Origin of the sequence: Rhizobium subbaraonis, from assembly GCF_900220975.1 — a bacterium.
Taxonomy (GTDB): domain Bacteria; phylum Pseudomonadota; class Alphaproteobacteria; order Rhizobiales; family Rhizobiaceae; genus Mycoplana; species Mycoplana subbaraonis.
Map to the genome: position 1 here is coordinate 113,519 of NZ_OBQD01000007.1, position 115,343 is coordinate 228,861.

Genomic DNA, 115,343 nt, shown 5'->3' on the forward strand with positions numbered 1-115,343 from the left:
CACCCCGCTCCGGCAGGGCCGAAGCGGGGTGTCGCACTCCTTCGCAGATGCAGGCTGCCCCGAACCTGTTTCGAGGCAGCTCCGGGGCCGGCTGGTACTCAATCGTCCTCGCCGACCGCCTTCCATGCAAGCGCGCCCAGCGCCCCGCCGACGATCGGCGCGAGCCAGAACAGCCAGAGCTGCGCGATCGCCCAGTCGCCCACGATCAGCGCCACGCCGGTGGAGCGCGCCGGATTGACGGAGGTGTTGGTCACCGGAATGGAGACCAGATGGATGAGCGTCAGCGCCAGTCCGATGGCGATCGGCGCGAAACCGACCGGGACACGGCCATGCGTCGCGCCGAGGATGATGAAGATGAACATGAACGTCATCACCACCTCGATCAGGAAAGCCGAAGTGACGGAATAGCCGCCCGGCGAATGCGCGCCATAGCCGTTGGATGCAAAGCCGCCGAGTTCGAAGCCGGGCTTGCCGGTGGCGATGAAGTAGAGCACCAGCGCGGCCACGATCGCGCCCGCCACCTGTGCGATGATGTATTGCACCAGACTGGAGGCTGGAAACTTGCCGGCAACCGCCAGGCCGACCGAAACGGCAGGATTGAAATGGCCGCCCGATATGCCGCCGACGGCATAGGCCATCGTTAGCACCGTCAGACCGAAAGCGAGAGACACGCCCAGCAGGCCTATCCCGACATCAGGGAACGCAGCGGCAAGGACGGCGCTGCCGCAACCACCAAAAACAAGCCAGAAAGTACCAAGAAATTCAGCCGAAAGCCTCTTGAGCATATAGATTCCCCCGCTGCGGCAGCCCCGCACGTCGAAGGGGCGGACCGCTGTTGAAGCTATGCAAACGCCCTTCCTGAAATGTACCCCGGTCCGGCCTCTGCATTTCGCGAAAACCGCACGTTAGCAATCACGCGGAAATCGATTCCGGTCAAGGTTGCCAGCAAGAGAGTTCAGGTCGCGGATCGCGGCGATCGGACGCTTTAGCCGTGGATGCCCATCGCATTGCGGATCGTTTCCGCAATCGGATCGGTGTTGAAGCGGATCACCCGGCCCACATTCGCGATTTCGCGCTCATGGACGATGCGGTCGCGACCTGCGACCTTGGCGAGATAAAGTGCCCGATCGGCATGGGAAAAGACCTCATCGAAGCTTCGTCCGGGCAGCCAGTCGGCAATGCCGGCGGATATCGTCACGGAAACGGAGCCTTCCCCCACGGCAATCGGCCTGTCGCGGACCGCCTGACGCAGCGCCTCGACGAAACGCATCGTTTCCTCGGACGACAGCCCGCAGACGAGCACCGCGAACTCCTCGCCGCCAATGCGCGAAACGATATGCCCGCCACCGGACCGACCTTCGAGCTGGGCGGCAATCGCAACGATGACATCGTCGCCGGCGGCATGCCCCAGGCTGTCGTTGATCGACTTGAAGCGATCGACGTCGAGAATGACAAGGGCGACGGGAGAAACAGCGGTCTCGCATGCCTTGAGAAACGCGCGGCGGTTGAGGAGGCCCGACAGCGAGTCCGTCTTGCTCAGCCGCTCGAACTCGGCATGCGAAACCGACAGCTCGTAGACTGCAAGCCCGACGACATAGTAGGCGATGAAGGCCACCGTCAGCGCAACGAACGGCGTCAGCACCGTCGCGATGACGAGAGCGTCGAAAAGATCGTAGGGCAGAAGTCCGGCCGCATAGAGAAACAGATGCGCCGACACGTTCAAGCCGTAGGCCAGAACGGTGATGCGCAACGCCATCGCGGCAGAACGGCGCACGACCTGCGCGCGCGAGGAAAACTCCCCGAGCGACAGCTGCCGGTTCACCCACGATTTCACCCGTTCGCTCATCTCAGCCTCCAGAGGGCGGGCGCATGCTAGTTGCCTGTCGTTAACAATTCGGACGGTTTAGCGTGTGGATTCTCGCACGCATAGATCGAATCCCATGCCGGATTCGGCTGAAAATGTCGCGATCGATTGCCGAAAGTCGTAAAAATTATCTTAGCGTTCGCGCTTGCGCACTTTTGTTGTTTCGCAATTCGGCCACATGCCTTAAAGCACGCCGGAACGCCCGTCCCAAGAGGGCGTCGCAACATTCAAGATAAGGCAAAGTACAATGAGTGACACTTCATCGACGGTGTCACCGGCCGCTACGCATACGACTACCTCCGCCATCAATTCCCCGGCGCGTGTCCTTTTTGCAAGCTTGGTCGGTACGACCATCGAATTCTTCGATTTCTACGTATACGCCACCGCCGCCGTGCTGGTCTTCCCGACGCTGTTCTTCCCGAACAGCGACCCGACCACGGCGCTGCTCGCCTCCTTCGCGACCTTCTCGATTGCCTTCTTCGCCCGTCCGCTCGGTGCAATCGTGTTCGGCCACTATGGCGACCGCATCGGCCGAAAGACGACGCTCGTGGCAGCGCTTTTGACCATGGGCATTTCCACCGTCGTCATCGGCCTGCTGCCGTCCTATGAAACCATCGGCGTGCTCGCACCGCTGCTTCTGGCGCTGTGCCGGTTCGGCCAGGGCTTCGGCCTGGGCGGCGAATGGGGCGGCGCGGTACTTCTTGCCACCGAAAACGCCCCTCCGGGCAAGCGTAGCTGGTATGGCATGTTCCCGCAGCTCGGCGCCCCCGTCGGCCTGTTCCTGTCTTCCGGCGTCTTCTGGGTCCTGCTTCATTTCATGTCGCAGGAATCGCTGCTTGCCTGGGGATGGCGCGTGCCGTTCATCGCCTCGATAGCACTCATCGCCGTCGGCCTCTGGGTTCGCCTGTCGATCACGGAGACCCCGGCGTTCCAGAAGGCCATAGAGAAGAAGGAACGCGTGGAAGTTCCCGTCGTGGAACTCTTCCGCAACCACAAGCGCAGCCTGGTTCTCGGCACCTTCGTGGCGCTCGCGACCTTCGTGCTGTTCTACATCGGCTCGGCCTATCTGCTGTCCTACAACGTCAAGGTGCTGCAGATCCCGTTCGTCGAGGCGCTGGAAATTCAGCTTCTCGGTTCTGTGCTTTTCGGCATCTTCATCCCGATCGCCGGCAAGCTCGCCGAGAAGTTCGGCCGCCGCGAGATCCTGATCGCGACCACCGTCCTGATCGGCATCTTCTCGTTCTTCCTGCCGGGCCTGATGACGAGCGGCGAAAGCGGCATCTTCGTCTTCGTGATCCTGGCGATGGCGCTGATGGGCATGACCTATGGCCTCATCGGCACGGCACTGGCGGCCCCCTTCCCCACGAAGGTGCGCTACACGGGATCGTCGATCACGTTCAACTTCGCCGGCATTTTCGGCGCATCGCTTGCGCCCTACATCGCGACCTATCTGCAGGCCAACTACGGCATGACCTATGTCGGCTACTACCTCGGCATCGCCGCGGTGGTCACGCTCATCTGCATCCTGCTGTCGGGTAAGGAAGAGGTCTGATCCTCTCCGCCATTTGAAACGAGAAACGCCGCGGCACCACCGCGGCGTTTTCTTTTGCGATTGCGTCAGAGAGAACTCAGGCCGTGGCGCGGCCGAGGAATTCCTTGATCTCGTAGCCGGGCATGAAATTGCCGACGCGCTTGATTTCCCATTGCAGCATGACACCGGAGTGCTCGAGCACGCGGCTGCGAACCGTCTCGCCGAGATATTCCAGCTCGTAGCCCGTCGCCTGCCCTGTGTTGATCATGAAGTTGCAGTGCATGGGCGACATCTGCGCCCCGCCGATCATCAGCCCGCGGCAGCCGGCCTCGTCGATCAGCTTCCAGGCCGAATGCTCTTCCGGGTTCTTGAACGTGGAGCCGCCGGTCTTCTCGCGGATCGGCTGCACCGTTTCGCGGTGCTGGCGCACGGCGTCCATCTTTTCGCGAATCTCGCCCCTGTCGCCGGCATGCCCCTGGAAAACGGCGTGCGTGAAGATCAGCCCGTCCGGCGCCTTCGAGTGGCGGTAGCTATAGCCCATGTCGGCATTCGAAAGCACATAGGTATTGCCCTTGCGATCGACCGCATGCACCTCGGCGACAAGGTCCTTCGTCTCGCCGCCGTTCGCGCCCGCATTCATGCGCAGCGCGCCGCCGATCGAGCCGGGGATGCCGTAATAGAACTCGAAGCCGGCGATGCTGTTGTCGAGCGCCATCGCGGCGATGTTCTTGTCCGGGCAGATCGCGCCGGCCTTGATCCTGTTGTCGCCCACCAGTTCGAGATCGCCGAACCCCTTGGCCGACAGGCGCACGACCACGCCGCGGATCCCCCCGTCACGCACGAGCAGGTTCGAGCCGACGCCGACGACCATGACCGGAACCTCATCCGGCACGAGCTTCAGGAAGGTCACGAGGTCATCCGTGTCGTGCGGCTGGAACATCAGTTCAGCCAGCCCGCCGGCACGGAACCAGGTGACGCGGTCCATCGGCGCGTCCGGCGTCAGTCTGCCGCGCACTTCCTTGATGCCGTCGCCCAGAGACGCCAGCAATTTCCCGCCATCCACCTGCTTCATGCCGTCTTTCCTGAAATGCCGTCCAATTCCTGCGGCAGCGCCGCCGCCCAATAGGTGATGCTGCCCGCCCCCAAGAGAACCACAAAGTCGCCCGGATTAGCAATGGCGCCAATGGTGGAGGCGAGCTTCTCCGGCCCTTCCAGGAAGCGCGCATCGCGATGACCGCCCGACTTGATCCGCGAAACCAGCGTTTCGGCGGTGATCCCCTCGATCGGTTCCTCTCCCGCGGCGTAGATCGGTGCGATCAAAATCGTGTCAGCGTCGTTGAAGCAGCCGGCGAATTCCTCGAACAGGCTGTGTACGCGCGTGTAGCGATGCGGCTGATGCACGGCGATGATTCGCCCCTGGCATGCCTCGCGTGCGGCACGAAGCACCGCCTTGATCTCGACGGGATGGTGGCCGTAGTCGTCGTAGACGCTTACCCCATTCCAGGTGCCTGTCAGCGTGAAGCGTCGCTTCACCCCGCCGAAGGAGGCGAGCCCGCGGGCAATGTCCTCGGGCGACATGCCGAGCCGCTGCGCCACGGCGATCGCAGCCGTCGCGTTCGACACGTTGTGGCGGCCGGGCATCGGCAGGCGCAGCCCCTTCAGCTCGATCACCTGGCCGGTGCGGCGCCTGCGGATCTCCACGTCGAAGACGGAGGTCGCGCCATCCATGCGGACATTGCCGAAGCGGACGTCGGCCTGCGGGTTCTCACCGTAGGTGATGACTTTCCGGTCCTCGATACGGCTGACCATGGTCTGGACTTCCGGATGGTCGAGGCACATCACCCCGAAACCATAGAAGGGAACGTTCTCGACGAACTGGCGGAAGGCGGCGCGAACCGCGTCGAAATTGCCGTAGTGGTCCAGGTGCTCGGGATCGATGTTCGTCACGACTGCGACGTCGGCGGGAAGCTTGAGGAAGGTTCCGTCGGACTCGTCCGCCTCCACCACCATCCATTCACCCTCGCCCATGCGGGCGTTGGTGCCGTAGGCGTTGATGATGCCGCCGTTGATTACGGTCGGGTCCAGGCCGCCGGCCTCGAGCAGGGCTGCGACCATGGATGTGGTCGTCGTCTTGCCGTGGGTGCCGCCGATGGCGATCGCGTTCCGGAATCGCATCAGTTCCGCCAGCATCTCCGCGCGGCGCACGACCGGCAGAAGCTTCTCGCGGGCAGCGATCAGTTCGGGATTGTTCTTCTTGATCGCAGTCGAGACGACGACGACCTCGGCATCGCCGACGTTCTCCGCCTTGTGGCCGACGAAGACCTCGATGCCCTTGTCGCGCAGCCGCTGCACGTTCGCGCTGTCGGACTGGTCGGAGCCCTGGACGCGGTGGCCGAGATTGTGCAGCACCTCGGCGATGCCGCTCATGCCGATTCCGCCGATTCCGATGAAATGAACGAGCCCTATGCTCTTCGGCATCTTCATGGCCGTTCTCCCTTGAATTCTTCGATCGTCTTGCCGCTCGCAATAGCCTCTACCATCCCCGCGAGCAAGCGCGCGGCATCCGGCTTTCCTGCCTTTCGGGCGCTGGACGCCATCTCCGCCAGCCGCTCCGGGTTCTTCATCGCCTCTGCGATGATGGTCGACAGTTTCTCCGGGGAAAGCTCGGATTGCGCAATCACCTTTGCGCCGCCGGTGGCGGCAAGGGCTGCAGCATTCGCTGCCTGATCGTGATCCAGCGCATAGGGGTAGGGCACGAGAATGGCAGGCCGGCCGATCACGGAGATTTCCGAGACCGTCGAGGCTCCCGAGCGGCAGATCACGAGATGCGCCCTGGCAAGACGGTCGGCCATGTCGGTGAAGAACGGCGAAACGTCGGCGGCGATCCCGAGCTTGCCGTAGATCGCTTCCACCCCTTCCCTGTCTTCCGGACGCGCCTGCTGGGTCAGGCGCAGGCGGGCGCGTTTGCCTTCGTGCAGGCGGCAGATCGCCTGTGGAACGGCATTGGAGAAGAATTGCGCCCCCTGGCTGCCGCCGAAAACGACGAGCCGGAACTCGCCGCCTGCCTCGGGGGCCGCATAAGGCACCGTTGCGGCGGCGATCACGGCAGGCCGCACCGGATTTCCGGTCACCACCGTCTTTGCTGCATAGGGACCCTGGCCGTCCGCCAGGAAGCCGCCGGCGATCGCCCGCACGCGCGGGGCAAGCGCCTTGTTGGCCCGGCCCATCACCGCGTTCTGCTCGTGGATCATCGAAGGGATCCCCATGCCGGTGGCGGCAAGGAGCGGCGGCAGCGTCGGATAGCCGCCGAAGCCGACGACCGCACTCGGGCGAAGCCGCGACATCAGGCGCCTGGCGGCGCGCAGCCCCTTCCACAGCGTCCACAGCGACGAGGCCAGCTTGACCGGATTCTTCGAACCGATCGTTGCCGATGGCACGACATGGATCTCGTCGGCCGGGAATTTTCCGGCGAAGCGCTCCGCGCGGCTGTCGGTCACGAGATGCACCGACCAGCCGCTCGCCTTGAGCTCGTGCGCAAGGGCTTCGGCCGGAAACAGATGGCCGCCGGTACCCCCGGCGGCGAGAAGGATGATGCCTTTTGCCATTCCGTTACTCCGCAGGCGCGACCATGCCCGAACGGAACAGGCTGCGCTCGGTGGCGCGCTTTTCCGGCCGGTGTCGGGTCAGTGCCAGGATAAAGCCGGCCGTGACGCAGATCGCCGTCATCGACGAACCGCCGTAGGAAATCAGCGGCAGCGTCATGCCCTTCGCCGGCAGCAGTTCGAGGTTCACGCCGACATTGATCATCGACTGGGTACCGATCAGGAGTACCAGCCCGGCGACGGCGAAACGGGTGAAGTCGTTGCGCTCCTTGAAGGCGTGGTTCAACCCGCGCAGGACGACGAATGCGAACACCGCCACGATGATCATGCAGAAGATGATGCCGAACTCCTCGGCGGCAACCGAGAAGATGAAGTCGGTGTGGCTGTCCGGGATGATGCGCTTTACCACGCCCTCGCCCGGCCCCTTGCCGAACCAGTCACCGCGAATGATCGCCTCGCGCGCGGTATCGACCTGAAACGTATCGCCCTCGCCGGTGAGGAAGCGGTCCACACGGCCGGCCACGTGGTCGAACATGTAGTAGGCGACGGCAAAACCGCCGAGCGCCACGCTGCCGAGCAGGATGATCCAGATCCAGGGCATGCCGGCCATGAAGAACATGCCGCCCCAGACGGCGGTGACGAGGATCGTCTGGCCGAGGTCGGGCTGAGCGACCAGAAGTGCCGCCACGATGCCGTAGAGCATGATGGCGAAAAGGTTGCCGGGGATTTCCGGCTGCCTAGCATGTTCGGAGAAGAGCCAGGCGCAGATGACGACGAAGGCGGGCTTCATGAACTCGGAAGGCTGGATCGACAGGCTGCCGATCGAGAGCCAGCGCCGCGCGCCCTTGACCTCGACGCCGAAGAAAAGCGCCAGCACCATGGCGGCCAGCGAAACGATCAGCAGGATTGCCGCCGTCCGCCTCACCTGGCGCGGGGAAAGGAACGAGATCGCCACCATCGTCGCGATCGCCGGAACCAGAAACAAGGCATGTCGCTTGACGAAGTGGAAGCTGTCGAGGTTCAGGCGCTCGGCCACCGCGGGGCTTGCCGCAAACGACAGCATGAAGCCGATCCCCATCAGGAGGATGAAGGCGGCGAGAAAGAACCTGTCTATTGTCCAGAACCAGTCGGCTACCGGACCACGCTCGGCACGACTAACCATGGCACATCCCCCTAACCGTTGGTCTCTATCAGCATGGTCACGCCCGGAAGCGCTGCTACATGGCCGACGAAGTCATCACCTCTGACTTCGAAATTCTTGTACTGATCGAAGCTTGCGCAAGCCGGGGAGAGCAGAACGGCGAGCGGACCGGCCCCGTCCTTCTCCGCATCCGCTGCGGCATGCGCCACGGCCCGCTCCAGCGTGCCAGAAATTTCGTAAGGTACGCTCTCGCCGAGGGTGGCGGCGAACGCCGCGGCGGCCTCGCCGATCAGATAGGCCTTGGCGATCTTCGGGAAGAAGCCGGTCAGGCTGGCGATCCCGCCCTCCTTCGGCAGTCCGCCCGCGATCCAGTAGATCCGATCATAGCTCGAAAGCGCAGGCGCGGCCGCCTCCGCATTGGTCGCCTTGCTGTCGTTGACGAAGACGACATGATCCTTGCGGCCGACCGGCTGCATGCGATGCTTGAGGCCGGGAAAGGACGACAGGCCCGCGCGGATATGCTCTTCGCTGACGCCGACCGCCAGGCACGCCGCAATCGCGGCTGCCGCGTTCTGTGCGTTGTGCCCACCACGCAAGGTCTGGATCGGCGACAGATCGATCAGTTCGCGCGTGCCGCCGCCGTGCGCAAGGCGAATATGCGTTCCCTCGGCATAAAGCCCGTCCGCGACGGGCTGGCGGCGCGAAATGCGCACGACCTTCGTGCCGGCCCGTTCGACCCGATCGGCGATCAAGGTCGTGAAGCTGTCGTCGACGGCAACGATCGCGGTGTCGCTGCCGGCGACCAGCCGTTCCTTGACGTCCGCATAGTGCTGCATCGTCCCGTGCCGGTCGAGGTGGTCAGGCGTCAGGTTCAGCAGGATGCCCGCCGTCGGATCGATCGTCGGGGCGAGATCGATCTGGTAGGAGGAGCACTCGACCACGTAGAAACGGCCTGCCTTCGGCGGATCGAGCGTCAGAACGGCGGTACCGATGTTGCCGCCGAGCTGCGTATCCCGGCCGCTCGCCTTGAGGATATGCGCGATCAGCGCCGTCGTGGTCGACTTGCCGTTGGTGCCGGTAATCGCGATGAAGGGGCAATCGGGCGCATGCGCACGCCGCTCGCGCACGAACAGCTCGACGTCACCAATGATCTCGACGCCGGCCGCTCGCGCCAGATCGACGCTCCAGTGCGGCTTGGGATGGGTCAGCGGCACGCCCGGCGACAGAACGAAGGCCGCAACGCCGCTCCAGTCGAGCTTGCGAAGATCGCCCGTGGCGATGCCCGCCGACGCAGCCTTGGCAACGCTGTCGGGATTGTCGTCCCAGGCGAAGACCTTCGCACCGCCCGCCACGAGCGCCTGCGCCGTCGCAAGGCCCGAACCTCCGAGGCCGAAGAGCGCGACGTTTCTGTCCTTGAGCGTCGTGACCGGGATCATCGGATCACCGCAGTTTCAGGGTCGAGAGACCGACGAGCGCCAGGATGACCGCGATGATCCAGAAGCGGATCACCACCTGGCTCTCCGTCCAGCCCTTCTTCTCGAAGTGATGGTGGATCGGCGCCATCAGGAAGACGCGCTTGCCGGTGAGCTTGAACGAACCGACCTGGATGATCACCGACAGCGTTTCCATCACGAACAGGCCGCCGATGATGGCCATGACGATCTCGTGCTTGGTGGCGACGGCAACGGTGCCGATCAGGCCGCCGAGCGCCAGCGAACCGGTATCGCCCATGAAGATTGCGGCCGGCGGCGCATTGAACCAGAGGAAGCCGAGGCCGGCACCGATCACCGCGCCGAGGATGACGGCCAGCTCGCCGGTGCCGGGGATGAAATGGATCTGCAGGTAGTTTGCAAAGACGGCATTGCCGGCGAGATAGGCGATCACCCCGAAGGATGCGGCCGAAATCATGACCGGCACCGTCGCCAGCCCGTCGAGGCCATCCGTCAGGTTCACGGCATTACCGGCCGCCACGATGACGAAACCGCCGAAGAAGACGAAGAACAGCCCGAGATTGAGCAGAAGGTCCTTGGCGAACGGAAATGCCACGGACGAGCCGAGCGTCGAACCGTCAGGGCCGGCGGCGATGGCCGCCCGCATCATGAAGTAGGTCGCAATGCCGGCGATGATGAACTCCAGCCCGAGCCGCGCCTTGCCGGAAAAGCCCTTGTCGGTTTGCTTCGTCACTTTCAGGTAGTCGTCGTAGAAGCCGATGGCGCCGAAGCCGAGGGTCACCAGCAGCGTCGCCACGACGTAGATGTTCGAAAGATCCGCCCACAGAAGCGAGCTGCCGACGATACCGGCGAGAATCATGATCCCGCCCATGGTGGGCGTGCCGGCCTTCTTGAAATGCGTCTGCGGCCCGTCCGCCCGGATCGGCTGGCCCTTGCCCTGGCGCACGCGCAGGGATGCGATGATGGCCGGCCCGAACAGGAAGACGATGGCCGCGGAAGTAAACAGCGCTGCGCCCGTGCGGAACGTGATGTAGCGAAAGAGGTTGAAGATCTGGATTTCTTTCGCCAGTTCGACAAGCCAAAGCAGCATTCTGGAATTATCCCCAAAGGTTCTACAGGGGCGCAGCCGGACGAATACCGCCCATCGCAACGTCCCCGCACAAGTGTCGAAATTGGAAGCGCAGGAGCGACGTGCCCTGCCTATCCCCTCGCGCAGGCAACGGGGTCGTAAGCCGTCCGCCGCCATGCGCCAATACTATTCGTCAGAACGCCGCGCACCCGGAGGTCACGCGGCGCATCATTCTGTGCGCTCCGTGTCGGAGAATGCCTCGTACTTGTCAAGCAACGCCGAGACGATCCGGCTGAAACCGGTCGATTTCGACGATTTGACCACAAGGACGTCACCGGGACGCACTGCTCCAAGAACAAATTCGATCATCGCATCCGCGTTTCCGCGGTATTCCACCCGTGCGCTGTCGCCGATTGCCGCATTGAGTGCTGCCATTTCCGGCCCGCCGATCCAGATGTCCTCGATACCGGCTTCGGCCAGAGGCTCCGCCAGCTGCGCATGCACGTCGGACGAGAACTCGCCCATCTCCAGCATGTCGCCGAGGACGGCGATGCGCCGCCCGTCTTGCCCGGGGACCGCGTCGCGCAGAAGCGAGATCGCTGCCCGCATGGAGGCCGGATTGGCGTTGTAGCTGTCGTCGATGAGCGTGAAGTAGCTGTTGCCGATCGACAGCCGGTAGCGTCGTCCCCGACCCTTCTCCGGCTGCATCGTCGCAAGCGCATGCATAACCTTTTCGATGTCGGCGCCGACGAGATGGGCCGCGCCCAGGACAGACACGGCATTCTCGGCGATGTGACGGCCGGGAGCGCCCATGGGGATCTCCAGCGTCTGTCCGCCGATGGACGCCCAAAGCACGTTGTGCTGCGCGCCGGCCACGAACTCGATCAGGCGGAATTCCGCCTGCGGGTCCGCGCCGAACGTGTGGACATGGTCGACACCGGCTGCCTTCGCCGCTTTCTCCAGAATGGGGAACTGGGGATTGTCGAGGTTGAGCAACGCATGCCCACCCGGCGCAAGCCCTTCGAAAATCTCCGCTTTCGCCAGCGCGATCTCGTCTATGCCGGCAAAATTGCCGAGATGGGCGGCGGCAATCGTCGTGATGATGGCCACGTGCGGCCGCACCATCTTCACCAGGGGCCGGATCTCGTCGGCGTGGTTCATGCCGATTTCGAAGACGCCATAGGCCGTGTTTTCCGGCATGCGCGCCAGCGTCAGCGGCACGCCCCAGTGGTTATTGAACGAGGCGACGGAAGCATGCACGCTGCCGCACGCCGAAAGCGCGTGCCGCAGCATTTCCTTCGTCGTCGTCTTGCCGACCGAACCGGTAACGGCGATCACCTTGGCGCCGCTACGGTCGCGCGCGGCACAGCCGAGGTCAATCAGCGCCTGCAGCACGTCGTTCACCACGAGCATCGGCGCCGTCAGCCGGCCGAGCGCGGGCAGCTTGCCCTCGCTCACGACGAGCAGAGCAGCCCCGTTGGCGTGGGCAAGGCTTGCGAAATCATGCCCGTCCACCCGGTCGCCCCTGATGGCGAAGAAGGCCTCGCCCGGGCTGATCGAGCGGCTATCGATGGAAATGCCGGTGATGCCGGCCGGAAGGTTGCCGATCGGGCGGCCATGGGTTGCCGCCACGAGATCCGGAAGTGTCCACAAAAGGGTCAACGGTCGAGTTCCTCCAGGGCTTTGCGGAGTTCCGCGTGATCGGAGAACGGCAGCGTCACGCCGCCGATCGTTTGCCCCTCTTCATGCCCCTTGCCGGCGACGATCAGCGTATCGCCCGCCGACAGAATCGAAACCGCGGACCGGATCGCGGTCGCACGGTCGCCGATTTCCGTTGCGCCCTTGGCCGCCGCCATGATCTCCGAGCGGATCACTTCCGGCACTTCGGAGCGTGGATTGTCGTCTGTTACGAAAACCACGTCGGCAAGCCGGGTGGCGATCTCGCCCATGATCGGCCGCTTGCCCTTGTCGCGGTCGCCGCCGCATCCGAACACGACGATGACCCGGCCGGACGTGAACGGACGCACAGAAGACAGGACGTTCTCCAGCGCATCCGGCTTGTGGGCATAGTCGACGTAGGCGAGCGCGCCGTTCTTGGCATGCCCGACCAGTTCCAGCCTGCCGGAGGCGCCGACCAGTTGGCCGAGTGCTGCCATCGCCGCTTTTGCCGAAACGCCGGTCGACATCGCAAGGCCGGCCGCGACGAGCGCGTTGGCGATCTGGAAATCGCCGGCAAGCGGAATATGGATCTCGAAGATCTCGTCGCCGAAATGGACTTCCGCCATCTGCTTGTGGCGGAAGTGCTCGACCCGCTTGAGCGTGAGGTAGCTGCCCTTGCGGCCGACGGTGCGAACGTCGAGCCCGGCTTTGGTGGCGGCCTCGATTGCGGCCTTCGACCACTCGTCGTCGGCGAAAATGACGGCGGGCGCACCCTTCGGCAGGAGCGTGTCGAACAGCCGCATCTTGGCGGCCATGTAGTGCTCGACCGTCGGATGATAGTCCATGTGGTCGCGGCCGAGATTTGTGAAGGCCGCGGCCGTCAGGCGAACGCCGTCGAGGCGCGACTGGTCCAGCCCGTGGCTGGAAGCCTCCATCGCCGCGTGCGTGACGCCGGCGTCGGCGAGTTCGGCGAGAAGCTTGTGCAGGGAAACGGGATCGGGCGTCGTCAGCGAGCCGTAGTCTTCGCGGCCTGGCGCCGTCACGCCGGTCGTGCCGATCATCGCCGCGGGGTGCCCGGCGTGAGCCCAGATCTGTCGCGTGAAGGAGGCGACGGAGGTCTTGCCGGCAGTGCCGGTGACGGCCACCATGGTTTCGGGCTGGCGTGCGAAGAAGCGGGCCGCGGCAAGCGCGAGGAACCGCCGGGGATTATCTACCGTCAGAACAGGAACCGGCGCCTGGGCCGCACTTGCCTGCCCGGTCACGACAGCGGCTGCGCCGCGCGCCACGGCGTCCGCCACATAGGCCGTGCCGTCCGCCTTCGTCCCGGGCAGAGCCACGAAAAGGTCGCCCGGGGAAACCTTGCGGCTGTCCGCCGAAATGCCGCTGATCTCTATAGCCGCCACGCCGGCGTCCAGCTCAGGTATTTCGGTTCCGGCAAGGTCTGAAATCTTCATGTCCAGCTCTGTTTTTCTTTGGGCGCCCCGCCGTTCTTCGCGAATCGGCTCAAGCACCGTTCATTCTGCGCTCAATAAGACACGAGCAAGGCAGACCCGTCCTCCCCGAATTTCGGCTTTACACCGAGAAGTGGGGCGCTGCGGCGGATGATTTCGCCGACCATGGGGGCCGCGTTGAGGCCTGCAGTCCGTCCGCCGCCCTCGCCGGTCTTTGGTGCGTCGATGAAAGTCAGCACCACATATCGCGGATCGTCGATCGGGAACGCCGAAAGGAAGGCGTTGAAATTGAGACCGTTCTTGGCATAGCGGCCGTTGACCACCTTGTCGGCCGTGCCGGTCTTGCCGCCGACGTTGAAGCCGGGGACGAGCGCGCGCTTGCCCGAGCCGTTCATGGCGTTCCAGCGCAGCAGGAACTTCATGTCCTCGCCGGTCGACGGCTTGATAACGGCCTGCGCCATGGCGTCGGCCTCGTCGCGGCTGCGCGGCAGGAAGGTCGGCGGGACGTATTTGCCGCCGTTGACGAGTGCGGCACCGGCCACCGCCGTCTGCAGCGGGGTCGTTGATACGCCGTGACCGAAGGAGATCGTGATCGAATTGATCTTCTTCCATTCGCGCGGCTGCGAAGGCGACTTCACCTCCGGCAACTCCGTCTGCATCTTGCTGAGCAGGCCAAGCCGCGTAAGGAACTCCTTGTGACCGGGAATGCCGACAATGTCGGCCATCTTCGCGGTACCGATGTTGGACGAGTACTGGAATATCTCCGGCACCGTCAGGACGCGGTGCTTGCCGTGGAAATCCTTGATCGTGAAACCGCCGATGCGGATCGGGTACCGCGCATCGAAGCTGTCGGTCAGCTTCACCTTGCCCGAATCGAGCGCCATCGCCGTGGTGAAGGTCTTGAAGGTCGAGCCCATTTCGAAGGTGCCGTCGGACATGCGGTTCAGCCAGCCGTCCTTGGCGCTCTCGGCCGGATTGTTCGGGTCGTAGTCCGGCACCGATGCCATGGCGAGCACCTCGCCCGTATGGACGTCGAGGACAACCGCGCCAGCCGCCTCGGCCTGGTACTTCGCAACGGATTGCGTCAGCACGTCGTGCAGCATCGACTGGACGCGAATGTCGATCGAAAGACGCACCGGCTCCATCTTCGCGTCGCTCGTCATGCCGAGCGCGGCAAGGTCGGCCAGACCCTGGTTGTCGATGTAGCGTTCCATGCCCGCGATGCCGCGGTTGTCGATGTTGACGTAGCCGACGATGTGGGCCGAGGCCGATCCGCTCGGATAGAAGCGGCGTTTTTCCGGACGGAAGCCGACGCCGGGGATGCCGAGCGCCAGGATCCGGCTCTGCTGCTTCGGGGTGAGCTGCCGCTGCAGCCACTGGAAGCGCGATTTCGAGGTGAGCTTCTTGTAGGTCGCCTTGGGGTCAAGCTCCGGCAGAACGGTATGCAGTTGTTCCAGCGCCTCGTCGACATCGACGATCTTGTGCGGCTCGGCATAGAGCGAAACCGTACGGATGTCGGTCGCAAGTATTTCGCCGTTGCGGTCGACGATGTCGGGACGGGAGGCGAGCAGATGGTCCGCGGGGCCGATGCTCGACACCGATTCCGGAGCCGTGATCCCGTACTGGACCAGCCGCCCGCCGACCACGCAATAGGCGATCCCGAAGACGGCCATGACGACGGCGACGCGGCTGCGCGCCTGGGAAGCGCTGCGCTTGCGGTGCCCCTGGAAGGCCGTCGACGCCGTGGCGCCCGCCGGACGGCCGTTGCCGCCATGTGAGAAATGGGCCTTGCTCTTGACGTCCATGATACGGGAGAGAAACGACATCAGCGTGCCACCGAACCTGTCTTGATCTTATCCGTGTTCGTCGGGGCGCCCTTGGCCTTCGCCACCTTGTCGGCGCCCTTGGCGTCCTCCTCGACCGCCGGCAATTCGGCGGTCGGCATCGGCAATTCGTTCGGCTGGGCGAGTTGTGTGGATTCCGTCGGCACGAGCTTCAGGTCGCTTTCGAAGGCGGTGACCAGCCTGTTGAGGCGGGCAGGCTGCGTCAGCAGCGCCCAGTCCGCCCGCAACAGGTCGATCGTGTGCTCTTCCAGCTGGATTTCGGCATCGAGCTTGCGGACTTCGTCGAGCTTGTTCTCGGCCTTGTGCTTGATCGTGTATGTCACGGTAGCGGCCGCGGTCATCACGACGACCAGGATCGCGTCAAAGGTGCGGAACATCCATCAGCCTCCAATCTTTTCAAGGCTTGCAAGTTCTGGCAGTTCGAAAATCGACAGGTCATCCGTGCCGGGAGGCGCCGATGTCCGCTCGCCGGCCCGCAGCTTGGCCGAACGCGCGCGGGGGTTGACGGCGCATTCCTCCTCGCTGGCGGCAATCATGGACTTTCCAACTGGTGCGAAGATGACGTCGCGCTTTATTAGCTCGGGCAGATGGCGCGAGCCGGAGGATTTGCCGGAACGATCGAGAAAGAACTTCTTGACGATGCGGTCCTCCAACGAATGGAAGCTGACGACGACGAGCCGCCCGCCGGGCTTGAGTGCCCGCTCGGCAGCAAACAGCGCGCGCGCGAGCTCGCCCAGCTCGTCATTGACGAAGATGCGCAGCGCCTGGAAGACACGGGTTGCCGGATGGATCTTGTCCTTGGCCTTGCGCGGCGTGACGATCTCGATCAGCCCGGCAAGGTCGCGGGTGGTCTCGAACGGTGTATCAGCGCGGCGCTTCTCTATGGCGCGCGCGATGCGCCCGGCCTGCTTCTCCTCGCCGAGAAAGCCGAAGATGCGGATCAGATCGGAGACCTTGGCGCGATTGACGACATCGGCGGCGGAAACGCCGGCACTCGACATGCGCATATCGAGCGGGCCGGTCTTCTGGAAGGAGAATCCGCGCTCGGCCTCGTCGAGCTGCATCGAGGAGACGCCGATATCGAGCACGACGCCGTCGAGCCCGCCTTCGGGCACATGGCGGGCAAGCTCGGAAAACTGCGAATGGATGAGCGTGAGGCGTCCGCCGGACGCAGCGACCATCGCCTGTCCGGCTGCGATCGCGTTCGGATCACGGTCCAGCGCGATCACCGAGGCACCCCTGTCGAGGATCGCGGACGTGTAGCCGCCCGCCCCGAATGTACCGTCGAGAATGACTTCACCGGGCGCCGGTCTCAGCGCCTGAAGCACCTCGGCAAGAAGAACCGGGATGTGGCGGACCGATCCGCCATCGGCTTCAGAATTTCCTCCGCCTGCATCCGCCGCCATCCCGTCTCTCCACTCTATCCTGAGCCCAGACCTCGCGCTCTGCGCTCCGTCCTGGCCGCCGCCTGCACTGCCTCGAACGTTTGCGGCGCCCAAAGCTGAAAATGATCCGCCCGACCGACGAAGGTCACATCCGTCGTAATTCCGGTGAAGTCGCGGATGAAATCCGTGACCATCAACCGCCCTTCGGAATCGAGCTTCATGAAGACGCCGCCCCCGTGAATCAGGAGCGACATCTGGTTCGCCTCCGGCGAGAAAGGGTCCTCGCCGGCGATCTGCCGCTCGAACCGGTCGAGCAGATCGAGACCGCCGATACTGATCGCCGGAAACACGAAATCCTGGAAGCAATAGAGCTCCCGGATGTCGCGCTGCGCAAGAACAGCCCGAAACATCGAAGGAACGGAGACCCGCCCCTTCGCATCGATCCTGTTTGTCGCATTCGACAGGAACCGGTTCATGACGCCTTACAGCCGCTTCCTTGACCGGCGAAAACCCACTGAATGCCGGAAAAACCCCACAGAACACACACGCACAAATCGACCCGGGCGCAGCGCGGATACGCCACACCATCCCCACTCGGGACGCTTCTGGACTTTGCGATGAATGGGCGATCATTCGCCCTCGTGCGGTATGACTATGGGATACCATGGGACCATATGGGCGTCAATGGGAATTGGCCGGATTCCCGGAGTGAGACCATCAATTGTTTATAAGCCGTTAAGTTTAACGAAAGGTTACTCGCCCTGCCCCAAGCCACTGGATTCAATTGCAAATTCTGCCGGATTTCCGGCGCCTGCAGCGGCCGTCGACAACACAGGCGGTGACTGGAAAAAGGCGACGTCACGGTCAAAACGGCACAGCGGCGCATGCTTCGGCCGAGCACGGCAGATGCGCGTCGCGCACGGCGAATCGCCCGTCGAAACAAGGAAGAAGGAAAACGCCAGTTGGCCTGTAAGCCGGGTTCTGTATGGCTCCGGCCGAAACCGGAACGTGGCAGCCATTCATCTGGGACCGGACTTGCGCCCGGCCTCGTGCAACCCACCCGGATGACCGGCCCGGAAACGGGCTGAGCGGCTTGCGCCGCTCGCGTCATCCCTATTCGGTCTTGCTCCCGGTGGGGTTTGCCGTGCCGTCCATGTCGCCATGTCCGCGGTGGGCTCTTACCCCACCCTTTCACCCTTACCCTCGCATGCGAAGGCGGTCTGCTCTCTGTGGCACTTTCCCTGGGGTCGCCCCCGCCGGACGTTATCCGGCACCGTGTTTCCGTGGAGCCCGGACTTTCCTCCCCCCGCGGCCTTTCGGCGCTTGCGGAAGGCGGCTGCCCGGCCAACTGGCCCGCGTTCCTTAGACAAACCCATTCGCCATGACCAGAGCAAATATGCCGAACCGGCCGCCGTCACCAAATTCGATAGCGGCGCGCTCGCTTTGCTATGCGCGAAACCGGACGGCGAAATCGGTCCGGTAGTCCGGCTCGTCGAGATGCCCGCGCATCAAAAGCCCGGCCCCGATCCGGCCGATTTCGTCGCAGCTCTTGGCCGCGGCACCGCAGCCGCCGGTCAGCACGGCAATGCGCTCTCCCGCGACGAACCCGGCATAGGGATAGCCGTGCGCCGTGAAGGTGGTCACGCAGGGGGCTGAGGAAAGGGAGACCGGCGAAAAGCCGCGAATGGCGCGCGCAAGCACCCGGTGCAGATGCGCCGCAGCCGCGCTCCCCCCATCCGTCCGGAACCAGTCCCGGAGCGCACGCTCCGTGTCGAGCACCACATCGCTCGGGTCTCCGCCGATCTTGATGTAAAATTTGCCGTCCGGGTAGCGGATGGGCGGCAGCAGATAGAAGTGTTCCTCCGGCAGCCAGCTCTCGTCGATCCAGCTCGGCATGTCGGCGAACCGCTCCAGATCGTGCTCCGCCACTTCCGCGAAGAGCACGGTCCGCGCCTTGACGGTCAGGTCCAGGACACGGGGGAGCAGGCCCGGTGCAATCGTAAAGCCGCCGGCGGCCACGAGCACGCGCTTCGCATTGACCACCCCGCCATGGCGAAGGGTGATCTCCACGCCTTCCCCGGTCTCACTTATAGCAGCGACCTCGGAACGACGAAGCGAGGCGCCGCGCCTTTCGGCGCACGAGGTCTCGGCTGCCACCAGCGCCCGCGGATTGATGTAGCCGGCACCAAAGCGTTCGAACACGCCCGCCGACGTCTCGGGAACGGCACACCAGGAAAATCGCTCTGCCACCGCCGCACGGTCCAGCACCGGCGCATCGGCGCCAAGCCGTTCGCGCGCAGCCACCACGGCGTCGAGGTAGCCTCCTCCGCCCCGCGGATGCGGTCCGGTGATCAGGCACCCCGCCTCCGTGAAGAAGGAGATGCCGCTCTCCGCCTCGATCTCGCGGTATCGGGCGATCGATCTGTTGGCGAGCAGCGCCCAGTCCGCATCCGGATCGATCGTGCGCGTGATGCGGCCTTCGTCGTAGTGGCTGGCAAACACCCCGTCATGGCGCGTTCGGTCATGCGGTTCGTCCGGGCCGATCAGCGCGACGCGCGCACCGGCTGCAGCCAGGTGCCTCGTCGCCGCCGCTCCCATCATCCCCTTGCCAACAACGGCGAATTCGAACTGGCCGACCATGCATCTCCACCCTTCGATTGCCGTCCTGACTTAAAACAATGCCGCTGGAAAGGGAACCTATCCGGCTCGCCGACCTTTCCTCCCTTGAGGTCATGCGTGCGCAGCGCGGCAAAGCCGTTGCCCGCAGACAAGCAAGAACCCCGGACCTTGCAGGGTTCCGGGGTTCGGTTTCGCAAGCGTGGCAGCAGCCGACGCGCAGATCAGAGTTCGAGCAGGCTCTGCACCTTGCCGCAGTAGCGCTTGGAGACGGGGTTCATTCTCTTCGCGGCATGGCCGGCATTGTATTTCAGGATCGTGCCGCAGGTCGTGCCGCCGCCCAGTTCGTGCGCCATGGACAGGTACTTCATCCCCCACTTGATGTTGGTCTCCGGGTCGTAGAGACCCTTGGCACCGCCGCGGTAGCCGAGCATCCGCGCCGTCGCCGGCTTAATCTGCATCAGGCCGATTTCACCGGCGCTACCGCGCGCCCGGGGGTTGAAATTGCTTTCCACGCGGACGATGGCGTGGGCGAGGTCGACGGGCACACCGTACTGGCGGGCATAGGTCTTGATCAGGGTCGAGTAGCCGGTCGGCGCACCCATCATCGGGTAGCCGGACGTGCGCGTTGCGGTCTTCAGGGGGCGACTTTCGGTGGTTTCCTTCAAGGGTCCGGCATTGGCCGATACGGTCTGTGCGAGAAGTGCAAGGATGCAGGCCGCCCCTGCGGCCACGATCGAATTCCTCATGTGTATCAAAGTCTCCAGTCATATAGGCGCACGGCTTGGCCTTGAGGAGCCGGCCCATCGACCGGCGCCCCGCGCAGGGATAAATCGTCATGGAATGGCCCGTGCCATCGGCCACGGACCCAGACAGTCGCGGAGGAGGCCCTACCTGCCGCCGCCGAATGCCCGGCGCCTCGATCCGTCTTCGCTGCGAGGTTCTTGGGAGCAACCTGCGCCGGCGGGACCGGAGGCAGGGCGGAAAAGACATCCCCAATCCGGTCAGGATGTGGCGAGCGACTAAACTTGTGTTAACGAGTGAAATATATCGTGATCAAACCTGAACGGATCCGCCGCGATCCGGGAGGCTTTTCAACAGCCGATGCAACGTGTCGATCGTCGAGAAATCGGCGATGCCGTCGACCCGCACGGGACGGAAATGACGCTGGAATGCAGCGACGTCCCCTTCGGTCCGTTCGTCGAAATGGCCGGTAATTTCAGTTGCATAGCCATAGAGCGACAGCATCGCCTGCAGGGCTTCGACGGGTGCGCCCGCATCTCCTCGCTGGAAGAACCGCCCACCGGCGATGGCGGCAGGCTCAACCCAGTGCCCGACACCATTTGCAAAAAGCCGGTCCCAGGGGAACTTTTCTCCGGGATCGACCTTGCGGATCGGGGCAACATCGCTGTGTCCGAGGACTCTTTCGGGCACGATCCCCCACCTTTCGCCGCAATTGCGACACAGTTCGACGACCGCTGCGATCTGCGCTTCGGGAAAATCCGGCAGTCCTCCGGGATGGCCGGCATTGACGATCTCGATGCCGATCGAGCGCGAATTGATGTCGGTGTCGCCCTTCCAGTGGCTCTTGCCAGCGTGCCAGGCGCGCCGGGACTCCGGCACGAGTTGCAGGATGCGGCCGTCCTCATGAACGAAGTAGTGGCTGGAAACCTCGCTCTGCTCTGCGCAAAGCCAGGCCAGCGCGCCCTCCGCGGTCGGCATGCCCGTATAGTGCAGGACGATCATGTCGGGCCGGCGCCCGTCCGCGCGCGCACCATGGTTCGGCGACGGCGTGACCGTCGCACCAGGATAGTCAGCTGTGAAGGCGGTCATGCCGCGAGGCGCTCTTTCTCGATTTCCGCATAGGCCGCATTGAGCACAGCCATGCGGTCATTGGCAATCCTCTGGAACTCGGCCGGCACGCCCCGCGCCATCAGCCTGTCGGGATGATGTTCGGAAGCGAGAACGCGGTAGCGCTTCCGGATCGTCGGGAAATCGTCCTCGGGGGAAACGCCGAGCACCTTGTAGGGATCGCGCCCGTCCACGTGCGTGTGACGCGCGGTGATCTGCTCGAACCGCTCATCCGCCATGCCGAAGATTTCCGCGACCCGCAACAGGAAGGCCATTTCCTTCTCGTGGATCAGGCCGTCGGCCTTGGCGATGTGGAACAGGCCGTCGATGATGTCTTCGAGGATCGGGCAATTGTTCTCGCAGGACACGCACAGGGCCGCCATTTTCTCCGCATAGGCCTCGTAGCCGGCGACGTCCTGACGCGCGAGGTTGTAGAGGCGCGCGACATTGGCCGCCTGGTCCGCCGGGAACTTGAAGACGTCGCGGAACGCATCCACTTCGGCGACGGTGACGACGCCGTCCGCCTTGGCCATCTTCGCCGACAGCGCGATCATGGCGACCGAGAACGCCACCTGCCGCCGCGTTTCCGGGTCGCCTTCCAGAAGCGTGCGTACGGCCTCTACCACGCTCGAAAGCGCGTTGCTGGCAGCCGCAGCGACCATGCTGACAAGTCGGTCCCAGATGGAAGGCATCATGATCGGCCCATGGGTGAGAACATAAGGTGATCTTGATCAGACATCTGCGGCGAAAGCAAGTCGAGCCACCCCGCAAAATGCTGCATGACGAAATTTTGATGGCCCTCAACAAGTGGACGCATTCGAATAATTGATGAGAGGGCCAGCCCATTGAATTTGACGCCCGCCGCCGCGAATGCGAGCAAAAGGCGACCGCTGCAAGCATTTGGAGGAGAACAAACGGTGCGTGTTCTGTCGAATCAGGCCGCCGGCATGCTGCTTGGCCTTCTGGGCGTGACGATCTTCGGCGCCACCCTGCCGATGACCCGCCTTGCCCTCGAGGGCTTTGGACCGCTCTTCATCACCCTTGCCCGCGCGGTCATCGCGGCTGCGGCCGCAGGCACCGCCCTTTTGCTTCTTCGCCGTCCCTTCCCGCGTGCCCACCTGCCGACGCTGGCAGGCGTCGGCATTTGCGCCGTCTTCGGCTTCCCCATCTTCTCCTCGATCGCGCTGCAAACGATACCGGCAAGCCACGGTGGCATCGTACTCGGCATCCTGCCGCTTCTGACCTCCGTCTGCGCCGCAATCGTCGATGGCGAACGTCCCGGCCCCCTGTTCTGGCTGTGTGGCGTGGCCGGTGCGGCACTCGTCATCGCCTTTTCCTTGCGCGAAAGCGGCTTCCATCTGGGCGCCGGCGACTTCTGGCTGCTTCTGGCGGCGATGTCGGCCTCCCTCTCCTACGTCTTCTCCGCCAAGCTCGCGCGCGTGATGCCGGGCTGGGAAGTGATCGGCTGGGCGGTCGTCATCTGCCTGCCGGCAACGCTGGTCGGCACCATTCTTGCCGCCGGCTCGGGCATACATACCCCGGGCCCGGTGCAGTACGGCGCCCTGCTCTATCTCGGGCTGATGTCGATGTTTGGCGGCTTTATCTTCTGGAACGCCGGGCTGGCGCTCGGCGGCATCGCGCGCGTGGCACAGGTGCAGCTCTTCCAGACATTCGTCACCCTCGCAATTTCGGCGCTTGTGCTTGGTGAGGCGATCGGGCCGGAGACGCTCGGCTTTGCACTCGCCGTCGCCTTCGTCGTCTGGCTCGGGCGCAAGGCGAAGATCGGACGCGCGGCCCCGGCGGCCGGACGCGCCTGAACCTTCCGCATCAATTCGTCATCGATAGCGGATAATTGTTGAACCGTGATTCCCCTGTCGGGGAATCTGGGTTAGACATCCGCCGACCGACCGGAAGGGCCGGCGAGGAGGTAATATGACGAAACAAAAAGTCGCTATGCTCACCGCAGGAGGCCTTGCACCCTGCCTTTCGTCCGCAGTTGGCGGCCTGATCGAACGCTATTCAGACATCGCCCCGGAAATCGAACTCGTCGCCTACCGCTCCGGCTACCAGGGGCTGCTTCTGGCCGACCGGATCGAGATCTCGAAGGACATGCGCGAGAAGGCGCACCTGCTGCACCGCTACGGCGGCTCGCCGATCGGCAACAGCCGCGTCAAGCTGACGAACGCTGCGGACTGCGTGAAGCGCGGTCTCGTCAAGGAAGGCGAAAACCCCTTGCGTGTTGCAGCCGAGCGCCTCGCCGCTGACGGCATCACCGTCCTTCACACGATCGGCGGCGACGACACCAATACGACCGCGGCCGATCTCGCCGCCTATCTCGGCGCCAACGGCTACAATCTCACCGTCGTCGGCCTACCGAAGACGGTCGACAACGACGTCGTGCCGATCCGCCAGTCGCTCGGCGCCTGGACGGCGGCCGAAGTCGGCGCCGGCTTCTTCGACAACGTTTCCAACGAGCAGAGCGCCGCTCCGAAGACGCTCGTCGTTCACGAGGTGATGGGGCGTCACTGCGGCTGGCTGACGGCTGCGACCGCTCGCGCCTACATCCAGAAGACCGCCGGCCAGGAGTATGTCGACGGCCTGATGATGGACAAGGCCCTGAAGAGCATCGACGGCCTCTATCTTCCCGAACTGGCCTTCGATCTGCAGGCGGAAGCCGAACGCCTCCGCAAGGTCATGGAGAAAAACGGCTTCGTGACGCTGTTCGTCTCGGAAGGCGCCTGCCTAGATGCGATCGTCGCCGAGCGCGAAGCCGCCGGCGAAACGGTCAAGCGCGACGCCTTCGGCCATGTGAAGATCGACACCATCAATGTCGGCAACTGGTTCTCCAAGCAGTTCGCCTCGCTGCTGGGCGCCGAGCGTGCCATGGTGCAGAAGTCCGGCTACTATGCCCGCTCCGCCCCCGCCAACGGCGACGACCTGCGCTTGATCCAGAGCATGGTTGACCTCGCAGTCGAGAGCGCGCTCAACAAGGTCTCCGGCGTCACCGGCCACGACGAGGGCCAGAACGGCAAGCTGCGCACGATCGAGTTCCCGCGCATCAAGGGCGGCAAGCACTTCGACACCGGTGCGAAATGGTTCGGCGAGGTGATGGACACGATCGGCCAGAAATGGAAGGCCACGGTCTGATACCGGGCGTCTGACGGATTGCTATTGACGGCGCACGGCGCCGGTGGCTTGCTCCCCGAAACGAACGTTTCCGGGGAGCTTTTCATGTCGTTCGATCACTGGCTTGCCTTTGCCGCCGCCTCAGCCGTCATGCTGGCGATCCCCGGCCCGACCATTCTGCTGGTCATCTCCTATGCGCTCGGCCACGGCCGCCAGACCACGACGGCGACGGTCGCCGGCGTAGCCCTTGGCGACTTCACCGCCATGACAGCCTCCATGCTGGGGCTCGGAGCCCTGCTCGCAACCTCGGCTGCGATTTTCACCGTCCTCAAATGGGTCGGTGCGGCCTATCTGGTCTGGCTTGGGATCAAGCTCTGGCGTGCGCCGGTGACGGGCTTTGCCGGCTCGGAGGATGGCGCGGCAAGGCAGGAAAGGCCGTTTCGCATCTTTGCCCACTGCTATGTGGTGACGGCGCTCAACCCGAAGAGCATCGTCTTCTTCGTGGCCTTCCTGCCGCAGTTCCTGGACCTCTCGCGGCCTGTCGTTCCGCAGATGGTGATCTTCGAGATCACCTTCCTCGTGCTTGCCACGGCCAATGCCGCAAGCTACGCGCTGATGGCGTCTGCGGCGCGCGGAACGATCCGCAAACCGGCCGTCCAGCGTGCGGTAAACCGTGTCGGCGGCTCGCTTCTCATCGGCGCAGGCGTGCTCACGGCCGGGCTGCGGCGGGCCGCCGCCTAGCCGCGAGCGAGGGGTACGGGTTGCCGGAGCAGGCACGATAGGATAATGGACGAAGCACGGTCGAAGCGCCGTTGATTTGCAGCCGCGTCGGAAACACGCGTTTCCGGCCCCTTCAGGCAACACGAGAGCGACTGATGACGCATAGTTTCCCGATCCGCACCAGGCATGTTCTCTCTGCGAGCTGCGCAACGGCTCTTCTCGCAATCGGCGGATGCGCCAGCGTGATCGAGACCCCGTCGGAACAGATCGCCGCGGTACAGACGGTCATGCCGCTCGCAAAGCCGGGCACGGAAATGACCGCCTACGCGCTCCCCGCACCGATCCAGGACCCCTCGGCACCTGTAGCGGCAGGCACCCCGCAGACAATGTCGGCCGTCGTCGAGACCACGCGCGCCACCAGCGCCGAGATGGCGATCGCCGCAGCCGCCCCGCAGGCAGCACCGATCCCGCGGGGTGAAGCAGCTCCGCAAGCCGCGGCCGCGACGGTTCCGGTGCCGGGCGCGCCCCAGGCGAAGTTCATGCCGGCATCCTTCGAAGCGGCCGTCATGGAACCCGGCTTCGACACCGGCGCGCCGGAGGGACTGGAACAGCTCGTCGAATCCCACCAGATCGTCCCGATCGCGAAACCCTCCTTCAGCACCGCCGCCCTCACATCTGCCCCGCGCGACACCGTCATGGCCTCCGCCTCGCAGAAGTTCGAACGGCCCGGGACGCCGCTCGACCCGCTGATCGCCAAATACGCCGCGCTCTACGAGATCCCCGAAGCGCTGCTGCACCGGGTGGTGAAGCGGGAAAGCCGCTATAACCCCAAGGCCTATAATTCCGGCAATTACGGCCTCATGCAGATCCGCTACAACACTGCCAAGGGCATGGGCTACACCGGCACGGCGGATGGCCTGTTCGATGCGGAGACCAACCTGAAGTACGGCGCGAAATATCTGCGCGGCGCGTTGATGGTCGCAGACAACCAGCATGACGGCGCGGTGCGCCTCTACGCCAGCGGCTATTACTACACCGCAAAGCGCAAGGGCCTGCTCGAAGAGACCGGCCTGAAGTAGGTCTCAATCTCTGCTTTCGAGAACGTCGACGACCCGCTTGACCAGTTCCTGCGGTCGATAGCCGAGCTTCGACGGCGTCAGCCCGAGACGGACGACGGCGATATTCGCCGACGGAATGACCGCGATCGACTGGCCGTCATGGCCGAGCATCCAGAACGTATCCTCCGGCAGCCCATATTTCGAATCCGGCTCGCGTCCCGGCCCGTCGATCCAGGTCTGCGCCTGACCGTACTCGCCACCCGAGGCTGAGGACGGGGTGCCCATCGCGCGGACAAAGCCCTCCGGCAAAAGCCGCGTACCGTTCCAAACGCCGTCGTTCAGAAGCAGTTGCGCAAAGCGCGCCCAGTCCCGGGCGGTGGCGTACATGTAGGACGAGCCGACGAAGATCCCCGTCTCGTCCGTCTCCAGCACGGCGCTCTTCATGCCGAGCGGTGCGAAGAGCCCGGTCGACGGATAGGCCAGCGCCCGCCAGCGGTCACCGAGCGCATTCATGAAGAGGCGCGAGAGAAGCATGGCGGTGCCGCTGGAATAGCGGAACTTCTCGCCCGGATTGGCGTCGAGGGGAAAGGAAGCGGCAAATCGCGACATGTTCGGCTCAAGGAACAGCATCCGCGTCACGTCGGTGACCTCGCCGTACTCCTCGTTGAAGGCCAGGCCGCTCTGCATGGCCAGCAGATCGGCAATCGAAATTCTCGCGCGGGCATCACCGTTCCATTCGGCGAAAAGGCCGCGCTGGTCCGGAGCAAGACGGCCGTCCTGCATCAACCGGCCGACCAGTGCCGCATTGACCGTCTTCGTCACCGACCAGCCAAGCAAGGGCGTGTCCGGCGAAAAGCCTTCGCCGTAATGCTCGCCCACCAGACGCCCGCCATGGATGACCACCACCCCGCGCACGCCGGGTCCGAGGAGTGCCTGATCCGAGAGAACGGCGTCGAGACGGGCGTCGGCGCTCGCGGCGTTGCCGACCGGCCAGGGCGCGTCGGGAACCGGCTGCGACACGCTCGGCAGCTCGACGTCGGAGATCGCCTGATGGGCTGCGACGAAATCGCCGTCGGGCACGCTCGCGCAGCCGAAACCCTCCCGGTAGGCCGCATAGCCCGGCGCGAAAATTCCAAGCAGGGAGGCCGTCACCGTCTTCTCGTCATGATCCACCGACTGCCGCATGAGGCGCAGCAGCGGATGGCCCGGCGCCTGCACGTCCACATCAAGCACGGCCGAGGCATCGCGCCCCGCGAGGAAGACGTTGGAACAGACGATCTTGGCCGCATAGGACGAGCCGACCCTTAGCAGTTCGGGTGGGCGAACGATCAGCCAACTGGCCACGATCGCGAGGAAAATGAATAGCATATACAGGACTCTGGCGGCGATGCGTCGAATTCGGCCCATGCGTCTCCCCTTGTCGCCAAGAGACAATCAGGAATTGGCGCACAAGAAAAGCCCCTTCCGCGCGGGAGGGTGAACATAGCCCTCCCTGCACCGCCATCGCGCCCATGGCTGCTCCTCGTGCACAGCCACAGTCATCAAACTGTAGCGCGAGGCGGCTATTGCCGCAAAAGGCCCACAGGACGAGACGAGTCATGAGCGAACTTGCCAGGAATGCCGGTTACGGACAGAACGAAAGACTGAAGTCAGCCCTCTTGCAGCACCGGGCATTGTCGCTCGACGGCTTGTCGGAACGCCTGTTCGGCCTGCTGTTTTCCGGGCTCGTCTACCCCCAGATCTGGGAGGATCCCGCGATCGACATCGAGGCCATGGAGCTGGCCCCCGGCCATCGCCTGGTAACGATCGGCTCCGGCGGCTGCAACATGCTGGCCTATCTCGCCTGCCGCCCCGAGCGCATCGACGTCGTCGACCTCAACCCGCACCATATCGCGCTCAACCGGCTGAAGCTCGCCGCCTTCCGCCACATGCCCTCCCATGCCGACGTGGTGCGCTTCCTCGGCGGCGACAACATGGGTTCGAACCGCGAAGCCTATCAGCTCTTCCTGGAGCCGCGGCTCGATGCGCAGACCCGCGACTACTGGAATGGCCGCGACCTGACCGCCCGTCGCCGCATCGACGTCTTCAACCGCAACATCTACCGCACCGGTCTGCTCGGCCGCTTCATCCTGCTCGGCCACATCGTCGCCAGGCTGCACGGGCTGGACCCGCGGGACTTCGTCAAATGCGGCTCCATGCGCGAACAGCGCCAGTTCTTCGACACCCGCATCGCCCCCCTGTTCGACCGTCCGCTGATCCGCTGGATCACCTCGCGCAAGGCCTCGCTCTACGGCCTCGGCATCCCGCCGCAGCAGTTCGACGAGCTAGCAAGCGTCAGCGACGACAATTCGCTTGCGCCGGTCCTGCGCCAGCGACTGGAAAAGCTCGCCTGCCATTTCCCGCTTAAGGACAACTACTTCGCCTGGCAGGCCTTCGCGCGCCGCTATCCCTCCAAATACGAGGGACGGATGCCGGACTACCTCCTTGGCGAAAACTACGCCGCAATCCGCGACAATGCCGAGCGCGTCGACGTCCACCATGCGAGCTTCACCGAGCTGCTTGCATCGAAGTCCGCCGCCTCCGTCGACCGTTTCGTGCTGCTCGATGCGCAGGACTGGATGAACGACGACCAGCTCAATGCGCTTTGGACCGAGATCAGCCGCACCGCGACCCCCGGGGCGCGGGTGATCTTCCGCACCGCCGCCGAAGCCAGCGTCGTCGAAGGCAAGGTCTCCCAGAACCTGCTCGATCTCTGGCACTACGAGCACGAGCGCTCGTCTGCGCTGGGCATGCGGGATCGCTCGGCGATCTATGGCGCCTTCCACATCTACCGGAAGAAGCCCTGAATGACCCGCGCCTCGCTTCCCCTGCCCGCGCCGCCGGTCGATACCGATCACGCCGGCCTGATGGATCGCCAGTATCGCTACCAGCGCCACATCTACGACCTGACGCGCAAGTATTACCTCTTCGGTCGCGACAGGCTGCTCGACGGGCTCGACGTCCAGCCGGGCGAGAAGGTCCTCGAGGTCGGCTGCGGTACCGGACGCAACATCGGCCACATGATGGACCGCTATCCCGGCGTGTGGTTCTTCGGCCTCGACATCTCGCGCGAGATGCTGGAGACGGCGGAAAAGCGCTTCACCCGGCGTGGCGGCGCGCGGCCGAAGCTTGCGGTCGCCGACGCCACGTCGTTCACGGCGACCGACTTCGGCCAGGCAGGCTTCGATCGCGTCGTCGTCTCCTATGCGTTGTCGATGATCCCGGCCTGGCAGGAGGCGATCGAGCGTGCGTTCGACGCCCTCGCCCCAGGCGGCTCGCTGCATATCGTCGACTTTGGACAGCAGGAGCAGTTGCCCGCCCCGTTCCGTCGCCTGCTGCAAGGGTGGCTCACGCGATTTCACGTCACCCCGCGTCCCGACCTCTTCGAGGTGTTGCAGACAGCGGCGGAGCGGCGGGGAGCACACGTCGCAGCCGAGACCCCGTATGGCGGCTACGCCTGGCTCGCAATTGCAAAAATGCCTGACTGACGCAGTTTTTTCGGCCAAGCACTGCCCGATTTTGCTCTCCTTTCTGTGAAACCTCTTGGGCGCTGAGGGGTTATACCGGGTGTCGATGCCTCCGGGGTCGCATCGACGCGAACGAAGCAGAAGGAAGACAATCATGAGATCATTCGCAATCGGTGCTGCGGCGCTTTTGACGGCCGCCACGGCCGGCGGTGCTGCACGCGCGGCCGACCTCGCGCCGACAGAACCTCCGGTCGCACCTGTCATCGAGGAAGTGTCCGGCATCTACGACTGGAACGGCTTCTACGTGGGCGCGATGACCGGCTACGGCTGGACCGATGCGGAAACGAAGGACGCGGGCTTTTCTTCCAGCCCCGGTCTCGATGGATGGGCGCTCGGCGGCTACACCGGCTACAACTACCAGACCGGTCCTTGGGTGCTCGGCGTGGAAGGCGACGTCAAGTACGACTGGAACGAGGACAAGTTCGATCTCGGCGGCATCCCGATGGACCTCCAGACGGATTGGGGCGGCTCGCTGCGCGCCCGTGTCGGCTACGCCATCGACCGCACCCTCATCTACGGCACCGGCGGCTATGCCTTCACCAATGCCGAGCTTCGGGACCGCGACACGGGGGATAGCGAAAGCAAGACCTTCAACGGCTGGACAATCGGCGCTGGCCTCGAACATGCCTTTACCGACAATCTGATCGGGCGGGCGGAATACCGATACACCGACTACGGCAACAAGGACCTGCTCGGCGTTGACACTGACCTGAGCAGCAATTCGCTGATGCTCGGCGTCGGCTGGAAATTCTGATTGCTGCGACGGCCGGCCGGCGGACCTCCAGGCCGGCTCTGGTCGCTCTCGTTGCGCCGCGGCCCTTTCGGGCTCGCGGCGCAACCGCGACGCCGTCCCCTCTTTACCGAATCCCGCGGGTCGGGCAGTATCCGCGCATCGTTTTCAGACCCGGGACAGTCATGCGTCGGCTCCTTCTGGCATTGCTGCCAATCGCGCTCCTTGCGACGTCGTGCTCCACGACCGACTACGATCTCGTCTCCACCGAGCCTCTGAAGCCGCGCTTCGGCGACAAGGACCCGCAGGATTTCGGCTATCGTACGCCGCACAAGCACGAAGTGCACGGCATCGACATCTCCAAATGGAACGGCGATGTCGACTGGCCGACCGCCAAGAAGTCGGGCGTCTCCTTCGCATTTATCAAGGCCACCGAGGGCAAGGACCGGATCGACCAGCGCTTCCACGAATACTGGCGTGGCGCGAATGCGGCGGGCGTCGCCCACTCCCCCTACCACTTCTACTATTTCTGCTCGACGCCGGATGAACAGGCCGACTGGTTCATCCGCAACGTGCCGAAGGCCGCGGTGCAACTTCCGCCCGTCCTCGATGCGGAGTGGAACCCGCTTTCGCCCACCTGCCGAAAGCGGCCGCCGCCGGCGGAGGTGCGCGCCCAGATGCAGCGCTTCCTCGACCGGTTGGAAGCGCACTATGGCAAGCGGCCGATCATCTACACGACAGTCGACTTCCACCGGGAAAACATTGCCGGCCACTTCGGCAACTATCCCCTGTGGCTGCGCGCCGTCGCCGACCATCCCGAAAACGTCTACGGCCGCAAATGGACCTTCTGGCAGTATACCAGCACCGGCATCGTTCCCGGCATCGACGGCAGCACGGACATCAACGTCTTTGCCGGCAACAGCAAGAACTGGTCGGCCTGGCTCGCACAGAACACACGCTGACGGGCTCACCTGCCGTACCCGTGATGGCGGACCAGTGGCGGCGTTATGTTTTCCGCGCCCCCTGATTGCGCAAAAATGGGCGACCGGATTGGCCGTATCACGGCGAATTTGATCGGCCGACGCTGAAATGCCGGCTTTTTCCTTCTTGCTTCCGTCTCATTATTCTGAGAAGCCGGGGCAACCGAATGAAAGGATCTACCCGCCATGCAACCGCGTTTCCTGCCGCTGGGCGCCCTTCTTGGGCTTTTTCTCTCGGGCACGGCGTTGGCCCAGCAGACCGCAGTGCCAGCCGCCCCGCAGGCTGCACCGGCCGTCGCCTGCGGCGGCGATCTCACCGTCTTTCTTCAGGGCGTGAAGGATGAAGCGCTGGCAAAGGGCATTCCGGCAGCTGCAGTCGACAGGGCGCTTGCGGGTGCGGCGATCGATCAGAAGGTGCTGTCGCGCGACCGCGCCCAGGGCGTATTCCGCCAGACATTCCTCGAGTTCTCCAAGCGTACCGTCAGCCAGTCGCGCCTCGACATCGGACGCAAGAAGCTGCAGGACCTCTCGGATGTCTTCACTCGCGCCGAGCAGGAATACGGCGTTCCCGGACCGGTCATCGCCGCGTTCTGGGCGATGGAGACGGATTTCGGCGCGGTGCAGGGCGACTTCAACACGCGAAATGCGCTCGTCACCCTTTCGCATGACTGCCGACGGCCGGAACTCTTCCGCCCGCAACTGATCGCAGCCATCGAAATGGTTCAGCACGGGGACCTCGATCCCGCAACGACCACCGGCGCCTGGGCCGGCGAGATCGGGCAGGTTCAGATGCTGCCGAAAGACATCATCGCATTTGGCGTCGACGGGGATGGCGACGGCCATGTCAACGTCAAGCAGAGTTCTGCCGATGCCATTCTCACGGCCGCCCGCTTCATCCAGCACCTCGGCTTCAGCAAGGGCCAGCCCTGGATCCAGGAAGTTTCGGTTCCGGACGAACTGCCCTGGGAGAAAACCGGCCTCCAGTCCGGCATGACAGCGGGCGACTGGTTCGCGCTCGGCGTCACCCCGCGCGACGGCAACACCAATTTCCCGGAACTTGCCGCTTCCCTCGTGCTGCCGCAGGGACGCAAGGGTCCCGCCTTCATCACCTACCCGAACTTCAACGTCTATCTCGAGTGGAACCAGTCCTTCATCTACACGACGTCGGCTGCGTACTTCGCCACGCGGCTGGCTGGCGCTCCGCCCTACCAGAAGGGCGAGCCCGAGCAGGGGCTGGACGACACCGGCATGAAGGCACTGCAGACACGCCTGAACGAGCTCGGCCACGACGTCGGCAAGATCGATGGTATTCTCGGCTCGGGCACGCGCGCTGCGATCCAGAAGGAACAGCTTCGCCTCGGCATGCCCGCCGACGGTTGGGCAACGCCCGGCCTGCTCGGCGCGCTCTAAGGGGGCAAACGTCGCCGGTCGGCAAGGGCAGCAAGGCCGGCACGGGCCTGCGGCTAGCCGCTCCCCCTCTCCTCCGTCACCCCGGACTTGATCCGGGGTCTAGCAGCGCCGCGTCTGCGGTGCGGAAAATGCTTTTAGCGCGCAAAGACTTGCGCGCGCTGGATGCCGGATCAAGTCCGGCATGACGGGGGAGAAAGAGCGGTGCGCGGGAGACCGTCGGTTGCCCGCCTGTTGCGCTATAGGCCAGCCCCGAACGGGTGCACCCGAAACGCGTCGGCGAACTGCAGCAGCCCCCTCTCCTCCGTCACCCCGGACTTGATCAGGGGTCTAGTGGCGCCGCGTCTGCGGTGCGGAAAATGCTTTATCACGCAAAGACTTGCGCGCGCTGGATGCCGGATCAAGTCCGGCATGACGGGGGAGAAAGAGCGGTGCGCGGGAGACCGCAGGTTGCCGGCCTGCTGCTCTATAGGCCAGCCCCGATGCACCCGAAACGCGTCGGCGAATCGCAGCAGACCCCTCTCCTCCGTCACCCCGGACTTGATCCGGGGTCTAGCAGCGCCGCGTCTGCGGTGCGGAAAATGCTTTAGCGCGCAAAGACTTGCGCGCGCTGGATGCCGGATCAAGTCCGGCATGACGCTGGTTCGGCAAACATTGAAATAGGTATCTGATTTCAAAGACATGACGAAACGAACCGGATCCTCGGCACAAGGCCGAGGATGACGTTGCGGTTTGGGGCAGCGTCGGCGATCCATTCAGGCGGTATTGATCCGGAAGCACCCAAACCCTCGCTTCGTCGCGATTGCCGCGCCGAAAAAACCTGCCGCATTCGCTGCCTGCTCCGGCCCACCGCCCGCAGCAGCGTTGAACCGGCCGCCGGCAGCGGAAAAGATGCAGAATCGGGTGGCGGGAGAGCGCGCGGGCCGTTAGGCCTGCGGCAACGATCGCACCACCGATCGCATCCGGCATGGCGCTTTCCGGCAGGAACGCATGTCGCGCCCTGGGGAGGAAACGTCTTGGCGGTAGCAGTAAAGCCCAATTTTGTGATGACGCCTGCGACCTGGGGCATGCTGGTTCTGCTGGGCATGATCTGGGGTGGCTCGTTCTTCTTTGCCCGCGTCGCCGTCCAGCATATTCCGCCCGTCACGCTGGTGATGCTGCGGATCGGGCTCGCGGCGGCCGCCCTCCACCTCTATCTCGCCGGCCGGCACGGCCTCTATCCGACCCTGCGGAAGCGCTGGCGCGCCTTCCTCGTGATGGGGTTGATCAACAACATCGTCCCGCACATCCTGATCTTCACGGGCCAGACGCAGATCGGCGCCGGGCTGGCCGCGATCCTGAACGCGACCACGCCCATCTTCACCATCCTCATAGCCAACCGGCTGACCGAGGACGAGAAGATGACGGCCGCCAAGATCGCCGGCTGCTTGGTTGGCCTTGTCGGCACGGCCGTGCTCGTCGGCCCACGTGCGCTGGCGCCCTTTACCGGCGACAGCGGCGGACCGCCGCTTTGGGCGCTGCTGCTGCCGCTTGCAGCCGCCATGTCCTACGGCTTTGCCGGCATCTATGGAAAGCGCTTCCGCGATATCGCGCCGGCCGTGACCGCGACGGGGCAACTGACCGCGTCGAGCATCGTGCTGCTGCCGCTGGCCGCCGTCGTCGACCGGCCCTGGCTGCTGCCTTTTCCGCCTGCCGGCACCGTGCTCGCGGTCCTGGCGCTGGCGCTCGTCTCCACGGCCTATGCCTACATCCTGTTCTTCCGGATCATGTCGACAGCGGGGGCGACCAACACGTCCCTCGTCACCCTGCTGGTTCCGCCGAGCGCGATCGTTGCCGGCATGCTCTTCCTTGGCGAGCAGATCTCGCCTGCGGGCGCGCTTGGCATGGGCCTCGTGCTCTCCGGCCTCGTCATTCTCGACGGGCGGGTCTTCCGCCGGAAGGCGCGGTGACGCCGGAACGAATGGTACGGACGGACGTTCTGCCCGGGATGGTGATTCGTCCTGTCGCTTAACGGGAACGGCGATCACCGGCGTTAACCGACGTGAAAATTTCGTGAATGCAGATCAGGCGCGAAATATCTTTTAAGATCAAACATTTAGACATGTGGAAAAACTGTGGCGAAGCCTGTGATGCCGCAATGCAACACACAAAGAACTTTTCAAAGGCGAAATTTCCAACCTATTATCCAACCGCAACGCAAGGGAGGTCAGCCGATGGGTATCACACATTCCTTGAATGTTCTGATGATCAGTGCAGCGTTCCTCTTCGTCGCCAGCATGATTTTCATCTGACGACAGCGTCGTCCTGAAGGACAAAACGCAGAGACCAATAGTTCATGAAAACGCATGGCCCCGCCGGGTCATGCGTTTTTTCAATCAGGCGGCAGCGCCGGTTGCAGCCCCGGCACAATTCGCATCACGCTGTTCGAAGCCGAGGCGATCGAGGACCGCGGAGACAAGCGCGGCCCGGTTCATCGTGTAGAAGTGGAATTCGTCGACGCCGAGCGCAATCAGCCCCTCGATCTGACGGGCCGCGAGCTCGGCTGCGACCGCTGCCCGCTCCTCCGGCCTTTCGGCCAGCGGCTCCAGGCGATCGGCCAGCCATTGCGGCACGCTCGCACCGCACAGACCGGCAAACTTCTGCACCTGGGAAAGATTGTGCACCGGCAGGATGCCCGGGACGATCGGAATGTCTATCCCGGCGGCGCGTACGCGTTCCAGATAGCGGGCGTAAAGATCGTTGTCGAAGAAGAACTGCGTCAGCGCCCGGGTCGCGCCGGCCTCCACCTTTCGCTTCAGCATGTCGATATCGGCGGGCACATCATGGCTTTCGGGATGCTTTTCCGGATAGGCCGACACGGAAATTTCGAACGGAGCGATGGAGCGGAGGCCCGCAACGAGTTCGGCGGCATTGGCATAACCGCCCGGGTGCGGCTGGTAGGCCTCGCCGATACCGCCGGCGGGATCGCCGCGCAACGCCACGAAATGCGTCACGCCGACCTGCCGGAACTCCTCGACCACCGCATCGACCTCTTCTCTGGTCGCGCCGACGCAGGTCAGGTGGGATGCCGCCGACAGCGGGGTGTCCCGGATGATCCGTCCGATCGTCGAAAGCGTCGGCCCGCGCGTGGAGCCGCCGGCACCATAGGTGACCGAAACGAAATCCGGCGCATAGGCCGAAAGCGCATCGACGGTCTGCCAGAGCTGGGCGTCGGCCTCTTCGCTGCGGGGAGGAAAGAACTCGAAGGACAGCTTCGGGGCGCGACGCCGGGCTGGGCTGTGGGCGATCGTCATTTCAATTCCTCCGGCCGATGGCGATAAGGGGTTCGGCGTCCTGGGCGGCGTCTGCGGATCTCTGGTCGCGCGCCAGCCAGATCGTGACCGTCAGCGCATCGTCTCCGCCGCCGGCGGGCGTCAGGTCGACGGCCTGCTCGACTGCAAGACCGGCTTGCTCCAGCCACTCGCCCATCACCTGATGCGAAAAGCCGAGGCGCAGGTGGGCATGGTCGTCGCGAAGATGTTCCAGCGCATGCGGAGCGAGGTCGATGATCACCAGGCGCCCGGACGGACGCAGCATCCGTGCGGCCTCGGCGATGGCGGCCGCCGGATCGTCGAGGAAATGCAGCACCTGGTGAATGGTCACCACATCGAATTCGTCGCGCTCGAGCGGCAGGTTGAAAATGTCGCCGTGACGGATGGACGCCTTGGTGATGCCGGCGCGATCGAGATTGGCGCGGGCAACGGCCAGCATGTCACGGCTGGCATCGACGCCGACGCCGCGGCGATAGAGCCCCTCGAACAGCTGAAGGATACGGCCGGTGCCGGTCCCGAGATCGAGGAAGGCGTCGACCGGGCCGTCGCCGATGAGCTTCAGGAGTGCTGCCTCGACGTCGGCCTCGCTGACATGCAGGCGGCGCAATTCGTCCCACTCCGAAGCGTTGCGGCTGAAATAGGCCTGCGCCTTTTCCGCCCGCGCCTTCTTCAGCACCGCCAGGCGCTCGGCATCGCGGGCAAAGACGGGATCGGCCGCGTCGATGCGCTCGAGCAGAAGCCGGGCCAGCGCGACAGCCTCCCCCTCATGCGTCAGCCTGAAATAGGCCCAGGCGCCCTCCTGGTACCGCTCGATCAGGGCGGCCTCGGCCAAAAGCTTGAGATGGCGCGAAATGCGCGGCTGGGACTGTCCGAGAATGTCGGTCAGGTCGGTCACCGTCAGGTCGCCGCGTGACAGCAGCGCTAGGAGACGCAGGCGCGTCGATTCGCCAGCCGTCTTCAAAACTTCTACAATGTCGTCCAATCCGAGCTTCGCCACGCGACCACCTGCGCACCATCAAGACATAAACATATCTTTATGTCACGAAATGAACGAGTGCAAGCCGTAATCGGACGGAACCTGAAGATAGGTCCTGCCGGGCAGCGGAAAGGAGATCACGCAGGCGGGACTTCGCGGGCGTTTACGCCTTTCGCCGGGTTCGAACGGCGCCACCATGCGCGCAGCCGATCACGGCTGACGCCAGCCGCAACCAATCGCTGGCCTCTTAAGCGGGGGCGAAACAACCGCACTCTTCGCAGGCTGCAACCACCGACCCCGAAGCGATGACACGCAACTGATGAGACCGCGGGACTGGCGGCCCCTCGCCAGGAGCCCTCTGCCGGTGCCGAACACATCCGAAGCCAGCACGGGGAATTCATGTATGTCAGGCAAACGTAGGCTGCGGCTTTGTAATTCGAGGTGCCCGAACTCAGAACCGGACGCGCCAGATACAGCCGAAAGCGCGTCAAGCCGCGGCGATTGCGGAGATTGTAAACGCAGCGGGCGCAGCCGCATCGCGACTGCGCCCGGAAATGCCGAACCGCAAAGCGTCCTTAGCGCGTCAGGCGCTTGTAGGTGACGCGCTTCGGATTGACGGAATCGGGACCAAGGCGGCGGATCTTGTCCTGCTCGTAGTCCTCGAAGTTGCCTTCGAACCATTCGACATGGCTATCGCCTTCGAAGGAAAGAATATGCGTGGCGAGGCGGTCGAGGAACATGCGGTCGTGGCTGATGATGACGGCGCAGCCGGCAAAGTTCTCGAGCGCATCCTCGAGCGCGCCGAGCGTCTCGGTGTCGAGGTCGTTGGTCGGCTCGTCGAGCAGGATGACGTTGCCGCCGCTCTTCAGCATCTTGGCAAGATGCACGCGGTTGCGCTGGCCGCCCGAGAGGTTGCCTACCTTCTGCTGCTGGTCGCCACCCTTGAAGTTGAAGGCGCCGCAATAGGCGCGGGAGTTCATCTCGAACTTGCCGAGCTTCAGGACGTCGTTGCCGCCGGAGATTTCCTCCCAGACGGTCTTGCTGCCGTCGAGATGGTCGCGGCTCTGGTCGACATAGCCGAGGTCGACGGTCTCGCCGATGCGGATCTCGCCGGAATCCGGCTTCTCCTGCCCGGTGATCAGCTTGAACAGGGTCGACTTGCCCGCGCCGTTCGGGCCGATGACGCCGACGATGCCGCCGGGCGGAAGCTTGAAGGTGAGGTTTTCGAACAGTACCCGGTCGCCATAGGACTTGGTCAGGTTTTCGGCCTCGATGACCACCTGTCCGAGGCGCTCGCCGACGGGAATGATGATCTGCGCCTCGCCGGGGCGGCGGTTTTCGGCGGCTGCCACCAGTTCGTCATAGGCGCGGATACGGGCCTTCGACTTGGCCTGGCGGGCCTTGGGCGAGGACGCGATCCACTCCTGTTCACGCGACAGGGCCTTCTGGCGGGCGCCCTCTTCTCGATCTTCCTGCGCCATGCGCTTGGCCTTGGCATTGAGGTAGGCGGAGTAGTTGCCCTCGTAGGGAATGCCGCGGCCGCGGTCGAGCTCGAGAATCCAGCCGGTGACGTTGTCAAGGAAGTAGCGGTCGTGGGTGACCATCAGGATGGCGCCCGGATATTCGCGCAGATGCTTTTCCAGCCAGGCGATCGTCTCGGCGTCGAGGTGGTTGGTCGGTTCGTCGAGCAGCAGCAGGTCGGGCTGGCGCAGCAGCAGCTGGCAGAGCGCCACGCGGCGCTTTTCGCCGCCGGACAGCTTTTCCACCGAAGAGTCGCCGGGCGGGCAGCGCAGCGCGTCCATCGCCATCTCGACCTGGCTTTCCAGGTCCCAGAGGTTCTGGCTGTCGATGATGTCCTGCAGCTTGGAACCCTCTTCGGCCGTCTCGTCCGAATAGTTCATCATCAGTTCGTTGTAGCGGTCGAGGATCGCCTTCTTGTCGGCGACGCCTTCCATGACGTTCTCCATCACGGTCTTCGACGCATCGAGCTGCGGCTCCTGCGGCAGGTAGCCGAGCGTCGCGCCGTCGGCGAGCCAGGCCTCGCCCGTCCACTCCTTGTCGAGACCCGCCATGATCTTCAGCACCGTCGACTTACCGGCGCCGTTAGGGCCGAGAATGCCGATCTTGGCGTCCGGATAGAAGGAAAGGTGGATGTTCTCCAGGATCTTCTTGTTGCCGTAGGCCTTGTTGAGCCCGGCCATGTGATAGATGAACTGACGTGCCATAACGCGTATGCTCCGCATCGTAAGGAATTTTGCCCGCTATGTAGGCGAATTCGTCCGCAGCGGCAATGCGGCCGCAGCCCGCGCCGGTGAATTGTCGCAAGAACGTCTTCGGCGTAAGCAGCGCGGTGATCCTGGCATCCGGCAGCCCGCGTTGCCGGTGAGCGTCGCGGAGCCTCAGGCTCCATTCCCCCCAAAGCCTGATGCGTCCCCCCTTGCACCACGGCCGTTGTGCACTCCACAGTTTCCCAGACCTTCCCTCCCCGGGCGCCACGCAATCGCCCCCATTGGCCAGGGCTCCCTACTGGCCACCTGCGGCAGCAAGAAGCCCGGCCTTGCAATCCTGCTTCGTCGGTGCTGCCTTCAGGACCAGCCCCGAAAGCTCGCCTTCGACAGCCGCCAGCCCGATCGTTACGCCGGTGACGATCTCCTTGCCGTCCACACTGCGGCAGCGCAGCCGCACCCGGTCGCCGGCCCCTGCGCCGAAAGCACCGTTGAAGGCTTCGCCGACCTCGGAAATCGTCACGATCTTGCCTGACCTGCTCGTGAAGAAAGCCCCGACCGCCGAGCGGTTGACGACTTCCAGCATGTCCAGGGCGCGCGAAAAATAGTCCTCGGCCGTTGCCGCATGGCAGGTTCCGTGCATCAACCATTGATGCCGGTCGAGGCCGGTAGCGACACCGGGCATCGCCGCCGCAAGCCGCGCCTGTGTGCCGTCAGAAAGGGCGAGCTTGGGCAGATCGTCCCAGTTTCGCGACCGGTCACGCTTTTTCAGTTCCGCGTCGATGCCGCAGTAGCTTTTCTTCACCTGCCAGAGGCCATGCAGGCCGAGGCGTGGCGCGAGCCCCTGCCCGCCAGCCTTCTCGCATTCCGCAGCGTTTGGCCGGACCATGCAGTAGCCCGGTTGCCAACTGAGGGCCAGCACGTGGCGGGTGGCGCCTTCAGGCGCTTCGACGGGCAACGGCGCGGAAAGCGCCGGCCCGGATGCCGTGATCGCGAGGGAGAAAACAAAAGAGGCAAGCACGCGGCCCGAAAAGCCGCACACGGCAGTTCCGAGCCATGCAAATCCGGGTATCATCATGATACGCTCCGGAAATAGAACAAAACATAAACATTAATCAACAAAAAGGCGAATTATGCAACCATAAATTTGCAGCACCGGCCGGACGCCGGACAGGCGCAATTGCAATTGCCGACGAAATCCTTTTGATGATCGCCGCACCCCAACCGTCAAAGGCCCCTCCGCACATGTTTTCCGAGATGCGCGCTCTGCAGAGCCCCACCGGCGCCACGCTTGCGCTGCGCCATGGCGGAAGCAGCACCGGGGAAAAGGGCATCGTCCTGATCAGCCACGGCCTGGCGGAGCACGCCGGCCGCTATGGCCCGTTCGCGCAACACCTCGCCGCCAGCGGATTTCATGTCTACGCCCACGACCATCGCGGCCACGGCGCCACGACCGCCCCGGATGCGCCGCTCGGCCGCTTCGCCGCTCGGGACGGGCACGACGTGGCGCTGCTCGACATGCTCGCTGTGCGCGAGGCAGCGGCAGCCCTGCACCCCGGCCTGCCGGTCATCCAGTTCGGCCACTCGATGGGCGGCTTGCTCGCGCTCGCCTTTGCCGAGGCCTATCCCGAAAAGATCGACGCCCTCGCCTTCTGGAATGCCAATCACCGACCGGGACTTTCCGGCCGCGCCGCCCAGATGCTGCTGCTGGTCGAGCGCATGCTGAAGGGCTCGGATGTGCCAAGCCAACTGCTGCCGCGTCTCACCTTCGCGGCTTGGGGCAAGGCCGTACCGGATCACCGCACGGAGTTCGACTGGCTCTCGCACGATCCAAAGCAGGTCGAGCTCTACCTGGCCGATCCGCTCTGCGGCTTCGATGCCAGCGTGTCGCTGTGGCTCGACATCTTTCGCCTCGCCTATTCCGGCGCCGACCGCGCGCGCCTTGCCAGGCTGCCGCGCTCGCTGCCCATCCATATCGCCGGCGGCGACGAGGATCCGGCCACGGACTTCGCCCGGGCGACATCCTGGCTGGCGGCCCGCATGAAGAAGGCGGGCCTTGCCGAGGTGACGTCGGTGGTCTATCGCGGTCTTCGCCACGAAACGCTGAACGAGCGGCTGGATCTGCGCGAAAAGCCCCTTGAGGATTTCGTCCGCTGGTGCCTGAAGGTGGCGGCAACCCGAAAACATCCCGGTGACTGACATGAGCACGCACGCCGCCTCCCCCCGAGCAGCCGTCCGCAACGAGGTCGGGCTCGGCCTTTCGCTGATGGTGGTTTCGGTGCTGATCGCCCCGGTCATCGACATATTCTCCAAGCTTGCTGTGGCAGACGTGCCGGCAACGGTCATCACGCTGTGCCGCTTCGTGTTCCAGACGCTGACGCTGCTGCCGATCGTGCTCTGGCGCGGCTCGCTGTTCGACCTGACGCGCAAGAAGGTGGCGCTGCATGCCGTGCGCGGCCTGATGACGGCGATCGTCATGATCAGCTTTGTCACGGCGCTTTCGGTGATGGAGCTTGCCGATGCGCTGGCGATCTTCTTCGTCGAGCCGATCATCCTGACGATCCTCGGCGCGATCTTCCTCAAGGAGACCATCGGCTGGCGCCGCTACACGGCCTGCGCGGTCGGCTTCATGGGTGCCCTGCTCGTCATTCAGCCGAGCCTGCAGGAGGTCGGCCCGGTGGCGCTGCTGCCGATCGTCTCGGCATTCTGTCTGGCCATATTCCTCCTGATCACCCGTATGGCCGCACAGAGCGAGGACCCATGGTCGATGCAATTGCACACCGGCCTGTGGGGCGCAGGCTTTACTGTGATCGCGCTCGCGGCGGGCGGCCATTTCGGCTGGCCGATGTTCACCGCCGTAATGCCGCAGGGCGATACCGTGATCTACATCGTCGGTGCCGGCATCGCCGCAACGATCTCCGGCATCTTCGGCGCCTATGCCTACCGCCATGCGCCGGCCTCGGTTCTGGCTCCGCTGCAATACCTCGAAATCGTTTCGGCGACGGTGCTCGGCTGGTGGGTCTTCGGCGACCTGCCCGATGCGCTCAAATGGCTCGGCATCGGCATCATCATCGGCTCCGGCCTCTATGTGATCTGGCGGGAGCACAGGCTGCGCAGGCGGGCGATGCAGCCGCCACCGCTGCCGATTGTCTGACGAGCGGCAGTTGGCCGGCGAGAATTGAGAAATGCCAGGCGGTTAGTCCGGCCACTCATCAAGTCATGCGGCCTTGACGCTATCGCCGGCCGGCCAACTTTGGTATCCAGAACGCCCGTGCCGGCAACAAGAAGCCGAAAAGGTCCCTCCGGCGCCGGCGAGGAGGATACCCATGGAAGTGAAGACCCTGCCGCTCTCCGGCATCCGTGTCATCGAACTTGCGCGCGTGCTCGCAGGCCCCTGGGCGGGCCAGATGCTGGCCGATCTCGGCGCCGACGTGATCAAGGTCGAAAATCCGGACGGCGGCGACGACACCCGTGCCTGGGGCCCACCCTTCGTCACGGGAAAAGACGGCGAGAACCTTTCCTCCGCCTATTACCATTCGACCAACCGCAACAAGCGCGCCATCGCTTTGGATTTCCGCTCGGCGGAAGACCTGGAGGTCGCCCGCCGGCTCATTCGCACCGCCGACGTTGTCATCGAGAATTTCAAGGTCGGCGGCCTTGAGAAATACGGGCTCGACTACAAGAGCCTTGCCGCCGTGAATCCTCGGCTCGTCTATTGCTCGATCACCGGTTTCGGACAGGACGGGCCGTATGCCGCCCGGGCGGGCTATGACTATATCGTCCAGGGAATGTCCGGCTTCATGTCGGTCACCGGTGCGCCGGATGGCGAGCCGATGAAGGCCGGCGTCGCCATTGCCGACATCTTTACCGGCATCTATTCGGTGGCCGCCATTCAGGCAGCCCTGATCCACGCCATGCGCACCGGCCGTGGCCAGCAGATCGACATGGCCCTGCTCGATGTGCAGTCCGCCGTCATGGCGAACCAGAACATGAACTACCTCGTCTCCGGCATCGCCCCCACCCGGCTCGGCAACGCCCACCCCAACATCACCCCCTACGAGGTGATCGAGACGGCCGACGGCCACATCATCCTTGCGGTCGGAAACGACGGGCAGTTTCAGCGCTTCTGCGCGATCCTCGGCCGGAACGACCTGCCGGCCGACGAGCGCTTCTCGACCAACAAGTCGCGCGTCAAGCATCGGGCTGACCTTCGCCCGCTGATCCTGGAGCAGAGCCGTAACTGGACCAAGTCGGACCTGCTCTCCGCCTGCGAACGCAACGGCGTCCCGGCCGGTCCGATCAACTCGATCGCCGAAACCTTCGACGACCCGCAGATCAAGGCGCGCGGCATGCGGCTCGATCTCGCCGACCGTGACGGCAACAGCATCCCCGGCGTGCGCACCCCGATCATCTTCTCGGAAACGCCGCTGTCCTACGACCGACCAAGCCCCCGGCTCGGCGAACATTCGAGCGAGATCCTGGCCGAACTTGAAGCCATCGAAGAAAAAAGGAAGTCTGCATGAGCGCGCCGGTGATGCATAACGTGACGCATGGTTCGCCTCAGGCTTCCGGCCATACCACGCCCAGGACGGGCGGGCAGCTCATTGTCGATGCACTTGTCGCCAATGGCGTCAGGCGGCTGTCCTGCGTGCCCGGCGAAAGCTATCTCGCCGTTCTCGACGCGCTGCACGACACCGACATCGACGTCGTTGTGTGCCGCCAGGAAGGTGGGGCTGCCATGATGGCGGACTGCTGGGGCAGGCTGACCGGCGAACCCGGCATCTGCATGGTCACCCGCGGGCCCGGCGCCACCAATGCCTCCGCCGGCCTGCACATCGCCAGGCAGGACTCGGTGCCGATGATCCTGTTCATCGGCCAGGTCCAGCGCGAGGCTCGCGAGCGCGAGGCGTTCCAGGAGATCGAATACCGCCGCGCCTTCACCGAGGTCGCCAAATGGGTGGCCGAGATCGACGACGCCCGGCGCATTCCGGAATTCGTCACGCGCGCCTTTGCGGTCGCAACCTCCGGCAGGCCCGGTCCCGTCGTCCTGGCGCTGCCGGAGGACATGCTGACGGAGACGGTGCATGCGCCCGCAGCGCTCCCCTTCACCCCGGTCGAGGCGCATCCCGGCCCGCGCCAGATCGCCCGGCTGAAAGCCCTGCTGGAGAAGGCAGAACGCCCCGTCGTTATTCTCGGCGGCAGCCGCTGGGACGAAAAGAGCGTCGCCGGTTTTTCCGCCTTTGCCGAGCGCTGGTCGCTACCCGTCGCCTGCTCCTTCCGCCGGCAGATGCTGTTCGACCATCTGCACCCGAATTACGCGGGCGATTCCGGCATCGGCATCAACCCGGCCCTCGGCAGGGAGATCCGCGATGCCGATCTCGTGCTGCTTCTTGGCGGGCGATACTCCGAGATGCCGTCCTCCAACTACACGCTGTTGGAGAGCCCCTACCCGTCGCAGACGTTGGTCCATGTCCATCCCGATCCTTCCGAGCTCGGCCGCATCTATCGACCGGAGCTTGCGATCTGCGCCGGGCCGAAGGAATTCGTCGATGCGCTCGCGGACCTGGCACCGCCGTCACCGCCCCGCTGGGCGGAGCGGACCACGGCCATGCATGCGGCCTATCTCAACTGGTCGACGCCACCCGCAAGCGGACCGGGCGAGGTCCACATGGGACCGATCATGGCCTGGATCGAAGAGAACGTGCCCGAGGACGCGATCTTCACCAACGGCGCCGGCAACTACGCCACCTGGCTGCACCGGTTCCACCGCTTCCGTCGTTATGCGACGCAGGCTGCCCCCACGTCCGGCTCCATGGGCTACGGTCTGCCCGCTGCGGTCGCAGCCAAGCAGTTGTTTCCGGAACGCGAGGTGATCTGCTTTGCCGGCGACGGCTGCTTCCTGATGCACGGGCAGGAATTCGCCACTGCCGTCCGCTACCGCCTGCCGATCATCACGATCGTCGTCAACAACGGCATCTACGGCACGATCCGCATGCATCAGGAGCGCGAGTATCCGGGACGCGTCAGCGCCACCGACCTCACCAACCCGGATTTCGCAGCCATGGCGGTCTCCTATGGCGGTCATGGCGAGGTGGTGACGAAGACGGACGAGTTCGCTCCCGCATTCCTGCGCGCGCGTGAAAGCGGCAAGCCGTCCATCATCGAGGTGAAGCTCGATCCGGAAGCGATCACGCCCGCACGCACGCTTTCACAGATCAAGGACGGCCGCTAGTCCAGAGCAACCCCGTCCCCGGAGTTGCCTATGGTCCCGCGATCACTGCATGATCCGGCGCCGAAGCAATGCCGCCTCGGCTGGATACGCAGGCAACGCGCCGGCCGTTCCTGCGTCTGACGACGTCAGCCGCGCAGGTGCTGCGTCTGGCCGTAGATGTTGGTGGAACGTGCGCCGGAACGGCAATAGCCCAGCATGGGCCGCGGCAACTCGTCCAGCGCGTCGACCATGTCGCGGACGGCATCCGCCGTCACGCCCATTGGGCCGACCGGGATGTGGCGAATATCGAGGCCCAGTTCGGCCGCGCGCGACGCGATCGCTGAAAATTCCGGCTGGTCGGGGCTTTCATGGTCGGGCCGGTGGCACACGATCGACTTGAACCCCATCGCCTTGATCTCGTCCAGATCCTCGACGCTGATCTGCCCGGAGACCGAATATTCGTCGTTGACCGCGCGAATCTCCATGATGCGTGCCCTTCCTCAGTTCTGCTGGCCACCGATGTAGGCTCGCCGGCGCCGGACGTCAATTGCGCCCGCTTCAGCGCAGCTCGAAGGAAAGACCGTAGTCGACCGTCTCTCCGGACGCAAAATCCTTCATTTCTCCGGACGCGATCAGCTCCGCCCGGCCCGCCAGCCGGTGCGACACCGGCTCCAGCCCCATCACGTGGCAGCCGGGAGACTGGTTACGCCAGACCTGCAGGTAGGGCAGCGTATCGACGCGGAAGCGCAGATGCAGGCTGCGCCCGCCAAGTGCCGCGATCGGGCCGATCGCAACCTCCGCCCATCCATGCTGCGCGCTCTGCGCCGCGGCAACGCAGAAGATCCGCATGTCGCCCTCGCCGAACCGCCAAGGCAGAGTGCCGCCCTCGAGCATGGCGCCGGTCAGCCGGGTTCCATCGTCGAACAGCCGGGTGTTGAAATTGACGTGGTACATCGCAACGGGAGGCCAGCCGCGATCGCCGGTATTTGTCACCTTGTCGTCGAGCGTGATGTGGCCGGTCTTGCGATCGGCTCTCCACAGGCGTTTCAACTCGGCCGTCTCGCCATTTGCAAGCGCGACCGGAACAATCGCCGTACACACGACCTCGCCCTCATCCTCCTCGAACAGGATATCCTTGGCCGGATGCGAGGATAGCGAACCATGCAAGGGATAGCACCGCCCGTCGGCTGCCCCCTCCACCGGCTCCGGATGACGGATATGATCGGGACCGCAGGTGAACATGAAGCCCGGCAGCGCCCTGTCTATCCGCGGGTCGCCATCCGAGGGAATGGCGGCCCCCGGCGCCAGGTTGACGCCGCGGAAGATTGCCTCCCTCAGATCCAGGGCCGACTTGGGATCGAGCGCGATATCGAAACTGTGCACGCCGTTTTCGGCGGTCAGGGCGAGGGTCATGTCTGCTCCCGGAATCGTCATTTGCTGCGATGCTAGCCCACCCCGGGCGAAACCGATACCGCTTTCGCCCGGGTACAGGCGTCGTTGGGAACTCCGCTGAGCAGCGACGCGTTATGCCTCCCGTACAGGGTGATTGTGAGTGACAAGGACGGGCCGGCGGCACGGGCGATGCAAATGTTAGCAGTCCGTTAACCGTCATTTCACTTTTTCCATATTAAGGTCGAAATTGAGTGCGACGTCCCCGAAATTAGCGCTGACGACAGGTTGATTCCGTGAATTCCGTTTTGAAAACAAGCATTTCTCTGCTTACGCTCGTAGCGGTCCTCGCCGCCGTACCCGCCAGAGCCCAGAGCGTTTACGGGGAACGCCGCGAACGCATGGTTCTCGTCACGCCGGAAGGCGACCTGCTCGACTACATTCCCGCCGACGGTAGCGTCCGCGTCGCGCATGACGGCCAGGGGCGGCGTGTCTATATCGACGCCTGGGGCAACATCGTCGCGACCGCGATGCCGGCCGAGCGCTATTTCGCGCGCGGCGAGCGGCGCGATTTCCGCCGTGACCGCTACCGACAGGTTGAAGGCTTTCCGGAAACCTCGCCAGACTATTTTCCACCCGCGCCCGGCAACGACGATTTCGGCGACGAGCTGACGACCGGATCCGTACCCGACTATCGGGACCGCATGCCTGGTGCCGTCGATCGCTCGACCTTGCCCGAACCCATGCCGGGCGAGGCCTATCCGCAGGCCGAGTACCCGCAGGACGGCGGCAACGACATGGCCTCCCTGCCGGAAGCCCCCTTCGACGGGCAGTCGGACTTCGTTCCCGGCCCGCGCTTTCCGACCGCCACGCCGATCGGCAAGAAGTCGTCGGCCGAGGTGACAGCACTCCAGGTGTTTCTGGATCGCGAAGGCTTCTCGCCCGGCGTCATCGACGGCAAGAAAGGCTCGAACGTCACCAAGGCCATCGAAGCCTGGCAGGCTGCGACCGGCGAAACGCTCGATCCCAACGACACCGAGGCGATCGTCGAACGGCTGCGCCTGAACGGCGGCTTGCCCTTCATCACCTATGAGATCACCGCCGCGGATGCCGCCGGCCCCTACGTCGCTTCCATCCCGGAAGACTATGCGCACAAGGCGGCACTCCCCGCCCTCTCCTTCACCTCCACCACGGAAATGCTCGCCGAGCGCTTCCACATGGACGAGTCATATCTGAAGGAGATGAACCCCGGCGTGGACTTCTCCATCCCGGGCACCATCGTCAAGGTGATCAACGTCGGCGAGCCGAAGAAGGGCAAGGTCGCAAAGATCCTGGCCGACAAGGGCCGCAAGCAGGTGCTTGCCTATGACGAGGCCGGCACGCTCATTGCGGCCTATCCCGCCAGCATCGGTTCGGCCGACACGCCCTCGCCGTCCGGCACGGTGACGGTGGAGCGCATCGCCCTCAACCCGAACTACACCTACAATCCGAAGATCAATTTCCAGCAGGGCGCCAACGACAAGGTCCTGACGCTGCAGCCCGGCCCCAACGGTCCGGTCGGCACGGTCTGGATCGCGCTGTCGAAGCCGACCTATGGCATCCACGGCACCCCGGAGCCTTCCAAGATCGGCAAGACGCAAAGCCACGGCTGCATCCGCCTCACCAACTGGGATGCGACCGAACTTGCCAAGATGACCTCGAAGGGCGTGACCGTCGAATTCGTTGACTGACGGTCACGGAGATCGCAAGAAGCGCGGAAGACCGGCTCAAACCCAGATGTCATTTTGCGCCGTGCGATCTCCACCGGCATGCCCGGTGTTGAGAACGCCGCGCGGCTCGATGAGCAGGAGGTAAACTTCCTTCTCGGCGAAAGGCTTATGTTCGACGCCCTTGGGCAAAACGAACATTTCGCCGGGGCCTATCGAAACCGCGCCATCGCGGAAATCAATCCGCAGCTGCCCGCGCAGCACGATGAATGTTTCATCCGTATCGACATGGTCATGCCAGATGAAATCGCCCTCGATACGCACGACCTTGAACTGGTAGTCGTTCATTTCCGCGATAACGCGCGGCTGCCAGAGATCGGTAATCTTCGCGAGCTTTTCCGAAAAATTGATGGCTTGGCGTGTGTTTGTCATTCTGTCCGCTCCATTGTCGAATGGGCAAAACTAGAAATCTTCGCCACGCCAATCTTGAACGATCGTGCAGCGCTCACCCCTGGACCAGCGTTCTCCAGCGGGCGGGCGTAATGCCGAAGGCGTTTCGGAAATGTCTCGTAAAGTGCGCCTGATCGGCAAATCCTGCATTCAGGGCAGCCTGGACAAGCGGCTGTCCTGCGATGATTGCGGCCCTGGCCCGTTCAAGCCGACGCAGGATCAGGTGACGGTAGGGACTGGTGCCGAAGAGTGCCCTGAAGTCGCGCGACAGCTTCCATCTGTCTTGCCCCGTAACCCGTTCGAGTTCCGCCAGGGAAACGCCTTCTCCTGCGACGTCTCGGATATACTGGCGAGCCGTATCCGCAGCCCGATAGTCCGACGGTGCGATGCGTCGCACGCCAGCGGACGATCCGGCTGCTTCCAGGGCACGAGCAAGATCAAAGACCGCATCGTCATATTGAAGCGCTTCCATCGGCTCGGACATATGGGCGACAATGTCGTCTATTGCCTTCAGTAGCCGTGGATCGTCCGACACGCCTCCGGGAACAAACGGAAGCGACCTGCACCCGCCGAGAGCTTTTTGTACAAGCGCCGGGTCCAGATAGATCATCCGGTAGTGAAATCCGTCCTCGGTTCCAGCCTGTCCGTCGTGCGGCTCGTCAGGGTGCAGAACTATCGCGTTGCCGGGAAAGCCGTCACTGACCTGTCCCCTGTAATGAAACCGCTGGACGCCGGAAATCGTGCGGCCGATTGCATAGGTATCATGACGATGCGGCTCATAGGCTTGGCCGGAGAAAAACGCCTCGATGCGTTCGCACCCGTCCATGCCGGAGGCAAGATTTATCCAGCCACCGGTGACACTGGCCGACAAGTCCTCGACTGCGCCCACTCCCGCATCCACGCGACTATTCCTCTATCGGCGCCGGAACAACACCCACCCAAGCGACGGCTTTGCGACTGAAGCTTGCAACGCCGCAAATTTGGCAATTCTGCGACAGGCAGGTGTGCAGGAATGCTCCACGAAGAGGTACTCGGCGAGAGAACCACGCAAGACACCCGTGGTGGCACGAAACGCGACATCGATATCGGCTGGAATCGACATCTCAGTTGGGCCGGGCCATCGAGGCCGGCCTGTTGGTTTCCGCAGTCTCCATCCTCGAGGAAAGACGGCGCGCCTGGCGCCGTCTTCCAACCTCGTCAGGCGGCGCGGACGTAGCCGTTGGAGGGGGCTGCGACCGCCTGGCCGCTGGTGCGGAAGGCGCTGAGCTGGGTTGCGATCGAGGCGGCCTCCTGCGTCAGCGCCTGGCTGGCCGCATTGGCCTGCTCCACCATCGAAGCGTTCTGCTGGGTAATCTGGTCCATTGCGTTGATCGCCTGGTTCACGGCCTGCAGGCCGGTTGCCTGCTCGGCGGTGCTGGCGCGGATCGCCGAGAAGACCGAGCTGACCTCCACCACCTGGGTGACGATCTGGCGCAGCGACTGGGCGACTTCGTTGACCGAGCGCACGCCGTCTTCGACCTGCCCGTGCGACTTGGCGATCAGGTCCTGAATGTCCTTGGCGGCATCGGCGCAGCGCTGCGCCAGCGCCCGCACCTCGGATGCGACGACCGCAAAACCGCGGCCCGCCTCTCCGGCGCGCGCCGCCTCGATGCCTGCATTCAGCGCCAAAAGATTGGTCTGGAAGGCGATTTCGTCGATGACTTCGATGATGTTCGCGATGCTGGCCGACGATTGCTGGATCTCCTGCATGGCGGAGATCGCCTGCTCGACGACCTCGCCGCTGCGTTCGGCGTTGCCGCGTGCGGCGACGACGAGCGTGTTGGCCTCGTTGGCGCTCTGTGCGGTCTGGCGCACCGTCGTCGTGACTTCCTCGACCGCGGCGGCCGTTTCCTCGAGATTGGCCGCCTGCCGCTCGGTGCGCTTGGCCAGATCGTCGGACGCGGCCGCGATCTCGCGGACGCTGACGTTGATCGATCCCGCGCCGGCATTGATGCCGCTGATGGCGGCAGAGAGCGCGGAGATGGCGTGGTTGAAGTCGCTGCGAAGGGACTCGTAGGCTTCCGGCAGGCCGCCCTCGATGCGCGCCGTCAGATCGCCATCCGCAATGCGCTTCAAGGCAGCCCCAAAGCTGTCGCCGACGATCCGCCGCTCCTCGGCCACCGTCTTTTCCTGCACCGCCTGCTGCTTGGAGACATCAGAGGCGTCCATGTAGACCGAGATGGAGAGATCCATGTCGAGGAATACGGCCTTGATCAGCGCGGACAGGCGCGCGGCGGCTTCTGCGGCGCTGGTTTCCGAGCGCGTGAAGAGGCCGGACTTCGGCCACATCTCCCTGAGAGCAACCGTCAGAAGGTGCTCGACGATCAACGCATATCCGCCGATGTACCAGCGCGGCTCCAGACCGATGCGGGCGTGGATCTTTCCGATCGACAGAACCTTGGCAGCGTATCCCGCATTGAAATCCGCGTTCCAGATATTGCCCCAGTGACCGAGTTGCGCGTTCTTCGCATGATTTATGTGCGCGTCGTTGGAGAACAGGTGGCTGACCTCCGGGCTCTTGCGGACCACGGCGTAGAATCGGTCGAGCGCGGGCGCGAGTTCGCGCTCCAGGAAGGGCTTGAGCGAGCGCAGGTCCCTCAGGGCCTTCGCATCGAGGGCAAGGTATTCGAGACGACGCGCGAGGTCGGCATTGTTGCCGGTGGAGGAGGCGGCTGCGCTCATGGGATTTTCCGTGCTTTGGGGGCTTTGCGATCGATTGCCCATTTTTTCCGGAAACACCGCCCTTCCGGGTCGGTGTCATTCGCGCGATTCATGGCGCTTCGACAGGGGAAACGAGTCTGTCTGAAAAGTGGCAGTCGTCCATCTTAGTACGCCCGCGATGGTAAATTCTTCCTTTAGCAAATCCGTTCATTCCGCGCTCCGGCGCGCGCATTTGGTCGCAGCCTCCATTTTCATGCGCATCCGCACGAACGCCTCCGTCACCCATGGCGACGAAGGCGTTGAAGAAGAGACGGGCGATGTGTCGCCGTCAGGCGGCGCGGACGTTGTGCCGGACGGAACTGCGCGTTCCGGGGGAGCGCCGCACCGGAACGTGGCGCAGGACTTCCTCGGCGAAGAGCCGCGCATTCTCGCGCGCCTTGTCGAGGTTGGAAACGCGCTGCGGATCCATCGATCGCAGCGTGCCTCCACAGTCGAAGATCTCACGAAACGCGACCCGCTCGGCGATCGGCGTATCAAGGACGGCCACGCCGCGCTCGGCAAGCAGTTGCTTGATGGCGACCATGGCACGCGTGGTGACGACGGTGCTCATTCTGGTCAGCACGACGGAATGGTCGATCCGCACGCCCGCACGCTGATCCAGCTGCTGCAGCAGCTCCAGGATCTGCGCGCCGCCACGCGCATCCATCGCACAGCCCTGGATCGGGATCATCACATGGTCCGAAAGGCCGATCGCAGTCGCGACCAGCGCATCGCGGGTGCCCGCCAGGTCGACGATGAAGTAGTCGGTATTATCGCGGTTCTCGCGGATGTGCGACTGCAGCGACCCCATCGAGACCTCGGAAATGACGGTGAGGTTGCGTTGCACGCCTGAGACTTCGTACCAGCTGGTGATCCAGCGTTGCGGATCGGCATCCAGAATGGTGACGCGGTAGCCTTGGGCCGCCAGTTCGGTGGCAAGGATCAATGCTGCTGTTGTCTTGCCCGCTCCACCCTTTGCGTTGGCGAATGTGATTACCGGCATTTCGAATTCCTCATATAGGCGGCACGAGCCCCTCATCGCTCTGTAGAAGGCGCGAAGCGGGATGGCGCCCTGTTAACCAATCTTTCAGAACATGGTTAACGATTTGCAAACGGAGGGTACGCCGGATCTGCATAGGCTGCCGAAATGCCGCATTCGGAGATCGAGATCACTCAGGTCAGCCGCGGCCGCCGGCAGCGTGCTGGTAGCACATCCGGGCGAAGGGGCCGGCGGCTTCACGACCACCGAGTTCGACGCGCGCCATCACGTCGCGGACGAAGGCCTGCATGTTGACCATGGCCTTGTCGAAACTGCGCCCCCGCGCTTCATTCAGCGTGTAGAGCGTGCCGGGATGCTCGAACATCTCGCGATAGGCCCCGCGCTCCGTGATCGGCGTTTCGATCATCGCCATGCCCCGCAGCAGCAGCAGGTCGCGCACTTTCCGCAACGACCGCGTCGTCACCAGCGGATTGACGCGCGAAAGCACGACGGCACGGTTGATCCGGCCGCGCGCATTGGCCTCGATATACTGGATAAGCTCGATCACCTGCATGGCACCCGCCGCGTCCATCGCGCTGCCCTGCACCGGCACGAGAACGAGGTCGCAAAGCCCGAGCGTCAGGGCCAGCAGCACGTCGCGCGCGCCCGACAGGTCCACGATCACGTCGCAGCCGGGCCTGTGCAGCCGCCTGAGATACTCCGGCAGGGTTGAGGGCGTGGCGTCCGTAATCGCGAGGATGCGCCCGTCGCCGCATTTGTCCGCCCAGTTGGCAGCAAGCCGCAGCGGATCGCAATCTATGATGACGACGTCCGACCCTGATCGCGCAAGTTCCGTTGCCAGCAACACTGCCGCCGTCGTCTTGCCCGAACCACCCTTTGCATTTGCTACAGCTATGACCGCCATCGGCCTTCCAACATTGGCACGACCCTGCGCCTGGTCGCATGCCCTACCCCGTAGAAGGCTGCCCCAACGTTCCTAACGAGTGGTAAAGAGGCCGCAGATTAGTGCCGGCGCGGCCCATCCCGAGGCCGCGCATCGCCAAGGCCGTCGTCACGGGCCGCTGGGAGATCCGAAATGCAAGGACCCGGCGCACGCGCACCGGGTCCTCGTCTTGTCGCTCGCCTTTCGGTTCAGATGCACTCTGCGAAGAGCTTCTTCGCGGCATCGAGCGTCAGCTCGACCGGATTGCCGCCTGCCGTCGGATCGACGATCGCCATCGCGGCCATTTCGTCGATGCGGTCGGTGCCGACGCCAAGCGCAGACAGTTTGTCGGGAACGCCGAGCTCGGCACGCAGTTGCAGGACATAGTCGTAGAACCCGTCGAAGCCGCCGGAAATACCGAGATAGGCGGCAGCAGCGGCGATCCTGTCTTCGATTGCCGGCCGGTTGAAGCGCAGCACCGGCGGCATCACCACCGCATTGGTCATGCCGTGATGGGTATTGTAGATGGCACCCACGGGATGCGACAGCGAGTGGATCGCGCCGAGCCCCTTCTGGAAGGCGACCGCCCCCATTGCCGCTGCCGACATCATGTTGGCGCGCGCCTCGATGTCGCTGCCGTCCGCATAGGCCCGTGGGAGATATTCCTTCACCAGCCGCAGGCCTTCCAGGGCGATGCCCTGGCTCATGGGGTGATAGAACGGCGAGGAGTAGGCCTCCAGGCAATGGGCGAAGGCGTCCATGCCGGTGCCCGCCGTGATCACCTTGGGCATTCCGACCGTCAGCTCCGGATCGCAGATCGTCACTGCTGGCAGGAACTTCGGATGGAAGATCACCTTCTTAGTGTGGGTCTCGGAATTGGTGATGACTGAGGCGCGCCCGACCTCGGAGCCGGTGCCCGCCGTCGTCGGCACGGCAATGATCGGGGCGATGCCCTCGACGGAGGCACGCGTCCACCAGTCGCCGATATCCTCGAAGTCCCAGACGGGCCGCGTCTGCCCCACCATGAAGGCCACCGCCTTGCCGAGATCGAGGCCCGAGCCGCCGCCGAAGGCGACGACGCCGTCATGGCCGCCGTCGCGGAACGCCTTGACGCCCGCTTCGAGATTCTTGTCGTTCGGGTTCGGATCGACGTCGGCGAAAATCGCCCGGCCGAGGCCGGCGGCGTCGAGAATGTCGAGAGCATTCTGCGTGATCGCCATCGGCGCCAGACCGCGGTCGGTGATCAGCAGTGGCTTCTTCATCCCGACTGCCTTGCAGTGGTCGGCAAGTTCCTTGATGCGCCCCGCGCCAAATTTGATGGCGGTCGGATAGCTCCAGTTGGCAGTGATGGTCATGCGAGTGCTTTCCTGAGGTGATAGGATTTCGGGCGGGTGAGATTGTGGAAGCCGATGACGGAGAGCGAGCCGCCGCGGCCTGTCTCCTTCACGCCGGTCCAGCACAGCGCCGGATCGAGATAATCGGCGCGGTTCATGAACACGGTGCCGGTCTCCAGCTCCCCGCCAAGGCGCGCGGCACGCTCGGCGTCCTGCGTCCAGAGCGAGACAGTCAGCCCGTACTTGCAGTCGTTCATCAGCTTGAGCGCTTCCTCGTCGTTCTTCACTTTCATGATGCCGACGGCTGGCCCGAAGGTCTCTTCCTTCATGAATTCCATCGAATGGTCGACATCGACGAGGACCTGCGGGGCGATATAGGCGCCGCCATCGTCGGCCGGAAACAGCTTCGGGTCGACAAGGGCCTTCGCACCGCGCGACACCGCGTCGGCGATCTGCGCCCGAACCGTCGCCGCAAAGCGCTTGTTCGCCATCGGACCAAGCGTGGTTTCCTTGTCCAAAGGATTGCCGAGCTTGTAGTTGGAGACCCAGGCGACCGATTTCTCGACGAACGCGTCGTACAGCTTCTCGTTGACGTAGACCCGCTCGATACCGCAGCAGCACTGGCCGGAATTGTAGGTGGCGCCGTCCATCAGCGTGTCGACGGCGGCGTCCAGATCCGCATCCTCCATCACATAGCCCGGATCCTTGCCGCCGAGTTCGAGACCGATAGGCGTGAACGTGCCGGCAGCGGCGCGCTCGATCGCCCGCCCGCCCTCCACCGAGCCGGTGAAATTGATGAAGTCGAAACTGTTGGCGGCGATCAGCGCCGAGGTGGTGTCATGGTCGAGGAAGACGTTCTGGAACACGTCCTCCGGCACGCCGGCCTCTACGAACGCCCGCACCATCCGCTCGCCGACGAGCAGCGTCTGCGCGGCATGCTTGATGATCACCGTATTGCCGGCCATCAGCGCCGGCGCGATCGTGTTGATCGCAGTCATGTAGGGATAGTTCCAGGGCGCGATGACGAAGACCACGCCATGCGGTTCGCGCTCGATGCGTCGCTCGAAGCGGTCGCTGTTTTCGATGACGATCGGCGCCAGCGAGGAATGAGCGATTTCGGCGACATAGTTGGAGCGCTCGTTGAAACCCTTGAATTCGCCGCCGTAGCGTACCGGACGGCCCATCTGCCAGGCGAGTTCCGGAACGATCTCGTCGGCCATCTCGTTCAGCCGGGCGACGCCCTTCAGCACCAGTTGCACGCGGTCTTCCAGCGGCCGGCGGGCCCAGGCCTTCTGCGCCCTGCGCGCACGGGCGACGACATCCTTCGCCTTGTCCAGCGGCAGCGCTTCGCGCTCGGCGTAAACCGAGCCGTCGATGGGAGATATGCACTTGATCACGGTCATGATCGATTTCCTGTTGGTTCTGTCGGAATTCTGTTTTGACGCACCGGCTGCCCCTCATCCGGTCTGACGGCCACCTTCTCCCGCAAGCGGGGAGAAGGAAATATGCCACCGCGTTTTCCGGATCGATGCCCGTTCCCCCGCGTTCTGCGAGAAAGAGTGAGGGTGAGGGGCAAATCCCGCGCCGTTATTACGCTCTCTCGAAGCCGCGCGCCACTTCCCAATCCGTCACACGGCGGTCGTATTCCTCCTGCTCCCATTCCGCAGCGCGCGTATAGTGGTCGATGACCTCCTCGCCGAAGGCCTCGCGCAGCATTTTCGACGTCGTCATGAATTCGGTCGCCTCGCGCAGGGTCTTGGGGATCTCGCGAATGCCCTGGCCGCCATAGGCATCGCCGACGAACGGCGCCTCCAGTTCCAGATTGCCCTCGATGCCGGCGATCCCTGCGGCGAGCAGGGCTGCCATGGCGAGATAGGGATTGAGGTCGGAGCCGCCGACACGGCATTCGATGCGGATTGCCTTCGTGTTCTCGCCGCAGAGCCGGTAGCCGGCCGTGCGGTTGTCTTTGCTCCAGACAGCCTTGGTGGGCGCGAACGTTCCGGCCATGAAGCGCTTGTAGGAATTGATGTAGGGGGCAAGGAAGTAGGTGATCTCGCTGGCATGGTTGAGGAGACCGGCGACATAGCTGCGCATCATCTCCGACATGCCGTACTTGGCTTCGGGATCGTGGAATTTGGAGGTCTTGCCGTCGAGGCTCCAGAGCGACTGGTGGATGTGGGAGGACGAGCCGGCAGCGGCATAGTGCCACTTGGCGAGGAAGGTGATCGCCTTGCCGCGCTGCCAGGCTATCTCCTTGCACCCGTTCTTGATGATCGCGTGCCGGTCGGCCATGGAGAGCGCATCGGCATAGCGCACGTTGATCTCCTCCTGCCCGGCCGAGGCCTCGCCCTTGGAGTTCTCGACCGGAATTCCCGCCCCCTGCAGGCCGTTGCGGATCGCCCGCATCACGTCCTCTTCCTTGGTCGTCTGGAAGATGTGGTAGTCCTCGTTGTAGCCGCTGACGAGCCGCAGGTCGCGGTAGCCGCTCTCGCGAGCGTCGTCATAGGTCTGGTCGAAGAGGAAGAATTCCAGCTCGCTCGCCATGAACGCCTTCAGCCCCATCGCCTCCAGCCGCTTAACCTGCTTCTTCAGGATCGCCCGCGGCGAATGCGGCACCTCCTTGTGGGTGTGGTGGTCGAGCACGTCGCAGAGGACCAGCGCCGTCCCCTCCAGCCAGGGAATTCGGCGCAGCGTCGAAAGGTCCGGCTTCATCGTGTAGTCGCCGTAGCCGGCCGCCCAGCTCGTCGAGCGATAGCCCGACACCGTCTCCATCTCCATGTCCGTCGCAAGCAGGTAGTTGCAGCTGTGCGTTTCCTCATAAGCGCCGTCCACGAAGTACTGGGCATGGAAGCGTTTGCCCATCAGCCGTCCCTGCATATCGACCTGGCATGCCAGCACGGTATCGATGCGGCCCTCGGCGACATCCTTCTTCAGTTCTTCCAGCGAATAGCCTGCGCTCATGATTTAAGCCCTGTTAACGGATTGCAGTCGCCCCTCCGGCGACCGGTAAAAAGGGGGCCGGACGCGCGGCCCCCGCTCGAAAATGCCACTCAGACCTCACCGACAGGCCTCTCTGCGGGATTGCCGGGAACTCAACACCAGTCGCCCATGACCGTCATGGGCGGCACTCCGCGGCATGCCACTCCCCGAGGCCTCGTCATTTTACTGATGCGCGGGCCATGCTTTCCAGCAGCAGTCCCGTCAGATAGTCAGCCATGACCCCCTGGCTGGTTTCGTCCTGAATGAGGTCGTTGCGGACCTCGATCATCACGTTGAGCAGACCGTTCGCCAGCCCGTGTACCTTCAGCGTATGCGTGACGCCGTCCTGCGGACCGTAGGGCTCGTTGCGGTGCGTGGCAAACAGCCCGGAGCGCCCGGCCGCTTCAAGCATCAGATCGGCCAGCCTTGCATCCTCGTCGTGCAGGATCCCGATCTCGACCTGACGCGGCTTGCCGAAATAGACCGGCGTGAAGCTGTGAACGGTAACGAGGACCGGAGCCCTGCCTGCGGCGATGCGATCGCGGACAAGGCCGGCGATGCGGTCGCGGAAAGGGAAGTATAGCGATTCGGCGCGCTCCAATCGAGCGGCGTCGCTAAGGGCCTGATTGCCCGGCACAGGATAGATCTCGCTCTGCTCGGGCATTGCGCCCGGCGCCTCCGGCGGCCTGTTGCAATCATAGGCCAGACGCGAAAAACGCTGGTGGATCAACGTTGCGTCGAGACTGCGAGACATGATGCGTGCGACCGCGAGCGCGCCCGGATCCCAGGCGATATGGCTTTCCAGGGCCTCGGCGGACAGGCCAAGCGTGCCGAGCCGCTCAGGCAACAGCCTGGAGGCATGCTCGCAGACCAGGATGAACCGGCTGCGGCCTTCGGCATTTTCGACGGCGACGGGGTCGCCTTCCCGAGCTGATAATATTCCCATGCAGCCGGTCCCCTCGATCGGCCAATCTTGTTTGTGAAGAGAATTCTTCACGTCCTCCAAGTTGTCAACGGGGATGGAAACGATCTCTTCAAAAAAACGTTTGACACCAATTGTGACAGCGATGTTTAATTTTGACGGAAGCCGACACAGAGCGGCAGGCAGGGGAAAATCGTGACGTTGAACCAGACATCCATGACGGTGTCCGACGTGATCAACGCCCATTTCGACACGCTCACGCGGGCCGAAAAGCAGCTGGCGACATCGCTTCTGGACAACTATCCGGTGTCCGGCCTCGGTAGCATTACCACCGTGGCCGAGAACGCCCGTGTCTCGACGCCGACCGTCGCACGCATGGTGCAGAAGCTCGGCTATCGCGGCTTCCCCGATTTCCAGTCGCACCTGCACCAGGAACTGGAGGCGACGCTCTCCAACCCCATCTCCAAGCACGACCGCTGGGCGGCGAACGCGCCTGGCACCCATATTCTCAACCGGTTTGCCGATGCGATCATGGGCAACCTGCGCCAGACGCTGTCACAGCTCGATCTCGCCGATTTCGACGGCGCCACCGCGCTGATCGCCAATCGCAAGCGCAGCGTCTACATCGTCGGCGGCCGCATCACCAAGGCGCTGGCGGACTACCTCTTCACTCACCTGCAGGTTGTGCGGCCGAACGTCACCCAGCTTTCGCCGATCCCGAGCGCGTGGCCGCAATATGTGCTGAACATGAAGGCCGGCGACGTTGTGGTCATCTTCGACATCCGCCGCTACGAGCACGAGATGGAGACCTTCGCCCGTATCGCGCGCGAACGGGGTGTGGAGATCGTCCTGTTCACGGACCAATGGGCTTCGCCGATCGCAAAGCTCGCCGCCCACGTCTTCCGCATCCATATAGAGGCACCTTCGGCCTGGGACTCATCCGTGGTCACGCTGTTCGTCGTCGAGGCGCTGATCGAGGCCGTGCAGAGCGCCAACTGGAGCGAGACCAAGGAAAGAATGCGAACGCTGGAGGAACTGGTTGCCGCTAGCCGTCTCTTTAGAAAACCGGGATGAGCCTGCCGCAGCGTTAACCAATTTTCACATCGATCGGGAAAAGCATTTAAATACTGTCACATAAGCTTCATGCCGCACCAGTATCAGCTTCGCCGAAGCTGACTGACACACACAAAGGAGAACACCCGTGATGTCACGCACCCGCCGCCTGCTATCGCTCTCCACCGCGATCCTGGTCGCCACCACCGCCGTCGCCGCCGCCGAGCCGAGCGCCGAGCTGGTCGAGGCCGCGAAGAAGGAAGGCAAGTTGACCACGATCGCCCTGCCCCACAGCTGGTGCGGCTACGGCGACATCATTGCCGGCTTCAAGGCCAAGTACCCGGAGATCCAGGTCAACGAGTTGAACCCCGACGCCAGCTCGGGCGATGAAATCGAGGCCATCAAGGCCAACAAGGGCAACACCGGCGACCAGGCTCCCGACGTGATCGACGTCGGCCTGTCCTTCGGACCGTCGTCCAAGGCCGAAGGCCTGATCCAGCCCTACAAGGTCGCAACCTGGGATTCGATCCCCGACAGCGCCAAGGATGCCGACGGCCATTGGTACGGCGACTACTACGGCGTTCTCTCCTTCGTCGTGAACACCGATATCGTCAAGGACGTACCGAAGGACTGGGCCGACCTGACGAAATCGGACTACGCGAACTCGGTCGCGCTCGCCGGCGACCCGCGTGGCTCCAACCAGGCCGTTCAGGCCGTCTATGCGGCCGGCCTCGCCAAGGGCGAAACCGACGCTGCCAAGGCTGGCGAAGCAGGTCTCAACCTCTTTGCCGAAATCAACAAGGCCGGCAACTTCGTACCCGTGATCGGCAAGTCCGCCTCGCTCGCCCAGGGCTCGACCCCGATCGTGATCGCCTGGGACTACAACGGCCTCTCCTGGCGCGACACGCTGAACGGCAACCCGCCGCTGGAAGTCGTCGTTCCGGAAACCGGCGTCGTCGCCGGCGTTTATGTGCAGGCGATCTCTGCCTATGCGCCGCACCCGAACGCAGCAAAGCTGTGGATGGAATACCTGTACTCTGACGAAGGCCAGCTCGGCTACCTGAAGGGCTACTGCCACCCGATCCGCTTCAACGACCTCGTCAAGAACGGCAAGGTTCCGCAGGAAATGCTCGACAGGTTGCCGCCGGCAGCAGCCTATGAAAAGGCTGTCTTCCCGACGCTCGAAGAGCAGGCCGCCGGCAAGGAAGTGATCACCGGCAAGTGGGACAGCGTCGTCGGCGCAAACGTTCAGTAAGGCATTTCGCCTGAATGCCCTCCCGCTTCACCGGCGGGAGGGCATTCCATTTTCGCAGTCGAGGGCCGATTGCGTCCGCCGCATTTCCGTCTAAATTCGTTCCTTTCACCCAATCCTTTGGACGACAGCCGCTTCATGAGCCAATCCGCCCTGATAGACCGCCGCACCGTCATCGATTGGCTCGGCATAATGCCGTTCATGATCTTCGCGCTGCTCTTCCTGATCCTGCCGACGCTGTACCTGGTGGGCGGCGCCTTCCTGACACCGGACGGCGACTTCACCTTCAAGAACATCGCAGATCTCTTCTCGCCGAACATCGTCAGCGCCTACTGGATCAGCATCAAGGTCTCGATCGCATCCTCGCTCGGCGGCGCCGTGATCGGCTTCTTCCTCGCCTGGGCCATCGTCATGGGCGGCGTTCCCTCCTTCGTCCGCTCGGGCCTCCTCACCTTTTCCGGTGTCGCCTCCAACTTCGCCGGCGTGCCGCTCGCCTTCGCCTTCATCGCCACGCTCGGCCGCACCGGCCTGGTTACAGTGCTCCTGCGCGACCTGATCGGCTTCAACCTCTATTCGACCGGCTTCAACCTGCTTTCCTTCCTGGGGCTGACGATCACCTACATGTTCTTCCAGATTCCGCTGATGGTGCTGATCCTGACGCCTGCTCTGGACGGTATGAAGCGCGAATGGCGCGAGGCCTCCGAGATCCTCGGCGCCTCCACCTGGCAGTACTGGCGCATGATCGCGCTGCCGATCCTCTGGCCGAGCCTGCTCGGGACGACGCTGCTTCTCTTCGCCAATGCCTTCGGCGCGATTGCCACCGCCTATGCGCTCACCGGCTCGTCGCTCAACATCGTCCCCATCCTGCTCTACGCGCAGATCCGCGGCGACGTGCTGCACAATCCGAACCTTGGCTATGCGCTGGCACTCGGCATGATCGTCATCACCGGGCTCTCCAACGTCCTCTACATCTGGTTGCGCTCGCGCGCCGAACGGTGGCAGAAATGAAATCGACCCGCTTCCTCGCCTGGCTCGCGATCGCCGTCGGCGCGATCTATTTCATCGTCCCGCTGATCGGCACCTTCGAATTCTCGCTGCGCATGCGACGGGGCGAATACTCCTTCGACGCCTATCACTCCGTCTTCTCCGACATACAGTTCCGCTCCACCTTCGGCTTCTCCATGCTGATGGCGCTCTTCACCATCATCTTCGGCATGCTGCTGGTGGTACCGACCGCCTACTGGGTGCGCCTCAGGCTGCCGAAGCTGCGCCCCGTGATCGAGTTCATCACGCTGCTGCCGCTGGTCATCCCGGCGATCGTCATCGTCTTCGGCTACCTGCGACTCTACAATTCCTCCTCCTTCCTGCCGCTGACGAATTCCACCTCGGGCACCAACATGCTGCTCGTCTTTTCCTACATGACGCTGTCGCTGCCCTACATGTACCGCGCCGTAGACACCGCCATGCGAATGATCGACGTCGCGACGCTGACGGAGGCCGCCGAGAGCCTTGGGGCCAAATGGCCGACGATCATGTTCCGCTGCATCTTCCCGAACGTGATGAGCGGCGTGCTGTCGGGCGCCTTCATCACCTTTGCGATCGTGATGGGCGAATTCACGATGGCGGCGCTGCTGAACCGCCCGGCCTTCGGCCCCTACCTGCAGCTCGTCGGCGCCAACAAGGCGTACGAGCCCTCCGCGCTGGCCATCATCGCGTTTGCCATCACCTGGCTGAGCATGGGCCTGCTTCAACTCGTCTCCCGCTTCCAGAAAACCGCGCCCGTAAAGGCCTGAGGACTTTTCCCATATGTCGTTCCTTTCACTCAGCCATATCCAGAAGTCCTTCGGGCAGGTGCAGGTCGTTCGCGATTTCAACATGGAGATCGAAAAGGGCGAGTTCGTCTCCTTCCTCGGCCCGTCCGGCTGCGGCAAGACGACGGTGCTTCGCATGATCGCAGGCTTTGAAACGCCGAGCGGCGGCACGATCACGGTGGCCGGCAAGAACCAGTCCGGACTGAAGCCGAACCAGCGCAACATCGGCATGGTGTTCCAGGCCTATGCGCTCTTTCCAAACATGAGCGTGTTCGACAACGTCGCCTTCGGCCTCAAGGTCGCCGGCCGCTCGAAGGACGAGATCGACAGCCGCGTCAAGGAGATGCTAAGCCTGATCAAGCTCGAGCATCTCGCCGAGCGCTTTCCCTACCAGCTCTCCGGCGGCCAGCAGCAGCGCGTGGCGCTGGCCCGCGCGCTCGCCCCCAAGCCGCAGGTCCTCCTCCTGGACGAGCCGCTCTCGGCGCTCGACGCCAAGATCCGCGTTTCGCTGCGCGAGGAGATCCGCATGATCCAGCAGCAGCTCGGCATCACGACCGTCTTCGTCACCCACGACCAGGAAGAAGCACTGTCGATCTCCGACCGGATCGTGGTGATGAATGCGGGCTCGGCCGACCAGATCGGCGCGCCGGCCGAGATCTATAACCGTCCGGCCACCCGCTTCGTCGCCTCCTTCGTCGGCACCCTCAACCTGATCGAAGCCAAGGTGACCGACCCGGTGGCAAACCGGATTTCGATCGGCGACCAGGGCGTCACGCTGCGCGAACCGCTCGGCCCGGTCAAGGCCGGCGACACCGTCTCGCTGGCCCTGCGTCCTGAAGCCGGCTCCATTGCAGAAGGCGCCAAGGGTGATACGGCTCTTGCCGGCGAAGTCGTTAGCAGCAACTTTCTGGGTTCGGTCGTGCGCACGCGCATGCGTGTCGGCGCCAGCGTCATTTCCTTCGACATGTTCAACAACCCGGGCCTCGTGCCGCCGGCGGTCGGCGAAACGGTGACGCTGCGCTTCACCGCAAGCGACCTGCTGATTATTCGGGACTGACGATACCGCATGAGCGAAACGGCATTTTTCCGATAGCCGTTCTGTTGGAAAAATGTGTCGCATCTCGTGTGAACTTCGTCGCTTGCGCATTTGATCCGTCGATCCCGGCAAGGTAGTGTTGGGATGTTCTCAGGGCGGGGCGGGATTCCCCACCGGCGGTATCGGATGGTCGAGGCGTATGGCGCTCTCGATGCTTCGGAGCCCGCGAGCGCCTTCGGCATCCCGTCGAAGGGTCAGCAGATCCGGTGAGATGCCGGAGCCGACGGTCAATAGTCCGGATGAAAGAGAGCAAGCAGGCGGGCCCTTCGGCCAGGCTTTGGCGTGTCCGTCCTGCATGTTCGCCCAAGGGGATCATTGAAAAATGGCTCACCCCTTGAAAGGCCAAGGCATGAACATCTCTGCAAACCCCTCGACGAAGATCGCCGTCATCCGCGCGCGCTGGCACGCCGGCATCGTCGATCGTTGCGTCGACAGCTTCGTATCCGAATGGGCGGCCCTCGGCGGCCGCGCCGATGACGTCGAGATCGTCGACGTTCCCGGTGCGCTTGAAATCCCGCTGCATGCGCAGACGCTGGCACGCACCGGCCGCTATGCCGCGATCCTCGGCGTTGCCCTTGTCGTCGACGGCGGCATCTATCGCCACGATTTCGTCGCAGGCTCCGTGGTCGACGCGATCGTCCGCGTCGGTCTGGACACAGACGTCCCGGTACTTTCCGCTGTGCTGACGCCGCACAATTTCCAGGAAAGCGAAGCGCACACCGCCTTCTTCCGCGACCATTTCGTCATCAAGGGCAAGGAAGCTGCGCACGCAGCAGCCCAGATCATCGATGCGAGAGCCAAGGCGGCCCTCGTCAACGCATGATGCGCGACGCCCGCGGGAAACCTTCCTCCCGCGGGCGTTTCCGGCACCGCTGGTCAAGCGTCTGAAGGACTGGATTCAAGTTGCCAACCTTCACAGTCAACGGCCTGGAATGACTCGACAATTACAGAAAGAGAAAGGCTTCACACAAGAAGCCCCGGCCCTTTGCTTCGCGCAGGTCTTTGCCGCAAAACCGCTCCGCACTTTGCGCGACACGCATCAAGCCTCCAGGCTCTTCAGATAGACCGACAGCAATTGCATCTGCGAGGAAATGCCGAGCTTGCGGTACACGTTCCTGCGATGAACCTTCACCGTTCCGGTGGAAATCGCCAGCGTCAGGCCGATTGATTCCGACGAAAAACCCTGCAGCACGAGTTCTACGATCGACGCTTCCCGATCCGTCAGGTTGAGCTTCTGCCAGATCCGGTCGGCCGCGTTGGCAGGCTCGCGACGGCGTCTGCTGCTCCCCTTCGCAAGCGTATCGAAGCGGCGCGACAGCTGCGGCCACGCCAACCCCACGAAAGCCTCGACGAACGGCACAACGTCGGCGAGGAGCGCAAACTCCCCTGCCGGAAAGGTGCCGCTTCGCTCGCGCCGCATCAGGGACAGCACCACCGTCACGCCGTCCGGACACGCCACGAAGAAGCCTGTCTCCTCGGCGAGCTTCGTCTGCGAATAATAGGTGCGATAGTATTCGGAGGAAAAGAACCGGTCCGGCGCCAGTTCGCGCATGCGGAACACGCCGGCCTTGCCGGCCCGCGCCGCATGATAAAACGGATCCAGCAGGTAGGGTCCCGCCTGGTACAGGCTGACGAAGATCTCGTGGTCATCGGCCCCGAAGGTGCTGAAGAGGTCGATTGGTCGCTCCTTGCCCCGATAGGCGAAGATCACCACATCGTCGAAACGCACCAGCGCACGCATCGTCCTCATGAACAGCATACCGGCGTCGGTATCCGCCATGCCCTTTCGTCCGAGACAGTCGGCGAAAGCCTGGAAGAGCGATGCAAAATCGACCCGCATGATTGCCCGGTTACTCCCTGCCCCGCGTCCGCCCCCGCCGAACACGGCGGGATGGATATACTCCTTCCACAGCGGCAAAAGCGAGAAAATACCTCCCACGGGGTATATACCTCCGCCCCTGTTCCTGACTAGCATCGCGGTAAATACAGCGGCAAAGGCGGCGCAAGACCGCCGGCAAGACGACAGACCGCGGGGAATAGACGTGACATCGGCTGCAAACGACATCGAGTTCCGTTCGGTGAGCAAGCGCTATGGCGCCGTCACCGCCGTCTCGGACATCAATCTCGCCGTCCCGAAGGGCGCGTTCGTGGCGCTCCTCGGCCCCTCCGGCTGCGGCAAGACGACATGCCTGCGCATGATCGGCGGCTTCGAACACCCGAGCGAGGGCGAGGTCTTCGTCGGCGGCGCCACTATGAACGGCGTGCCGGCCTACCGCCGGCCGGTGAACATGGTGTTCCAGCAGTATGCGCTGTTTCCGCATTTCGACGTGGAGAGCAACGTCGCCTACGGGCTGAAGCAGCTGCGCCCCCGGCTTGCCAAGGCCGAGATCGCCCGCCGCGTCGGCGAGGCACTCGAGATGGTCCGCCTCGGCGGCTATGCCACACGCCGCATCCACGAACTGTCCGGCGGCCAGCAGCAGCGCGTTGCGCTCGCCCGTGCGCTGGTCAACAAGCCCCGGGTGCTGCTGCTCGACGAGCCGCTCGCAGCCTTGGACAAGAAGCTGCGCACCGCCATGCAGTTCGAACTGCAGAGCCTCCAGCGTGAACTGGGTATCACCTTCGTCCTCGTCACCCACGACCAGGAGGAAGCGTTGTCGATGAGCGACCTCGTCTGCGTCATGAATGCCGGACAGATCCGCCAGCTCGCCTCACCGAAGGAGATTTACGATAATCCCGCCGATCTCTTTGTCGCCGATTTCGTTGGCAAGACCAATCGGCTGGCGGCGGTCGTCGACCCGGCGAGCGGCAGCATCAAATTGGCCAACGGCAAGACGCTTGCGACGACAAGGGCGCGCGCGATGAACGCCGGCGCGGCGACGGTGGCGCTGCGGCCCGAGGTCATCCGCCTGGCACGCGCCTCGGCTGCCAACGCCGCATTGCTGGAGGGTACGGTCACCCATCGCATCTTCCTCGGCTCTTCGGCCGAGTATTCCATCTCCGTACCGGGACTGGGCGACCTGCTTGTCACCGCCGAACGGCACGGCACAGAAGACAGCGACCTTGTCGAGCCCGGCGAGTCGGTCGCAATGAATTTCGATCCCGGGCAAGCGCATATCTTTCAGGCCTGAGGGGAAACGGGCCGCCCAATTAAAAGAAGGGAACAGTGTCATGACGAAATGGTACAGAGAGAATGCTCCGATCAGCGCCGCACGCCTGATGGACGAGCTGATGCGCGTGAAGCGCGGCTCGGTCAGCCGCAGGCACTTCCTCGGCGTCACCGGCCTCGGCCTCGCCGCAGCCGTCATCGGCGGCCGCCAGCCGGGCGTCTTCGGGTCCACCGCCTACGCCCAGGACCTCGGCTCGACCATGTCGCTGGCCACCTGGCCGAACTACCACGATCCCGCGACCTTCGAGGCGTTCACGGCCAAGACCGGCGTCGCCGTCGAGGTCAACGTCTTCGGCTCCAACGAGGAGATGCTGGCCAAGCTCCAGGCCGGCGGCACCGGCTGGGACCTGTTCGTGCCGACCAACTACACGATTTCAACCTATGCCAAGCTCGACCTGATCGACCCGCTCGATCTGGCGCAGGTGCCGAACTTCGACCCGAAGACGCAGAACACCCGCTTCACCGCCGAGGGCACGGTCGACGGAACCGTCTATGCGCTGCCGAAGAACTGGGGCACGACCGGCATCGCCTTCAACGCCGACAAGATCAAGACGCCGATCACCAGCTGGAAGGAGTTCTTCGATGTCGCCATGGGCGAAGGCGACGGCCGCGCCATGGTGCACGACTACCAGCTGACCACCATCGGCAACGCGCTGGTCGCGCTCGGCTACTCCTTCAATTCGATCAAGCCGGAGGAACTGGCCAAGGCCGAGGAACTGCTGATCAAGGTGAAGCCGCACCTCTATGCCATCAACAGCGACTACCAGCCGTCGATGCGCGCCACCGACGCGTGGATGACCATGTGCTGGACCAATGACGGCGCCCAGCTCAACCGCGACATGCCCGAGATCCAGTTCGTCCTCGGCAAGGACGGCGGCGAGATCTGGTCGGACTTCTACGCGATCCCGAAGAGCGCGGCCAACAAGCCGGCCGGCTATGCGCTCTTGAACTTCCTGATGGATCCGGCGGTGGCGGTGAAGGAGCACATCGCCAACGGCGCGCCGACCACCGACAGCCGCGTGATGGCGCTCCTGCCACCTGAGATCACCAGCAACAAGATCGTCTACCCCGACGAGGCCTCGCTGACCCCGCTTGAATTCGGCGCCGCCGTGACGCTCACCGATCCGGCACGCGCGGAACTGATGGCCCGGTTCAAGTCGGCCTGAGGGGATAAGCAGCGGCGCGGTATGCGATGGTGACGGGAGCAGGCCCCTCATCCGCCTGCCGGCACCTTCTCCCCGCAAGCGGGGAGAAGGACGATCGCGGCACCGTCCCTGCCCTTGCCAAAGCCTCGCTCGAGTGCGCCGGCGAACGCGCCAAGCGCATGCAACAATGCCAGCGAAGAAGCGGCCGGCACCGAGCCGATGCAGCGTTCCTTGCAGGCGCAACGTCCTGAGCGTGGCAGCGCGGAGCGCGCATATCCCTTCTCCCCGCCTGCGGGCACAAGGGATATGCCGGATGAGGGGCACCCCCGACGGCGCCCACAGTCTAGCCGCGAGGCAAACGCTTCCGGCATGCCCGCCGCACACCGGTTCGGCAGCCGGCGCGGCGACCACGAAGACAACGGCACGAGCGGATGAATCCTGCCATACCGTCAAGACCGCCGCCCGCTAACGGGCGACAGTCGCATCCCATGAACCTCGGAAAGTATTCATGCCCCTGGCACCGAAAACGAAACGCAATCTCGTCACGACCGCGCTGCTGGCGCCGTCGGCGCTGTGGCTGTTCGTCTTCCTCGTCCTGCCCTTCGCAGCCATGGTAATCTTCTCCTTCGGCGAGCGGGCGCCGGCGGGCGGCTACCAGCCGGCCTTCACGCTCGCCCAGTACGCCAACCTTCCCGCCCGCGCCACAGCCTTCTGGAACACGCTCATCCTCGCCCCCGTCGGCGCCTTCGTCTGCCTGCTGGTCGCCTACCCTGCCGCGTACTATCTCGCCGTCAAGGCCGACCCGCGCTACCGGCTGATGCTGGTCTCTCTCGTCGTCGTTCCCTTCTGGACCAGTCTCCTGGTGCGCACCTATGCCTGGATGTACATCCTCGGCTCGCGCGGCATCCCCAATCTCCTGTCGATGATCGGCATCGAGGACGTGCGGATGCTGAACACGCCGGGCGCCGTCCTGCTCGGCATCGTCTACGGCTACCTGCCGCTGATGATCATGCCGATCTATGTCAGCCTGGAAAAGCTCGACCGCCGCCTGCTGGAGGCCTCCGCCGATCTCGGCGCCCGGCCGGTCTCGACCTTCTTCTCCGTCACCCTGCCGTTGTCGCTGCCGGGTGTCATGACCGGCGTGGCGCTCGTCACCATCCTGCTGCTCGGCGAGTACCTGATCCCGCAGTTGCTCGGCGGCGGCAAGGTGTTCTTCATCGGCAACGCGCTGGTGGACCTGTTCCTGCAGTCGCGCAACTGGCCGTTCGGCTCGGCGATCGCCGTCACGCTCGTACTCGTCGTCGTCGTCGTCCTGATGGTGGCGATGCGGATCGCCTGGAAGATCTCCGGCTCCAGACAGGTGGATCTCGTCTGATGCGCGCCCTGATGACAGCCGTCTATGTGTTCCTCTACGCGCCGATCGCGCTGGTGGTGCTGTTTTCCTTCAACGCCGGCCGCAGCGCCAGCGAGTTCACCGGCTTCTCGCTGCAGTGGTATGGCAAGGCGCTCGGAAACACCTTCCTGATCACCGCCCTGCAGAACAGCCTGATCATCGCCTTTACCAGCGCCGTCCTCGCCGCCGTCTTCGGCACGATGGCCGCCCTCGGCATGCAGCGGCTGGGTCCACGAACGCGGGCGATCTTCGAGGGGCTGATGGCGGCGGCGATCGTCGTTCCCGGCGTCGTCATCGGGATTGCCACGCTCGTCGCCCTCGTCGCCGTCTTCGGCGCGATCAACCCGGCGATCGCCGGTCTATGGCCGGGTGAGCGCCCACCGCAGTTCGGCCTCGGCTACGGCTCGATCATCGCCGCCCACGGCCTCTTCACCATGGCGCTGGTCGCGATGATCGTGAAGGCGCGGATCGCCAGCCTCGGCCGCGACATCGTCGAGGCCTCGGCCGATCTCTACGCCACGCCCTGGACCACTTTCCACCAGATCGTGCTGCCGCAGATCTTGCCCTCGGTGCTGGCCGGCTTCCTGCTCGCCTTCACCTTCTCCTTCGACGATTTCATCGTCGCCTTCTTCGTCGCCGGCTCGAAGACGACGCTGCCGATCTACGTCTTCGCCTCGATCCGCCGCGGCGTGACGCCGGAAATCAACGCGGTCGCGACCATGGTGCTGGTCGCCTCGCTCATCCTCATTCTCGCCGCACGGGTGCTGATGCGCGAGAGGAAAACGAAAAGCACCGGCTAATGCATGTCTCCCGAAAGTGGTCACCGGTTTCGGGACAAGGACATGCATCATTTCAAAGTGCCGTCACTGGGGAGTGAGAAAGATGATCCTGAAGGAACAGGTCGCCATCGTCACCGGTGGCGGCTCCGGCATCGGCCGCGCCGGGGCGGAGATCATGGCGCGCGAGGGCGCCATCGTCGTCGTGGCCGACCGCGATGCGGCGGGTGCTACGGAAACCGTTGATCGCATCACGTCCGCCCGCGGTCGTGCCGAGGTCGCGATCCTCGACGTCACCGACGACGACGCCGTCGCGGCAATGGTCGAAGGCGTCCTCGCCCGCTTCGGCCGCATTGATATCCTCCACAACCATGCGGGCGCGCAGGTGGAAGGCGATCTCGAGCAGGTCTCGGTAGACGGCTTCGACCGGTCCTGGAACCTGAACGTACGCGCCCATTTCATCGCCGCCCGACTGGTGGTGCCGGCAATGAAGCGGCAGGGCAAGGGCGTCATCCTCAACACGTCCTCGTCATCGGGCATCCTCTACGACCGCGAGATGATCGCCTATACGACCACCAAGCACGCCGTGATCGCCATGACCAAGCAGATGGCCGGCGACTATGCCCGGTCAGGCATCCGCGTCAACGCGCTCTGCCCGGGCTGGGTCGACACCCCCTTCAACGCTCCCTTCATCGCCCAGATGGGCGGCCGCGACGCGATCGAGGCCTATGTCCGCGAAAAAGTCCCGATGGGCCGCTGGGCCGACGTCTCCGAGATCGCCGAGCCGATCCTCTTCCTCGTCTCCGACCGCTCCAGCTACATGACCGGCCAGGCGCTGGTGGTGGATGGGGGGGAAACGGTGGTGTGAGGGGCGGCGCTTCGACGCTGCGCTCTCCAAGCCGTGACGAAGCCCCTCTCCGCCCCACGATTGACCGCCGCAACCGCCCCTCCTCTCGTCATGCCGGCCTTGAGCCGGCATCCAGCCGCGCAAGTCCTTGCGCGATAAAGCACTTTCTGCGTCGCGGACGCGACGCCGCTGGATACCGGCTCGGCGGCCGGTATGACGGAAAGTGTCGCGAACAGGGTCCCTCTGGATCGATGTCCGGCTGCTCAGAGGGGACTGGCTATGCGGGACTGCCCTTGCACCGTCGGGGCAATGCTTCCTACGCGACGATCAACAGCAGCCCCGTCCCCGCCAGCACCGCCGTCCAGACCAGATCGATGTTGATCCAGCCGCTGCGCAGGATGCCGAGGCCGACGAAGCGGTAGACGGCGAAGGCGGCGGCAGCCGTGGCGGCCAGCATGGCGGCCGTGTGCACGCCGACGGCGGCGAGTGCCGTGGCCGCAGACCCGCCCGCATCGATGCCGGCGAGCGGTCCGCCGGTGACGCAGAGCGGCATCAGCGCCGGCAGCACCATCAGGCCCGCGCCATGTGCCGTCGCCATCAGGAACGACCAGACCGCGAGCCCGGCAAGACCGGTCGTCATGCCGATCCGCACGCGGCGCCTGTGCCCGTAGAGGACGTGAAGCAGCGCCCACCCGATCAGCACCACGCCCGTCACGATCCGCAGCCGGCCTGCATCGACCATCAACCCGGCGCTCAGAAGCACGGCCGCCACCGCGGCAATCGAGGCCGCATGCCCGATCGCAATCGCCGGCACCGCGCGTGCAACCGCCACGGCGCTGCCGCGATGCACGCCGAGTGCCACGGCGAACAGCCAGCCCATCGCCGGGTTCAGCCCGTGGAAGGCCCCGAGCCCCGCAAGCATCAGCCATGGCCAGAGTGCGTCCATGATCGCCTCGTTGCGTTTCGTCCCGTCCCCGGCGCCTCATCCGGGCAGGCGTCGCTTCCTGCAGCATCAGGCGGGCCGGCGGATATCCTCCGCGCCGCCTTCGAACCCTCGCGGCCTCTGCCGACGGTAACAGGGACAGGAGCGATCGCCCCCCGCATTCCTCTTACGGGTAGCAGTAGGAATCCGAGGAGCAGTCCCCGCCCTGCAGGCGCACCTGGTGCGGCCGATGCGACTTCGGCCATTCGACGAAGAATGTCTCGTCGAAGGCGATGCCGCCGTCCGGCTTGGCGTCCAGCTTCACCATCCAGCCGTCGATGCCTTCCGGATAAAACTGCTCGTCGATCGCGCCGTAGAGCGAATTGGTGAAATAGACGCGCCTGCCGTCCCGGCTGATCTCCACCATCTGCGGACCGCCGTTGAGCGCGCCGTTCTTCGCGCCCGGATGGCTCGCACGCGAGACGATGCCGCCGATCCGAACCTTGCCCGTCTGCCTCGGCTTGAACGGGTCGGACACGTCGAACTGAAGGAGATCGCCGGTCCCCCAGCAGGAGACGTAGAGGAAGCGGTCGTCCATGGAGAGGTCGATGTCGGTGACGAGCGGCGGCACCGCAGCGAAACCCTTCAGCATCGGCGGCAGCACCTCAGGATCGGCGGGCTCGGCCGGAATGTCGATCACCTTCGTCACCGCCCATTTCTGGCCGTCGCGATGCCAGACCCAGATGGAGGACGAGAGATCCTCCAGGCACACGACCGCGTTAACGAACCCGTAGGCTTTGGTCGGGTCGTGCGCGGGCCGCAGCTCGAACACGAGCTGGTATTTGTCGCCGAAATCGATCGTCTGCAGGTGCTTGCGCTTGTGCAGGTCCCAGAAATGCAGGCGCCTTCCGTATTTGGCCCCGAGCAGGATCTCCGGCACGAGCCCGTTCTCGAACGTATCGGGCGTGCCCCATTCGCTGGTCACCAGCGTGTCATGCCCGAGATGCCACCAGACGTCGTAGGAGAGCTGCTGCGGCCCGCGGTCCATCTCCCAGCGGCCACGCACCTCGAACGTCTCGTGGTCCATCAGGAAGACCCCGCCCGGCGCCTTTCCCTCGGTGTTGCCGAGCGCTGCGACATAGATCCCTTCCGGCCCGCAATGGACCGTGTGCGGCCGCGTGTACCCGGCCCGCTCTGCGACCTCGCCCGGTTCGACGACCTTCGCCATCGTCGGACGTCGCGCGTCGGGTTTCGTGTCGACGATATGGATGCGCGACGATCGCAGCCCGGGCACGACCAGGTAGCGCCGCTCGGCATGGGGATGCGGCGCGTTGGGGCAGAGGCAGGACGAGCAGGCGTTCCAGCCGAAATGATGCAACTCGTCGCCGACATTGGGCATCGCCAGCGAATGGACGATCTGCCCGTAGGTGGGCGACTTGGGATCGACGTCGACGACGGCAAGCTCGTCCGGCACCTGCCGCGCCGGATCGAAGGCTGCGACATAGGCGAGCGTTTCGGGCTCCGCCTTCATCGCCATGCGCGGCGACGGATAGAAGCTCGGATCGGGTTTCCAGGTTCCAAAGGGAGTTGCCATGTGAAGTGCTCCTGCGTTGCTGGACGACTTCAGAAGTGTGCCTCGCCGTTACCGGCGCATGGCTGGGGGAAAAGGCGGTGTCCGCTATGCTGGCGAAGGCCGGCGAGACGCCGGCGCCGCATACGGGCCTGCCGGATCATCGTTCCCACCCTTTTATCCTGCCAGAGAATGCGTGAAATGAGCAGCCGTTTCTGTCGCACGGCCGTGCGGGACAACCAGCAGGCGCCGGTGCTGCAGCAGACGCGCACGGCCGCGCATGCGCGGCGTTAAAAACGCGGCGCTATGCGTGCCGGCGCAATGATCCATCCAGCGGCGGACGACGGATATCGACGCCGTGCGCGTTCTTCGCTCTCGCCTCCCGGCCTGTCGCCGCGCAGCGATGTCGCCCGGCGATTGCGCCTCCAGGCCACCCTCCGCCGAACCGTTCGCCGGCCTTGCTGGATGCGGGCGTCGATCGCGAAGCTCTACTGCGCCGCCGGTGCCACGAGCACGCCCACCGTCGCCTTGCCGTCGGTGAAATAGCGGTCGCCGCCGCCGTTGCGACCGTCCTGCGTCGGACCGACGCCGTCGATCTCGTAGGTGGAGGTCAGCTGGCCGGCGGTCTGCAGGTCGCCGATGACGAGGTTGCGCTCGGCGTCGACATCCGGGCCGATATGGTGGGTGATCTGGCCGGTGTCGTGGCTCAGGCCCACGCCGCGGTCGAAGCTGGCGGACCCGAGCCACAGCGGCCGGCCGTCGTCGCCGGTCCTCTCGGTCTGCCAGAAGCGCACGTGGTTTCGCTGGTCGGCGCTCTTGCCCACCGGCTTCTCGAAGGCGAGGTCCTGCTTGCGGCCCTCGAAGAGAAGCGTGCTGACCGGTGCGTCGAGATCCGGCCGGTCGAGCACGACCGAAAGGCCGATGTCGATCGAGGAACGCAGCGTGATCCTGTCGGCCGGATCCCAATGGGCGGCTGCAAAGGCGCGGATCACCTCCTCCTTGGTGCCGACGAGGCCGACATTGATCGGATCGCCGGGAATGTCGTCGGGGGTGACAGTGACCATGCTGTCGAGGCTGCCGAGCTCCTTCGCGTCCCGGAAGATCCAGATCTCCGGCAGCACGAAATAGGCGACGAACAGATAGAGACCGAGCAGCACCGTGATGCTGCCGACCGCCAGATGCGATTTCCGCCTGATCATGCTCCCCGCCCCCTCCTCTCGCGCCGCGCGCCGGAAGGGCGGCAGCCGCAAAGACTAGCACAGGGTTTGCGGGATGGCAGCAGGGGGGAAGCGGTCAACGCGACCGTCGCACAGCGCCCCCTTCTGCATTCAGCGATTGTAGAAAAAACTGGACAACGGGCCTCGCTTTGCCAGTGTTTCCCTCGATAGTGGAATGAAGGGGGAGCGACAGATATTGCAGCTACGCGTTGAGATCGAAGAGCAGCCCGATGAACAAGAGCGACGCCTTATCGACGAGGGCCTGGATACGTACAATTCTGCACATGCCGGACCTGATAGTGCGCAGGATATATGGGCCATAGCGCGCGACGATCACGGGGACCTTGTTGGCGGCCTCAAGGGGCGCACATTCTACGCTTGGCTGTTTATAGAATGGCTATGGGTGTCTCCCGCGGCACGGGGCCAAGGGCTTGGCGCGCAACTTTTGGCAAAGGCGGAAGATGCTGCACGGAAGCGCAAGTGCATCGGAGCGTATGTCGATATGTACAGCTTTCAAGCCCCGGATTTCTACCGTCGGAACGGATACGAGGAGTTTGGACGGATTGACGGACTTCCTCTTGGCCACGCTTGCATATGGCTGCGGAAAATGCTTGGCGAGCCACGATAATTCCAATGCTGTCGCGCGCGAATGGATCCATTCGAGCCGAACGATCATGCATCATATCAAAGAGCTGGCAGCGTCATTTGCGCGTTCATTAGAACCCTCGGCACTGTCAAGTGGGTCGCGCTGCGGCTTGGCGTGTACTGAATGGTTTGTGTCCCCGAGGCAGGCTGTGGACCTAGCTCACCTCACCCCACCGCAACATGCCCGATCCCCTTCGCGGCAATCTCGTCGAGCGCTTCCTCATACCCCGCATCCGCATACCGGATCACCCCCAGCGCCGTGTCGTTGGTCAGCGCATGCTCCAGCCGCTCCGCCGCGGCCTCGGTTCCATCCGCCACAACCGTGACCCCGCAGCTCGTCATATAGCCGGCATAGCCGCCACCGCCGGAGTGGACGGCGACGAGGTCAGCCATCGAGGAGGAGAGCAGCATGGCGTCGAGCAGCGGCCAGTCGGCGATCGCGTCCGAGCCGTCCTTCATCCGCTCCGTCATGATGTTCGGATGCGCCATGGCGCCGGCGTCGAGATGGTCGCGCGAAAAGGCGACCGGGCCGTTCAGTTCGCCGGCGGCGACCAGCCGGTTGACCGCCAGCGCCAGCGCCGTCCGCTCGCCGTGGCCGAGCCAGGCGATCCGCGCCGGCAGGCCCTCGAAGGGGATGTTTTCGCGCGCCAGCCGGATCCAGTTGGTGACGATGCGGTTTTCGGCAAACATGTCGAGCACGAGATCGTCGATGCGGGCGATATCGCCTTCCTCGCCTGACAGCGCCATCCAGCGGAACGGCCCGATGGCGCGGGCAAACAGCGGCCGCAGATAGGCCTCGGTGAAGATCGGGATGTCGAAGGCATTGGCGACGCCGCCCTCCCGCGCCTGGGTACGGATCAGGTTGCCGTTGTCGAACACCTCCGCGCCCTTTTTCTGGAATTCGAGCATGGCGCCGACATGCTCGACGATCGAAGCGCGGCTGGCCGCCATCAACTGGCCCTGCCCGTCCTCGCGCAGCGATTTCACCTCCGCGAGCCCCATGCCCTTGGGCACATAGCCGTAGACGAGGTCATGCGCCGAGGTCTGGTCGGTGACGATGTCGGGCACGATGCCGCGCCTGGCGATCTCGGGGTAGACCTCCGCCGCATTGCCGACGAGGCCGATCGAGGTCGCGCGCTTGTCCTTGACCGCCGCGTCGATCATGGCAAGGGCCGCATCGAGGTCGGGGGCGACGTGTTCCAGATAGCCGATGCCTTTACGCTTTTCCGCCCGCTCCGCGTCGATGTCGACGCAGAGGATCGCAGCCCCCGCCATGCGGCCGGCGAGCGGCTGCGCCCCGCCCATGCCACCAAGCCCTGCCGTCAGGATGAACCGGCCGGCGAGCGAGCCGGAAAAACGCTTCTCGGCGATCCGCATGAAGATCTCGTAGGTGCCCTGGATCACGCCCTGGCTGCCGATATACTGCCAGGCGCCCGCCGTCAGCCCGCCCCAGCAGATCAGCCCTTTTCGCTGCAGCTCGTAGAACACCTCCGCCTTCGCCCACTGGCCGACGATGTTGCAGTTGGCCATGATCACGAGCGGCGCCTTGGCATGGGTCTGCAGCAGCCCCACCGGCTTGCCGGACTGGACCAGGAGCGTCTGGTCCTCCTCCATCTCGCACAAGGCCTTGACGATCGCCCGGTGCGAGGCCCAGTTGCGCGCCGCCTTGCCGAGTGCTGCATAGACCACGAGGTTGTCGGGATCCTCGCCGACGCAGAGCACGTTCTCCAGCAGCCGCAGCAGCCCCTCCTGCCGCCAGCCCTTCGCGCGCAGCACCGGGCCGCCGGGGATCGGGAAATTCGGATGGCGGGGATTGGGTTTCGGCATGATGGTCTCCGGTTCGGTTGCCTCAGTTTGGCCGCGAAGGCAGCGCGCACTCCCTCTTCTCCCCCCGGGGAGACGGTGGCCCGAAGGGCCGGATGCGGGGGCTGCGGCGCCCATATCGTTTCATGCATTCAAAATTTCTCGACACATCGCGTCGTTTCACCGCGCCCCTCATCTGCCCTATCGGGCAACTCGCCCTCAAGGAGGGTTGATCCCGCGGCAGCGGCAGCGTCTCCGTCCCCTCTCCTCGCCCGCGGGGAGAGGGGCAGGGTGAGGGGCTGCAACGTCTGCAGTGTCCACGACACTGAACGTCGGGTCCCAGCATCAGCCCTCGAGGCAGGGCCGGTTGGCGCGGCCCCTCATCCGCCTGCCGGCATCTTCTCCCCGCTCGCGGGGAGAAGGACGATTGCCGCGCCGACCCTCCCCCTTCAAGGAGAGGATAAAGAGCCGAGCGCATACCGCGCGATCTCGATCCCCATCGCCTTCTCCACCGGCGGATACACGCTCGGGTCGAGCACGCTCGATGCCAGCGGGATGACCGCCTTCGGCACGTGCAGCACGAAAACCCGCATGCCGACCTCCAATTGCCCGACGCTCAGCGGCTCGCCCTCCGGCGACAGCGTGGTGATCACGTCGGGAAAGGTGGCAAGCCGCACGCCGCCCGCCTGCTCCACCGCCATGTACTCGTTCATCACATGCAGGTGGACTGCGTCATCGCCCCTGCCGAGCGTCACCGTGCCGATGTCGAAGGCCTCCTTGGTATAGACCACCGCCTTCTCCGAAATCGTGCCCTCGGCGAGGATCGACCCGCCGGTGGTCCTGACGATCGCATCGATGACTGCGGATGCCCCCCGCGCCTCGGCCGCAAGGATCGCCTCGCCGAGCGCAAGCGCCAGCGAGATGCCGCCGAGGGCTGCGTTGGCCCGCACGTAGGAAGCGCGCAGCGGGTTGCGGCAGGAGGCGATGAAGCCGCCGGACTGGTCGGCGGCCGTCCGCAGCACCGGCGAGACCTTCGCCGTCGCCCCCCGCACGACGAGCTCGATGTAACGGTCCTCGGCACGGTTGCCGCCGGCAGCGGTCTGGATCATCGGTTCGGGCGAACCGGCCATGCCGATCGAGCCCATGTCGCCGGTCGGGTGCGCGCGCATGTCGCCTACCGCATCCAGCACCTTGGTGCCGAGGATCGCCGACGGCAGCCAGCCGTTGAGCGTCGAGGACTTGCCGTTCTGTCCGACCATCAGCGCCGTGACTTTCTCGCCCAGCGCCTCCTGCAGCAGTTGCACGGCGCGCACGTAATCGACGCCGCGCATCTCCCAGGGCGTGGTCGAGGCCGGCGCCCCGATGGCGGCTGCCGTCGCCACCCAGTCGTCGTCGGAAAGCTCGTCGATCGTCACCAGCTCAGGTCTTCCGATCGACACGGCGGCGTGGCCGAGCATGCGGCCATGGTCGGCCCAGCCGCCGCCGCCGGCGGCATAGACCGAGCCGCCGCGCACAGCCGCCTCGACGTCTTTTTCCTTTAAAATCCGCCCCATCAGCGCCCCTCCTGATTCAATGTCTGAAGGCCGTGATCCAGTTGAATCACTGCATGAAGAAGGACGGACGCACCCAGCGCGATGTCGTCGTTCTCGGCAAACTCCTCCGGCGCATGGCTGCGCCCGCCGCGGCAGGGCACGAAGATCATTGCCGAACGTGTCACCCGCGCCATCCAGGCGGTGTCATGACCGGCACCGGAGACCATGCGGCGATGGCTGGCGCCGACCGCGCTGCACGCCTCATCCAGCACCTTGACCAGCATCGCATCCGAAGGCGTCGGCGGATTGTCGGAGATGCGGCGCGGCGTCGATATCGCCGTCCCCGTCTCGCGGGCGATCTGCTCGGCCATCTGGTCGAGCGAATTGACGAAGAGCTCCATCATCGCCCGCTCCTCGGCCCGCGCGTCGATCAGCAGCCGGGCGCGCGAGGGCACCACGTTGGCCGCATTCGGCTCGATCGAAAATTCGCCGACGGTGGCAGTGAAATGGAACCTTCCGCCGGAAAACGACTTCGCCAGCGCCTCGACACCCGTCACCAGCCGGGCGGCGGCGGCGAGCGCATCCGCTCGGCCGCCCATCGGCGTCGTCCCCGCATGGTCCGCCCTGCCCTCCACCACGATCTCGATGCGCGTGATGCCGGCAATTGCGGTGACGACGCCGATGTCGAACTTTTCCTCCTCCAGCACCGGCCCCTGCTCGATGTGGAGTTCGAGAAAGGTGGCGATATCGCCCCTCGCCTCGCCGGCGAGGCGCAATGGATCGCCGCCCGCCTGGCGGATTCCTTCGGCGAGCGTCAGCCCGCCGCTTTCCCGCGCAAGCCAGTCCTCCGGCAGCACGCCGGCCATGCCGCGGCTGCCGATGCAGGAGACGCCGAAGATGGAGACTTCCTCGGCGAGGAAGTCGACGATTTCAAGGTCATGGTCCAGTTCGGTGCCGCGCTCGATGAGCGCCCGCGCCACCGCTAGCGCCGCGGCCACCCCGGCGATGCCGTCGAAACGGCCGCCATCGGGGACGGTGTCGGAGTGCGAGCCGAGCATGATCGTGCCGAGCCCCGGCGTCTTCCCCGGCCGCCGGCCGATCAGGTTGCCGGCCGCGTCGATGCGCGTCTCCAGCCCCGCCTCCCGGAAGCGGGCTTCCAGAAACGCACGGCCCTCCGGATGAAGCGCCGTAAACGCCCGCCGCGTATAGGGCCTGTCCGGCTCGGTGATCGCCGCGAGCCCGTCGATCACATCAGCGATCCGGGCCGGATCCACCGGCAGGTTGGTGCGCGGCGCACTCATCGCCCGGCCTCCGCGACGGGGAGCGTCGCCGGCGGCCGCACGAAGGCGCCGGTGCCGGGCTCGGCCAGCACCCGCCTGCCGTCGAAGGCGAGCCGGCCGCGCAGGAAGGTTGCAGCCACCCGCCACGGCAGCCGGATGCCGTTGTAGGGCGACCAGCCGACGACGTTGTGGCCGCTCTCGGCCGCGTCGTAGGTGTAGGGCTCCGGCGTCAGCACGGTGATGTCGGCGTCCTTGCCCGGATCCAGCGCGCCCTTGACGTGGTCGAGCCGGAAGTGCCGGGCCGGGTTGCGGCTCATCAGCTCCGCCGCCCGGGTCAGCGGGATGCCGCGCTCCAAGGCGCCCTTGACGAAAAGCGGCACCATGACCTCCAGCCCGGGCACGCCGGACGCGTTGGAGAGCATGTCGGCGTTCGTCTTGCGGTCCTCCGACCAGCTGACATGGTCGGTCGAGACCAGCGTGACGTTGCCGTCCGCCACGTGCCGCCAAAGCCTTTCCACCTCCGCCCGCGGGCGGACCGGCGGGTTGATCTTCGCCTTGCCGCCGAGGCGGCGCACATCGTTTTCCTCGTCGAGGGTCAGATAGTGGATGCAGCACTCGATGGTGGCGCGGTGGCCCTGCGCCCGGTAAGCGGCCGCGATCTCGTAGCCGCGCCCGAGCGAGCAGTGCACCACATGCGCCGGGCAGCCGGTGGCAGCGCCCGTCTCGTAGATCTGGCAACTGGCGAGCAGTTCCGTCAGCGGCGGACGCGACAGGCCGTGCGCCCGCCAGTCGGAAATTCCAAGTGCCTTGACCTTCGCGATCGCCGCCCGCACCGCCTCGTCGTCCTCGTTGTGCACGCCGGCGGTCAGCCCGGTCGGGGCGATCGCCCGGAAGCAGTCCTCCAGCAGGGCGGCCGGGATGCGCGGAAAGCGCTTCGGATCGGTGCCGAAGGTGGAGAACTTGAAGGCGGCGACACCCGCCTCGACCATCTCGCCGATGCGCGCCGGCCCCTCCTCGGGATCGATCGTGCCGTAGAGGGCGAAATCGACCCGGGCCTGCTTACCGGCATGCGCCACCTTGCGGGCGACCGCTTCGGCCGAGCAGACGAGATCGCCCTCGTCATAGGGCATGTCGACAATGGTGGTGACGCCGCCGGCCGCCGCCGACCGGGTCGACCAGATGAAATCCTCCTGGTTCTTCTGCGACAGCGAGTGCACCTGCGCGTCGATGGCGCCCGGCAGGATCATCGCGCCTTTGAGGTCGTGGCGCTCGCGGGCGGCCGGCATCGCGCCCTGCCCGACATGGGCGACCTTGCCGTCGCGGATGGCCACATGTCCGCCCTCGACGATGCGGTCGGGCAGCACCACCGTGCCCTTCACCACCAGATCGAAATCGGCCATCGGCGTTTCCTCCTCCCGACGTTAGTTCAGTGCGAAGAACGCGTCGAAATCGTCCATCGGGGCTGCCGCCACGAAGGAGGCAAGTGCATCCGGGCAGGCGAGGTCGCGGTCCAGCGCCTCGATCTCGGCCGACATCAGCCGGTCCTTGCGGTAGAACGCCGTCACCTTCCGCACGCGCTGATAGACGACGGCGGCCACACCTTCGGGACTGTCGCTCGCAAGATCGATCGCCTGCGCCGACAGCATCCCCTCCAGCGCCGCCAGTTGGCGGAGATCCCGCACCTGGCTCTCCATACGCTCGACGATCAGCGGCAGGAAGGTCGCCTCCTCTTCCAGCCCGCCGGCAACCACGATCGACTGCGCCGAGATCGGCACCGCCAGCGACTGGATGCGCATGTAGAGCTCGACGGCGAGCTTGACCAGCGGCCCAAAGCCGGTGGCCGCCTCGCCGGGGGCGACAAGGTTGACCGGCAGGTTGCGGCGCACCCCGTTGGAAAGCAGCACGCAGCGGTTCAGGACGTTGCGGGCGAGATGGGCGAAACCGGTCTGCGCCGCCTCGACATAGAGCGCGGTCGACAGCGGCAGCGAGCCGCCGGACGCCATCACGTGATCGTCGAGCACGACCGGATTGTCGTCGGTCTGCGCCGTCGCCTCCACAATGCGTTCGGCGGCGTTCATCAGCGTATCGAGGCAGGCGCCGAACACCTGCGCCGTCATGCGCAGGCTGAGCGGATCGTGGATCGCCGACGGCTTGGGCCAGGCGCAGGAGGCGGCCTGCGCCGAGAACCACCGCCCCGCCAGCGCCTCGCCATGGCCCGCAAGCCGTGCAGCCACGCGCCACGGATCGGAGGAGGCGCCGAGCGCAAGCGACGACAGGAGCCCCGTGACCATCAGGTTGCGGATCGCCTTCGCAGCCTCCCGGGTGACGTCGGCGGCCGCCGCGTGCGCGATCGCATTGACGCTGAGGGCTGCCAGGGCATCGCGCGGCTGCATACGGAACGGTTCGAGCCCGGCACGGGCCAGCGCGACCGCCGCTGGCAGCCGTTCGCCCTCGAAATAGGCCTCGCCCTCGCCGGTGAGTACGGCCGCGACCTGCCCCATCAGGCCGATGTCGGCACAGCCCATCGAGCCGTGCCGGCGCACCACGGGAACGACGTCGCGTTCCAGCAGACCCAGGAACGCATCCACGAGCTCGGGGCTGCACCCGGAATAGCCGGACAGCGCGGTGTTGATGCGGATCGCCATCGCCTTGCGCACGATCGGCAGCGAGAACGGCTCGCCGGTGCCGAAGTGATGCGCCCTGACCAGGTTGTGATTGAACTCCATCAGGTCGTCGACCGTCCAGAGCTTGTCCTTCATCGAGCCGACGCCGGTGTTGGAGCCGTAGACCGGCAGGCCTGCGGCGAGCCGGTCGGCGATGATCTTGCGCGAGGCGCCGATGCGCCCCATCCCCAGCTCGCAGACGACCGGCCGGGTCGCCGCACGCCCGATCGCCTCGAGCGCGGCGAAGCCGAGCGGTTCTCCGGTCAGATAGAAGGTCTCGGCGCTCGCCAGCATGGTCGTTCCTCTGTTCGACCAACTCTATGCAAGACGGAGAAATCGGATATATCCCAATATCCGTACAGTAGATGCCGCAAACCGAACAAAGGCGGGCAGCACCAGGGATTGACCGCATGGATCTCGCCACACTCTGCCTCGTCGAGACCATCTTGCGCACCGGCAGCGTGCGCGCGGCGGCCAGGCTCGAAGGCCGGCCAGCCTCCAGCGCCAGTGCGGCGCTGCGGCGCCTGGAAGCGGCGATCTCCATACCGCTTGTCCGCCGCGAGGGACCGGTGCTGGTGCCGACGCTCGAAGCCCAGGCACGCGTGGAGCGGCTTGCCGAGATGGCCAGGGCGGCGAGGGAACTGCTTCGCATCGCTCCTGCGGGAAACGGATACCCACCCGCGGCGCGCGCCGGGACGTGCAGTTGGCCCGAGGCTGCGCCGCCGCCGCCGCACCGGTCCGCGCCGCCGATGCCGCAGATCCCTCTGGAGTCGCTCGCCCGCTTCTGCGCCACGGTCTATGCCGGCAGTATCCGCAGCGCCGCACGGACGCTGAAGCTCGGTCAGCCGCAGTTGACCCGGCAGCTCGTCCGGCTGGAACAGGCCGTCGGCCTTCCCCTGCTCCACCGCTCGCCCGGCGGCGTCGCCTGCACGCCGGAAGGCGTCGCGGCGCTTGCGATCGCAGAACGCATCGGCAGCATCTGGGCAGGCCTGTCGCAGGCCTCCGACGAACGCTTCCGCAAGACAGCCCACACCTGGCGGCTTGGCTCCGTCATCCCGTTCGGTCACGAAAGCGACATCGCCCGGATGCTGGCGGGCCTTGCCGCTGAATGGCGGCGCCAACGTCCGCGCCAACCCCTCTTCATCGCCTCGACCACCGCCGATGAACTGATCTTTGGCCTGCAGTCCCGCCGGTTCGACCTCGCGCTCCTGGATATCGATCGCTACCCGGCCGAGTTCGAAGGCGCGCTCGTCAGCCGCCAGCCGCTGGCCCTTGCCGTGCCGAGGTCGTTGGCCCTGGGTCGCAAAGGCACGCAGGAGGACGCCACCGAGTTGCTGCAGAAGCACCCGATCGCCATGCCGAGCGTCCGGAGCGGCCTGCGACAGATGACCGACCGCTATATCGCAAACACCCTTTCCGCCAGCGAGAGGGCAAGACTGACGCTGGTGGAGGTGGATTCCATCCCGGTCATCATCAATCTGGTGCGCGAGCACGGCCATCTGTCGATCCTGCCCGAACAGTCGGTCTCGCGCATTGCCGATTCGCCGGCGTTGATCCGCCTCGACGCCCGCTTCCAGCAGTCGCTCAGCCTGGTCTGGCCGAGGAACGCCGTGTCTCGGCAGACCGCGGCAGCTGTCCTGGAGATCATCTCCGCCCCCGCTAACGAATACTCCACGCCCTCGACCGGCGGGGGCGCGGCGACATAGCGGGTCGGCTATGGGGATGATCGGACTGTGCAGGATCGCCCCCCGCAACGAAGACGCGGGGCACCGCTTTCGATCAGGCGACGGAGACGGCCGGCCGCGGCCTCAGGCCGAGCAGGATGCCGATCGCAGCCGCCGCCAGAACGAGGCCGCTTGCGGTGAAGACGCCGGCTGCGCCGCTGCTGTCGAAGATGAGGCCCCCGACGGCAGCCCCCATGGCGATGGCGAACTGGATCGCGGCGACCAGCAGACCGCCGGCGCTCTCCGCCTCGTCGGGAACGGTGCGGGCAAGCCAGGTCGACCAGGCGACCGGTACCGCGCCGAACAGCAGGCCCCAGAGCGTGATGACGGCCGCGTCGACGACCAGGGAGGCGCCGGTCGTGACCAGCACGGAGGCGATCGCCGCCATCATCAGCGGCATCAGCGTCAGCGTCAGCCGCAGGCTGCGGCCGATCAGCAGACCGGCGAGCAGCGTGCCAACGAAATTGGCGACGCCGAAGCCGAGCAGAACGGCCGAGACGGTCTCGATGCCGGCTCCGACATCCGTCTCCAGAAACGGGCGCAGGTAGGTGAAGAAGGCGAAGTGACCGCCAAACACCAGCGTCGCCGCCAGGATGCCGAGCCCCACGCTCGGCCGGGCGAGAACCTTGAGCGAAGCCTTGAGGCTCGACGAGCCGGTAGGCGCGAGGCTGGGCAGCGTCAGGAACTGCATGACGAGCGTGACCGCGCCGAGCCCGGCGGCCAGCACGAACACCGTCCGCCAGCCGGCGACCTCGCCGAGATAGCTTCCGACCGGTGCTGCCACGATCGTCGCTGCGGACACGCCGCTGAAGATCATCGACAGCGCCCGCGGCACGGATGCGGCCGGCACAAGGCGCATGGTGATCGCCGTCGCCATCGCCCAGAAGCCGCCGAGCGCCACGCCGAGCAGCACCCTGCCCGTCAGCAGCATGACCATGCCCGGCGCGAACGCGACCATCAGGTTGGAGACGATCAGGAGCAGCGAGAAGAACAGCATCAGGTGGCGCCGGTCGGTGCGGCGGGCGAACGAGGTGATGAGGAGGCTTGCCGCCATGCCGACGACCGCCGTTGCCGTCACCGCCTGGCCGGCGGCTCCTTCGGTGATGTTCAGTTCTGCGGCGATCGGCGTCAGCAGGCTGGCGGGAAGGAATTCCGCCGTCACCAGGCCGAACACGCCGAGCGCCATGGAGACGACGGCGCCCCAGGCGGGCGTGTCGGTTGTCGGCCCGCTTTCGGAGGGATCGAAGATGGCTTGCATGAGATTTGTCCTTGAATCGTGAATGATGCAGTGCAACAAGGCTAGGCTGGACCTTCCGGACGATCTATGGCACAAACGCCGTCATGTTTGATCATTCGTCCGAAAACGCTCGCGCCACGACGTCCAAAGCCACGTCCGCGCGCGCCATCGAGCCCGACCTTGTCAGCGAACTGCTGCTGGGCATGCGGCTGGTCGGCCTGGAATATCGCCGCATCGAGGTGACGCCGCCCTTCGGCCTCGCCTTTGGCGAAGTCGAGGGCCGCGCCCAGTTTCATTTCGTCGCGCGCGGACCGGTTCATCTGCGCACGCCGGCCGGCACCTTTCACACGATGAACGCCGGAGACGCCGTGCTTTTGCCGCGCGGCGGCAGCCATGCGCTGGTCTCCCAGTCCGATACGAATTGCCAGGACGTGCGCGCCCTCTCGTCCGCACCGATTTGCGATTCCGTCAGCGCGATCAGCGCCTGCAATGGCGGTTCTGATTGCGAGGATCAGCGCGCGATCATCTTCAGCGGCTGCATGGAATTCGATCTTGGCGGGCTCCATCCCCTCGTGGCGCTGATGCCGGAAATCATGCTGGTCGGCACGCTGATCGAACGCTATCCCGAGATCCTGCCGATGCTGGAAGCGATGGAGCGCGAGGCGAAGGGCGCCCGCGCCGGCTTCGCCGGCATTCTCGCCAGGCTCGCCGACGTCGTCGCAGCCTTCATCGTGCGCGCCTGGGTCGAATGCGGCTGCGGCGACGCCACCGGTTGGGTCGCCGCCCTGCGCGACCCGCGCCTCGGACGGGTCATCGTCGCTCTCCACAATCGGCCCGGCCACGACTGGACCGTCGCCGAGCTCGCCGACATCATGGGCGCCTCGCGCTCCGTCTTCGCCGAGCGTTTCCTCGAGGTCACCGGGATGACGCCCGTGCGCTACCTGACCGAGCTGCGCATGCGGCTCGCAGCGCAATGGATCGCCAAGGAACGGATGCCGATCGAGGCCGTGGCCCTGAAGCTCGGCTACGGCTCGCAGGCCGCCTTCAGCCGCGCCTTCAAGCGCATCACCGGCCATCCGCCCGGCAGCCACGCGCGGCCCCAGCAATCCAGTATCGCCGGATTGTCCTGACGCGGCTGCGGTAGCCGGCGCCCAACGGCCGGGTCTTGTAACGAAACCGACCGGCGCGGGGCAGGACACTGCCACGGCCGGGGCGCGGCATCCGGATTGACCACCCTCACCCCTTCCCCGCCACCCTCAGCCTGCGCCGCGTCTCCGTCGGGCTCTCGTGGTAGTGGGCGCGGTAGCTGCGGGAAAAGGCGGATGACGAGTTGAAGCCGGTGGCGGCGGCGATGTCGGCGAATTCCAGCTTCGTCTCGATCACCTTGCGCCGTGCCGCGTTCAGCCGCAGCGCCAGGTAATGCTGGTGCGGCGCAACCGCCATCGTCTCCTGGAACAGATCCTGCAGGTGGCGGGCGGAGATGCCGATGCGGCGGGCGAGACGGGCGAGCGTGACCGGCGCCTCCACCGTCTCCTCCATCAGCCGCACCGCCTGGCTGACGCGCTGATCGGCCACGCGCATGTTGCCGAGCGCGGGCACCTGCAACAACCCGCCGGTCCGCTCATGCTCGTAGATAAAGAGGCGTGACACCTCGAGCGCCAGCGAATAGCCCTGACGCCTGCGGATGATCTCCAGCATCAGGTCGAGCGTCGGCAGCGAGCCGCCGCTGGTCATGCGCTTGCCGTCGATCACGTAGCGCTCGGTCAGAACGTTGACCTGCGGGTAGGCGGCGGCGAAGTCCTCGCGATCCTCCCAGTGGATCGTCACTGAATGACCGTCCAACAGGCTCGCCTGCGCCAGCAGCCAGCTGCCCGATTCGATCCCCGCCATCATGCTGCGGTGACGCGCGGTGCGCGACAATTGCCGCCGCAGCGCCGGCGTGGCGCTCTCCTGCCACTGGTAGCTGGAAAGGAGGAACAGCGGTGCGGTTTCCTGTTCCGGCCGGAACGGCCCGTCGACGGGAACCGGAATGCGGCTGCGCGTCTCGATCGCCGCCCCATCGGGCGAGAAGATCTGCCAGCGGTAGAGGTCCTGTCCTGAGATCCGGTTGGCGGCGCGCAAGGGTTCGATGACGGAAGCGACGAGGATCAGGTTCGTCTCCGGCAGCACCAGAATGTCCAGGTCGAGCGTCTCCGACGACGGGTCGAGCATATGGCAAAACCTCCCCACGATTCTTCCTGAAGTGTAAAGAATGGTGCCGAAATTGAAAAGCATGCGTCTTCCGCTTGGCCCGTAATGACGTCAACGAACAATCTGGGAGAAACACAATGCCTCTGGCCATGAACCGCGATGTCTTCATCACCTGCGCCGTCACCGGCTCGGGCGACACTGTCGGCAAATCCAAGCACGTGCCGATCACGCCGAAGCAGATCGCAGAAGCGGCCGTCGAGGCCGCCAAGGCCGGTGCCGCCGTCATCCACTGCCATGTGCGCGATCCCGAGACCGGCGCGCCCTCGCGCCGCAACGACCTCTACAAGGAAGTGACAGACCGCATCCGCCAGGCCGAGGTCGACATCGTCTTGAACCTCACCGCCGGCATGGGCGGCGACATGATCTTCGGCGACGTCGAAAGGCCGCTGCCGCTGAAGGAACAGGGCACTGACATGGCCGGCGCCACCGAGCGCGTCTCCCACGTCGCCGAATGCCTGCCCGAAATCTGCACGCTCGACTGCGGCACGATGAACTTCTCGCTCGGCGACTACGTCATGACCAATACGCCATCGATGCTGCGCGCCATGGCGAAGCAGATGACCGACCTCGGCGTGCGCCCCGAGATCGAGGCCTTCGACACCGGCCACCTGTGGTTCGCCAAGCAGCTTGTCGAGGAAGGCCTGATCGAGGACCCGGTGCTGATCCAGCTCTGCATGGGCATCCCATGGGGCGCGCCGGACGACCTCAACACCTACATGGCGATGGTCAACAACGTACCTGACAACTGGACCTTCTCGGCGTTTTCGATCGGCCGCAACGCCATGGCCTACCCGGCCGCGGCCGTGCTCGCCGGCGGCAACGTCCGCGTCGGGCTTGAGGACAACCTGTACATCGGCAAGGGCCAGCTCGCCACCAACGCCCAGCTCGTAGAGAAGGCGGTCAACGTCATCGAGAACATGGGCGCGCGCGTCATCGGCCCGGCCGAGGTGCGCGAGAAATTGAAGCTGACGAAGCGGTAAAAATATCCGGAGGGCCTGCCCGTCATCCGCCTGCCGGCACCTTTTCCCCGCGAAAGGGGAGAAGGGACAGTTGGCCCGCCCCTGCTTCTCGATCGAAGTGAGCGGTTGCGGCGACAGCAGCAGCGTCCCCTCTCCCCGCCTGCGGGGAGAGGGTCAAACTGAGGGGCAAGCTTCTCCAGCGCGAAGACATCAGCACAACAACAGACACCACGGGAACGACCACATGACCAAGATCAACAAGGCAGCCTGCATCGGCGGCGGCGTCATCGGCGGGGCCTGGGCGGCGCGGTTCGCGCTCGCCGGCATCGACGTCAGCATCTACGATCCGCATCCGGAGGCTGAGCGCATCATCGGCGAAGTCATGGCCAATGCCGAGCGCGCCTACGGCATGCTGACCATGGCGCCGCTGCCGCCGAAGGGAAAGCTGACCTTCGTCAAGAGCATCGAGGAAGCCGTGCGAGGCGCTGACTGGATTCAGGAAAGCGTGCCCGAGCGGGTCGACCTGAAGCGCGGCGTCATCACCCAGATCGACGCTGCCGCGAGCCCTACGGCACTGATCGGCTCGTCGACGTCCGGCATCATGCCGACCGACCTGCAGCGCGACATGAAGCATCCCGAGCGCATGTTCGTCGCCCACCCCTACAACCCCGTATACCTGCTGCCGCTCGCCGAACTCGTCGGCGGCGAGAAGACGGCGCGCGCGACGCTGGAAGACGCGAAGGCCAAGCTCGCCACCATCGGCATGAAGGGCGTGATCATCAACAAGGAGATCGAGGCCTTCGTCGGCGACCGCCTGCTGGAGGCCGTCTGGCGCGAAGGCCTGTGGCTGATCAAGGACGACATCTGCGACACCGAGACCCTCGACGATGTGATCCGCTATTCGTTCGGCATGCGCTGGGCGCAGATGGGCATGTTCGAGACCTACCGCATCGCCGGCGGCGAGGCCGGCATGCGCCACTTCATCGCCCAGTTCGGCCCCTGCCTGTCCTGGCCCTGGACCAAGCTCACAGACGTCGTCGACCTCACCGACGAACTGGTCGACAAGATCGCCAACCAGTCCGACGCCCAGTCCGGCGCTCGCGGCATCCGTGAACTGGAGCGCATCCGCGACCAGAACCTCGTCGGCATCATGCATGCGCTGAAGGCCGGCGACGACGGCCGCGGCTGGGGTGCCGGCAAGCTTCTGACCGAGTTCGAGGACTATCTCTGGGCCAATGCCAAGAAGCCGGAGGTCGACCTCGGCGAGGTCAAGCCGCTGAAGATCCTCGACACCAAGGTCAGCGCCGCCTGGGTCGACTATAACGGCCACATGACCGAGCACCGCTACCTGCAGGTTTTCGGCGACACCTCCGACGGCGTGCTGCGCCTGATCGGCGTCGATCTCGAATATGTCCGCGACGGCCACAGCTACTACACGGTCGAGACCCACATCCGCCACCTCGGCGAGGCCAAGCTCGGCGACGCGCTCTACACCACCTGCCAGATCCTGTCCTCGGACGAAAAGCGCCTGCAGTTCTTCTCGACCATCTGCAATGCGCAGACCAACGAGCCTGTCGCCACCGCCGAGCAGCTGATGCTGCATGTGGACTCGAAGGCCGGCAAGGCGGTCGCCGCACCCGCGCATGTGCTGGACAAGGTGAAGGCGCTGACCGAGGCCCATGCGCGGCTGCCGATGCCCGAGGGTGCCGGCCGGCATGTGGGGCAGAAGCGCTGACGCGTTCTCCCTCCCCTTTGTGGGGAGGGTGGCCGCAGCACCGGGAGGGGACTGCTCCCCATCAGCCTGCCGGCACCTTCTCCCCGTGAACGGGAGAAGGGACACGCTGCAGCCGCTAGACGCTTCGGGGGAGAACGAAGAGGCAAAAAAGTTGCATGCCGCCTGGACCGGCAAGGGCAAAGCCCGACCGGATGGGACCAGGCGAAAGAGAACGAGGCGCCGCCGCAATTTCCTTCTCCTCGCCTGCGGGGAGAAGGTGCTGGCAGGCGGATGAGGGGCAGGCCAGCAGGCGCCCCCTCAAAACACGAGGGAGAACACAATGAACTTCGCACTGACGGACGAACAGCAGATGATCGTCGACACGGTCCGCTCTTTCGTCGAGACCGAGATCTATCCGCACGAGAACGAGGTCGAGCGCACCGGCTTCGTTCCGCCGGAGCTGGGCCAGGAAATCGCCCGCAAGTGTAAGGAAATCGGCTTCTTCGGCTGTAATTTCCCGGAGGAAGTCGGCGGCGCGGGCCTCGACCACACCTCGTTCACCCTGGTCGAGCGCGAACTCGGCCGCGGCTCGATGGCGCTGACCGTCTTCTTCGGCCGCCCCTCCGGCATCCTGATGGGCTGCAACGACGAGCAGCGCGAGAAGTACCTGATTCCGGCTGTACGCGGCGACAAGTTCGACGCACTCGCCATGACCGAGCCGGACGCAGGCTCCGACGTGCGCGGCATGAAGTGCTTCGCCAGGAAGGACGGCGACGACTGGATCGTCAACGGCACCAAGCACTTCATTTCCCACGCCAATATCGCCGATTTCGTCATCGTCTTCATCGCGACAGGCGAGGAGCAGACGCCGCGCGGGCCGAAGAAGCTGATCACCTCGTTCCTTGTCGACCGCGGCACGCCCGGCTTCGAGATCCGCGACGGCTACAATTCGGTCTCGCATCGCGGCTACAAGAACTGCATCCTCTCCTTCGACGACTGCCGCCTGCCGTCCTCGCAGATCCTGGGCGAGGTGCACCGCGGCTTCGACCTTGCCAACGACTGGCTCTACGCCACGCGCCTGACGGTCGCCGCCACCTCCGTCGGCCGGGCGCGCCGCGTCTTCGACTACGCGCTCTCCTATGCGGCCGAGCGCAAGCAGTTCGGCAAGCCGATCGGCGCCAACCAGGGCGTTTCGTTCAAGCTCGCCGACATGATCACCGAGATCGACGCGGCCGACCTTTTGACGCTGTCGGCCGCCTGGCGCCTCGACCAGGGCCTGCCGTCGAACCGCGAGATCGCCTCTGCCAAGGTCTATGCTACGGAGATGCTCGCGCGGGTCACCGACGAGGCGATCCAGATCTACGGCGGCATGGGCCTGATGGACGACCTGCCGCTCGCCCGCTTCTGGCGCGACGCCCGCGTCGAGCGCATCTGGGACGGCACCTCCGAGATCCAGCGCCATATCATCAGCCGCGACCTGCTGCGGCCGCTGGGAGCGTGATCAGAACATGACCCGCTCCCTCGACCGCCTCATCCGGCCCCGCTCCATCGCCGTCTTCGGCGGCAAGGAGGCGGGCCGCGTCATCGAACAGTGCGACAAGATGGGCTTTGCCGGCGACATCTGGCCGGTCCATCCGACCAAGGACGAGATCCACGGCCGCCGTTGCTACCGCTCTGTCGCCGAGCTTCCCGCCGCCCCCGATGCGTCCTTCGTCGGCGTCAACCGCAACCTGACGATCGAGATCATCCGCGAGCTTTCGGCCCGCGGCGCCGGCGGCGCGGTCTGCTATGCCTCGGGCTTCCGCGAGGCCGTCACCGAGCTTGCCGACGGCGACGAGCTGCAGAAGGCCCTCGTTGCGGCTGCCGGCGACATGCCGATCCTGGGCCCCAACTGCTACGGCTTCATCAACATGCTGGACGGCGCGCTGATGTGGCCCGACCAGCACGGCATGGTCAGGATCGAGCGCGGCGTCGCCGTGCTCACCCAGTCCTCCAACATCGCCTGTAACATCTCCATGCAGCAGCGCGGTCTGCCGCTCGCCTATATCCTGACGGCCGGCAACCAGGCGCAGACCGGGCTTTGCGACCTCGCCTGCGCGGTGCTGGAGGATCCCCGCGTCACCGCCGTCGGCCTGCACATCGAGGGCTTTGACAGCATCGCCGCGCTGGAGCGGCTCGCCCGCCGCGCCCGCGAACTGCAGAAGCCGGTGGTCACGTTGAAGGTCGGCAAGTCCGAGCAGGCACAGCTTGCCACCGTCTCGCACACCGCCTCGCTGGCCGGCAACGACGCGGTCTCATCCGCGCTCCTTTCCCGCCTCGGGATCGGCCGCGTCGAGACGCTGCCGGAACTCCTGGAGACGCTGAAGCTCCTGCACCTCCATGGCCCGCTCGCAAGTTTCGACATCTCGTCGATGAGCTGCTCGGGCGGCGAGGCCTCGCTGATGGCCGACGCCGGCGTCAAGCGCAAGGTCGTCTACCGGGCGCTGCGCGAGGAGCAGCGTCTGCCCCTGCGCGAAAGCCTCGGCCAGATGGTGACGATCTCCAACCCGCTCGACTACCACACCTTCGTCTGGGGCAACCGCGAGAAACAGACCGAGGCCTTCACCGCGATGATGCGCGGCGGCTATGCGCTCAACCTGATCGTGCTGGATTTCCCGCGCCTCGACCGCTGCGATGCGAGCGACTGGGTGACGACCTGCCATGCCGTCATCGACGCCGCGCGGGCCGCGGGCGCCCGCGCCGGCATCGTCGCCAGCATGGGCGAGAACCTGCCCGAGGATACGGCGCTGATGCTGATGGAAAACGGTGTCGTGCCCTTCTACGGCATCGAGGAGGCGCTGGCCGCGGCAGAAGCCGCAGCGACCATCGGCGCGCTCTGGGCAACGCCCCTTCCCGCGCCGCTGCTGAATGTGGCTGCAGCAGACGGCGAGCCGGTGACGCTGACCGAGCACGAGGCCAAAGAGGCGCTCGCCGCATTCGGCCTGCCCGTCCCGGAGGGCCGCGTCGCCGAGACCGCGGATGAGGCTGCGGACGCCGCGGAGGCACTCGGATATCCGGTCGTCCTCAAGGGCCTCGGCGTCGCCCACAAAACGGAAGCCGGCGCGGTGAAGCTCAACTTGCAGACCCGCGACGCAGTGCTGGAAGCGGCCTCGGCCATGGCCGGCGTCGCCTCCGGCTACCTCGTCGAGAAGATGGTCGCCCGCCCTGTCGCCGAGCTCATCGTCGGTGCGATGCGCGACCCTGTCGCCGGTCCGGTGCTGACGGTCGGAGCGGGCGGAATCCTGGTGGAATTGCTGGAGGATTCGGCGCTTCTGACGCTTCCGACCGATGAAACGGCCATTCGCGCGGCGATTTCCGGCCTGAAGGTCGCAAAACTGCTGAACGGCTATCGCGGCGGCCCGCCAGGCGATGTCGATGCGCTCGTCGAAGCCGTCGCATCGGCGGCATCCTATGTCGTTTCAAACGCTTCAATTGTCGATGAACTGGATATCAATCCTATCATGGTGCTTGCTGGAGGCGACGGCGTCGTCGCGGCAGACGCCCTGATCCGTCTGAGGAAGTAAGCCCATGACCGGACCAATCCGCAAGCGCCGCGAAGGCGGCATCCTGGAAGTCACGATCGATCGCCCGAAAGCCAACGCGATCGATCTGGCGACGAGCCGCATCATGGGCGAGGTCTTCCGCGACTTCCGCGACGACCAATCCCTGCGCGTCGCGATCGTCACCGGCGCGGGCGAAAAATTCTTCTGCCCCGGCTGGGACCTGAAGGCGGCCGCCGCGGGCGACGCGGTCGACGGCGATTACGGCATTGGCGGCTTTGGCGGCATGCAGGAACTGCGCGACCTGAACAAGCCGATCATCGCCGCCGTCAATGGCATCTGTTGCGGCGGGGGGCTTGAGATCGCCCTCTCCACCGACCTGATCCTCGCCGCCGAGCATGCCACCTTCGCCCTTCCCGAGATCCGCTCCGGCACCGTGGCGGATGCCGCCTCGATCAAACTGCCCAAGCGCATCCCCTATCACATCGCCATGGACATGCTTCTGACCGGCCGCTGGCTGGACGCGGCCGAGGCGCACCGCTGGGGCTTCGTCAACGAGATCCTGCCGGCCGACAAGCTGCTCGACCGCGCCTGGGAACTGGCGCGGCTCTTGGAGAGCGGCCCGCCACTGGTCTATGCTGCGATCAAGGAAGTGGTGCGCGCCGCCGAGGGCGAGACGTTCCAGACGACGATGAACAGGATCACCCGCCGCCAGTTTCCGACGGTGGACGTCCTCTATTCGAGCGAGGACCAGCTGGAAGGCGCGCGCGCCTTCGCGGAGAAGCGAGATCCGGTGTGGAAGGGCCGCTGAGCGGTTCTTTTTTCCACATCGCCATGCCCTGAAAAACCATGCTCGCGCACGTCGCGGGCATTTGCATAAGGTGCATTTATGCACAGCGAAGGAAATTTAGGGCGTTACATTCGAGACAAATTCAGTAATCTTATCAATCAGCAAGCGGTGGGAGCCGCAAAGGGAACAAGGAGAACTTGAAGACCGACAAGGCGCCGGATGAGCGCCCCCGCACAGCCGACCGTGCGAAAATCTCCGGCGGCAGACCAGAAATTCTACCAAGCACAAGAAGGCCGGAACCGGCCGAACGAAGGGAACAGGGGAATGACGGACTATACGAACTATCTCGCTCGCCAGGTCATGCTCGGCAAGATGAACCGCCGCGAATTCATGGGCCGCGCCGCCGCCTTCGGCGTGACGCTCGCCGCCGCCGGAACGATGTTCGACACCGCCGCCAAGGCGCAGGAGCCCAAGCGCGGCGGCCATCTCAAGCTTGGCCTCGAAGGCGCTGCCGCCACCGACAGCAAGGACCCCGCAAAGTCGCTCTCGCAGTTCACCTTCGTCATGGGCCGCAACTGGGGTGACATGCTCGTCGAATCCGAGCCGCTGACGGGCGCTCCGGTTCCTGCTCTCGCCGAATCCTGGGAGCCGTCCGCCGACGCCGCCACATGGACCTTCAAGATCCGCCAGGGCGTCAAGTTTCACGACGGCAAGGAACTGACGGTCGACGACGTCGTCAAGACCCTGCAGCGCCACACCGACGAGAAGTCTGAATCCGGCGCGCTCGGCGTGATGAAGTCGATCAAGGAGATCAAGGCCGACGGCGGCAACCTCGTCCTCGTGCTGACCGAAGGCAATGCCGACCTGCCGCTGCTTCTGACCGACTACCACCTGGTCATCCAGCCGAACGGCGGCCTAAACGATCCGAACGCGATGATCGGCACCGGCCCCTACAAGGTCACAAGCTTCGAGCCGGGCGTGCGCGCCACCTTCGAGAAGAACGCTGACGACTGGCGCACAGACCGCGGCTATGTAGACACGATCGAGATGATCGCGATGAACGACGCGACTGCACGTATCGCCGCGCTCTCATCCGGCCAGGTTCACTACATCAACCGCGTCGATCCGAAGACCGTGGATCTGCTCAAGCGCGCGCCCACCGTCGAAATCCTGAACACCTCCGGCCGCGGCCACTACGTGTTCATCATGCACTGCGACACCGCGCCCTTCGACAACAACGACCTCCGCATGGCGCTGAAATATTCCATGGACCGCGAGACGATGGTCCAGAAGATCCTCGGCGGATACGGCAAGGTCGGCAACGACTTCCCGATCAACGAGACCTATGCCCTCTTCCCCGAAGGCATCGAGCAGCGCACCTACGACCCCGACAAGGCCGCCTTCCACTACAAGAAGTCCGGGCACAGCGGCCCGGTGCTGCTGCGCACCTCCGACGTCGCCTTCCCGGGCGCCGTCGATGCCGCGGTCCTCTATCAGGAAAGCGCCAAGAAGGCCGGCATCGAAATCGAGGTCAAGCGCGAACCGGGCGACGGCTACTGGTCCAACGTCTGGAACGTGCAGCCCTTCTCCACCTCCTACTGGGGCGGGCGCCCGACCCAGGACCAGATGTATTCGACGGCCTACCTTTCGACCGCCGACTGGAACGACACGCGCTTCAAGCGGGAGGACTTCGACAAGATCCTGCTGGAAGCCCGCTCCGAACTGGACGAGGCCAAGCGCAAGGAAATGTATCGCACGATGGCGATGATGGTACGCGACGAAGGCGGTCTGATCCTGCCGATGTTCAACGACTTCGTGAACGCGGGCTCCAAGAAGATGAAAGGCTACGTCCACGACATCGGCAACGACATGTCCAACGGCTACATTGCAACCCGCGTCTGGCTTGAAGGCTGATGACGGGCGGCGGATCGACGCGCGATCCGGCTGCGACGATGGCAGGAGTTGCGGGTTCCGACCCGCAACTCTCCGTCGCTGCGGGAACGGATGCGTCCAAGGGAAATCAATCTTTGAACACTGCGACTTCAAATGACCAGGGTGCGCTTTCGCCCTGGGGTAAATTCGTCAGAAAAAGCCCGCTTGCGGCCCTCATCCTCCAGCGGCTCGCGCTCAGCGTGGCCCTTCTCTTCGCCGTCTCGATTATGATCTTCGGCGGTGTCGAGGCGCTGCCGGGCGACTTCGCCACCACTTATCTCGGCCAGTCGGCCACCCCCCAGGCGGTCGCCAACATCCGGAAGGATCTCGGCCTGGACCAGCCCGCCACGACGCGCTACTTCCAGTGGCTCGGCGGCGCGCTGCAGGGTGACTTCGGAAATTCGTGGGCGTCCCGCAACTCGGTCAGCGAACAGATCGGCAAGCGGCTGGGCAACTCCCTCTTCCTCGCCTTCTTTGCAGCAATCATCTCGATCCCGCTTGCGATCGGCCTTGGCATGCTCGCAGTGCAGTTCCGCGACAGGCTGGTGGACAAGGTCATCAACGTCATTTCGCTGGCGGCGATCTCGCTGCCGGAGTTCTTCGTCGGCTACCTGCTGATCCTGTTCTTCGCCGTTCAGATGGGCGTGGCCACCTTCCCCGCCACCGTCTACGACAGCATGGGCCTGACCGAACGCCTCTCGGCGATCGCGCTTCCGACCGCGACCCTCGTGCTGGTGGTGCTCGCCCACATGATGCGCATGACCCGTGCCGCGATCCTCAACGTCATGTCGTCGGCCTATGTCGAGACGGCAGAGCTCAAGGGGCTCAGCGGCCTTCGCATCATCGCAAGGCACGCGGCCCCCAACGCCGTCGCCCCGGTGATCAACGTGGTCGCGCTGAACCTCGCCTATCTCGTCGTCGGCGTCGTCGTGGTCGAGGTCGTGTTCGTCTATCCCGGCATGGGCCAGTACATGGTCGACGCGGTGACGGTGCGTGACATGCCGGTGGTGCAGGCCTGCGGCCTGATCTTTGCCGCCTTCTACATCTTCCTGAACATGGTGGCCGACATCCTCGCCATTGTCGCCAACCCGAGACTGAGGCATCCGCGATGAGACTGCGCTCCATTCCGCTCAGCGCATGGGTCGGCATCGCGGGCATCGCGATCGCCCTGATCTGCGCCATTTTCGCACCATGGCTCGCGCCGCATGGCGAGAGCGAGATCGTCGGCGACATCTGGGCGCCCATGGGCGGGGACTTCCTGCTCGGCACCGACAATCTCGGCCGCGACCTCCTGTCCCGGCTGATCTACGGCGCCCGCACCACGATCTTCGTGGCGCTCGCAGCGACCGTCCTGTCCTTCAGCCTCGGCATGCTTCTTTCCTTCATCGCCGCCGTTACCGGCGGGCTCGTCGACCAGTTGTTCTCGCGTTTCAACGACCTGATGATGGCGATTCCGACGCTGATCTTCGCGCTGGTCGTCCTCGCCGTCCTGCCGCAGCAGCTCTGGATCCTGATCCTCGTGATGGCGGTGCTCGATTCCACCCGCGTCTACCGCATCGGCCGCGCCGTGGCGCTCGATGTGGCGGTGATGGAGTTCGTCGAGGCGGCGCGCCTGCGCGGCGAGGGCACCGGCTGGATCATCTTCCGCGAGATCCTGCCGAACACGCTGTCGCCGCTGCTCGCCGAATTCGGCCTGCGCTTCGCCTTCTCCATCCTGTTCCTCTCCACCCTCTCCTTCCTCGGCCTCGGCATCCAGCCGCCGGCCGCCGACTGGGGCGGCATGGTCAAGGACAACAAGGACGGCATCATCTTCGGTATCTCCGCAGCCCTCGTTCCGGGTGCGGCAATCGCCATCCTCACCATCTGCGTCAACCTCGTCGTCGACTGGCTGATGAAACGCACCTCGAGCCTGAAGGGAGGACGCGGCGATGCCTGAACCGTCAAAGACTGCTCTGCTCTCCGTCCGCAATCTCAAGATCGAGGCGACCAGCTACCCGCCGGGCGAAGCGCCGAAGACGGTCACCCTCGTGGAGGGCGTGAACTTCGACGTGCAGAAGGGCAAGGTGTTGGGCCTGATCGGCGAGTCCGGCGCCGGCAAGTCCACCATCGGCCTCACCGCGCTCGCCTATGGCCGCGGCGGCGTCCGCATTACCGGCGGCGAGGTCACGCTGAACGGCCAGGACCTCTTGAAGCTCGACCATGCCGGCATCCGCAAGGTGCGCGGGGCCAAGGTCTGCTATGTCGCGCAATCTGCGGCGGCGGCCTTCAACCCCGCCCATCGGCTCGGTGAGCAGGTGATCGAGGCCACGCTGAAGCACGGCATCATGAGCCGCGCGGAGGCCGAAAAGCGCGCGCTCTATCTCTTCCGGGTGCTCGGCCTGCCCAATCCCGAGACCTTCGGCGAGCGCTATCCGCACCAGGTCTCGGGCGGCCAGTTGCAGCGGGCGATGACCGCGATGGCGCTCTGCCCCAACCCCGAGCTCATCGTCTTCGACGAGCCGACGACGGCGCTCGACGTCACCACCCAGATCGACGTGCTCGCCGCGATCAAGCACGCGATCGAGGAGACGCACACGGCGGCGATCTACATCACCCACGACCTTGCCGTCGTCGCCCAGATCACCGACGACATCCTGGTGCTGCGCCACGGCAAGATGGTGGAATACGGCACGGTCAAGCAGATCATCGAGGCGCCGACGCAGGACTATACTCGCGCGCTCGTCAACGTCCGCGGCACCGGCCGCGACGAGGCCGCCGACCAGTCCGACACGCTGCTCAAGGTCGACAACGTCACGGCCGGCTACGCCAACGGCTTCAAGGTATTGCACAACGTTTCGCTGCACCTGCCGAAAGGCCAGACGCTCGCCGTCGTCGGCGAGAGCGGTTCGGGCAAGTCGACGCTCGCACGAGTGATCACCGGCCTGCTGCCGCCGCAGGAAGGCACCGTCACTTTCGACGGCAAGCCGCTGCCACGCGCGCTGAAGGGCCGCAAGAACGAGGAGCTGCGCCGGATCCAGATGATCTACCAGATGGCCGATACCGCGATGAACCCGCGGCAGACGGTGCGCAACATCATTGGCCGGCCTCTGACGTTCTACTTCGGCCTGCACGGCAAGCAGAAGACGGAGCGGGTGCGCGAGCTTCTCGACCAGATCGAGATGGGCGACCGCTTCCTCGATCGCTTCCCGGCCGAGCTCTCCGGCGGACAGAAGCAGCGCGTGGCGATTGCCCGGGCGCTCGCCGCTCGGCCCGAACTGATCCTCTGCGACGAGCCCACATCAGCCCTCGACCCGCTGGTAGCCGAAGGCATCCTCAAGCTGCTCCTGAAACTGCAGGAGGAGACGCAGGTCTCCTACATGTTCATCACCCACGACATCGCCATCGTCCGCGCGATAGCCGATTCGGTTGCCGTCATGCACCGCGGCAAGCTGGTGCGCTTCGGCCCGAAGTCGAAGGTGCTCTCGCCACCGTTCGACGACTATACCGACCTGCTCCTGAAATCGGTTCCCGAAATGGAAATCGGTTGGCTGGAAAAGGTGCTGACGACCCGGCGGATGGAGAGCGCGGGGAACTGAGCTTATCGCCAGGGAACGATGGAAGCCCGTCATGCCGGACCCGATCCGACATCCAGTGCGCGCAAGTCCTTGCGCGGGAAAGCACTTTTCGCGTCGCGGACGCGACGCCGCTGGACCCCCGACCCAGTCCGGGGGGACGGAAAGGACGGCCGCGCCGACTCCATAGGGTCATCTCCCCCTTATGGAGGAGATGACCGGCCGGCGAATAGGGGTCCGACATTCCCACCTCCGGCCCGTGCGGGGACGGTTGTGCGCCGGCACACATTGCACCCGGGCTGAATGCGCCCTGAAGCGGAGAATCCCATGAACGACGCCACCGGCCAGCAATCCCTGCGCATCCCCACCTTCGAGGACGTCCGCGCCGCGCAGGCGCGTCTCGCCGGCAAGGCGCACCGCACCCCGGTCCTCACCTCGAGGACTGCAGACGAGAAAGCCGGCGCCACCCTGTTCTTCAAGGCCGAAAACCTGCAGCGCGTCGGCGCCTTCAAGTTCCGCGGCGCCTATAACGCGATCGCGGCGATTACACCGGATATCAGAAGGAACGGCATCGTCGCCTACTCGTCGGGCAACCATGCGCAGGCGATCGCGCATGCCGCTCATCTGCTGGGCGTGCCCGCTACCATCGTGATGCCGCACGACGCGCCCGCCATCAAGGCGCAGGCAACCGGCGGCTACGGTGCGACGATCGTCTTCTACGACCGCTACACGGAAGATCGCGAGGCGATCGGCCGCCGCATCGCCAGTGAAACCGGAGCCAGCCTGATCCCGCCCTACGACCATCCCGACGTCATTGCCGGCCAGGGCACGGCGGCACTCGAGCTGATCGAGGACGTCGGCCCGCTCGATATGCTGGTGGTTCCGCTCGGCGGCGGCGGTCTGCTCGGCGGCTCAGCGCTCGCGGCAAAGGCGCGCTCCCCCGATTGCGCCGTCTACGGCATCGAGCCGGAAGCCGGCGACGACGGTCGGCAGTCGCTCGCAAAGGGCGAGGTCGTGCATATCCCGGTGCCGAAATCGATCGCCGACGGCGCCCTGTCCACCCATGTCGGCTATCACAATTTCCCGATCCTGCAGGACAAGGTGGAAGGCATATGTACCGTCTCGGATGCGCAACTGGTCGACACGATGCGCTTCTTCGCCGAGCGGATGAAGATCGTCGTGGAGCCGACCGGCTGCCTGGCCGCGGCAGCGGTACTGAACGGCATCATACCCTGCCGCGGCAAGCGCGTCGGCATCATCCTGAGCGGCGGCAATGTGGACGTCGCGACTTTTGCCAGCCTCCTCGCTTCGAAGTAGCGCCGCATCCGGAAGCGCGAAGGCCAATCCCTCGCCGTCCTCATGACCAGCCGATCGAAGGCGTTCAGCCGGGTTGGCCTCAGTAGTCCGTCGGCACCGTCAAGACCTCGGCATCGGGGGTGTCGAGGAAGCTCCTGACGGTGGCGGGCAACTGCCTGGACGTGAAGGGCAGCACGCCGCAACGCGACAGCATCTGGCGCAGGTCCGGCTCCTGGCCGATATGACGCCAGATCATGCGCGAGGCATAGGGCAGGTTCTCCTTGCGCCAGGAGACCCCCATGGTGGTGCCGCGCAGGTAGACGCGCTGGTGCACCTCGAACGGCATGAGGATCGTCTGCGACAGCATCGGCTGCTGGCCGACGCTGCGCTCGGCGATGAAGATGCGGTTGCGCCAGAAGGTGACGAGCCCGACATATTTCGAAAACTGGTGGATCTCGTTGGCTGCATCGTGGATGCGCTCGATCGACTTCACCCGGATCGCCCCGCCCTCCTCGTAGATGCGTGCACAGGAGCAGACGACCAGCCCCGGCCATGAAGGCGAGATGTGATAGGTCTGGTAGTAGCCGACATGGCGCCGCAGCGCGGCGAGGTCTCCGGGAAAACCGTCCAGCAGCCCATGTGCCGACGACCGGTCGCGATCAGGGCGCGTAAGCCGTGCCGCAAACAGTTTGGGCGCAAGGTCGAAGTCCTGGGGGGCAATGCCGAAGAAGGCGGCGATGCGTCCGGCATTGTGCGGCGAAGGCCGTGCCTCGCCGCTGATATAGCGGTTGAACTGCTGCCGGTTAAGCCCGATTTCGCGACAGATCTGCGAGATCGACCGCCGCGTCGAACAGGCGAAGCGCAGGTTCTGCGCGAACGGATCGGGATCGGGCAAGACGCAACTCCACGGCTATTGGCGATATAGCGTAAACTAGCGTCAGATAGCATCAAGTCGCGAAATTGTGTAGTGTCCATGAAGCGATAGGTTTCCCGCTGGAACATCCAATTGAGGGAACTTCAGCATGACCGACTTCACCAGGCGCCCCGACGGACTGATCGTCCCGACCGAGATCAATCGCCGCAGCTTCCTTGCCGGCACGGCCGCGCTCGGCATCGCCGCCGGCCTTGGCGGTACGCTGGCGGCATCGGGCGCGCGTGCGCAGGAGCCGACGCGCGGCGGGCATCTGAAGCTCGGTCTCAAGGGAGGGGCCGCCACCGATGTGCTCGACCCGGCGACCTACAGCGCCTCGGTGCTCTTCGTCATCGGCCGCCTGTGGGGCGACACGCTGGTCGAGACCGATCCCAAGACCGGCGCCGCCCTGCCCTCGATCGCCTCGTCCTGGGAACCCTCCGCCGACGCTTCCGTCTGGACCTTCAAGATCCGAAACGACGTGTCGTTCCACGACGGAAGCAAGATGACGGTGGCCGACGTGGTCGCCACCCTGAAGCGCCACTCAGACGAAGGCGCCAAGTCCGGCGCGCTCGGCCTGATGAGCTCGATCAAGACGATCGAGGAGAAGGCCGGCGACCTCGTCATCACGCTGGCCGAAGGCAATGCCGACCTGCCGCTGCTTCTGACCGACTATCACCTGATCATCCAGCCGAACGGCGGCCTCGACAATCCGGCCGCGGCCGTCGGCACCGGCCCCTACAAGCTTTCCAGCTACGAGGCCGGCGTGCGTGCCACCTTCGAGAAAAACGCTGCCGACTGGCGCTCCGATCGCGGCTTCGTCGATTCGGTCGAGATCATCGTGATGAACGACGCGACCGCGCGCATCGCCGCCCTCTCCTCGGGTCAGGTGCATTTCATCAACAACATCGACCCGAAGACCGTGCCGCTTTTGAAGCGTGCGCCGCGCGTCGAGATCATCCGCAGCGCCGGCAAGGGCTTCTACTCGTTCCTGATGCACTGCGACACCGCCCCCTTCGACAACAACGACCTGCGGCTGGCGCTGAAATATGCGATCGACCGGCAGGCGATCCTCGACCGCGTACTCGGCGGCTACGGCACGCTTGGCAACGACTATCCCGTCAATTCCAACTATGCGCTCGCCGCCGACGACATCGAGCAGCGCGCCTACGATCCAGACAAGGCGGCCTTCCACTTCAAGAAGTCCGGGCATGACCGCCCCGTCCTGCTGCGCACCTCCGACGCCGCCTTCGCCGGCGCGGTCGACGCCGCCGTCATCTTCCAGGAAAGCGCCAAGAAGGCCGGCATCGAGATCGAGGTCCGCCGCGAACCGGAGGACGGCTACTGGACCAACGTCTGGAACGTCCAGCCCTTCTGCGCTTCCTATTGGGGCGGCCGGCCGACGCAGGATTCCCGCTACTCCACCTCCTACCTCTCCACCGCCGAGTGGAACGATACCCGCTTCAAGCGCGAGGACTTCGACAAGCTTCTGCTGCAGGCCCGCTCGGAACTTGACGAGACCAAGCGCAAGGACCTCTACCGCACCATGGCGCTGATGGTCCGCGACGAGGGCGGCCTGATCCTGCCGGTCTTCAACGACTACGTCATGGCTGCCTCGACGTCCGTGAAGGGCATCGTCGACGACATCGGCAACGACATGTCGAATGGCTACATCGGCAGCCGCGCCTGGATCGAGGCCTGAGGCGAGCAACGGATCGGAAGAAGAGCATGACCGAACGAAACTTCACCGTGATCGAGAACGAGTGGATCACGCTTGCGGACGGCACGCGGCTTTCCGCGCGCATCTGGATGCCGGACGGGGCCGAGAATGACCCCGTGCCCGCCGTTCTCGAATTTCTCCCCTACCGGAAACGCGACGGAACCTGTGCGCGCGACGAATCTACCTACCCGGTCTTCGCCGCAGCCGGCATCGCCGGCGTGCGCGTCGATATCCGCGGCTCGGGCGAGTCTGACGGCGTGATCGACGGCGAATATACGCCGCTCGAGCTCGCCAATGCCTGCGAACTGATCGCCTGGATCGCAGCCCAACCCTGGTCCAACGGTTCGGTCGGCATGATGGGCATCTCCTGGGGCGGCTTCAACTGCCTTCAGGTGGCTGCCCTGAAACCGCCGGCACTGAAGGCGGTCATCTCGATCGCCTCCACCGTCGATCGCTATAACGACGACATCCACTACAAGAACGGCACGCATCTCTCCGCCCAGCTCTCCTGGGCGGCGACCATGCTCGCCTACCAGTCCCGCTCGCCCGATCCCGAGATCGTCGGCGACCGCTGGAAGGCGATGTGGCTGGAGCGGCTGGAGAACGAGCCCTTCTTCCTGGAGGAGTGGCTGAAGCACCAGCGCCGCGACTCCTTCTGGAAGCACGGCTCGATCTGCGAGGATTTCGACGGCTTCCCCGTTCCCGCCCTCGTCATCGCCGGCTGGGCCGACGGCTACCGCAACACGCCGCTGAAAGCCGTCGAGGGACTCGGTTCCAAGGCCAAGGCCCTGATCGGCCCCTGGGTCCACAAATACCCGCATTTCGCCTGGCCGAAGCCGCGCATGGATTTCCACGCCGAAGCCATCGCCTGGTGGAACCGCTGGCTGCGCGGCGAGGAAAACGGCGCCGAGAACTGGCCGCAGGTCCGCGCCTACATCCAGGACGGGCCGAAACCGTCGCTCCGCCGCGAGTTCGATCCCGGCACCTGGATCGCTAAGCAGGAATGGAGCGCCCCGGACATGGAGTGCTTCTATGTCGAGCAGTTCGGCACGCTCGCGCCCGGCATGCCGATCGCAGGCGCGTCGAACCACGACCACTACCTGCGCTCGCCGCTCGACACCGGCACCATGTCCGGCGAATGGTTCACGCTGAAGCCGGATGCCGAGATGGCGCTCGACCAGCGCCTCGACGACGCCGGTTCGCTGGTGCTGGAGACGCCGCCGCTGACGGAGGCCCGCGACTATCTCGGCCAGCCGGTGCTCGACCTGCAGCTCTCCTGCGAGGCTGACATCGCCAACCTCTGCGCCCGGATCGTCGACGTCCACCCGGACGGCACGGCCACCCGCGTCTCCTTCGGCGTGCTCAACCTCGCCCACAGGGACGGAAACGCCGAGCCGAAGCCGATGAGGAAGGGCGAGAAGACCGAGGTCCGCCTTGTACTCGACGCGATGGGCTACCGCTTCGGCGCCGGCCACCGCATCCGCCTGTCGCTGTCGACCTCCTACTGGCCGACGATCGTCCCGCCGCCGACCGACCCCGGCCTCACGATCGACCTTGCCAGTCTCGGCCTGGCGCTGCCGAAGCTTGGGGGCCACGAGGCCGTTTCGCTGCCGGAACCGGCCAACAAGGACCCGCTGCCGAAGTACAACGAACTGGAGCCGGGCGAGACCGCCCGCAGCGTCGAGCGCGATCTCACCAACGGCCTGACCGAGTACACGATCTACGAGGACACCGGCCTGTCGGAACACCCCGGCACGGGGCTTGCGACGCGGCAGGTGCGCGACGAGCTCTGGTCGATTGCCGAGGGCGACCCGCTCTCGGCGACCGGCACTTCCACCTGGACCTGCGACATGCAGCGCCCCGGCTGGTTCGTCCGCACCGTCTCGACGGCGACGATCGCGTGCACGCAGACCGACTGGCTGATCTCCGCCTCCGTCCGCGCCTTCGAGGGCGAAGTGCAGATCTTCGAGAAGACCTTCGAAAAGGCGGTCCCCCGCGACTTCATGTGATAGCGACGCCGCCCCTCCCCGGGGCGGCCCCGCACGTCCGGTCACGCCGTCTTCCGAAGGCGGCTTGTCCGGTTGACCCGTCATCTTCGTCGCCGGCGCCGCCGCAAATCGTCGAGATGCCGCAGCCCGCCACGGGCACCGAGCGATCAGGCATGCCTGTATCGCTGACGCCGCAGATATCCCGACATGCGCCGGGCAACGCCCGTCGGGCGCTCCGGATCGGCGATGTCGGATTCGGCAAGCATCTTCTCCTCCGCGGTGAGTTCGCGCATCGGGACGTCGATCAGTCCTCTCCCTTCCGCCCGGTTGAGGGCCTCGATCGCCCGGACAAGCGAGCCGTGCTTTTCGAGCGCGGCCGCTACCTCGGCAGGGTCGCAGCCGAGGTGTTCGGCCAGCAGGTCGTTGCGATGGGCCTGGATCTTTTCGGCGATGGCGTCATTGTCCGCGCGGGATTCGATGATGACGTCGCATTCCGTGTCATAGCCCATCGAGCGGTTGTTCAGGTTCGCCGAGCCGAGCTTCATGATCCGGTCGTCAGCGATCATGATCTTGGCATGAACATAGATCGGGTTCCTCGCGTCGTTGACGGGATAGAGCAATCGGAATCGGCCATGCCGGTCGGCGTCGCGGACCAGCTTCATCAGCCGGATGCGTGCCGAGTCCATCGTCTTCGCCTCGAGCCACCCGTCAGCCCCCTCCGGATTGATCAGGACCACCTCGGGACCATCCGGCTCACGCAATCTTTCCGCCATGGCCTCGGCGATCCGCCGTGACGCAAAATACTGGCTTTCGACATACAGGTACCGTTTCGCGGTGGCGATCATCGCGAGCTTTGCCGCCTCGATCTCGGAGGCCTGGGGCTGCTTCTCGTATTCGGGCAAGGTCCGCGCGATACCGATCTCGATGTCGTGGAAATCGACGTTGAGACCCTCCGGCCAGGGATCTGACCGCGCCTCGAGCGGATCGAGTGTTTCTCCGGTGGCATGCTTCCACCTGGCGCGCGCCAGATCCCCCAGAGCCGCCGCGGCCGGCCCGGCGATACAGGTCGTCGCATCATGCCACGGCCCCTGCGCGAAGCCCATCGGCGAGCGCCGGCGCCTGTCGTCGTCGAGGTGTTCCCGGGTGTCCCACCGCCCGACGGTCATGTCGATGCCGCCGCAGAATGCGACGCGGTCGTCGATCACCAGCAGCTTCATATGATGCGCCGACAGCGTGGGGTGCGCGCCGTCGAGCTTGAGCTGCACTTTTTTGGAGAACATCCAGCTCAGGATGTAGAACGGCGTTTCGCCCCGGGTGATCGAGTTCAACAGCCCGATGTCCCACTTGAGGATGCGGATATCCAGGCCTTCGCGCCGCTTCGCCAGCCAGTTGAGGAAGCTTCCCAGTTTCTCGGGCGCTTCGTCCTTCGGCTCGCCGGGGACGAGGTCGATGCGGGTGTCGAAATCCCAGCCGATCATGAAGATCGACCGTTCCGCCTTCAGCATCGCACTCCGGGCATGCTCGAAGAATCCGGCGGCGTCGACGATCACCGTCACCCGATCCGCTTTACGGATCCGCCAGCATGTGTCGCCTTCGACGAGTATCGATGTCATGTTTACGCCTCTGTTCTCTCGCAAAGGCGATATAGGCGGCACGAAGGTGAGGTCGATGGGCTGGGTGGCGAAAAAGGGGCGATCCGGCGATGCATCTTTTTTGCCGTCTCGGGCGTTGTTCGCGACCAGTTGAAAGGATGACGACATGAAGGACGGGCGGATGCCTGCGCATCAGGAACGGTCAGGCGCCATGCGCATGTCGGAAGCCGGGTGAACCGATGGAGGAATTCGTTCACTCCACCATGCAGCAGTTCGGCGTTTTCGGCATCGGCCTGCTGATGTTCCTCGAAAACATCTTCCCGCCGATCCCCTCGGAGCTGATCATGCCGCTGGCGGGCTATCTCTCCACTCGCGGCGACATGAGCATCGTCGCCGTCATCGCAGCCGGTTCGACCGGATCCCTGCTGGGAATCATCCCCTGGTACGTGCTCGGCCGCATGATGGGGGAAAAGAAGCTCAAGTCGTTCGCGGGCCGGCACGGGCGCTGGCTGACGATGTCGCCCGACGACATCGCGCAGGCCGGGGAACGTTTCCGCAGGCATGGCCAGGTCTCTGTATTGATCGGCCGGCTGATACCGACGGTGCGGACGCTGATCTCTGTGCCGGCAGGCATCGCCCGCATGCCGTTCTGGCAGTTCCTGGCCTACTCCGCCATCGGCAGCGTCATCTGGACATCGGCGCTGGCGCTTGCGGGCTTCGGCCTCGGGCAGGCCTACGAGACCGTGAAGGACTACGTCAATCCGGTCGCGACTGCCGTCCTCTGCATCATGATCGTTGCCTACGGATACCGGGTCGCGACCTTCAAGGCGTGAGGTGACGCGCTCATTCCCTTCATTACCCTGCGAGCCGGTCGAATGGGGGCGGCCAACGAGCCGCCCCACTCTTGCTGCGCCCTTACTGGGCCGGTTTCTGTCCGTCGCGATAGAGGATCATGCCGCCGTGGTGGAGCACGCCGTCGATGAAGTCGCCGTCGGCGGTGAAGCCGGTGTCGTCCCAGTACTCGATGTGGTCGCCGCTCACCTCGTAGCGCCCCTTGTAGGCGCCCTCGCGGCTGCCGCGCGCCTCGACGTAGCGGCCATTCGGCAGCAACTCGTGGCGGACGTGGCCGTCCTCGGTGATCCACATCCCGGCATAGGGATGGCTGTTGCGGGCATCGGAAGCGGTGTTCATCTGCGCATGACCTTTCTGGACTGGAACGAATGCGGCGCAAAGGGCGATCGCGCCCGCCGCAAGAAACTGCATACCGTTCACCTTCGTCTCCTCACTGCTGGCCTTCGCGGCGCTCGGCGAAGAGCTCCGACAGCGTCTGCGAAGCGGCGATCGCCTTGGGGAAGCCGGCCGGCACCGTCACCATGTAGACGATCTCCTTCAACTCCTCTTCCGTGACCCCGATGTTGAGCGCGTAGCCGGCATGGACCTTCATGAAGACCCGCTCGCCGATCGCCGCGAAGGCGGCCACGGCGGCAAGCTGGCGGGTGCGGTTGTCGAGACCGGGCCGCGACCAGACGTCGCCGAGCGCATAGGCCTCGGTCGCCTCTGCAAGGAAGGGAAACTCCTCCCGCATTCGCTCCAGCGTCGGCTGGGTCTCGCCATTGTTCAGGCTCCTGATGACGGAATCGCCGCGCGTGAGGCGCTCTTCGGTCGTGTCGGCCGAGGCGGCAAGCGGCGTGGCGCACAGGAGGACCGCGGCGAAGATTCGGATTTGGCGATGCATGATCGATCTCCCTTCAGTAACCGCCGGTCGGACGGACGACGATCTCGCTCGTCGAGACGTTGGCCGGCTGGTCGATGGCATGGCGGATCGCGGCGGCGATCGCCTCCGGCTTCAGGGCGTTGCTGCGGAAGGAAACCATCGCCTCCGCCGCGACCGGGTCGGTGATGGTGCTGGCGAGCTCGGATTCGACCACGCCCGGATAGACGCAGGTGACGCGGATCTTGTCGTTCTCCTGCCGCAGGCCATCGGAAATCGCCCGCACCGCATATTTCGTCGCGCAGTAGACGGCGGCGGTGGGCACGACATAAAGGCCGCCGACGGAGGAGACGTTGATGATATGGCCGAAGCCCTGTGCGTTCATCACCGGCAGCACCGCCGCGATCCCGTGCAGCACGCCGCGGATGTTGACGTCGATCATCCGGTCCCATTCCTCGACCTTCAGCGAATTCATCGGCGACAGCGGCATCACGCCGGCATTGTTGACGATCACATCGATGCGACCGTATGCGTCGAGCGCGGCACGGGCGAAATCCTCCACGTCCTGCCGATGCGTCACGTCGAGGGCACGCAGCGCGACCGTGCCGCCGCCAGCCTCGACCTCGGCCTTCAGTTCTTCCAGGCGTTCGGTGCGGCGGGCGCCGATCATCAGCTTCGCTCCGGCCTCACCGAGTTCGCGGACAAGGCCCGCACCGATGCCGCTGCTGGCGCCGGTGATCAAAATTACCTTCTCGGATATGCTGGTCATTTCATCATCCTTTCCTTGCTGCCCGCGGCGGGTTTGCACCGGGCAGGTTTGAGAATGGCAACGACAGGCTTGGGTGCGGTAGCACGGATTTCCGCCATTCTTGCACGATCCTCCGAAACGCCTGTCGGCAGTCTTGGCAATCAGCCCGGATTACTAGAAGATCTGCCCATGGAGAACTTGACGGAATTGAAACAACGCATCGCGCGACATGCGCCCGACGACGGCTTCTTCGACACGGCGGTGCCCGGGCTGTCGCTGATCCGCTCCCAGGCCGTGTCCGACCCGGTCCACACGCTCTACGACCCCTCGTTCTGCCTCGTCGCCTCCGGCCGCAAGCGGGCGCGCATCGGCAGCCGCGAGATCGTCTACGAGACCGGCGGCTGCCTGGTCGTCGGCATCGACCTGCCAATCATCGGCGCCGTGATCGAGGCAAGCACCGACGCGCCCTATCTCTGCCTCAAGCTCAGCCTTGACCGCGGGATGCTGGCAGACCTGCTCTTGGGGGTAGCCCACACGGGCGGCGGCGCGCCGGAACCGGACCGCACCGAGGCGGCCGGCGTCCAAGCCGCCACGCCCGAACTGGTCGATGCCTCCACCCGTCTCCTCGGGCTTCTCGATGCGCCGCAAGACATTGCCACGCTCGCGCCGCTGGTCATCCGCGAGATCCACTACCGGCTGATGACCGGCCCACAAGGGGCGATCCTGCGCCAGATCGTAAGCGGGGAGAGCCATCTCGGCCAGATCGGCCGGGCCGTGGCCTATCTCTGCGACAACTATGCCGCGCCGACCCGGATCGAGGACCTCGCCCGCATCGCCGGCATGAGCCCCTCCTCCTTCCACGAGCATTTCCGAACCGCGACCGCGATGAGCCCGCTGCAGTTCCGCACCCGCCTGCGCATGCACGAGGCGCGACGGCTGATGGTCGCCGAAGGACTGAGTGCGGCCGAGGCCGGGTTCCGCGTCGGCTACGACAGTCCCTCGCAGTTCAGCCGCGACCATGTTCGCATCTACAGCCGGCCGCCCCGGCGCGACCTGTCGCGCATGCAGGCCGAGCAAGCGTACTGAGGCGGCATCACGGATCAGGCACGAACGGCCACGAATTCGTGTTCGTCAGCGGACATGAATACGGGTCTGCCGCCGCCGGTTCGCCACTTTTCGGGATCAGTTTCGCCTCCGGCATCGATTCGCACGTCAGATTGGATCGATTGCGTCTTTGGAGGAGCCGAGAAAAAGCCTGGGAGCGTTGCCGCTGGGACGGGACCACGCAAGGACGGCGAAACTATTGCGCAAGACGGGCTGGAAACAGACTAGGGAATGATTATCTGAAGCCTTCGAAGGTCGGCCCTTGCCTTCGGCGATCGGATCGCCGAAAGGACACCGCGCCACGGCCTGGAATTCTCCGTGCGCCGCACCTGGCTTCGGCGGACGTATAGCGACATCATATCTGCGCATGCATGACGCAGGGATTTGACGTCCCGGCCTGTGATGCTGCGCGAGGAGCAAACGATGACGATCCTGCAGCGCGCCATCGCGTCCGCGGATACCGCCCTTTCCGTCGAGCGCCGCTTCGACGCCCCCGTTCCGGTCGTCTACCGCCTGTGGACCGCGCCGGAACTGTTGGCGCTCTGGTGGGGACCGCACGACTTCACCACGCACTCGATCGCCATGGATTTCCGCCCCGGTGGAACCTGGTCCGCCGTGATCCGCTCCCCGTTCGGAGAAGACACGGTGATGTCGGCGCTCTACCGCGACATCGTCGAGAACAACTCCATTTCGTTCGCGCTACAGTCCGATGAGGGCGAGGAGAGCGAAGTCGCCGTTTCCTTTCACGCCGTCAATGGAACAACGCGCCTGACGATCCACCAGTCGCCGATGGCGCACCGCGCAGAAGCCGAAGCCTTCCGGGACGGCTGGCGGGAATATCTGGACAGGCTCGAATCCTATCTGCTCCGCCGTCACTGGGACGAGCGTTGAAAACACCGGTCAGGGGCGCGCGGGAATTTACCGCTTTGCGCCATTGCCGGCGAGCGCTGAGAGGACCTGAAGGGCCCGCTCACCGTCTGCGGCAGGCACGAACACATGGTCGTGGTGGAAGGCGGCAACGACGTTTGCGCTGATGCCCTCGCGCGAAAGGGCGGTGGCAATGGCGGCCGTCAGGCCGACGGCCTCAAGCGAGGAGTGCACGCTGAGCGTGATCAGTCGCATCGGCGCGCTGCACCCGATCCCTTCGGCCGCCGCCACCGCGGCGGGCAAGATCAGCGTCATCCCCTCCTCTTCCCGGAACGTTCCGAGCGCATCGAGATGGCGCAGCCGCTCCGCCTCGGCGAACGGCAGGCTGCAGAACACGAACAGCCCGTCCTTCAGCGCGGGCCGCATCTCGGAGACGAGCCTGTCCAGATCGGTGATTCCGCTCACGTCGTCGCCTCCCGCCCCGCGAAGTCGGCAACGGCGCCGCACAGCGCCGCAAAACCAGTCGCCGCACCGTCGCTCATGTGGCGCGCCCTCAGCCAGGCATGGATCATCTGCGGCTCCTCGCGGAAGCGGACCTCCACGCCGGCCAGCGCCAGCCGGGCCGCATACTGCCGCGCATCGTCGCGCAGCGGATCGAAGAACGCGCCGGTGATGAAGGTCGGCGGCAGGCCGGAGAGATCCGCGTGGGCGAGCGGAAATGCGTAGGGATTGTCCTGCGGCGCCTGATAGACGTCGCGGTAATAGAGCACGTCGGCGGTCGAAAGCCCAGGCGCCTCGGCCATCTCCACATAGGAGCCGGCCGACGTATCGCCGCCAAGGCCCGGATAGATCAACGCCTGGCCGACGACGCCGGAAAGCTGTTCGTCGCGCGCCTTCAGCACGAGGCCGGCGACGAGATTGCCCCCGGCGCTGTCGCCGATCAGCACGACCGGCCCATTGCCGCGCAGCAAATATTTCAGCACCTCGAAGCAGTCCTCGAACGCGGCGGGCCACACATGCTCCGGCGCCAGCCGGTAGTCGACCGAGATCAGTTCGGCACCGGCCGCTTCGGCAATCTCCGCACAGATCGCGTCGTGGCTCTGCAGCGATCCGACGACGAAACCGCCGCCGTGGACGTAACAGAGCCGCGTCTCGGTCGTTACCCGCGCCGGACGGTAGCGCCGTGTGGGAATGCGGCCCAGAACCATCGCCTCCTCGCGGATCATGCCGGCCGGCGACGGCTGGTCGAACTCGGCGCAGAGCGCATCGTACCACTGCCGCTGCTGGGCGATCGGCGCATCGACGGCATCGGCCGGATAGAAATCCTCACAGCGCTTGTGGAAGGCGAGAATGCCGGGTTCGGTGGGGAGAGGCTTGGCAGGTACGGTCATCTTTTATGTTCTCTCATGCATTCCGGGTGGAGGATCGCGGCGACGGCGGGACAGGACTCGCGGCGGCCCCGATGACCACACAGGAATGCGGCGGCCCCTTGCCTGCCGTCAAGGCCCCATATTAACTGCCGGCATGGCCTTTACCCTTCGTCAGTTGCAGTATTTCGTCGCCGTCGCCGAACAGGGATCGGTGACCCGCGCCGCCCAGATCCTGTCGATCTCGCAGTCCTCGATCACCGAAGCGGTGAAGGAGCTGGAGAGCGACCTTGGCGTGGAATTGTTCGAGCGCCACCCGCGCGGCCTGACGACCACCCACAACGGCCACCAGTTCCTCCGGCATGCGACCAAGATCCTCGCCAGCGTCTCCGATGCGCGCCGTTCCTTTTCCGACAACCCCTCGACCGAAAAGAGGCAGCTCAATCTCGGCGTCACCTCGCTGGTCGCAGGCTACGTGCTTTCCGACCTCCTGGCCCGCTATCGCCGCGCCTTTCCCGGCGTAGAGGTCAGCGCCATAGAGGATAACGGCTCCTACCTCGAACACCTCCTGATCGGCGGTGAACTCGACGTCGCCGTCATGGTCATCTCCAACCTGCGCGACCGCATGGCGCTTCAGGCGGAGATCATCGAGACGTCCCCCTACCGCCTCTGGCTGCCGCTCGGCCATCCGCTGGTCTCCGCCGAGATCATCTCGGTCGGGGATATCACCAAGGAGCCGCTGATCATGCTGACGGTGGACGAAATCGAGGAAAACACCGGCAAGCTGCTGTCAGCACTTGGCGCCCGTCCGCATGTGGCCTTCCGCACCCGCTCGGTCGAAGCGGTGCGCAGCCTGGTGGCGACGGGCGCCGGCATCGCGCTGCTGCCCGACCTCGTCTACCGCCCGTGGTCGCTGGAAGGCGACCGCATCGAAAGCCGCGACGTCTCCGGCGCACTG

The 115,343-nt window shown here is 64.9% G+C and carries 98 protein-coding genes, 1 other RNA gene and 1 riboswitch (1 of these 100 cut by a window edge); of the genes, 46 read left to right on the forward strand and 53 right to left on the reverse strand.

The window, feature by feature from the left end; all coding sequences use genetic code 11:
* Positions 1-98 precede the first annotated feature (98 nt).
* Both aqpZ and CRO48_RS12310 read right to left on the reverse strand, forming a co-directional pair.
* A complete protein-coding gene (gene aqpZ, locus CRO48_RS12305) occupies positions 99-785 on the reverse strand; it encodes an aquaporin Z (protein WP_097139640.1) in 687 nt (228 codons plus the stop codon).
* Between the two features lie 200 nt (positions 786-985).
* Positions 986-1,846 (reverse strand): GGDEF domain-containing protein, encoded by an 861-nt coding sequence (locus CRO48_RS12310; protein WP_097139642.1) that lies wholly within the window; start codon positions 1,844-1,846, stop codon positions 986-988.
* A gap of 265 nt (positions 1,847-2,111) precedes the next feature.
* Here CRO48_RS12310 and CRO48_RS12315 point away from each other — a divergent pair, with 265 nt between their 5' ends.
* A complete protein-coding gene (locus CRO48_RS12315) occupies positions 2,112-3,416 on the forward strand; it encodes an MFS transporter (RefSeq protein WP_097139643.1) in 1,305 nt (434 codons plus the stop codon).
* Positions 3,417-3,492: 76 nt separating this feature from the next.
* Here CRO48_RS12315 and murB read toward each other — a convergent pair whose 3' ends face one another.
* The 17 genes from murB to CRO48_RS12400 form a co-directional block, all read right to left on the reverse strand.
* Positions 3,493-4,467: a UDP-N-acetylmuramate dehydrogenase gene (murB, locus tag CRO48_RS12320; protein ID WP_097139645.1), complete on the reverse strand. Its 975-nt coding sequence runs from the start codon at positions 4,465-4,467 to the stop codon at positions 3,493-3,495.
* Positions 4,464-5,879 carry a UDP-N-acetylmuramate--L-alanine ligase gene (gene murC / locus CRO48_RS12325; protein WP_097139647.1) on the reverse strand — a complete coding sequence of 472 codons (1,416 nt, stop codon included), beginning with the start codon at positions 5,877-5,879 and terminating at the stop codon, positions 4,464-4,466. The genes murB and murC overlap by 4 nt, the downstream gene beginning before the upstream one ends.
* Positions 5,876-7,000 carry an undecaprenyldiphospho-muramoylpentapeptide beta-N-acetylglucosaminyltransferase gene (gene murG / locus CRO48_RS12330; RefSeq protein WP_097139648.1) on the reverse strand — a complete coding sequence of 375 codons (1,125 nt, stop codon included), beginning with the start codon at positions 6,998-7,000 and terminating at the stop codon, positions 5,876-5,878. The genes murC and murG overlap by 4 nt, the downstream gene beginning before the upstream one ends.
* A gap of 4 nt (positions 7,001-7,004) precedes the next feature.
* On the reverse strand, positions 7,005-8,159 hold the full coding sequence (gene ftsW / locus CRO48_RS12335) for a putative lipid II flippase FtsW (RefSeq protein WP_097139650.1): 1,155 nt from the start codon (positions 8,157-8,159) through the stop codon (positions 7,005-7,007).
* Between the two features lie 11 nt (positions 8,160-8,170).
* Positions 8,171-9,574, reverse strand: a complete 1,404-nt coding sequence (gene murD / locus CRO48_RS12340) for a UDP-N-acetylmuramoyl-L-alanine--D-glutamate ligase (protein ID WP_097139652.1) — start codon at positions 9,572-9,574, stop codon at positions 8,171-8,173.
* Between the two features lie 4 nt (positions 9,575-9,578).
* Positions 9,579-10,679, reverse strand: coding sequence for a phospho-N-acetylmuramoyl-pentapeptide-transferase (gene mraY, locus CRO48_RS12345; protein ID WP_097139654.1), 1,101 nt, complete (start codon positions 10,677-10,679; stop codon positions 9,579-9,581).
* A gap of 207 nt (positions 10,680-10,886) precedes the next feature.
* The gene (locus CRO48_RS12350; RefSeq protein WP_097139655.1) at positions 10,887-12,320 is read right to left on the reverse strand and encodes a UDP-N-acetylmuramoylalanyl-D-glutamyl-2,6-diaminopimelate--D-alanyl-D-alanine ligase; all 1,434 of its coding nucleotides are present in this window, start codon (positions 12,318-12,320) and stop codon (positions 10,887-10,889) included.
* A complete protein-coding gene (locus CRO48_RS12355) occupies positions 12,317-13,771 on the reverse strand; it encodes a UDP-N-acetylmuramoyl-L-alanyl-D-glutamate--2,6-diaminopimelate ligase (protein WP_097139658.1) in 1,455 nt (484 codons plus the stop codon). Before CRO48_RS12355 ends, CRO48_RS12350 begins: the two co-directional genes overlap by 4 nt.
* Before the next feature lie 71 nt (positions 13,772-13,842).
* Positions 13,843-15,594, reverse strand: a complete 1,752-nt coding sequence (locus tag CRO48_RS12360; protein WP_097139660.1) for a peptidoglycan D,D-transpeptidase FtsI family protein — start codon at positions 15,592-15,594, stop codon at positions 13,843-13,845.
* Positions 15,594-15,989: a cell division protein FtsL gene (ftsL, locus tag CRO48_RS12365; protein ID WP_097139662.1), complete on the reverse strand. Its 396-nt coding sequence runs from the start codon at positions 15,987-15,989 to the stop codon at positions 15,594-15,596. Before ftsL ends, CRO48_RS12360 begins: the two co-directional genes overlap by 1 nt.
* Before the next feature lie 3 nt (positions 15,990-15,992).
* Positions 15,993-17,018, reverse strand: a complete 1,026-nt coding sequence (rsmH, locus tag CRO48_RS12370; RefSeq protein ID WP_097139665.1) for a 16S rRNA (cytosine(1402)-N(4))-methyltransferase RsmH — start codon at positions 17,016-17,018, stop codon at positions 15,993-15,995.
* Positions 17,019-17,032: 14 nt separating this feature from the next.
* On the reverse strand, positions 17,033-17,473 hold the full coding sequence (gene mraZ, locus CRO48_RS12375; RefSeq protein WP_097139667.1) for a division/cell wall cluster transcriptional repressor MraZ: 441 nt from the start codon (positions 17,471-17,473) through the stop codon (positions 17,033-17,035).
* A 478-nt stretch (positions 17,474-17,951) separates the two neighbouring features.
* An RNA gene (gene rnpB / locus CRO48_RS12380) (RNase P RNA component class A) lies at positions 17,952-18,349 on the reverse strand.
* 94 nt (positions 18,350-18,443) lie between these two features.
* Positions 18,444-19,637 (reverse strand): FAD-dependent oxidoreductase, encoded by a 1,194-nt coding sequence (locus CRO48_RS12385; protein ID WP_097139669.1) that lies wholly within the window; start codon positions 19,635-19,637, stop codon positions 18,444-18,446.
* A 200-nt stretch (positions 19,638-19,837) separates the two neighbouring features.
* Entirely contained in the window at positions 19,838-20,362 is a 525-nt protein-coding gene (locus CRO48_RS12390) for a lytic transglycosylase domain-containing protein (RefSeq protein WP_097139671.1), read from the reverse strand.
* Positions 20,363-20,669: 307 nt separating this feature from the next.
* Positions 20,670-21,446, reverse strand: a complete 777-nt coding sequence (locus CRO48_RS12395) for an N-acetylmuramoyl-L-alanine amidase (RefSeq protein WP_097139673.1) — start codon at positions 21,444-21,446, stop codon at positions 20,670-20,672.
* Positions 21,443-22,156 (reverse strand): J domain-containing protein, encoded by a 714-nt coding sequence (locus tag CRO48_RS12400; RefSeq protein WP_097139953.1) that lies wholly within the window; start codon positions 22,154-22,156, stop codon positions 21,443-21,445. The genes CRO48_RS12395 and CRO48_RS12400 overlap by 4 nt, the downstream gene beginning before the upstream one ends.
* A 225-nt stretch (positions 22,157-22,381) precedes the next feature.
* Here CRO48_RS12400 and CRO48_RS12405 point away from each other — a divergent pair, with 225 nt between their 5' ends.
* The 4 genes from CRO48_RS12405 to CRO48_RS12420 all read left to right on the forward strand — a co-directional run bounded on the left by CRO48_RS12405 (position 22,382) and on the right by CRO48_RS12420 (position 26,389).
* Positions 22,382-23,281: a DMT family transporter gene (locus CRO48_RS12405; protein WP_097139676.1), complete on the forward strand. Its 900-nt coding sequence runs from the start codon at positions 22,382-22,384 to the stop codon at positions 23,279-23,281.
* 115 nt (positions 23,282-23,396) lie between these two features.
* The gene (locus CRO48_RS12410) at positions 23,397-24,611 is read left to right on the forward strand and encodes a pyrophosphate--fructose-6-phosphate 1-phosphotransferase (RefSeq protein ID WP_097139678.1); all 1,215 of its coding nucleotides are present in this window, start codon (positions 23,397-23,399) and stop codon (positions 24,609-24,611) included.
* Between the two features lie 84 nt (positions 24,612-24,695).
* The gene (locus tag CRO48_RS12415; protein WP_097139955.1) at positions 24,696-25,331 is read left to right on the forward strand and encodes a LysE family translocator; all 636 of its coding nucleotides are present in this window, start codon (positions 24,696-24,698) and stop codon (positions 25,329-25,331) included.
* 134 nt (positions 25,332-25,465) lie between these two features.
* Positions 25,466-26,389, forward strand: a complete 924-nt coding sequence (locus CRO48_RS12420) for a lytic transglycosylase domain-containing protein (protein WP_097139680.1) — start codon at positions 25,466-25,468, stop codon at positions 26,387-26,389.
* A 3-nt stretch (positions 26,390-26,392) separates the two neighbouring features.
* Here CRO48_RS12420 and CRO48_RS12425 read toward each other — a convergent pair whose 3' ends face one another.
* Positions 26,393-27,736: a serine hydrolase domain-containing protein gene (locus CRO48_RS12425; protein WP_245423500.1), complete on the reverse strand. Its 1,344-nt coding sequence runs from the start codon at positions 27,734-27,736 to the stop codon at positions 26,393-26,395.
* Positions 27,737-27,966: 230 nt separating this feature from the next.
* On the opposite strand from CRO48_RS12425, the gene CRO48_RS12430 reads away from it, so the two are divergent.
* The 6 genes from CRO48_RS12430 to CRO48_RS12460 all read left to right on the forward strand — a co-directional run bounded on the left by CRO48_RS12430 (position 27,967) and on the right by CRO48_RS12460 (position 35,000).
* Positions 27,967-29,214, forward strand: coding sequence for a DUF3419 family protein (locus CRO48_RS12430; RefSeq protein WP_097139684.1), 1,248 nt, complete (start codon positions 27,967-27,969; stop codon positions 29,212-29,214).
* Positions 29,215-29,895, forward strand: a complete 681-nt coding sequence (locus CRO48_RS12435; RefSeq protein ID WP_097139686.1) for a class I SAM-dependent methyltransferase — start codon at positions 29,215-29,217, stop codon at positions 29,893-29,895.
* Positions 29,896-30,028: 133 nt separating this feature from the next.
* Positions 30,029-30,688, forward strand: coding sequence for an outer membrane protein (locus CRO48_RS12440; RefSeq protein WP_097139688.1), 660 nt, complete (start codon positions 30,029-30,031; stop codon positions 30,686-30,688).
* A gap of 161 nt (positions 30,689-30,849) precedes the next feature.
* The gene (locus tag CRO48_RS12445) at positions 30,850-31,626 is read left to right on the forward strand and encodes a glycoside hydrolase family 25 protein (RefSeq protein WP_097139690.1); all 777 of its coding nucleotides are present in this window, start codon (positions 30,850-30,852) and stop codon (positions 31,624-31,626) included.
* A 204-nt stretch (positions 31,627-31,830) separates the two neighbouring features.
* A complete protein-coding gene (locus CRO48_RS12450) occupies positions 31,831-33,054 on the forward strand; it encodes a lytic murein transglycosylase (RefSeq protein WP_097139692.1) in 1,224 nt (407 codons plus the stop codon).
* 1,043 nt (positions 33,055-34,097) lie between these two features.
* Complete coding sequence (locus CRO48_RS12460) at positions 34,098-35,000, forward strand: DMT family transporter (protein ID WP_097139696.1); 903 nt, start codon at positions 34,098-34,100, stop codon at positions 34,998-35,000.
* A gap of 426 nt (positions 35,001-35,426) precedes the next feature.
* Here CRO48_RS12460 and metF read toward each other — a convergent pair whose 3' ends face one another.
* From metF to CRO48_RS12480, 4 genes are all read right to left on the reverse strand, one after another.
* Entirely contained in the window at positions 35,427-36,344 is a 918-nt protein-coding gene (gene metF, locus CRO48_RS12465) for a methylenetetrahydrofolate reductase [NAD(P)H] (protein ID WP_097139698.1), read from the reverse strand.
* A gap of 1 nt (position 36,345) precedes the next feature.
* On the reverse strand, positions 36,346-37,359 hold the full coding sequence (locus CRO48_RS12470) for an ArsR/SmtB family transcription factor (RefSeq protein ID WP_097139700.1): 1,014 nt from the start codon (positions 37,357-37,359) through the stop codon (positions 36,346-36,348).
* A 554-nt stretch (positions 37,360-37,913) separates the two neighbouring features.
* Positions 37,914-39,563 (reverse strand): energy-dependent translational throttle protein EttA, encoded by a 1,650-nt coding sequence (ettA, locus tag CRO48_RS12475; RefSeq protein ID WP_097139702.1) that lies wholly within the window; start codon positions 39,561-39,563, stop codon positions 37,914-37,916.
* Positions 39,564-39,861: 298 nt separating this feature from the next.
* Positions 39,862-40,641, reverse strand: coding sequence for a ribonuclease T2 family protein (locus tag CRO48_RS12480; protein ID WP_245423501.1), 780 nt, complete (start codon positions 40,639-40,641; stop codon positions 39,862-39,864).
* A 167-nt stretch (positions 40,642-40,808) separates the two neighbouring features.
* Between CRO48_RS12480 and CRO48_RS12485 the strand changes: the two genes are divergently transcribed.
* From CRO48_RS12485 to CRO48_RS12500, 4 genes are all read left to right on the forward strand, one after another.
* On the forward strand, positions 40,809-41,762 hold the full coding sequence (locus tag CRO48_RS12485; protein WP_097139704.1) for an alpha/beta fold hydrolase: 954 nt from the start codon (positions 40,809-40,811) through the stop codon (positions 41,760-41,762).
* Position 41,763: 1 nt separating this feature from the next.
* Entirely contained in the window at positions 41,764-42,717 is a 954-nt protein-coding gene (locus CRO48_RS12490; RefSeq protein WP_097139706.1) for a DMT family transporter, read from the forward strand.
* Between the two features lie 172 nt (positions 42,718-42,889).
* Positions 42,890-44,086 carry a CaiB/BaiF CoA transferase family protein gene (locus CRO48_RS12495; RefSeq protein WP_097139708.1) on the forward strand — a complete coding sequence of 399 codons (1,197 nt, stop codon included), beginning with the start codon at positions 42,890-42,892 and terminating at the stop codon, positions 44,084-44,086.
* Positions 44,087-44,097: 11 nt separating this feature from the next.
* Entirely contained in the window at positions 44,098-45,795 is a 1,698-nt protein-coding gene (locus CRO48_RS12500) for a thiamine pyrophosphate-binding protein (RefSeq protein ID WP_097139960.1), read from the forward strand.
* Positions 45,796-45,920: 125 nt separating this feature from the next.
* Here CRO48_RS12500 and CRO48_RS12505 read toward each other — a convergent pair whose 3' ends face one another.
* Positions 45,921-46,259, reverse strand: coding sequence for a TIGR01244 family sulfur transferase (locus CRO48_RS12505; RefSeq protein WP_097139709.1), 339 nt, complete (start codon positions 46,257-46,259; stop codon positions 45,921-45,923).
* Between the two features lie 73 nt (positions 46,260-46,332).
* Positions 46,333-47,187, reverse strand: a complete 855-nt coding sequence (locus CRO48_RS12510) for a DUF4432 family protein (protein ID WP_176526739.1) — start codon at positions 47,185-47,187, stop codon at positions 46,333-46,335.
* 377 nt (positions 47,188-47,564) lie between these two features.
* Here CRO48_RS12510 and CRO48_RS12515 point away from each other — a divergent pair, with 377 nt between their 5' ends.
* Complete coding sequence (locus CRO48_RS12515; protein WP_176526750.1) at positions 47,565-48,893, forward strand: L,D-transpeptidase family protein; 1,329 nt, start codon at positions 47,565-47,567, stop codon at positions 48,891-48,893.
* 36 nt (positions 48,894-48,929) lie between these two features.
* Here CRO48_RS12515 and CRO48_RS12520 read toward each other — a convergent pair whose 3' ends face one another.
* From CRO48_RS12520 to CRO48_RS12560, 9 genes are all read right to left on the reverse strand, one after another.
* Positions 48,930-49,301, reverse strand: coding sequence for a cupin domain-containing protein (locus CRO48_RS12520; RefSeq protein WP_097139715.1), 372 nt, complete (start codon positions 49,299-49,301; stop codon positions 48,930-48,932).
* Between the two features lie 73 nt (positions 49,302-49,374).
* A complete protein-coding gene (locus CRO48_RS12525; protein ID WP_245423502.1) occupies positions 49,375-50,208 on the reverse strand; it encodes an AraC family transcriptional regulator in 834 nt (277 codons plus the stop codon).
* Positions 50,209-50,516: 308 nt separating this feature from the next.
* Positions 50,517-52,040, reverse strand: coding sequence for a globin-coupled sensor protein (locus CRO48_RS12530; RefSeq protein WP_176526740.1), 1,524 nt, complete (start codon positions 52,038-52,040; stop codon positions 50,517-50,519).
* A gap of 307 nt (positions 52,041-52,347) precedes the next feature.
* Positions 52,348-53,061 (reverse strand): ParA family protein, encoded by a 714-nt coding sequence (locus CRO48_RS12535; RefSeq protein WP_097139719.1) that lies wholly within the window; start codon positions 53,059-53,061, stop codon positions 52,348-52,350.
* Positions 53,062-53,236: 175 nt separating this feature from the next.
* Positions 53,237-53,962, reverse strand: coding sequence for a ParA family protein (locus CRO48_RS12540; protein WP_097139721.1), 726 nt, complete (start codon positions 53,960-53,962; stop codon positions 53,237-53,239).
* A 227-nt stretch (positions 53,963-54,189) separates the two neighbouring features.
* On the reverse strand, positions 54,190-55,335 hold the full coding sequence (locus tag CRO48_RS12545) for an iron-containing alcohol dehydrogenase (RefSeq protein WP_097139722.1): 1,146 nt from the start codon (positions 55,333-55,335) through the stop codon (positions 54,190-54,192).
* Complete coding sequence (locus tag CRO48_RS12550) at positions 55,332-56,717, reverse strand: aldehyde dehydrogenase family protein (protein ID WP_097139724.1); 1,386 nt, start codon at positions 56,715-56,717, stop codon at positions 55,332-55,334. Before CRO48_RS12550 ends, CRO48_RS12545 begins: the two co-directional genes overlap by 4 nt.
* A 187-nt stretch (positions 56,718-56,904) precedes the next feature.
* On the reverse strand, positions 56,905-58,275 hold the full coding sequence (locus CRO48_RS12555; RefSeq protein ID WP_097139726.1) for a glutamine synthetase family protein: 1,371 nt from the start codon (positions 58,273-58,275) through the stop codon (positions 56,905-56,907).
* Positions 58,276-58,471: 196 nt separating this feature from the next.
* Positions 58,472-59,239 carry an N-formylglutamate amidohydrolase gene (locus CRO48_RS12560; protein WP_097139964.1) on the reverse strand — a complete coding sequence of 256 codons (768 nt, stop codon included), beginning with the start codon at positions 59,237-59,239 and terminating at the stop codon, positions 58,472-58,474.
* Positions 59,240-59,431: 192 nt separating this feature from the next.
* Here CRO48_RS12560 and CRO48_RS12565 point away from each other — a divergent pair, with 192 nt between their 5' ends.
* From CRO48_RS12565 to CRO48_RS12590, 6 genes are all read left to right on the forward strand, one after another.
* Entirely contained in the window at positions 59,432-60,289 is an 858-nt protein-coding gene (locus tag CRO48_RS12565; protein ID WP_097139728.1) for a MurR/RpiR family transcriptional regulator, read from the forward strand.
* A 130-nt stretch (positions 60,290-60,419) separates the two neighbouring features.
* A complete protein-coding gene (locus tag CRO48_RS12570; protein ID WP_407071923.1) occupies positions 60,420-61,523 on the forward strand; it encodes an ABC transporter substrate-binding protein in 1,104 nt (367 codons plus the stop codon).
* Between the two features lie 135 nt (positions 61,524-61,658).
* Positions 61,659-62,528, forward strand: coding sequence for an ABC transporter permease (locus CRO48_RS12575; protein ID WP_097139732.1), 870 nt, complete (start codon positions 61,659-61,661; stop codon positions 62,526-62,528).
* On the forward strand, positions 62,525-63,313 hold the full coding sequence (locus tag CRO48_RS12580) for an ABC transporter permease (protein WP_097139734.1): 789 nt from the start codon (positions 62,525-62,527) through the stop codon (positions 63,311-63,313). The genes CRO48_RS12575 and CRO48_RS12580 overlap by 4 nt, the downstream gene beginning before the upstream one ends.
* 13 nt (positions 63,314-63,326) lie before the next feature.
* Positions 63,327-64,388 carry an ABC transporter ATP-binding protein gene (locus CRO48_RS12585; RefSeq protein WP_097139737.1) on the forward strand — a complete coding sequence of 354 codons (1,062 nt, stop codon included), beginning with the start codon at positions 63,327-63,329 and terminating at the stop codon, positions 64,386-64,388.
* 121 nt (positions 64,389-64,509) lie between these two features.
* Positions 64,510-64,682, forward strand: a riboswitch (FMN riboswitch).
* A gap of 94 nt (positions 64,683-64,776) precedes the next feature.
* The gene (locus tag CRO48_RS12590; protein ID WP_097139739.1) at positions 64,777-65,250 is read left to right on the forward strand and encodes a 6,7-dimethyl-8-ribityllumazine synthase; all 474 of its coding nucleotides are present in this window, start codon (positions 64,777-64,779) and stop codon (positions 65,248-65,250) included.
* Between the two features lie 216 nt (positions 65,251-65,466).
* Here the strand turns inward: CRO48_RS12590 and CRO48_RS12595 are convergent, their stop codons facing one another.
* Entirely contained in the window at positions 65,467-66,207 is a 741-nt protein-coding gene (locus CRO48_RS12595; protein ID WP_407071924.1) for a helix-turn-helix transcriptional regulator, read from the reverse strand.
* A 262-nt stretch (positions 66,208-66,469) separates the two neighbouring features.
* Between CRO48_RS12595 and CRO48_RS12600 the strand changes: the two genes are divergently transcribed.
* The 5 genes from CRO48_RS12600 (at position 66,470) to CRO48_RS12620 (ending at position 71,775) form a co-directional block, all read left to right on the forward strand.
* Positions 66,470-67,555, forward strand: coding sequence for an ABC transporter ATP-binding protein (locus tag CRO48_RS12600; RefSeq protein ID WP_097139743.1), 1,086 nt, complete (start codon positions 66,470-66,472; stop codon positions 67,553-67,555).
* A 40-nt stretch (positions 67,556-67,595) separates the two neighbouring features.
* Entirely contained in the window at positions 67,596-68,759 is a 1,164-nt protein-coding gene (locus CRO48_RS12605; protein WP_097139746.1) for a polyamine ABC transporter substrate-binding protein, read from the forward strand.
* Positions 68,760-69,246: 487 nt separating this feature from the next.
* The gene (locus CRO48_RS12610; RefSeq protein WP_097139749.1) at positions 69,247-70,113 is read left to right on the forward strand and encodes an ABC transporter permease; all 867 of its coding nucleotides are present in this window, start codon (positions 69,247-69,249) and stop codon (positions 70,111-70,113) included.
* Positions 70,113-70,931, forward strand: coding sequence for an ABC transporter permease (locus CRO48_RS12615; protein ID WP_097139750.1), 819 nt, complete (start codon positions 70,113-70,115; stop codon positions 70,929-70,931). Before CRO48_RS12610 ends, CRO48_RS12615 begins: the two co-directional genes overlap by 1 nt.
* Positions 70,932-71,013: 82 nt before the next feature.
* Positions 71,014-71,775 carry an SDR family NAD(P)-dependent oxidoreductase gene (locus CRO48_RS12620; RefSeq protein WP_097139752.1) on the forward strand — a complete coding sequence of 254 codons (762 nt, stop codon included), beginning with the start codon at positions 71,014-71,016 and terminating at the stop codon, positions 71,773-71,775.
* Between the two features lie 295 nt (positions 71,776-72,070).
* On the opposite strand, the gene CRO48_RS12625 is transcribed toward CRO48_RS12620, so the two are convergent.
* From CRO48_RS12625 to CRO48_RS12635, 3 genes are all read right to left on the reverse strand, one after another.
* Positions 72,071-72,700, reverse strand: coding sequence for a hypothetical protein (locus CRO48_RS12625; RefSeq protein WP_097139754.1), 630 nt, complete (start codon positions 72,698-72,700; stop codon positions 72,071-72,073).
* 163 nt (positions 72,701-72,863) lie between these two features.
* Positions 72,864-74,270: a selenium-binding family protein gene (locus tag CRO48_RS12630; RefSeq protein WP_097139756.1), complete on the reverse strand. Its 1,407-nt coding sequence runs from the start codon at positions 74,268-74,270 to the stop codon at positions 72,864-72,866.
* Positions 74,271-74,734: 464 nt separating this feature from the next.
* Positions 74,735-75,445: an LssY C-terminal domain-containing protein gene (locus CRO48_RS12635; protein ID WP_097139758.1), complete on the reverse strand. Its 711-nt coding sequence runs from the start codon at positions 75,443-75,445 to the stop codon at positions 74,735-74,737.
* A gap of 193 nt (positions 75,446-75,638) precedes the next feature.
* On the opposite strand from CRO48_RS12635, the gene CRO48_RS12640 reads away from it, so the two are divergent.
* Positions 75,639-76,091 carry a GNAT family N-acetyltransferase gene (locus CRO48_RS12640; RefSeq protein ID WP_097139760.1) on the forward strand — a complete coding sequence of 151 codons (453 nt, stop codon included), beginning with the start codon at positions 75,639-75,641 and terminating at the stop codon, positions 76,089-76,091.
* Positions 76,092-76,273: 182 nt separating this feature from the next.
* Here CRO48_RS12640 and CRO48_RS12645 read toward each other — a convergent pair whose 3' ends face one another.
* The 5 genes from CRO48_RS12645 to CRO48_RS12665 all read right to left on the reverse strand — a co-directional run bounded on the left by CRO48_RS12645 (position 76,274) and on the right by CRO48_RS12665 (position 83,680).
* Positions 76,274-77,935, reverse strand: a complete 1,662-nt coding sequence (locus CRO48_RS12645; RefSeq protein WP_097139762.1) for a urocanate hydratase — start codon at positions 77,933-77,935, stop codon at positions 76,274-76,276.
* 425 nt (positions 77,936-78,360) lie between these two features.
* A complete protein-coding gene (locus tag CRO48_RS12650) occupies positions 78,361-79,464 on the reverse strand; it encodes a DUF917 domain-containing protein (RefSeq protein ID WP_097139764.1) in 1,104 nt (367 codons plus the stop codon).
* Positions 79,464-80,744, reverse strand: coding sequence for a Zn-dependent hydrolase (locus CRO48_RS12655; RefSeq protein WP_097139766.1), 1,281 nt, complete (start codon positions 80,742-80,744; stop codon positions 79,464-79,466). The genes CRO48_RS12650 and CRO48_RS12655 overlap by 1 nt, the downstream gene beginning before the upstream one ends.
* Positions 80,741-82,123 carry a dihydroorotase gene (locus tag CRO48_RS12660; protein ID WP_097139768.1) on the reverse strand — a complete coding sequence of 461 codons (1,383 nt, stop codon included), beginning with the start codon at positions 82,121-82,123 and terminating at the stop codon, positions 80,741-80,743. Before CRO48_RS12660 ends, CRO48_RS12655 begins: the two co-directional genes overlap by 4 nt.
* 21 nt (positions 82,124-82,144) lie before the next feature.
* A complete protein-coding gene (locus tag CRO48_RS12665; protein ID WP_097139770.1) occupies positions 82,145-83,680 on the reverse strand; it encodes an aromatic amino acid lyase in 1,536 nt (511 codons plus the stop codon).
* 116 nt (positions 83,681-83,796) lie between these two features.
* Between CRO48_RS12665 and CRO48_RS12670 the strand changes: the two genes are divergently transcribed.
* Positions 83,797-85,092 carry a LysR family transcriptional regulator gene (locus CRO48_RS12670; protein WP_176526742.1) on the forward strand — a complete coding sequence of 432 codons (1,296 nt, stop codon included), beginning with the start codon at positions 83,797-83,799 and terminating at the stop codon, positions 85,090-85,092.
* 73 nt (positions 85,093-85,165) lie between these two features.
* Here CRO48_RS12670 and CRO48_RS12675 read toward each other — a convergent pair whose 3' ends face one another.
* On the reverse strand, positions 85,166-86,368 hold the full coding sequence (locus CRO48_RS12675) for an MFS transporter (RefSeq protein ID WP_097139774.1): 1,203 nt from the start codon (positions 86,366-86,368) through the stop codon (positions 85,166-85,168).
* 83 nt (positions 86,369-86,451) lie between these two features.
* On the opposite strand from CRO48_RS12675, the gene CRO48_RS12680 reads away from it, so the two are divergent.
* Positions 86,452-87,477 carry an AraC family transcriptional regulator gene (locus CRO48_RS12680; RefSeq protein WP_097139776.1) on the forward strand — a complete coding sequence of 342 codons (1,026 nt, stop codon included), beginning with the start codon at positions 86,452-86,454 and terminating at the stop codon, positions 87,475-87,477.
* A 106-nt stretch (positions 87,478-87,583) separates the two neighbouring features.
* On the opposite strand, the gene CRO48_RS12685 is transcribed toward CRO48_RS12680, so the two are convergent.
* Entirely contained in the window at positions 87,584-88,558 is a 975-nt protein-coding gene (locus tag CRO48_RS12685; protein ID WP_097139777.1) for a GlxA family transcriptional regulator, read from the reverse strand.
* A gap of 116 nt (positions 88,559-88,674) precedes the next feature.
* Between CRO48_RS12685 and CRO48_RS12690 the strand changes: the two genes are divergently transcribed.
* From CRO48_RS12690 to CRO48_RS12735, 10 genes are all read left to right on the forward strand, one after another.
* Complete coding sequence (locus tag CRO48_RS12690; protein WP_097139779.1) at positions 88,675-89,577, forward strand: BKACE family enzyme; 903 nt, start codon at positions 88,675-88,677, stop codon at positions 89,575-89,577.
* Positions 89,578-89,800: 223 nt separating this feature from the next.
* The gene (locus tag CRO48_RS12695) at positions 89,801-91,291 is read left to right on the forward strand and encodes a carnitine 3-dehydrogenase (RefSeq protein WP_097139781.1); all 1,491 of its coding nucleotides are present in this window, start codon (positions 89,801-89,803) and stop codon (positions 91,289-91,291) included.
* Positions 91,292-91,610: 319 nt separating this feature from the next.
* Positions 91,611-92,771, forward strand: a complete 1,161-nt coding sequence (locus CRO48_RS12700; RefSeq protein ID WP_097139783.1) for an acyl-CoA dehydrogenase family protein — start codon at positions 91,611-91,613, stop codon at positions 92,769-92,771.
* A gap of 7 nt (positions 92,772-92,778) precedes the next feature.
* Complete coding sequence (locus tag CRO48_RS12705; protein WP_097139785.1) at positions 92,779-94,833, forward strand: acetate--CoA ligase family protein; 2,055 nt, start codon at positions 92,779-92,781, stop codon at positions 94,831-94,833.
* Between the two features lie 4 nt (positions 94,834-94,837).
* A complete protein-coding gene (locus CRO48_RS12710; RefSeq protein ID WP_097139788.1) occupies positions 94,838-95,620 on the forward strand; it encodes a carnitinyl-CoA dehydratase in 783 nt (260 codons plus the stop codon).
* Positions 95,621-95,923: 303 nt separating this feature from the next.
* Positions 95,924-97,513, forward strand: a complete 1,590-nt coding sequence (locus tag CRO48_RS12715; protein WP_097139790.1) for an ABC transporter substrate-binding protein — start codon at positions 95,924-95,926, stop codon at positions 97,511-97,513.
* Positions 97,514-97,626: 113 nt separating this feature from the next.
* Entirely contained in the window at positions 97,627-98,643 is a 1,017-nt protein-coding gene (locus tag CRO48_RS12720; RefSeq protein ID WP_407071925.1) for an ABC transporter permease, read from the forward strand.
* A complete protein-coding gene (locus tag CRO48_RS12725) occupies positions 98,640-99,467 on the forward strand; it encodes an ABC transporter permease (RefSeq protein WP_097139792.1) in 828 nt (275 codons plus the stop codon). The genes CRO48_RS12720 and CRO48_RS12725 overlap by 4 nt, the downstream gene beginning before the upstream one ends.
* Positions 99,460-101,106, forward strand: a complete 1,647-nt coding sequence (locus tag CRO48_RS12730; protein WP_097139794.1) for an ABC transporter ATP-binding protein — start codon at positions 99,460-99,462, stop codon at positions 101,104-101,106. The genes CRO48_RS12725 and CRO48_RS12730 overlap by 8 nt, the downstream gene beginning before the upstream one ends.
* Before the next feature lie 303 nt (positions 101,107-101,409).
* Entirely contained in the window at positions 101,410-102,399 is a 990-nt protein-coding gene (locus CRO48_RS12735) for a threo-3-hydroxy-L-aspartate ammonia-lyase (protein WP_097139796.1), read from the forward strand.
* A gap of 79 nt (positions 102,400-102,478) precedes the next feature.
* On the opposite strand, the gene CRO48_RS12740 is transcribed toward CRO48_RS12735, so the two are convergent.
* Complete coding sequence (locus CRO48_RS12740) at positions 102,479-103,273, reverse strand: helix-turn-helix domain-containing protein (protein ID WP_097139798.1); 795 nt, start codon at positions 103,271-103,273, stop codon at positions 102,479-102,481.
* 127 nt (positions 103,274-103,400) lie between these two features.
* On the opposite strand from CRO48_RS12740, the gene CRO48_RS12745 reads away from it, so the two are divergent.
* Both CRO48_RS12745 and CRO48_RS12750 read left to right on the forward strand, forming a co-directional pair.
* Entirely contained in the window at positions 103,401-104,990 is a 1,590-nt protein-coding gene (locus tag CRO48_RS12745; RefSeq protein ID WP_097139800.1) for an ABC transporter substrate-binding protein, read from the forward strand.
* Between the two features lie 26 nt (positions 104,991-105,016).
* Complete coding sequence (locus tag CRO48_RS12750) at positions 105,017-107,017, forward strand: CocE/NonD family hydrolase (protein WP_097139802.1); 2,001 nt, start codon at positions 105,017-105,019, stop codon at positions 107,015-107,017.
* Positions 107,018-107,163: 146 nt separating this feature from the next.
* Here CRO48_RS12750 and CRO48_RS12755 read toward each other — a convergent pair whose 3' ends face one another.
* Positions 107,164-108,609, reverse strand: coding sequence for a phospholipase D-like domain-containing protein (locus CRO48_RS12755; protein ID WP_097139804.1), 1,446 nt, complete (start codon positions 108,607-108,609; stop codon positions 107,164-107,166).
* A gap of 218 nt (positions 108,610-108,827) precedes the next feature.
* Here CRO48_RS12755 and CRO48_RS12760 point away from each other — a divergent pair, with 218 nt between their 5' ends.
* Positions 108,828-109,421 carry a DedA family protein gene (locus CRO48_RS12760; protein ID WP_097139806.1) on the forward strand — a complete coding sequence of 198 codons (594 nt, stop codon included), beginning with the start codon at positions 108,828-108,830 and terminating at the stop codon, positions 109,419-109,421.
* Positions 109,422-109,503: 82 nt separating this feature from the next.
* Here CRO48_RS12760 and CRO48_RS12765 read toward each other — a convergent pair whose 3' ends face one another.
* The 3 genes from CRO48_RS12765 to CRO48_RS12775 all read right to left on the reverse strand — a co-directional run bounded on the left by CRO48_RS12765 (position 109,504) and on the right by CRO48_RS12775 (position 111,068).
* Positions 109,504-109,779 (reverse strand): Atu4866 domain-containing protein, encoded by a 276-nt coding sequence (locus tag CRO48_RS12765; protein ID WP_245423515.1) that lies wholly within the window; start codon positions 109,777-109,779, stop codon positions 109,504-109,506.
* A gap of 91 nt (positions 109,780-109,870) precedes the next feature.
* A complete protein-coding gene (locus CRO48_RS12770; RefSeq protein WP_097139810.1) occupies positions 109,871-110,323 on the reverse strand; it encodes a carboxymuconolactone decarboxylase family protein in 453 nt (150 codons plus the stop codon).
* A 13-nt stretch (positions 110,324-110,336) separates the two neighbouring features.
* The gene (locus CRO48_RS12775; protein WP_097139812.1) at positions 110,337-111,068 is read right to left on the reverse strand and encodes an SDR family oxidoreductase; all 732 of its coding nucleotides are present in this window, start codon (positions 111,066-111,068) and stop codon (positions 110,337-110,339) included.
* A 168-nt stretch (positions 111,069-111,236) separates the two neighbouring features.
* Here CRO48_RS12775 and CRO48_RS12780 point away from each other — a divergent pair, with 168 nt between their 5' ends.
* Complete coding sequence (locus tag CRO48_RS12780) at positions 111,237-112,133, forward strand: AraC family transcriptional regulator (RefSeq protein ID WP_097139814.1); 897 nt, start codon at positions 111,237-111,239, stop codon at positions 112,131-112,133.
* A gap of 441 nt (positions 112,134-112,574) precedes the next feature.
* Positions 112,575-113,042, forward strand: coding sequence for an SRPBCC family protein (locus CRO48_RS12785; RefSeq protein ID WP_176526743.1), 468 nt, complete (start codon positions 112,575-112,577; stop codon positions 113,040-113,042).
* 27 nt (positions 113,043-113,069) lie between these two features.
* On the opposite strand, the gene CRO48_RS12790 is transcribed toward CRO48_RS12785, so the two are convergent.
* Together CRO48_RS12790 and CRO48_RS12795 are read right to left on the reverse strand one after the other, a co-directional pair.
* Complete coding sequence (locus CRO48_RS12790; protein WP_097139818.1) at positions 113,070-113,483, reverse strand: ACT domain-containing protein; 414 nt, start codon at positions 113,481-113,483, stop codon at positions 113,070-113,072.
* Entirely contained in the window at positions 113,480-114,409 is a 930-nt protein-coding gene (locus CRO48_RS12795) for an alpha/beta hydrolase (protein ID WP_097139820.1), read from the reverse strand. Before CRO48_RS12795 ends, CRO48_RS12790 begins: the two co-directional genes overlap by 4 nt.
* A gap of 133 nt (positions 114,410-114,542) precedes the next feature.
* Between CRO48_RS12795 and CRO48_RS12800 the strand changes: the two genes are divergently transcribed.
* A protein-coding gene (locus tag CRO48_RS12800; protein ID WP_097139822.1) for a LysR family transcriptional regulator crosses the window boundary here: on the forward strand, positions 114,543-115,343 show its 5' portion. It continues 108 nt past the right edge of the window; the window shows 801 of its 909 coding nt (coding positions 1-801); it begins with the start codon at positions 114,543-114,545; its stop codon lies beyond the right edge, outside the window.

Bases quoted from the DNA above. Each gene is read 5' to 3' on its own strand.
- CRO48_RS12570 (WP_407071923.1), top strand. From the start codon at position 60,420: ATGTCACGCACCCGCCGCCTGCTATCGCTCTCCACCGCGATCCTGGTC.
- CRO48_RS12565 (WP_097139728.1), top strand. From the start codon at position 59,432: ATGACGGTGTCCGACGTGATCAACGCCCATTTCGACACGCTCACGCGG.
- CRO48_RS12645 (WP_097139762.1), bottom strand. From the start codon at position 77,935: ATGCCGAAACCCAATCCCCGCCATCCGAATTTCCCGATCCCCGGCGGC.
- CRO48_RS12595 (WP_407071924.1), bottom strand. From the start codon at position 66,207: ATGGCGGATACCGACGCCGGTATGCTGTTCATGAGGACGATGCGTGCG.
- CRO48_RS12745 (WP_097139800.1), top strand. From the start codon at position 103,401: ATGACCGACTTCACCAGGCGCCCCGACGGACTGATCGTCCCGACCGAG.
- CRO48_RS12785 (WP_176526743.1), top strand. From the start codon at position 112,575: ATGACGATCCTGCAGCGCGCCATCGCGTCCGCGGATACCGCCCTTTCC.
- CRO48_RS12580 (WP_097139734.1), top strand. From the start codon at position 62,525: ATGAAATCGACCCGCTTCCTCGCCTGGCTCGCGATCGCCGTCGGCGCG.
- CRO48_RS12440 (WP_097139688.1), top strand. From the start codon at position 30,029: ATGAGATCATTCGCAATCGGTGCTGCGGCGCTTTTGACGGCCGCCACG.
- CRO48_RS12640 (WP_097139760.1), top strand. From the start codon at position 75,639: ATGAAGGGGGAGCGACAGATATTGCAGCTACGCGTTGAGATCGAAGAG.
- CRO48_RS12490 (WP_097139706.1), top strand. From the start codon at position 41,764: ATGAGCACGCACGCCGCCTCCCCCCGAGCAGCCGTCCGCAACGAGGTC.
- metF (WP_097139698.1), bottom strand. From the start codon at position 36,344: ATGACGATCGCCCACAGCCCAGCCCGGCGTCGCGCCCCGAAGCTGTCC.
- CRO48_RS12360 (WP_097139660.1), bottom strand. From the start codon at position 15,594: ATGTCGTTTCTCTCCCGTATCATGGACGTCAAGAGCAAGGCCCATTTC.
- CRO48_RS12510 (WP_176526739.1), bottom strand. From the start codon at position 47,187: ATGACCCTCGCCCTGACCGCCGAAAACGGCGTGCACAGTTTCGATATC.
- murC (WP_097139647.1), bottom strand. From the start codon at position 5,879: ATGAAGATGCCGAAGAGCATAGGGCTCGTTCATTTCATCGGAATCGGC.
- CRO48_RS12445 (WP_097139690.1), top strand. From the start codon at position 30,850: ATGCGTCGGCTCCTTCTGGCATTGCTGCCAATCGCGCTCCTTGCGACG.
- CRO48_RS12615 (WP_097139750.1), top strand. From the start codon at position 70,113: ATGCGCGCCCTGATGACAGCCGTCTATGTGTTCCTCTACGCGCCGATC.
- CRO48_RS12795 (WP_097139820.1), bottom strand. From the start codon at position 114,409: ATGACCGTACCTGCCAAGCCTCTCCCCACCGAACCCGGCATTCTCGCC.
- mraZ (WP_097139667.1), bottom strand. From the start codon at position 17,473: ATGAACCGGTTCCTGTCGAATGCGACAAACAGGATCGATGCGAAGGGG.
- CRO48_RS12620 (WP_097139752.1), top strand. From the start codon at position 71,014: ATGATCCTGAAGGAACAGGTCGCCATCGTCACCGGTGGCGGCTCCGGC.
- CRO48_RS12535 (WP_097139719.1), bottom strand. From the start codon at position 53,061: ATGCCGGTAATCACATTCGCCAACGCAAAGGGTGGAGCGGGCAAGACA.
- CRO48_RS12695 (WP_097139781.1), top strand. From the start codon at position 89,801: ATGACCAAGATCAACAAGGCAGCCTGCATCGGCGGCGGCGTCATCGGC.
- CRO48_RS12765 (WP_245423515.1), bottom strand. From the start codon at position 109,779: ATGAACACCGCTTCCGATGCCCGCAACAGCCATCCCTATGCCGGGATG.
- CRO48_RS12355 (WP_097139658.1), bottom strand. From the start codon at position 13,771: ATGAAGATTTCAGACCTTGCCGGAACCGAAATACCTGAGCTGGACGCC.
- CRO48_RS12420 (WP_097139680.1), top strand. From the start codon at position 25,466: ATGACGCATAGTTTCCCGATCCGCACCAGGCATGTTCTCTCTGCGAGC.
- CRO48_RS12755 (WP_097139804.1), bottom strand. From the start codon at position 108,609: ATGACATCGATACTCGTCGAAGGCGACACATGCTGGCGGATCCGTAAA.
- CRO48_RS12555 (WP_097139726.1), bottom strand. From the start codon at position 58,275: ATGAGCGCAGGCTATTCGCTGGAAGAACTGAAGAAGGATGTCGCCGAG.
- CRO48_RS12495 (WP_097139708.1), top strand. From the start codon at position 42,890: ATGGAAGTGAAGACCCTGCCGCTCTCCGGCATCCGTGTCATCGAACTT.
- CRO48_RS12560 (WP_097139964.1), bottom strand. From the start codon at position 59,239: ATGGGAATATTATCAGCTCGGGAAGGCGACCCCGTCGCCGTCGAAAAT.
- CRO48_RS12650 (WP_097139764.1), bottom strand. From the start codon at position 79,464: ATGGGGCGGATTTTAAAGGAAAAAGACGTCGAGGCGGCTGTGCGCGGC.
- CRO48_RS12635 (WP_097139758.1), bottom strand. From the start codon at position 75,445: ATGATCAGGCGGAAATCGCATCTGGCGGTCGGCAGCATCACGGTGCTG.
- CRO48_RS12710 (WP_097139788.1), top strand. From the start codon at position 94,838: ATGACCGGACCAATCCGCAAGCGCCGCGAAGGCGGCATCCTGGAAGTC.
- aqpZ (WP_097139640.1), bottom strand. From the start codon at position 785: ATGCTCAAGAGGCTTTCGGCTGAATTTCTTGGTACTTTCTGGCTTGTT.
- ftsL (WP_097139662.1), bottom strand. From the start codon at position 15,989: ATGTTCCGCACCTTTGACGCGATCCTGGTCGTCGTGATGACCGCGGCC.
- CRO48_RS12770 (WP_097139810.1), bottom strand. From the start codon at position 110,323: ATGCATCGCCAAATCCGAATCTTCGCCGCGGTCCTCCTGTGCGCCACG.
- CRO48_RS12410 (WP_097139678.1), top strand. From the start codon at position 23,397: ATGACGAAACAAAAAGTCGCTATGCTCACCGCAGGAGGCCTTGCACCC.
- CRO48_RS12400 (WP_097139953.1), bottom strand. From the start codon at position 22,156: ATGCCTTCCATCTGGGACCGACTTGTCAGCATGGTCGCTGCGGCTGCC.
- CRO48_RS12630 (WP_097139756.1), bottom strand. From the start codon at position 74,270: ATGGCAACTCCCTTTGGAACCTGGAAACCCGATCCGAGCTTCTATCCG.
- CRO48_RS12735 (WP_097139796.1), top strand. From the start codon at position 101,410: ATGAACGACGCCACCGGCCAGCAATCCCTGCGCATCCCCACCTTCGAG.
- CRO48_RS12505 (WP_097139709.1), bottom strand. From the start codon at position 46,259: ATGGAGATTCGCGCGGTCAACGACGAATATTCGGTCTCCGGGCAGATC.
- CRO48_RS12700 (WP_097139783.1), top strand. From the start codon at position 91,611: ATGAACTTCGCACTGACGGACGAACAGCAGATGATCGTCGACACGGTC.
- CRO48_RS12520 (WP_097139715.1), bottom strand. From the start codon at position 49,301: ATGACAAACACACGCCAAGCCATCAATTTTTCGGAAAAGCTCGCGAAG.
- CRO48_RS12780 (WP_097139814.1), top strand. From the start codon at position 111,237: ATGGAGAACTTGACGGAATTGAAACAACGCATCGCGCGACATGCGCCC.
- CRO48_RS12480 (WP_245423501.1), bottom strand. From the start codon at position 40,641: ATGATGATACCCGGATTTGCATGGCTCGGAACTGCCGTGTGCGGCTTT.
- murD (WP_097139652.1), bottom strand. From the start codon at position 9,574: ATGATCCCGGTCACGACGCTCAAGGACAGAAACGTCGCGCTCTTCGGC.
- rsmH (WP_097139665.1), bottom strand. From the start codon at position 17,018: ATGGCGGCGGATGCAGGCGGAGGAAATTCTGAAGCCGATGGCGGATCG.
- CRO48_RS12395 (WP_097139673.1), bottom strand. From the start codon at position 21,446: ATGACCGCCTTCACAGCTGACTATCCTGGTGCGACGGTCACGCCGTCG.
- CRO48_RS12760 (WP_097139806.1), top strand. From the start codon at position 108,828: ATGGAGGAATTCGTTCACTCCACCATGCAGCAGTTCGGCGTTTTCGGC.
- CRO48_RS12545 (WP_097139722.1), bottom strand. From the start codon at position 55,335: ATGACCATCACTGCCAACTGGAGCTATCCGACCGCCATCAAATTTGGC.
- CRO48_RS12705 (WP_097139785.1), top strand. From the start codon at position 92,779: ATGACCCGCTCCCTCGACCGCCTCATCCGGCCCCGCTCCATCGCCGTC.
- CRO48_RS12540 (WP_097139721.1), bottom strand. From the start codon at position 53,962: ATGGCGGTCATAGCTGTAGCAAATGCAAAGGGTGGTTCGGGCAAGACG.
- CRO48_RS12430 (WP_097139684.1), top strand. From the start codon at position 27,967: ATGAGCGAACTTGCCAGGAATGCCGGTTACGGACAGAACGAAAGACTG.
- CRO48_RS12415 (WP_097139955.1), top strand. From the start codon at position 24,696: ATGTCGTTCGATCACTGGCTTGCCTTTGCCGCCGCCTCAGCCGTCATG.
- CRO48_RS12485 (WP_097139704.1), top strand. From the start codon at position 40,809: ATGTTTTCCGAGATGCGCGCTCTGCAGAGCCCCACCGGCGCCACGCTT.
- CRO48_RS12315 (WP_097139643.1), top strand. From the start codon at position 2,112: ATGAGTGACACTTCATCGACGGTGTCACCGGCCGCTACGCATACGACT.
- CRO48_RS12775 (WP_097139812.1), bottom strand. From the start codon at position 111,068: ATGACCAGCATATCCGAGAAGGTAATTTTGATCACCGGCGCCAGCAGC.
- CRO48_RS12680 (WP_097139776.1), top strand. From the start codon at position 86,452: ATGTTTGATCATTCGTCCGAAAACGCTCGCGCCACGACGTCCAAAGCC.
- CRO48_RS12690 (WP_097139779.1), top strand. From the start codon at position 88,675: ATGCCTCTGGCCATGAACCGCGATGTCTTCATCACCTGCGCCGTCACC.
- CRO48_RS12585 (WP_097139737.1), top strand. From the start codon at position 63,327: ATGTCGTTCCTTTCACTCAGCCATATCCAGAAGTCCTTCGGGCAGGTG.
- CRO48_RS12515 (WP_176526750.1), top strand. From the start codon at position 47,565: ATGGTTCTCGTCACGCCGGAAGGCGACCTGCTCGACTACATTCCCGCC.
- CRO48_RS12725 (WP_097139792.1), top strand. From the start codon at position 98,640: ATGAGACTGCGCTCCATTCCGCTCAGCGCATGGGTCGGCATCGCGGGC.
- CRO48_RS12655 (WP_097139766.1), bottom strand. From the start codon at position 80,744: ATGAGTGCGCCGCGCACCAACCTGCCGGTGGATCCGGCCCGGATCGCT.
- CRO48_RS12550 (WP_097139724.1), bottom strand. From the start codon at position 56,717: ATGACCGTGATCAAGTGCATATCTCCCATCGACGGCTCGGTTTACGCC.
- CRO48_RS12425 (WP_245423500.1), bottom strand. From the start codon at position 27,736: ATGCTATTCATTTTCCTCGCGATCGTGGCCAGTTGGCTGATCGTTCGC.
- CRO48_RS12575 (WP_097139732.1), top strand. From the start codon at position 61,659: ATGAGCCAATCCGCCCTGATAGACCGCCGCACCGTCATCGATTGGCTC.
- CRO48_RS12715 (WP_097139790.1), top strand. From the start codon at position 95,924: ATGACGGACTATACGAACTATCTCGCTCGCCAGGTCATGCTCGGCAAG.
- CRO48_RS12530 (WP_176526740.1), bottom strand. From the start codon at position 52,040: ATGAGCGCAGCCGCCTCCTCCACCGGCAACAATGCCGACCTCGCGCGT.
- CRO48_RS12685 (WP_097139777.1), bottom strand. From the start codon at position 88,558: ATGCTCGACCCGTCGTCGGAGACGCTCGACCTGGACATTCTGGTGCTG.
- CRO48_RS12590 (WP_097139739.1), top strand. From the start codon at position 64,777: ATGAACATCTCTGCAAACCCCTCGACGAAGATCGCCGTCATCCGCGCG.
- CRO48_RS12435 (WP_097139686.1), top strand. From the start codon at position 29,215: ATGACCCGCGCCTCGCTTCCCCTGCCCGCGCCGCCGGTCGATACCGAT.
- CRO48_RS12605 (WP_097139746.1), top strand. From the start codon at position 67,596: ATGACGAAATGGTACAGAGAGAATGCTCCGATCAGCGCCGCACGCCTG.
- CRO48_RS12730 (WP_097139794.1), top strand. From the start codon at position 99,460: ATGCCTGAACCGTCAAAGACTGCTCTGCTCTCCGTCCGCAATCTCAAG.
- CRO48_RS12390 (WP_097139671.1), bottom strand. From the start codon at position 20,362: ATGAGGAATTCGATCGTGGCCGCAGGGGCGGCCTGCATCCTTGCACTT.
- CRO48_RS12625 (WP_097139754.1), bottom strand. From the start codon at position 72,700: ATGGACGCACTCTGGCCATGGCTGATGCTTGCGGGGCTCGGGGCCTTC.
- CRO48_RS12385 (WP_097139669.1), bottom strand. From the start codon at position 19,637: ATGGTCGGCCAGTTCGAATTCGCCGTTGTTGGCAAGGGGATGATGGGA.
- murB (WP_097139645.1), bottom strand. From the start codon at position 4,467: ATGAAGCAGGTGGATGGCGGGAAATTGCTGGCGTCTCTGGGCGACGGC.
- CRO48_RS12610 (WP_097139749.1), top strand. From the start codon at position 69,247: ATGCCCCTGGCACCGAAAACGAAACGCAATCTCGTCACGACCGCGCTG.
- CRO48_RS12750 (WP_097139802.1), top strand. From the start codon at position 105,017: ATGACCGAACGAAACTTCACCGTGATCGAGAACGAGTGGATCACGCTT.
- ettA (WP_097139702.1), bottom strand. From the start codon at position 39,563: ATGGCACGTCAGTTCATCTATCACATGGCCGGGCTCAACAAGGCCTAC.
- CRO48_RS12450 (WP_097139692.1), top strand. From the start codon at position 31,831: ATGCAACCGCGTTTCCTGCCGCTGGGCGCCCTTCTTGGGCTTTTTCTC.
- CRO48_RS12500 (WP_097139960.1), top strand. From the start codon at position 44,098: ATGCATAACGTGACGCATGGTTCGCCTCAGGCTTCCGGCCATACCACG.
- CRO48_RS12675 (WP_097139774.1), bottom strand. From the start codon at position 86,368: ATGCAAGCCATCTTCGATCCCTCCGAAAGCGGGCCGACAACCGACACG.
- mraY (WP_097139654.1), bottom strand. From the start codon at position 10,679: ATGCTGCTTTGGCTTGTCGAACTGGCGAAAGAAATCCAGATCTTCAAC.
- CRO48_RS12670 (WP_176526742.1), top strand. From the start codon at position 83,797: ATGGATCTCGCCACACTCTGCCTCGTCGAGACCATCTTGCGCACCGGC.
- ftsW (WP_097139650.1), bottom strand. From the start codon at position 8,159: ATGGTTAGTCGTGCCGAGCGTGGTCCGGTAGCCGACTGGTTCTGGACA.
- CRO48_RS12660 (WP_097139768.1), bottom strand. From the start codon at position 82,123: ATGGCCGATTTCGATCTGGTGGTGAAGGGCACGGTGGTGCTGCCCGAC.
- murG (WP_097139648.1), bottom strand. From the start codon at position 7,000: ATGGCAAAAGGCATCATCCTTCTCGCCGCCGGGGGTACCGGCGGCCAT.
- CRO48_RS12665 (WP_097139770.1), bottom strand. From the start codon at position 83,680: ATGCTGGCGAGCGCCGAGACCTTCTATCTGACCGGAGAACCGCTCGGC.
- CRO48_RS12460 (WP_097139696.1), top strand. From the start codon at position 34,098: ATGACGCCTGCGACCTGGGGCATGCTGGTTCTGCTGGGCATGATCTGG.
- CRO48_RS12310 (WP_097139642.1), bottom strand. From the start codon at position 1,846: ATGAGCGAACGGGTGAAATCGTGGGTGAACCGGCAGCTGTCGCTCGGG.